Annotated in this window: 103 protein-coding genes and 2 pseudogenes (1 of these 105 running past the window's edge); 47 read left to right on the top strand and 58 right to left on the bottom strand. The window is 70.4% G+C overall.

What is annotated here, in order from left to right; translation table 11 throughout:
• Positions 1 to 221 precede the first annotated feature (221 nt).
• The 4 genes from HBO46_RS08235 (at position 222) to HBO46_RS08220 (ending at position 3,725) form a co-directional block, all read left to right on the top strand.
• Positions 222 to 1,100, top strand: coding sequence for an ABC transporter ATP-binding protein (locus HBO46_RS08235; RefSeq protein ID WP_166139859.1), 879 nt, complete (start codon positions 222 to 224; stop codon positions 1,098 to 1,100).
• Positions 1,101 to 1,136: 36 nt separating this feature from the next.
• Positions 1,137 to 1,856 carry an ABC transporter permease gene (locus HBO46_RS08230; RefSeq protein WP_166139858.1) on the top strand — a complete coding sequence of 240 codons (720 nt, stop codon included), beginning with the start codon at positions 1,137 to 1,139 and terminating at the stop codon, positions 1,854 to 1,856.
• Positions 1,853 to 2,785, top strand: coding sequence for a protein kinase domain-containing protein (locus tag HBO46_RS08225; protein WP_166139857.1), 933 nt, complete (start codon positions 1,853 to 1,855; stop codon positions 2,783 to 2,785). The genes HBO46_RS08230 and HBO46_RS08225 overlap by 4 nt, the downstream gene beginning before the upstream one ends.
• Positions 2,786 to 2,885: 100 nt before the next feature.
• Positions 2,886 to 3,725, top strand: coding sequence for an alpha/beta fold hydrolase (locus HBO46_RS08220; protein ID WP_166139856.1), 840 nt, complete (start codon positions 2,886 to 2,888; stop codon positions 3,723 to 3,725).
• Between the two features lie 20 nt (positions 3,726 to 3,745).
• Here the strand turns inward: HBO46_RS08220 and HBO46_RS08215 are convergent, their stop codons facing one another.
• Both HBO46_RS08215 and HBO46_RS08210 read right to left on the bottom strand, forming a co-directional pair.
• Positions 3,746 to 4,603 carry an LLM class flavin-dependent oxidoreductase gene (locus tag HBO46_RS08215; protein WP_166139855.1) on the bottom strand — a complete coding sequence of 286 codons (858 nt, stop codon included), beginning with the start codon at positions 4,601 to 4,603 and terminating at the stop codon, positions 3,746 to 3,748.
• A 1-nt stretch (position 4,604) separates the two neighbouring features.
• On the bottom strand, positions 4,605 to 4,952 hold the full coding sequence (locus HBO46_RS08210) for a GNAT family N-acetyltransferase (protein WP_166139854.1): 348 nt from the start codon (positions 4,950 to 4,952) through the stop codon (positions 4,605 to 4,607).
• A gap of 166 nt (positions 4,953 to 5,118) precedes the next feature.
• Between HBO46_RS08210 and HBO46_RS08205 the strand changes: the two genes are divergently transcribed.
• Entirely contained in the window at positions 5,119 to 6,141 is a 1,023-nt protein-coding gene (locus tag HBO46_RS08205) for a glycosyl hydrolase family 18 protein (protein ID WP_166139853.1), read from the top strand.
• Here HBO46_RS08205 and HBO46_RS08200 read toward each other — a convergent pair.
• The 8 genes from HBO46_RS08200 to HBO46_RS08165 all read right to left on the bottom strand — a co-directional run bounded on the left by HBO46_RS08200 (position 6,122) and on the right by HBO46_RS08165 (position 14,560).
• The gene (locus HBO46_RS08200) at positions 6,122 to 6,526 is read right to left on the bottom strand and encodes a secondary thiamine-phosphate synthase enzyme YjbQ (protein WP_153322932.1); all 405 of its coding nucleotides are present in this window, start codon (positions 6,524 to 6,526) and stop codon (positions 6,122 to 6,124) included. The genes HBO46_RS08205 and HBO46_RS08200 overlap by 20 nt on opposite strands.
• Before the next feature lie 32 nt (positions 6,527 to 6,558).
• Positions 6,559 to 7,239: a DUF3105 domain-containing protein gene (locus tag HBO46_RS08195; RefSeq protein WP_166139852.1), complete on the bottom strand. Its 681-nt coding sequence runs from the start codon at positions 7,237 to 7,239 to the stop codon at positions 6,559 to 6,561.
• Entirely contained in the window at positions 7,239 to 7,538 is a 300-nt protein-coding gene (locus tag HBO46_RS08190) for a thiamine-binding protein (protein WP_166139851.1), read from the bottom strand. Before HBO46_RS08190 ends, HBO46_RS08195 begins: the two co-directional genes overlap by 1 nt.
• Complete coding sequence (locus tag HBO46_RS08185) at positions 7,535 to 8,041, bottom strand: SigE family RNA polymerase sigma factor (protein WP_153322929.1); 507 nt, start codon at positions 8,039 to 8,041, stop codon at positions 7,535 to 7,537. Before HBO46_RS08185 ends, HBO46_RS08190 begins: the two co-directional genes overlap by 4 nt.
• Complete coding sequence (locus tag HBO46_RS08180; RefSeq protein WP_166139850.1) at positions 8,028 to 9,377, bottom strand: hypothetical protein; 1,350 nt, start codon at positions 9,375 to 9,377, stop codon at positions 8,028 to 8,030. The genes HBO46_RS08185 and HBO46_RS08180 overlap by 14 nt, the downstream gene beginning before the upstream one ends.
• A gap of 160 nt (positions 9,378 to 9,537) precedes the next feature.
• Complete coding sequence (locus tag HBO46_RS08175) at positions 9,538 to 12,339, bottom strand: aconitate hydratase (RefSeq protein WP_317983897.1); 2,802 nt, start codon at positions 12,337 to 12,339, stop codon at positions 9,538 to 9,540.
• A gap of 332 nt (positions 12,340 to 12,671) precedes the next feature.
• Positions 12,672 to 13,415 carry a hypothetical protein gene (locus tag HBO46_RS08170; RefSeq protein ID WP_166139848.1) on the bottom strand — a complete coding sequence of 248 codons (744 nt, stop codon included), beginning with the start codon at positions 13,413 to 13,415 and terminating at the stop codon, positions 12,672 to 12,674.
• 524 nt (positions 13,416 to 13,939) lie between these two features.
• Positions 13,940 to 14,560 (bottom strand): hypothetical protein, encoded by a 621-nt coding sequence (locus HBO46_RS08165; RefSeq protein WP_166139847.1) that lies wholly within the window; start codon positions 14,558 to 14,560, stop codon positions 13,940 to 13,942.
• Positions 14,561 to 14,657: 97 nt separating this feature from the next.
• Between HBO46_RS08165 and HBO46_RS08160 the strand changes: the two genes are divergently transcribed.
• A protein-coding gene (locus HBO46_RS08160; protein WP_166139951.1) for an IS3 family transposase occupies positions 14,658 to 15,916 on the top strand; the annotation gives its coding sequence in 2 pieces (ribosomal slippage) (positions 14,658 to 15,003 and positions 15,003 to 15,916; 1,260 coding nt in all).
• Between the two features lie 58 nt (positions 15,917 to 15,974).
• Here HBO46_RS08160 and HBO46_RS08155 read toward each other — a convergent pair.
• Together HBO46_RS08155 and HBO46_RS08150 are read right to left on the bottom strand one after the other, a co-directional pair.
• A complete protein-coding gene (locus tag HBO46_RS08155; RefSeq protein ID WP_166139846.1) occupies positions 15,975 to 16,229 on the bottom strand; it encodes a hypothetical protein in 255 nt (84 codons plus the stop codon).
• 220 nt (positions 16,230 to 16,449) lie between these two features.
• The gene (locus tag HBO46_RS08150) at positions 16,450 to 17,010 is read right to left on the bottom strand and encodes an RNA polymerase sigma factor (RefSeq protein WP_166139845.1); all 561 of its coding nucleotides are present in this window, start codon (positions 17,008 to 17,010) and stop codon (positions 16,450 to 16,452) included.
• Positions 17,011 to 17,178: 168 nt separating this feature from the next.
• On the opposite strand from HBO46_RS08150, the pseudogene HBO46_RS08145 reads away from it, so the two are divergent.
• Positions 17,179 to 17,370: pseudogene (locus HBO46_RS08145) on the top strand (integrase core domain-containing protein); the annotation flags it as partial.
• Here the strand turns inward: HBO46_RS08145 and HBO46_RS08140 are convergent.
• The 5 genes from HBO46_RS08140 to HBO46_RS08120 all read right to left on the bottom strand — a co-directional run bounded on the left by HBO46_RS08140 (position 17,371) and on the right by HBO46_RS08120 (position 25,486).
• Positions 17,371 to 18,174, bottom strand: coding sequence for a SprT-like domain-containing protein (locus HBO46_RS08140; RefSeq protein ID WP_224769444.1), 804 nt, complete (start codon positions 18,172 to 18,174; stop codon positions 17,371 to 17,373).
• A 461-nt stretch (positions 18,175 to 18,635) separates the two neighbouring features.
• A complete protein-coding gene (locus HBO46_RS08135; RefSeq protein ID WP_166139844.1) occupies positions 18,636 to 22,091 on the bottom strand; it encodes a TM0106 family RecB-like putative nuclease in 3,456 nt (1,151 codons plus the stop codon).
• A 234-nt stretch (positions 22,092 to 22,325) separates the two neighbouring features.
• Positions 22,326 to 23,810 carry an ADP-ribosylglycohydrolase family protein gene (locus HBO46_RS08130; RefSeq protein WP_166139843.1) on the bottom strand — a complete coding sequence of 495 codons (1,485 nt, stop codon included), beginning with the start codon at positions 23,808 to 23,810 and terminating at the stop codon, positions 22,326 to 22,328.
• 11 nt (positions 23,811 to 23,821) lie between these two features.
• Positions 23,822 to 24,685, bottom strand: coding sequence for an ARPP-1 family domain-containing protein (locus tag HBO46_RS08125; RefSeq protein ID WP_166139842.1), 864 nt, complete (start codon positions 24,683 to 24,685; stop codon positions 23,822 to 23,824).
• A 108-nt stretch (positions 24,686 to 24,793) separates the two neighbouring features.
• A complete protein-coding gene (locus tag HBO46_RS08120) occupies positions 24,794 to 25,486 on the bottom strand; it encodes a hypothetical protein (protein WP_166139841.1) in 693 nt (230 codons plus the stop codon).
• Positions 25,487 to 25,603: 117 nt separating this feature from the next.
• On the opposite strand from HBO46_RS08120, the gene HBO46_RS08115 reads away from it, so the two are divergent.
• Positions 25,604 to 26,503, top strand: coding sequence for an HNH endonuclease (locus tag HBO46_RS08115; protein ID WP_166139840.1), 900 nt, complete (start codon positions 25,604 to 25,606; stop codon positions 26,501 to 26,503).
• A 36-nt stretch (positions 26,504 to 26,539) separates the two neighbouring features.
• A complete protein-coding gene (locus HBO46_RS08110; RefSeq protein WP_166139839.1) occupies positions 26,540 to 26,881 on the top strand; it encodes a hypothetical protein in 342 nt (113 codons plus the stop codon).
• A 50-nt stretch (positions 26,882 to 26,931) separates the two neighbouring features.
• Here HBO46_RS08110 and HBO46_RS08105 read toward each other — a convergent pair whose 3' ends face one another.
• The 4 genes from HBO46_RS08105 to HBO46_RS08090 form a co-directional block, all read right to left on the bottom strand.
• A complete protein-coding gene (locus HBO46_RS08105; protein ID WP_166139838.1) occupies positions 26,932 to 30,294 on the bottom strand; it encodes a Swt1 family HEPN domain-containing protein in 3,363 nt (1,120 codons plus the stop codon).
• 1 nt (position 30,295) lies between these two features.
• On the bottom strand, positions 30,296 to 31,972 hold the full coding sequence (locus HBO46_RS08100; RefSeq protein WP_166139837.1) for a DUF262 domain-containing protein: 1,677 nt from the start codon (positions 31,970 to 31,972) through the stop codon (positions 30,296 to 30,298).
• Positions 31,972 to 34,734 carry a DUF1156 domain-containing protein gene (locus HBO46_RS08095; protein WP_166139836.1) on the bottom strand — a complete coding sequence of 921 codons (2,763 nt, stop codon included), beginning with the start codon at positions 34,732 to 34,734 and terminating at the stop codon, positions 31,972 to 31,974. The genes HBO46_RS08100 and HBO46_RS08095 overlap by 1 nt, the downstream gene beginning before the upstream one ends.
• Before the next feature lie 131 nt (positions 34,735 to 34,865).
• The gene (locus HBO46_RS08090) at positions 34,866 to 38,000 is read right to left on the bottom strand and encodes a helicase-related protein (protein ID WP_224769443.1); all 3,135 of its coding nucleotides are present in this window, start codon (positions 37,998 to 38,000) and stop codon (positions 34,866 to 34,868) included.
• Positions 38,001 to 38,401: 401 nt separating this feature from the next.
• Here HBO46_RS08090 and HBO46_RS08085 point away from each other — a divergent pair, with 401 nt between their 5' ends.
• Positions 38,402 to 41,026, top strand: a complete 2,625-nt coding sequence (locus tag HBO46_RS08085) for a DEAD/DEAH box helicase (RefSeq protein ID WP_166139834.1) — start codon at positions 38,402 to 38,404, stop codon at positions 41,024 to 41,026.
• 16 nt (positions 41,027 to 41,042) lie between these two features.
• Here the strand turns inward: HBO46_RS08085 and HBO46_RS08080 are convergent, their stop codons facing one another.
• Positions 41,043 to 41,357: a hypothetical protein gene (locus HBO46_RS08080; RefSeq protein WP_166139833.1), complete on the bottom strand. Its 315-nt coding sequence runs from the start codon at positions 41,355 to 41,357 to the stop codon at positions 41,043 to 41,045.
• A 265-nt stretch (positions 41,358 to 41,622) separates the two neighbouring features.
• On the opposite strand from HBO46_RS08080, the pseudogene HBO46_RS08075 reads away from it, so the two are divergent.
• The 6 genes and pseudogenes from HBO46_RS08075 to HBO46_RS08050 all read left to right on the top strand — a co-directional run bounded on the left by HBO46_RS08075 (position 41,623) and on the right by HBO46_RS08050 (position 50,010).
• Positions 41,623 to 42,938: pseudogene (locus HBO46_RS08075) on the top strand (IS3 family transposase).
• A gap of 230 nt (positions 42,939 to 43,168) precedes the next feature.
• Complete coding sequence (locus HBO46_RS08070; protein WP_166139832.1) at positions 43,169 to 44,494, top strand: hypothetical protein; 1,326 nt, start codon at positions 43,169 to 43,171, stop codon at positions 44,492 to 44,494.
• Positions 44,407 to 45,159, top strand: a complete 753-nt coding sequence (locus HBO46_RS08065) for a class I SAM-dependent methyltransferase (RefSeq protein WP_166139831.1) — start codon at positions 44,407 to 44,409, stop codon at positions 45,157 to 45,159. The genes HBO46_RS08070 and HBO46_RS08065 overlap by 88 nt, the downstream gene beginning before the upstream one ends.
• Positions 45,152 to 47,773, top strand: coding sequence for an SUMF1/EgtB/PvdO family nonheme iron enzyme (locus HBO46_RS20540; RefSeq protein ID WP_224769442.1), 2,622 nt, complete (start codon positions 45,152 to 45,154; stop codon positions 47,771 to 47,773). Before HBO46_RS08065 ends, HBO46_RS20540 begins: the two co-directional genes overlap by 8 nt.
• Positions 47,770 to 48,090 carry a hypothetical protein gene (locus tag HBO46_RS08055; protein ID WP_166139830.1) on the top strand — a complete coding sequence of 107 codons (321 nt, stop codon included), beginning with the start codon at positions 47,770 to 47,772 and terminating at the stop codon, positions 48,088 to 48,090. Before HBO46_RS20540 ends, HBO46_RS08055 begins: the two co-directional genes overlap by 4 nt.
• 867 nt (positions 48,091 to 48,957) lie before the next feature.
• Positions 48,958 to 50,010 carry a hypothetical protein gene (locus HBO46_RS08050; protein ID WP_166139829.1) on the top strand — a complete coding sequence of 351 codons (1,053 nt, stop codon included), beginning with the start codon at positions 48,958 to 48,960 and terminating at the stop codon, positions 50,008 to 50,010.
• A 551-nt stretch (positions 50,011 to 50,561) separates the two neighbouring features.
• Here the strand turns inward: HBO46_RS08050 and HBO46_RS08045 are convergent.
• Together HBO46_RS08045 and HBO46_RS08040 are read right to left on the bottom strand one after the other, a co-directional pair.
• The gene (locus tag HBO46_RS08045; protein ID WP_166139828.1) at positions 50,562 to 51,731 is read right to left on the bottom strand and encodes a class I SAM-dependent RNA methyltransferase; all 1,170 of its coding nucleotides are present in this window, start codon (positions 51,729 to 51,731) and stop codon (positions 50,562 to 50,564) included.
• Positions 51,728 to 53,770 carry an APC family permease gene (locus tag HBO46_RS08040; RefSeq protein WP_166139827.1) on the bottom strand — a complete coding sequence of 681 codons (2,043 nt, stop codon included), beginning with the start codon at positions 53,768 to 53,770 and terminating at the stop codon, positions 51,728 to 51,730. Before HBO46_RS08040 ends, HBO46_RS08045 begins: the two co-directional genes overlap by 4 nt.
• Before the next feature lie 54 nt (positions 53,771 to 53,824).
• On the opposite strand from HBO46_RS08040, the gene HBO46_RS08035 reads away from it, so the two are divergent.
• Entirely contained in the window at positions 53,825 to 54,487 is a 663-nt protein-coding gene (locus HBO46_RS08035) for a potassium channel family protein (protein ID WP_153322920.1), read from the top strand.
• Positions 54,488 to 54,490: 3 nt separating this feature from the next.
• Positions 54,491 to 55,162, top strand: coding sequence for a potassium channel family protein (locus tag HBO46_RS08030; protein WP_166139826.1), 672 nt, complete (start codon positions 54,491 to 54,493; stop codon positions 55,160 to 55,162).
• Positions 55,163 to 55,177: 15 nt separating this feature from the next.
• Here the strand turns inward: HBO46_RS08030 and HBO46_RS08025 are convergent, their stop codons facing one another.
• From HBO46_RS08025 to dut, 4 genes are all read right to left on the bottom strand, one after another.
• Positions 55,178 to 55,933 (bottom strand): DUF3159 domain-containing protein, encoded by a 756-nt coding sequence (locus HBO46_RS08025; RefSeq protein ID WP_224769441.1) that lies wholly within the window; start codon positions 55,931 to 55,933, stop codon positions 55,178 to 55,180.
• Positions 55,930 to 56,283: an OB-fold nucleic acid binding domain-containing protein gene (locus HBO46_RS08020; protein WP_166139825.1), complete on the bottom strand. Its 354-nt coding sequence runs from the start codon at positions 56,281 to 56,283 to the stop codon at positions 55,930 to 55,932. The genes HBO46_RS08025 and HBO46_RS08020 overlap by 4 nt, the downstream gene beginning before the upstream one ends.
• 13 nt (positions 56,284 to 56,296) lie before the next feature.
• Entirely contained in the window at positions 56,297 to 56,959 is a 663-nt protein-coding gene (locus tag HBO46_RS08015) for a DUF3710 domain-containing protein (protein ID WP_224769440.1), read from the bottom strand.
• A 92-nt stretch (positions 56,960 to 57,051) separates the two neighbouring features.
• Positions 57,052 to 57,486 carry a dUTP diphosphatase gene (dut, locus tag HBO46_RS08010; RefSeq protein ID WP_166139945.1) on the bottom strand — a complete coding sequence of 145 codons (435 nt, stop codon included), beginning with the start codon at positions 57,484 to 57,486 and terminating at the stop codon, positions 57,052 to 57,054.
• 124 nt (positions 57,487 to 57,610) lie between these two features.
• Here dut and HBO46_RS08005 point away from each other — a divergent pair, with 124 nt between their 5' ends.
• Together HBO46_RS08005 and HBO46_RS08000 are read left to right on the top strand one after the other, a co-directional pair.
• The gene (locus HBO46_RS08005) at positions 57,611 to 58,096 is read left to right on the top strand and encodes a DUF3093 domain-containing protein (RefSeq protein WP_224769439.1); all 486 of its coding nucleotides are present in this window, start codon (positions 57,611 to 57,613) and stop codon (positions 58,094 to 58,096) included.
• Positions 58,097 to 58,145: 49 nt separating this feature from the next.
• Complete coding sequence (locus HBO46_RS08000; protein ID WP_166139824.1) at positions 58,146 to 58,436, top strand: DUF4235 domain-containing protein; 291 nt, start codon at positions 58,146 to 58,148, stop codon at positions 58,434 to 58,436.
• An 88-nt stretch (positions 58,437 to 58,524) separates the two neighbouring features.
• Here HBO46_RS08000 and HBO46_RS07995 read toward each other — a convergent pair whose 3' ends face one another.
• The 3 genes from HBO46_RS07995 to HBO46_RS07985 form a co-directional block, all read right to left on the bottom strand.
• Positions 58,525 to 58,815, bottom strand: a complete 291-nt coding sequence (locus HBO46_RS07995; protein ID WP_166139823.1) for a DUF4193 domain-containing protein — start codon at positions 58,813 to 58,815, stop codon at positions 58,525 to 58,527.
• A gap of 216 nt (positions 58,816 to 59,031) precedes the next feature.
• Entirely contained in the window at positions 59,032 to 59,853 is an 822-nt protein-coding gene (locus tag HBO46_RS07990; RefSeq protein ID WP_166139822.1) for an inositol monophosphatase family protein, read from the bottom strand.
• A 4-nt stretch (positions 59,854 to 59,857) separates the two neighbouring features.
• Positions 59,858 to 60,973, bottom strand: coding sequence for a ferrochelatase (locus HBO46_RS07985; protein WP_166139821.1), 1,116 nt, complete (start codon positions 60,971 to 60,973; stop codon positions 59,858 to 59,860).
• Positions 60,974 to 61,040: 67 nt separating this feature from the next.
• On the opposite strand from HBO46_RS07985, the gene HBO46_RS07980 reads away from it, so the two are divergent.
• Complete coding sequence (locus tag HBO46_RS07980) at positions 61,041 to 62,264, top strand: MFS transporter (RefSeq protein WP_166139820.1); 1,224 nt, start codon at positions 61,041 to 61,043, stop codon at positions 62,262 to 62,264.
• 10 nt (positions 62,265 to 62,274) lie between these two features.
• Positions 62,275 to 63,579 (top strand): D-arabinono-1,4-lactone oxidase, encoded by a 1,305-nt coding sequence (locus HBO46_RS07975; RefSeq protein WP_166139819.1) that lies wholly within the window; start codon positions 62,275 to 62,277, stop codon positions 63,577 to 63,579.
• 10 nt (positions 63,580 to 63,589) lie between these two features.
• Here the strand turns inward: HBO46_RS07975 and HBO46_RS07970 are convergent, their stop codons facing one another.
• The 4 genes from HBO46_RS07970 to HBO46_RS07955 form a co-directional block, all read right to left on the bottom strand.
• Complete coding sequence (locus HBO46_RS07970) at positions 63,590 to 64,444, bottom strand: ABC transporter permease (protein WP_166139818.1); 855 nt, start codon at positions 64,442 to 64,444, stop codon at positions 63,590 to 63,592.
• Entirely contained in the window at positions 64,441 to 65,436 is a 996-nt protein-coding gene (locus tag HBO46_RS07965) for an ATP-binding cassette domain-containing protein (protein ID WP_166139817.1), read from the bottom strand. Before HBO46_RS07965 ends, HBO46_RS07970 begins: the two co-directional genes overlap by 4 nt.
• Before the next feature lie 83 nt (positions 65,437 to 65,519).
• The gene (locus tag HBO46_RS07960; protein ID WP_166139816.1) at positions 65,520 to 65,882 is read right to left on the bottom strand and encodes a TfoX/Sxy family protein; all 363 of its coding nucleotides are present in this window, start codon (positions 65,880 to 65,882) and stop codon (positions 65,520 to 65,522) included.
• Positions 65,883 to 65,954: 72 nt separating this feature from the next.
• Positions 65,955 to 66,599: a trimeric intracellular cation channel family protein gene (locus HBO46_RS07955; protein ID WP_317983892.1), complete on the bottom strand. Its 645-nt coding sequence runs from the start codon at positions 66,597 to 66,599 to the stop codon at positions 65,955 to 65,957.
• A 70-nt stretch (positions 66,600 to 66,669) separates the two neighbouring features.
• Between HBO46_RS07955 and sepH the strand changes: the two genes are divergently transcribed.
• Positions 66,670 to 67,680, top strand: a complete 1,011-nt coding sequence (gene sepH / locus HBO46_RS07950; RefSeq protein ID WP_166139815.1) for a septation protein SepH — start codon at positions 66,670 to 66,672, stop codon at positions 67,678 to 67,680.
• A gap of 6 nt (positions 67,681 to 67,686) precedes the next feature.
• On the opposite strand, the gene HBO46_RS07945 is transcribed toward sepH, so the two are convergent.
• Entirely contained in the window at positions 67,687 to 68,517 is an 831-nt protein-coding gene (locus HBO46_RS07945) for a sulfurtransferase (protein ID WP_166139814.1), read from the bottom strand.
• A 43-nt stretch (positions 68,518 to 68,560) separates the two neighbouring features.
• Between HBO46_RS07945 and HBO46_RS07940 the strand changes: the two genes are divergently transcribed.
• The 5 genes from HBO46_RS07940 to HBO46_RS07920 all read left to right on the top strand — a co-directional run bounded on the left by HBO46_RS07940 (position 68,561) and on the right by HBO46_RS07920 (position 71,922).
• Positions 68,561 to 69,223, top strand: coding sequence for a thymidine kinase (locus HBO46_RS07940; RefSeq protein WP_166139813.1), 663 nt, complete (start codon positions 68,561 to 68,563; stop codon positions 69,221 to 69,223).
• Between the two features lie 180 nt (positions 69,224 to 69,403).
• Positions 69,404 to 70,126 carry a DUF222 domain-containing protein gene (locus HBO46_RS07935; protein ID WP_166139812.1) on the top strand — a complete coding sequence of 241 codons (723 nt, stop codon included), beginning with the start codon at positions 69,404 to 69,406 and terminating at the stop codon, positions 70,124 to 70,126.
• Between the two features lie 3 nt (positions 70,127 to 70,129).
• Complete coding sequence (locus HBO46_RS07930; protein ID WP_166139811.1) at positions 70,130 to 70,711, top strand: HNH endonuclease signature motif containing protein; 582 nt, start codon at positions 70,130 to 70,132, stop codon at positions 70,709 to 70,711.
• Between the two features lie 131 nt (positions 70,712 to 70,842).
• Entirely contained in the window at positions 70,843 to 71,325 is a 483-nt protein-coding gene (locus tag HBO46_RS07925) for a hypothetical protein (protein WP_166139810.1), read from the top strand.
• Positions 71,326 to 71,379: 54 nt separating this feature from the next.
• Positions 71,380 to 71,922 carry a TOPRIM nucleotidyl transferase/hydrolase domain-containing protein gene (locus HBO46_RS07920; protein WP_166139809.1) on the top strand — a complete coding sequence of 181 codons (543 nt, stop codon included), beginning with the start codon at positions 71,380 to 71,382 and terminating at the stop codon, positions 71,920 to 71,922.
• Between the two features lie 42 nt (positions 71,923 to 71,964).
• Here HBO46_RS07920 and HBO46_RS07915 read toward each other — a convergent pair whose 3' ends face one another.
• The 3 genes from HBO46_RS07915 to HBO46_RS07905 all read right to left on the bottom strand — a co-directional run bounded on the left by HBO46_RS07915 (position 71,965) and on the right by HBO46_RS07905 (position 76,379).
• A complete protein-coding gene (locus HBO46_RS07915; protein WP_166139808.1) occupies positions 71,965 to 73,659 on the bottom strand; it encodes a phytoene desaturase family protein in 1,695 nt (564 codons plus the stop codon).
• Between the two features lie 82 nt (positions 73,660 to 73,741).
• Positions 73,742 to 74,404 (bottom strand): TetR/AcrR family transcriptional regulator, encoded by a 663-nt coding sequence (locus HBO46_RS07910; RefSeq protein ID WP_166139807.1) that lies wholly within the window; start codon positions 74,402 to 74,404, stop codon positions 73,742 to 73,744.
• Positions 74,405 to 74,474: 70 nt separating this feature from the next.
• A complete protein-coding gene (locus HBO46_RS07905; protein WP_166139806.1) occupies positions 74,475 to 76,379 on the bottom strand; it encodes a vWA domain-containing protein in 1,905 nt (634 codons plus the stop codon).
• A 118-nt stretch (positions 76,380 to 76,497) separates the two neighbouring features.
• Between HBO46_RS07905 and HBO46_RS07900 the strand changes: the two genes are divergently transcribed.
• The 5 genes from HBO46_RS07900 to HBO46_RS07880 all read left to right on the top strand — a co-directional run bounded on the left by HBO46_RS07900 (position 76,498) and on the right by HBO46_RS07880 (position 80,204).
• The gene (locus HBO46_RS07900) at positions 76,498 to 76,998 is read left to right on the top strand and encodes a DNA-binding protein (RefSeq protein ID WP_166139805.1); all 501 of its coding nucleotides are present in this window, start codon (positions 76,498 to 76,500) and stop codon (positions 76,996 to 76,998) included.
• Between the two features lie 104 nt (positions 76,999 to 77,102).
• Complete coding sequence (locus tag HBO46_RS07895; RefSeq protein ID WP_224769438.1) at positions 77,103 to 78,071, top strand: serine/threonine-protein kinase; 969 nt, start codon at positions 77,103 to 77,105, stop codon at positions 78,069 to 78,071.
• A gap of 88 nt (positions 78,072 to 78,159) precedes the next feature.
• The gene (locus tag HBO46_RS07890) at positions 78,160 to 78,786 is read left to right on the top strand and encodes a hypothetical protein (protein ID WP_166139804.1); all 627 of its coding nucleotides are present in this window, start codon (positions 78,160 to 78,162) and stop codon (positions 78,784 to 78,786) included.
• Position 78,787: 1 nt separating this feature from the next.
• A complete protein-coding gene (locus HBO46_RS07885; protein ID WP_166139803.1) occupies positions 78,788 to 79,867 on the top strand; it encodes an SGNH/GDSL hydrolase family protein in 1,080 nt (359 codons plus the stop codon).
• A gap of 58 nt (positions 79,868 to 79,925) precedes the next feature.
• Positions 79,926 to 80,204, top strand: coding sequence for a hypothetical protein (locus HBO46_RS07880; RefSeq protein ID WP_166139802.1), 279 nt, complete (start codon positions 79,926 to 79,928; stop codon positions 80,202 to 80,204).
• Between the two features lie 3 nt (positions 80,205 to 80,207).
• Here the strand turns inward: HBO46_RS07880 and HBO46_RS07875 are convergent, their stop codons facing one another.
• Together HBO46_RS07875 and HBO46_RS07870 are read right to left on the bottom strand one after the other, a co-directional pair.
• Positions 80,208 to 80,861, bottom strand: a complete 654-nt coding sequence (locus HBO46_RS07875) for a prepilin peptidase (RefSeq protein WP_166139801.1) — start codon at positions 80,859 to 80,861, stop codon at positions 80,208 to 80,210.
• Complete coding sequence (locus tag HBO46_RS07870; RefSeq protein ID WP_224769437.1) at positions 80,858 to 81,232, bottom strand: DUF192 domain-containing protein; 375 nt, start codon at positions 81,230 to 81,232, stop codon at positions 80,858 to 80,860. The genes HBO46_RS07875 and HBO46_RS07870 overlap by 4 nt, the downstream gene beginning before the upstream one ends.
• A gap of 78 nt (positions 81,233 to 81,310) precedes the next feature.
• Between HBO46_RS07870 and HBO46_RS07865 the strand changes: the two genes are divergently transcribed.
• The 4 genes from HBO46_RS07865 (at position 81,311) to HBO46_RS07850 (ending at position 84,428) form a co-directional block, all read left to right on the top strand.
• On the top strand, positions 81,311 to 81,721 hold the full coding sequence (locus HBO46_RS07865; RefSeq protein ID WP_166139800.1) for a hypothetical protein: 411 nt from the start codon (positions 81,311 to 81,313) through the stop codon (positions 81,719 to 81,721).
• 153 nt (positions 81,722 to 81,874) lie between these two features.
• Positions 81,875 to 83,251, top strand: coding sequence for a hypothetical protein (locus HBO46_RS07860; protein ID WP_166139799.1), 1,377 nt, complete (start codon positions 81,875 to 81,877; stop codon positions 83,249 to 83,251).
• Positions 83,248 to 83,886, top strand: a complete 639-nt coding sequence (locus HBO46_RS07855; RefSeq protein ID WP_166139798.1) for a hypothetical protein — start codon at positions 83,248 to 83,250, stop codon at positions 83,884 to 83,886. Before HBO46_RS07860 ends, HBO46_RS07855 begins: the two co-directional genes overlap by 4 nt.
• A complete protein-coding gene (locus HBO46_RS07850; RefSeq protein WP_166139797.1) occupies positions 83,883 to 84,428 on the top strand; it encodes a hypothetical protein in 546 nt (181 codons plus the stop codon). The genes HBO46_RS07855 and HBO46_RS07850 overlap by 4 nt, the downstream gene beginning before the upstream one ends.
• A gap of 37 nt (positions 84,429 to 84,465) precedes the next feature.
• Here HBO46_RS07850 and HBO46_RS07845 read toward each other — a convergent pair whose 3' ends face one another.
• The 11 genes from HBO46_RS07845 to HBO46_RS07795 form a co-directional block, all read right to left on the bottom strand.
• Positions 84,466 to 85,155, bottom strand: coding sequence for a pilus assembly protein TadG-related protein (locus HBO46_RS07845; RefSeq protein ID WP_166139796.1), 690 nt, complete (start codon positions 85,153 to 85,155; stop codon positions 84,466 to 84,468).
• 94 nt (positions 85,156 to 85,249) lie between these two features.
• The gene (locus HBO46_RS07840; protein ID WP_166139795.1) at positions 85,250 to 85,462 is read right to left on the bottom strand and encodes a hypothetical protein; all 213 of its coding nucleotides are present in this window, start codon (positions 85,460 to 85,462) and stop codon (positions 85,250 to 85,252) included.
• Positions 85,463 to 85,657: 195 nt separating this feature from the next.
• Positions 85,658 to 86,347, bottom strand: coding sequence for a response regulator (locus HBO46_RS07835; protein WP_166139794.1), 690 nt, complete (start codon positions 86,345 to 86,347; stop codon positions 85,658 to 85,660).
• Positions 86,340 to 87,521 (bottom strand): sensor histidine kinase, encoded by a 1,182-nt coding sequence (locus tag HBO46_RS07830; protein WP_166139793.1) that lies wholly within the window; start codon positions 87,519 to 87,521, stop codon positions 86,340 to 86,342. Before HBO46_RS07830 ends, HBO46_RS07835 begins: the two co-directional genes overlap by 8 nt.
• Entirely contained in the window at positions 87,518 to 88,429 is a 912-nt protein-coding gene (locus tag HBO46_RS07825) for a type II secretion system F family protein (RefSeq protein ID WP_166139792.1), read from the bottom strand. The genes HBO46_RS07830 and HBO46_RS07825 overlap by 4 nt, the downstream gene beginning before the upstream one ends.
• Positions 88,426 to 89,346, bottom strand: a complete 921-nt coding sequence (locus tag HBO46_RS07820) for a type II secretion system F family protein (protein ID WP_166139791.1) — start codon at positions 89,344 to 89,346, stop codon at positions 88,426 to 88,428. Before HBO46_RS07820 ends, HBO46_RS07825 begins: the two co-directional genes overlap by 4 nt.
• Complete coding sequence (locus HBO46_RS07815) at positions 89,337 to 90,716, bottom strand: CpaF family protein (protein ID WP_207950354.1); 1,380 nt, start codon at positions 90,714 to 90,716, stop codon at positions 89,337 to 89,339. The genes HBO46_RS07820 and HBO46_RS07815 overlap by 10 nt, the downstream gene beginning before the upstream one ends.
• On the bottom strand, positions 90,713 to 91,066 hold the full coding sequence (locus tag HBO46_RS07810) for a TadE/TadG family type IV pilus assembly protein (RefSeq protein ID WP_166139790.1): 354 nt from the start codon (positions 91,064 to 91,066) through the stop codon (positions 90,713 to 90,715). The genes HBO46_RS07815 and HBO46_RS07810 overlap by 4 nt, the downstream gene beginning before the upstream one ends.
• Positions 91,063 to 92,616, bottom strand: a complete 1,554-nt coding sequence (locus tag HBO46_RS07805; RefSeq protein ID WP_166139789.1) for an AAA family ATPase — start codon at positions 92,614 to 92,616, stop codon at positions 91,063 to 91,065. Before HBO46_RS07805 ends, HBO46_RS07810 begins: the two co-directional genes overlap by 4 nt.
• Positions 92,613 to 93,344 (bottom strand): Flp pilus assembly protein CpaB, encoded by a 732-nt coding sequence (cpaB, locus tag HBO46_RS07800; protein WP_166139788.1) that lies wholly within the window; start codon positions 93,342 to 93,344, stop codon positions 92,613 to 92,615. The genes HBO46_RS07805 and cpaB overlap by 4 nt, the downstream gene beginning before the upstream one ends.
• Positions 93,341 to 94,204, bottom strand: a complete 864-nt coding sequence (locus HBO46_RS07795; RefSeq protein ID WP_166139787.1) for a hypothetical protein — start codon at positions 94,202 to 94,204, stop codon at positions 93,341 to 93,343. The genes cpaB and HBO46_RS07795 overlap by 4 nt, the downstream gene beginning before the upstream one ends.
• 146 nt (positions 94,205 to 94,350) lie before the next feature.
• Between HBO46_RS07795 and HBO46_RS07790 the strand changes: the two genes are divergently transcribed.
• Positions 94,351 to 94,953, top strand: coding sequence for a hypothetical protein (locus HBO46_RS07790; RefSeq protein WP_166139786.1), 603 nt, complete (start codon positions 94,351 to 94,353; stop codon positions 94,951 to 94,953).
• Here HBO46_RS07790 and HBO46_RS07785 read toward each other — a convergent pair.
• From HBO46_RS07785 to HBO46_RS07775, 3 genes are read right to left on the bottom strand one after another with little or no spacing between them, the layout of a single operon-like run.
• Positions 94,913 to 96,034 (bottom strand): alkaline phosphatase family protein, encoded by a 1,122-nt coding sequence (locus tag HBO46_RS07785; protein ID WP_166139785.1) that lies wholly within the window; start codon positions 96,032 to 96,034, stop codon positions 94,913 to 94,915. The two genes, HBO46_RS07790 and HBO46_RS07785, sit on opposite strands and share 41 nt — an antisense overlap.
• A complete protein-coding gene (locus HBO46_RS07780) occupies positions 96,031 to 96,615 on the bottom strand; it encodes a DUF5998 family protein (RefSeq protein WP_153322878.1) in 585 nt (194 codons plus the stop codon). Before HBO46_RS07780 ends, HBO46_RS07785 begins: the two co-directional genes overlap by 4 nt.
• A gap of 55 nt (positions 96,616 to 96,670) precedes the next feature.
• Complete coding sequence (locus HBO46_RS07775) at positions 96,671 to 99,376, bottom strand: bifunctional acetate--CoA ligase family protein/GNAT family N-acetyltransferase (protein WP_224769436.1); 2,706 nt, start codon at positions 99,374 to 99,376, stop codon at positions 96,671 to 96,673.
• Positions 99,377 to 99,473: 97 nt separating this feature from the next.
• Between HBO46_RS07775 and HBO46_RS07770 the strand changes: the two genes are divergently transcribed.
• From HBO46_RS07770 to HBO46_RS07755, 4 genes are read left to right on the top strand one after another with little or no spacing between them, the layout of a single operon-like run.
• The gene (locus HBO46_RS07770) at positions 99,474 to 101,993 is read left to right on the top strand and encodes a DNA gyrase/topoisomerase IV subunit A (RefSeq protein ID WP_166139783.1); all 2,520 of its coding nucleotides are present in this window, start codon (positions 99,474 to 99,476) and stop codon (positions 101,991 to 101,993) included.
• A gap of 4 nt (positions 101,994 to 101,997) precedes the next feature.
• The gene (locus HBO46_RS07765; RefSeq protein WP_166139782.1) at positions 101,998 to 102,699 is read left to right on the top strand and encodes an LppX_LprAFG lipoprotein; all 702 of its coding nucleotides are present in this window, start codon (positions 101,998 to 102,000) and stop codon (positions 102,697 to 102,699) included.
• A gap of 40 nt (positions 102,700 to 102,739) precedes the next feature.
• A complete protein-coding gene (locus tag HBO46_RS07760) occupies positions 102,740 to 104,509 on the top strand; it encodes an MFS transporter (protein WP_166139781.1) in 1,770 nt (589 codons plus the stop codon).
• Positions 104,510 to 104,530: 21 nt separating this feature from the next.
• A complete protein-coding gene (locus tag HBO46_RS07755) occupies positions 104,531 to 105,034 on the top strand; it encodes a beta-class carbonic anhydrase (protein WP_224769435.1) in 504 nt (167 codons plus the stop codon).
• A gap of 144 nt (positions 105,035 to 105,178) precedes the next feature.
• On the opposite strand, the gene HBO46_RS07750 is transcribed toward HBO46_RS07755, so the two are convergent.
• A complete protein-coding gene (locus HBO46_RS07750) occupies positions 105,179 to 107,344 on the bottom strand; it encodes a DNA gyrase/topoisomerase IV subunit B (RefSeq protein ID WP_166139780.1) in 2,166 nt (721 codons plus the stop codon).
• A 258-nt stretch (positions 107,345 to 107,602) separates the two neighbouring features.
• Here HBO46_RS07750 and HBO46_RS07745 point away from each other — a divergent pair, with 258 nt between their 5' ends.
• A complete protein-coding gene (locus HBO46_RS07745) occupies positions 107,603 to 107,851 on the top strand; it encodes a DUF7455 domain-containing protein (protein WP_207950356.1) in 249 nt (82 codons plus the stop codon).
• Positions 107,852 to 107,927: 76 nt separating this feature from the next.
• Here HBO46_RS07745 and HBO46_RS07740 read toward each other — a convergent pair whose 3' ends face one another.
• Together HBO46_RS07740 and HBO46_RS07735 are read right to left on the bottom strand one after the other, a co-directional pair.
• Positions 107,928 to 108,512 carry a DOMON domain-containing protein gene (locus HBO46_RS07740; RefSeq protein ID WP_166139778.1) on the bottom strand — a complete coding sequence of 195 codons (585 nt, stop codon included), beginning with the start codon at positions 108,510 to 108,512 and terminating at the stop codon, positions 107,928 to 107,930.
• Between the two features lie 151 nt (positions 108,513 to 108,663).
• Positions 108,664 to 110,067 carry an RNA polymerase sigma factor gene (locus HBO46_RS07735; protein ID WP_449866945.1) on the bottom strand — a complete coding sequence of 468 codons (1,404 nt, stop codon included), beginning with the start codon at positions 110,065 to 110,067 and terminating at the stop codon, positions 108,664 to 108,666.
• Between the two features lie 405 nt (positions 110,068 to 110,472).
• Between HBO46_RS07735 and HBO46_RS07730 the strand changes: the two genes are divergently transcribed.
• From HBO46_RS07730 to HBO46_RS07715, 4 genes are all read left to right on the top strand, one after another.
• Positions 110,473 to 111,165, top strand: coding sequence for a nitroreductase (locus HBO46_RS07730; RefSeq protein ID WP_224769434.1), 693 nt, complete (start codon positions 110,473 to 110,475; stop codon positions 111,163 to 111,165).
• Entirely contained in the window at positions 111,156 to 111,941 is a 786-nt protein-coding gene (locus HBO46_RS07725; protein ID WP_166139775.1) for an enoyl-CoA hydratase-related protein, read from the top strand. Before HBO46_RS07730 ends, HBO46_RS07725 begins: the two co-directional genes overlap by 10 nt.
• A 3-nt stretch (positions 111,942 to 111,944) precedes the next feature.
• Positions 111,945 to 113,144, top strand: a complete 1,200-nt coding sequence (locus tag HBO46_RS07720; protein WP_166139774.1) for a CoA transferase — start codon at positions 111,945 to 111,947, stop codon at positions 113,142 to 113,144.
• Between the two features lie 64 nt (positions 113,145 to 113,208).
• A protein-coding gene (locus HBO46_RS07715) for a nuclear transport factor 2 family protein (RefSeq protein ID WP_166139773.1) crosses the window boundary here: on the top strand, positions 113,209 to 113,505 show its 5' portion. The gene runs 180 nt beyond the window's last position; 297 of the gene's 477 nt are visible here — the first part of the coding sequence; its start codon is at positions 113,209 to 113,211; its stop codon lies off the right edge, out of view.

Here is a 113,505-nt window from a genome sequence, read left to right as displayed (position 1 = left end):
GCACCGGGCGGATGGCCGGGGAGGTCACTTTCCCCGATCCCGGCGACAACCGCCAGCCCCCTGTCCAGCCCGTGACCAGCGTCCAGCCGGAGCGACCACCTAGACGCAGCACGGTGAGGGCGGCCGGGCACCTACGGGGCTCTCACCGATGCGACCCCGCCGCAGCCACCGCAGTCTGAGGACATCGCCCGCTCCGGGCTCCCGACGCAAGGGGAACCTCCATGTCCGCCAGTCCTGTCATCGACGTCGATCACCTGACCGTCACCTACGGCGACTTCCGCGCCGTCCACGACCTGTCGTTCCGGGTGGAGCGCGGCGAGCTCTACGCGCTGCTCGGCACGAACGGTGCCGGCAAGACCTCCACCCTGGAGGTCGTCGAGGGCCACCGCCCGGCCGCCTCCGGCACGGTGCGGATCTTCGGCGCGAGCCCGCAGGACCGGCGCGTCGTACGGCCGCGGATGGGCATCATGCTGCAGGAGAGCGGCTTCTCCCCCGACCTGACGGTACGCGAGTCCGTGGGCCTGATCGGGGCGCTGAGCGGACGACGCGACGACGTCGACCGGGTGCTCGCCATCGCCGGCCTGACCCACAAGGCGGGCACCCGGGTCGCGCACCTGTCCGGTGGGGAGAGGCGGCGCCTGGACTTCGCCACCGTCGTGTACGGCGGGCCCGAGCTGGTCATCCTCGACGAGCCCACCACAGGGCTGGACGTGCAGTCCCGCGACGCGCTGTGGTCCGCGGTGGACCGGCTCCGCGAGGACGGGGCCACGATCGTGCTGACCACCCACTACCTGGAGGAGGCACAGGAGCGCGCCGACCGGATCGGGCTGATGCACGAGGGAACGCTGCGGCGCGAGGGCACGGTGCTCGAGCTGACCCAGACCCTGCCCTCGGTGATCACCTTCGCCCTGCCGCCCGGCGCGCCCGAGCCCCCGATCGTGGGCGCGCTCAACGGTGCCTTCCACGTCGAGACGTTCAACCTCCAGACCGACCTGCACCGGCTGCTCGGCTGGGCCCACGACAGCGGTGTCGAGCTGCGCGGCCTGGAAGCCGGCCCCACCCGCCTCGACGACGTCTTCCGTGCCCTCAGCCGAGCCTGATCCCGACCACCCGTCACCTCGAAAGGAGGCGCGCTCATGCTGGTCATAGCACGCAGCGAGCTCGCCCAGATCTTCCGCAACCGCCTCGTCCTGGTCACGGGCCTCATCATCCCGGTCGCCGTCGGCGCACTGTTCCTCTATCGGCACGACGACTTCTCCGAGAGTGCCGGGACCGGCTACATCGCGGCGATCGTGGTGTTCACGGTGATGGCCTTCGGGCTCTACACCACGGCCGTGACGACCCTCGCCTCGCGCCGGCAGAACCTCTTCCTCAAGCGGCTGCGCTCCACCGCCGCGACCGACCGCGACATCCTCAGCGGGCTGGTCGCGCCGGTGGTCGCCATCGCCGTGCTCCAGGTGGTGGCGATGCTGGCCGTGCTCGGCGCGGTCGCGAGCCGTCCGGCGCGCCTGCCGATCCTCGCGGTCGCGGTCCTCGCGATCACCGCCATGATGGTCGGCCTGGCCCTGGCCACCGCGGGGCTCACCAACTCCCCCGAGCACGCCCAGGTGACCACGCTGCCCGTGAGCCTGCTGGTGATCGCGGTGGCGAGCTGGGTGGGGCTCACCGGCACCGAGGACCTCACCGTCCTCAAGCGAGCGCTGCCCGGGGGGTCGGCCACCGAGCTGATCGCCCAGGCCTGGAGCGGCAGCGAGCCGCTCGGCGACTCCCTGCGACTGCTCGCGCCCACGCTCGGGTGGGTCATTGCGACGACGGCGCTGGCGCGGCGGCTGTTCCGCTGGGAGCCGAGCCGATGAGCCTCCCGTCGCGCGACGTACTCCTGGGCCCCACACCGCGGATCCTGCACGGGCGCTACGAGGTGGGCGAGGTCATCGGTCGAGGCGGCATGGCCGAGGTACGTCGCGGCCACGACCTCCGCTCAGGTCGCACCGTCGCGATCAAGATGCTGCGCAAGGACCTGGCCCGGGACGCTCAGCTCCATCACCGGCTCCGCCGCGAGGCGCTGACCCTGGCCGGCCTCAGCCATCCCGCGATCGTGTCGGTCTACGACACCGGGCACCACCGGATCGACGACGGCTCGGCGGACGGGATCCGCGTCCCGTTCATCGTGATGGAGCACATCGGCGGCCGGTCGCTGAAGGAGCTGCTGCGCGAGGGTCGGCCCACCCTCGCGGTCTCGATCCGGCACCAGCTGGGTCTCCTCGCGGCGCTGGACGCCAGCCACCGAGCGGGCGTCGTCCACCGCGACATCAAGCCGGCCAACGTCATGATCACCCCCGAGGGCTCGGTCAAGGTCGTGGACTTCGGGATCGCCCGGGACGGTCGCGATCCGACCGCGACCATCACCCAGTTCCGGCCGTCCCTCGGGACCCCTGTCTACCTCTCGCCCGAACAGGCGCGCGGTGAGACCGCGGACGCGCGCAGCGACCTCTACTCCGCGGGCTGCCTGCTCTTCGAGCTGGTGACCGGCCGGCCACCCTTCGTCGGCGACGACCCGGTCTCCGTCGCCTACCAGCACGTCCACGAGGAACCGGCACCAGCCAGCACCTACCGCCCCGACCTCCCCGCTGCGCTCGATCCCGTGCTCGCGAAGGCCCTCGCCAAGGACCCGTCGGATCGGTTCCAGCACGCCCGAGCGTTCAGCGAGGCGCTCCGGTCGGCGACGCGCCGACGCGGGGCAGTCACGCAGCTGGCCGACAGCAGTCCATGGGAACGCTGTGCCTAGAGACGTCGCCGTCTTGCCCGGCACGGGCGGACGGCGGGGCAACGGAGCCCCACCCGGTGCGGACGCGCGTCCGCACCCACCACAGAAGAGGAACGAGATCATGGGACACATCACCGTCGGCAACGAGAACAGCACCCCGATCGAGCTCTACTACGAGGATCAGGGCGCGGGGCAGCCCGTCGTCCTCATCCACGGCTATCCGCTGGACGGTCACAGCTGGGAGCGTCAGACCCGGGAGCTGCTCGCTGCCGGGTACCGCGTCATCACCTACGACCGTCGTGGCTTCGGGCAGTCGGCCAAGGTGGGCTCCGGCTATGACTACGACACCTTCGCCGACGATCTGCACACCCTGCTCGAGACCCTCGACCTGCGTGACGTCGTCCTGGTCGGCTTCTCGATGGGCACCGGCGAGCTCGCCCGCTACGTGTCGCGACACGGCCACGAGCGGGTCGCGAAGCTCGCCTTCCTCGCCTCACTGGAGCCGTTCCTCGTCGCCCGCGAGGACGACCCCGACGGTGTGCCGCAGGACGTCTTCGACGGGATCGAGGCCGCAGCCAGGGGCGACCGGTACGCCTGGTTCACGCAGTTCTTCTCGGACTTCTACAACCTCGAGGCGAACCTCGGCTCCCGGATCAGCCAGGAGGCCGTCGACGCCAGCTGGCACGTCGCCGTCTCGAGTGCTCCGGTGGCGGCATACGCCGTCGTCTCGTCGTGGATCGAGGACTTCCGCGCCGACGTCGAGGCGGTCCGCGCCAGCGGGAAGCCGAGCCTCATCCTGCACGGCACCGCCGACAACATCCTGCCCATCGACGCCACCGCCCGCCGCTTCCACAAGGCCCTCCCCGAGGCCGACTACGTGGAGGTCGAGGACGCCCCGCACGGCCTGCTCTGGACCCACGCCGAGGAGGTCAACAGCGCGCTGCGCGCCTTCCTCGAGTGAGCCGACCACGGGGGGACGGGTCAGGCCGCGGCGCCCTCGCGCGCCTCGGCCACCCGCTCGCGCACCTCCTCGGCGAGCGTGGCGAAGTGGCGCAGCCCGCCCTCGTCGTCGCCCATCACGATGAACGTGCTCACGCCGTCCGCGACGGCGAGGCGCACCAGCTCCTCGGCCCCCGTGTCGGGACTGATGTTGAGCAGCCGCACCACCTCCGCGGGGTCCCGGCCGGCGTCGCGGGCCGCCTCGTCGATCACCCGCATGCCGCGCTCGAGGTCCCCGGCTCTCAGGTACGGCATCGAGGGCAGCCAGCCGTCGGCGGCGCGGCCGATCAGGCGCAGCATCCGCGGCTTGAGGGCGCCGAGCCAGATCGGTACGTCGTGCGCCGGCGCGGGGCCTCGCTTGGCCCCGCGGACCCGGTGGTGCGCGCCATCGACGGCGAGGACCGACCGCTCGGAGGTGTCCCAGACCCCGCGGATGATCGCGATCGCCTCCGCCAGGGCGTCCACCGCCTCGCCGGGGGTCAGCCGGGTCCCGCCGTACGCCTCGATCGCGTCCCAGAACCCGCCGGCGCCCAGGCCGAGCGCGACGCGACCACCGGAGAGCAGGTCGAGGCTGGCCACCGACTTCGCCAGCACGGCCGGCGGGCGCAGCGGCAGGTTGACCACGTTGCCGGAGAGCTGGATCCGCTCGGTCCGCGCGGCGGCGTACGACATCAGCGTCCAGGTGTCGAGGAACGACGGCTGGTAGGGATGGTCCTGGAAGGTGGCGAGGTCGTAGCCGAGCTCCTCGCTGAGGACGGCGAGCTCGACGCCGCGCTGGGGCGAGGCGGCGGTCGGCGTGATGAAGGATCCGAAGCGCACGGGGTGTCCGTAGTCGGGCATGTCAGCTGTGCTCGTGCTCGGGGGCCGCCGGGGCGTCGCCTCGGCGCGGGGCGTTGAAGAGCAGGTCGCGGTACTCCGGGTGGCGGCGCAGCCACCCGAGGACGAAGGGGCAGACCACCAGCGCCTTGAGCCCGCGCTCGCGGATGTCGTCGAGCGCGGCGCGGGCCAGCACGCCGCCGATCCCCCGACCCTCGAACGACGGCTCGACCTCGGTGTGGGTCAGCACCACCAGCTCGTTCGTCTCCTGGTAGGCGAGGAACCCGGCGAGCGTCTCCCCCTCGACGAGGGCCTCGTAGCGCTGGTGAGCAGGACTGTTGGTCACGGTGACGTCGGTGGACTCGGTGGACATGGTGTCGGCCTTTCGGTGGTGGGTGCCTGTGGATCAGCGCGTCGCCCGGCTCAGGCAGGGCGAGCACCTTGAGCCTCCCGCCGCCGGCGCTGCCTTCGCATCGGTGAAGATCCCGCATTGCTCACCGGGGCCTCACCCGGTCGGCCCCACGTGCCACGCTGGCGCCGTGACCGCCCGCCTCGCCGCCCTGCTGCTCACACTGGCGCTCGCCGTCACGACCGTGCCGGCGCACGCCACGAGCGACCCGGACGACCGGAACCCCGCTGTCACCGGCTACGCCCTGGAGAGCACGCCCCCGCGGGTCATCGCGCGCAACGCCGACGGCCTCACCACGGTCACTGTCGTCGCCAGCCTGCTGCACCCCTCCGGTCGCCGCGTGAGTACGCCGGGGGCCCGGCCGCGGCGACTGCTGGCCGCCGCGCACCGCTCCGGCCTGCGCGCCGAGCTGCTGCTCAGCGGCTGGAACGACCGCCTCGGGGACTTCGACCCCCGCGCCGCGCACCGGCTGCTGTCCTCTCCCCCGCGGATCCGCCGGGTCGCCGGCCAGCTGGCCCGCGCGGTGCGCAGCCAGGGCTGGGACGGGGTCAACCTCGACCTGGAGCGGCTGCGCCGCGCGGACGGCCCCGGGCTGGTGCGCCTGGCCACCGAGCTCCAGCGCCGGATGCCCGCCGAGCGCACCGTGTCCATCGACGTCTCCGCGCGCACCTCGCTGCGGGCCTACCGCCAGGCCGGCTACCGGCTGCGCGAGCTCGGCGAGGTCGTGGACCTGGTGCAGCTGATGGCCTACGACCAGCACGGACCGAGCTGGTCGGGTCCCGGACCGATCGGCGCCCTGCGCTGGCAGCGTGCCGCGCTGCGCGCCGCGCTCCGCGTCGTACCGGCCGACCGGCTCGACCTCGGGGTCGCGGGCTACGGCTACACCTGGCCGCGCGCCGGCACCGGCCGCAGCGTCACCGTCGCCGGTGCCCGACGGCTGGTACGCCGCGACGGCGCGGTCGCGCGCTGGCGTCCCGCGGCCGGCGAGTGGAGCGCCCGGCTCTCCGACGGCACCCGGCTGTGGTGGTCGGACCGCCGCTCCTACGCCGCGCGCGTCCGCCTCGCCGAGGAGCACGGGCTGCACGGCCTCGCGGTGTGGCGCCTCGGCTCCGCCGACCGGCTCATCCGGCCCCTCATCCGGCCAGGAAGCTGAGCCGCACCTCGCGCTCGGGGTTGTCGACGTTGAGATCGACCAGGCACACGCTCTGCCAGGTGCCGAGCGCCAGGCGCCCGTCGAGCACCGGCACCGTCGCGTACGGCGGGACCAGCGCCGGCATCACGTGGGAGCGCCCGTGCCCGGGGCTGCCGTGGCGGTGCCGCCAACGGTCGTCGGCGGGCAGCAGGTCGCGCAGCGCCGCGAGCAGGTCGTCGTCGCTGCCGGCACCGGTCTCGAGGATCGCGATCCCCGCCGTGGCGTGCGGCACGAACACGTGCAGCAGCCCGTCGCCGCGACCCGCCACGAACGACGCGCAGTCCTCGGTCAGGTCGAGCACGCGCTCGCGGTCGCCGGTGCGGTACGTCGTCGTCTGCGAGTCCATGCCCCGATGCTAGGGGCCGTCGGGGACAGCGCTCAGACCTGCGAGCCGGCGCCGGCGTACGGGCCCGGGTCGGGGTCCGACAGCCCGCCTGCGCACGAGGCGAACGGCTCCGGCGCCGTCTCGCCGGCCCCGAACCGGGCGATGAAGAGCGGGAGCCGCGGGTCGTCGGCGCCCTCGAGCCGCAGCTGGCGGCCCCAGACCGTGACGACGACCGGAGCGTCCAGCCCCGGGTAGGGCGACATGATGCCGTTGGCCGGCAGCAGGTCGGCCAGGCGCGCGCGGTCGGGTGCGGGGAGGTCGGGATCGTGGGTGATCCACACCGTGCCGTGCTCGAGGTCGTGGGCGACGTTCTCCTCGCGCACCGGCACGTCGTAGACCCCGCAGTCCAGCCAGGCGGGGTCGTGCGGCCCGCCGAGCGTCGGGGAGTGGTCGTAGTCGACGTCGTCGGTACGGTGCTCCGCCGACAGCTCGTCGACGACCAGCACGGCCGCCAGCGAGGGCGGCTCCTCGTCCTCGCCCAGTGCGAGCGGGACGAGCACGGCGGCCAGCACGAGGGCGACCGCCACCGCGAGGGCCACGAGGAGCGCCAGCACCTCCGGGCGCCGCGACGGCGCCGTTCCCGCGGTTGCGGCTGCCGCCGGCTCCGGGGCCGGTCCGCCCGGCGGCTGCGGCTGGTGCGTGGGGAGCGGCGGGTACGGCGGCTGGTGCGTCATCAGCCCTCGAGCGCGCGCTCGACGCGCTCGACCTTGGCGGTGAGCTGGCCGTCGTAGCCGGGGCGGATGTCGGCCTTGAGCACCAGGCCCACGCGCGGGGAGACCTCGGCGACCACGTCGACGGCCCGCTTGACGACGGCCATCACCTCGTCCCACTCACCCTCGATGTTGGTGAACATCGCGTTGGTCTCGTGCGGCAGCCCGGACTCGCGGACCACACGGACCGCGGCGGCGACCGCCTCGGAGACGCCTCCGGTGTCATCGGCGGCGGACGGGCTGATGCTGAACGCGACGATCATGGGCGCAGCGTATCGACGTGCTCCTCGCGGTGGTCCGGCACCAGCGTGCGCAGCCGCGCCAGGCCGTCGCGGGCCTGGGACTTCACGGTGCCCACGGAGATGCCCAGCGTCTCGGCGGTCTGGCGCTCGGTGAGGTCCTCGTAGTAGCGCAGCACCACGACCGCGCGCTGCCGCGGGGCAAGCGAGAGCAGCGCCCGGCGCAGCATCTCCCGCTCGGCCAGGTCGTGCGCGGGAGCGGCGACCTCGGGCGGCTCGGCGGCGCCGACCTCGCGCCAGCGGCGGCGCCGCCAGCGCGACACGCTCTCGCGCGCCAGCGCCCGCCGCACGTAGGGCTCGGGGCGCTCGCTGATCCGGTGCCAGTGCGGCACCACCTTGACCAGCACCACCTGCACCAGGTCCTCGGCGTCCTCGTGGGCGCCGGTCAGCAGGTACGCCGTACGCAGCAGTGCCGCGCGCCGCGCGGCCACGAACTCCTCGAAACCCGCGCGGTCAGGGCTGGACACGTCGCCTCCAGACGAGGATGCCGGCACCGGCCGCGACGACGGCACCGCCGCTGAGGCCGACCACGGCCCGGGGGTCCATCGGGTCCGGCGGCTCCACCGCCTCGACGATCGGACCGCCGAGCAGGTCGAGGGCGAACTGCGGGCTGTTGGCCAGATCCGGTGGCACCACCACCAGGTCGCGCTGCTCCCCCGTCGCGACGTCGGTCTCGACGACGGTCACGTGGTACATCCCGACTTCGTCGCGGTCGTGGCGCAGCACCACGACCTGCTCCTCGTCGCTCCAGGCGAGCACCTCGAGCGTGCGCCTGCTGCCCGGCACCGACTCGAACGCCGCGCGTGCGTCGCCGCTCAGTTCTGCCACGGCCAGCTGGTTCGGGGCCCGATTGCCCGGGACCCCGGCGATGCGGGTGCGGTCGGGGCTGACGCGGGGAGGGACGAACGAACCCCGGTCGGTCCGCAGCCGCTGCGGTTGACGTGGCCGGGAGGGATCGACCAGCCAGCGGCCGGCGTTCCGTCCCGACCCGCTCATCACCACGACCCCGCCCCCGCCGCCCCACACGTGACCGTCGACGAGCGGCGAGCCGAGGTCCCGCAGCTCGTCCCCGACACGCAGCACCTGCCACGGTGCCGTCCGGCTCATCGAAACGTCCATGTCCGTGTCGTCCTCGCCGCCCTGCCACTGCCCGTAGGACACCAGCAGGGTCGACGGGTCGGTCCACACCAGGCCCTCCCCGTCCAGCCCATGCTCGGTCGCGATGTCGTACCGCTCAACCTCGTCGGAGGTGGCGTCGTAGACCACGACCGCCGTGACCGGCGCGTCACTGTCGTTCGGGGTGCCGCTCGGCTCACCCGTGGCCCAGTAGGCCACGTGCCGCCCGTCCGGCGACAGCACCGCACCGGGCGGGGCGTAGAGGTCCGGCAGGTCCAGGAACCGGTACTCCCCCGTGGTCGCGGAGACCCCGACGATCTCCATCTCGGCGCCGGTCCAGCCGCCCCGGTCCGCAGGGATGATCGCGGCCAGCTGCCCGACCGGACCCGCCTCCTCGGTGCCCGGCAGCCAGGGACTCGGCACGAACAGCTCGTCGGGCATCGCCGCCGGCGCGGAGGCTGGCGCGAGCTCGGCGGGCGGCGCCGCACGCTGCCAGCTCACCGCGCCCACCGCCACGACCGCGAGCACACCCAGCGCCGCGACGACCGCCGTACCTCCTCGGCGCAGCCGGGCGTAGCGGCGACCGCGGTCCCACAGCGCGGGCTCGGGCAAAGCGCCCGGGGCCTCCTCGGCCAGGTCGCGCAGCCGCGCGCCCCACGGCTCGCCCTGCCGCTCGGTCGTGCTCATCGGGTCCTCCTCGAGACGCTCACACCCTCACCCACGCCGCGAGGGACCCGGAAGGAGGGGTCCGGGTGCCGGAAACCTGCGGGGAAATGCGAGACGGCCCGCCTCCCTCGCGGGAGACGGGCCGTCGTCGGTGGTGCGGGGGCTCCGGGGAGCCGGCAGATCAGGCCTTGCGCAGGTTGCGCAGGACGTACTGCATGATGCCGCCGTTGCGGTAGTAGTTCGCCTCACCGGGGGTGTCGATGCGGACGACCGCGTCGAACTCGACGTCGCCGGCCTTGACCTTGACGGTCTTCGGCGTGCGGCCCTCGTTGAGCTCGGCGATGCCGGTGAAGGAGAACTCCTCCTCGCCGGTGAGACCCAGCGACTCGGCGCTCTGGCCCTCGGGGAACTGCAGCGGGATGACGCCCATGCCGATCAGGTTCGAGCGGTGGATGCGCTCGTAGGACTCGGCGATGACGGCCTTGACGCCCAGCAGCGAGGTGCCCTTGGCGGCCCAGTCGCGCGAGGAGCCGGAGCCGTACTCCTTGCCCGCGAGGACGACCAGCGGGATGCCCGCGGCGATGTAGTTCTCCGAGGCCTCGTAGACCGAGGTGACCTCGCCACCGGCGGTGAAGTCACGCGTGACGCCACCCTCGGTGCCCGGCGCCAGCTGGTTGCGCAGGCGGATGTTGGCGAAGGTGCCGCGGATCATGACCTCGTGGTTGCCACGGCGCGAGCCGTAGGAGTTGAAGTCACGCTGCTCCACGCCGTTCTCGGCCAGGTAGCGGCCCGCCGGGGAGTCCTTCTTGATCGCACCGGCCGGGGAGATGTGGTCGGTGGTGACCGAGTCGCCGAGCTTGAGCAGCACGCGGGCACCGGTGATGTCGGTGACCGGGGCCGGCTCGTCGGGCATGCCGTCGAAGTACGGGGGCTTGCGGACGTACGTCGACTGCGGGTCCCACTCGAAGGTCTTGCCCTCCGGGGTGGGCAGCGAGCGCCAGCGCTCGTCGCCGGCGAAGACGTCGGCGTAGGAGGCGTCGAACATGTCCGAGTCGATCGCGCCCCGGATGGTCTCCTCGACCTCGGCCGGCGAGGGCCAGATGTCCTTGAGGAAGACGTCGTTGCCCTCGGTGTCCTTGCCGAGCGAGTCGGTGAACAGGTCGACGTCCATCGAGCCGGCCAGCGCGTAGGCGACGACCAGCGGCGGGGAGGCCAGGTAGTTCATCTTGATGTCCGGGTTGATCCGGCCCTCGAAGTTGCGGTTGCCCGAGAGCACCGAGACGACCGCGAGGTCCTTCTCGTTGACCGCGGCGGAGACCTCGGGGATCAGCGGGCCCGAGTTGCCGATGCAGGTCACGCAGCCGTAGCCGACGAGGTTGAACCCGAGCTTGTCGAGGTACGGCGTGAGGCCGGCCTTCTCGTAGTAGTCGCTGACGACCTTCGAGCCGGGGGCGAGCGTGGTCTTGACCCACGGCTTGCGCACGAGGCCCTTCTCCACGGCCTTCTTGGCCAGCAGGGCCGCACCGATCATCACCGAGGGGTTCGAGGTGTTGGTGCACGAGGTGATCGAGGCGATCGTCACCGCGCCGTGGTCGAGCGTGAACGTCGTGCCGTCCTCGAGGGTCACCTCGACGGGGTCGCTGCGGCGACCACGGTCCTTCGGCGCGGCCGAGAGGTGGTCGCTCGGCGGGGCGGACTGGCCGTGACCGTTGCTGGTCGCCGGGTCGGAGGCCGGGAAGGTCTCGGCGACGGACTCGTCGTAGCCGTTCTCCTCCTCGCCCTCGACGTAGTCGCGCAGCGAGGCGCGGAACGACTGCTTGGCGTCGGTGACCTGGATGCGGTCCTGGGGACGCTTCGGGCCGGCGATCGAGGGGACCACGGTGCTCAGGTCGAGCTCGAGCTTCTCGGAGTAGCGGGGCTCGGCGGCCGGGTCGTGCCACAGGCCCTGGGCCTTGGCGTAGGACTCGACGAGCGCGAGCTGCTCCTCGGAGCGGCCGGTGAGGCGCAGGTAGTTGACGGTCTCCTCGTCGATCGGGAAGACCGCGATCGTGGAGCCGAACTCCGGGCTCATGTTGCCGATGGTGGCGCGGTTGGCCAGCGGCAGCACGGAGACGCCGGGGCCGTAGAACTCGACGAACTTGCCGACGACGCCGTGCTTGCGCAGCATCTCGGTGATCGTGAGCACCAGGTCGGTGGCGGTCGAGCCCTCGGGCAGGTCGCCGGAGAGCTTGAAGCCGACGACGCGCGGAATCAGCATGGAGACCGGCTGGCCGAGCATGGCCGCCTCGGCCTCGATGCCGCCGACGCCCCAGCCGACCACGCCGATGCCGTTGACCATCGTGGTGTGGGAGTCGGTGCCGACGCAGGTGTCGGGGTAGGCGATGCCGTCGCGGACCATGACCACGCGGGCGAGGTGCTCGATGTTGACCTGGTGCACGATGCCGGTGCCCGGGGGGACGACCTTGAAGTCGTCGAAGGCACCCTGGCCCCAGCGCAGGAACTGGTAGCGCTCGCGGTTGCGCTCGTACTCGATCTCGACGTTGCGCTCGAACGCCTCGGGGGTGCCGAAGACGTCGGCGATGACGGAGTGGTCGATGACCATCTCGGCCGGCGCGAGCGGGTTGATCTTGGTCGGGTCGCCGCCCAGGTCGGCCATCGCCTCACGCATGGTGGCGAGGTCGACGACGCAGGGGACGCCGGTGAAGTCCTGCATGATCACGCGCGCGGGCGTGAACTGGATCTCCTTGTCGGGCTGGGCGCTCGCGTCCCACCCGGCGAGCGCCCGGATGTCGTCGGCGGTGATGTCCGCGCCGTCCTCGGTACGCAGCAGGTTCTCCAGCAGCACCTTGAGGCTGAACGGGAGGGAGTCGACGTCGAGGCCGTCACCCTTCACCGCGTCGAGACGGAAGATCTCGTAGGACTTCCCGTCCACGTCCAAGGTGCTCTTGGCACCGAAGCTGTCCTGACTGGCCACAGCCAACATCTCCTCGTCGAACGTTGCGAAATAAAGCGTTGCCATCTTGCCGCGCAGCGGGACTGGCCGAAAAGCAAGGTCTGCCTTACTCGGCCCGACCGTCCCTGCCCGGGCGTCCAGCAGAATGTCTTGACATCAAGATACACGACGTCGAGGGGAAACCCGAACGGCGCGGGCCGGCGCGCGTCGGCCAGGTGCCCACCGACGCGCTCCGAGCCAGGCGGCCCGGCCGCGCCGAGTCGTCAGCCTGTCTTCGCCTTGCCAGCCCCTGATTGCGACCGGCCGCGTTTCAAGCGCGCCCAATCCGCGCCTGGGAGAAACAGGCTCGCGACAGGCTCCCGTCAGCGACATCCGAAGCGCTCGAGGACCTCGTCGACCACCCTCAGGGGCCACCACGGGGACGCCACGTACCGTCCGATGCCTTCGTCACCGAACTCCCCCGCTTCGTGGCGCTTGCGGAACTCCTCGACGTCCATGCGGAGCCAGTGAGCGAAGACGTCCCAACCGATACGGCGCTCAAGCTGATGAACCGTCAAGGCTCGAGGCGCCTGGAACGGAACGGGAAACGCGATCTCCGGAAGGAGATTGAGCGCGGGGAGTAGCTCGGGAGTGAGAGCACGGGCAGCAAAGCTGACGGCCTGAGCTCGAAGGTCCATAAGTTCGTCGATGCCCACCTTGAGCTCGAGGGTCACCGGCTCAGATTGCGCCAGGTGGCCGATCACCCAGGCATGGCCAGCGACATCTTGTGCCCATGCGTAGGGATCGGGGTGTGTGGAGTACTTCACTCGCCAAACGGCCCACAGGGCCTCTCGCAGGTGCTCCGGCGCGTTCTGAGCCCAGGTCGATTCGACTTTCTCCCGGTTGGGCGTGAAGGACACCCTGCTGCCCCGGTCGGACTCACTGACTAGGTACGACGAGTGCACCTTGAGGTTCTCCATCAGGCTCGACACCGCGACTCCGTGCCGTTCGCTGACATCGAGAAGCACCGCGTCGATGTCGGGTGCCTTGAACCCCTCTTTAAGGATCGCTTCCGCTGCTACGGCGGTGGTCCCGTGGTACAGGCTGATCTGGGCGGCATGTGTCACCGAGGGGTCCTCAACTTCTGTTAGAACTCGCTGGAGCCCGCCGCCACAGGCGGCGGCCATGGCTCAAAGTCGTCATGCTTCCGGACACTCGAGAGTTCCCAGGGGCCGTTCGGCAGGCGCCAGGCGTGAAGCCGGCGTGCCGAGGGGGTGTTGACCTGGAGCGCGAGCCGCCAACATACGGCGCCGTCCTCCCGCTGGTGAACGAGGGCGTCTCCCCGGGGACGATGCGGAGTCGGTGTATGTCTCGCCACGCACTGCTCTCGGCGAGCCCTGGGATCAGTTCCATTGCGATGCCTTCGAGGAACTTGGTGATCTCCACGATTACCAGCACCACGGCGGTGATCGGCGGCCGCCCTAAGCTCGAAGTGGCCGCTGACCTGGGGCGTTGCCGCCTAGGCCGCTGATCGCGCCGGCCCGTGTCTGCGGCACTTTGCGAATCAAAGCGAGCCCAAGCCGAGCCTCGCACAACCCGCCTACGACGATCGCAAACGTCCGCTGTCTCTCCCCAGTGCCCAGCCCCGCTTTCACGAGATCAGCAGTTGTCGTTTCGCCTTGTACGACGGATCGACCACCACGTGATGGAGCGGGCGCTTTGCGCCCTGGTAAATTTGGACGGCTTCGAAGAGCGTCGCCCGCGCTCCGGGGACCGTGCCGAGCGCGTCCCGCTCCGCCACGGTACGGGCAGCGAACCACAGGCGATGTCGGGAGGCACCGACCAGCCGTAGGGCACCGACGGCGGCTCGCGCAGCAGCTGGCGCCTCACCGGGAATCCCGTCCTGCACGTCGGCGAGGATCGCCGGGTACGCATCTAGCAGCGGGTCCTCGAAACCGAATACGTCAAGGTCGGAGGTCTGTTCCCGTCTTACGTCGACGTAGCGACTGCTGTTGCGCCACCGAATCGTTGTGATAGCGCCTCTAGAGGCTGCTTTCGCCTGCCTGGCCAAGGAATCGCCGAACGGCCCCTTAGTTGCGTCACGATGGGTCGAGGGTCCGACGACGGTCAGGATCGGACCGTTCATCTCGACAGTGATCGCCTCCCAGCCCTCGCCGAAAGTAGCGGCCAGTTCACCCGATGCGACCAGGTCCCCGGCCCAGAGCCTCCGCAATCGCACGGCGATAGCCGCCGGTGTGAGTTGGACGGTCACGACGGACTCCCCATCACGACTTCGGAATGGGGCCTGACCCCGGTTCTTGGACACGCTGAATCCAGCACCTGCTGGGAAGCGAGATGATCCAGGAATCATGGCCAGGAAGAACTACTCCGAGGAGTTCCGTCGTCAGGCCGTTGACTTGTACGAGTCCACCCCGGGCGCCACGGTCCGCGGCATCGCTGAGGACCTCGGCATCGTGCGCGGCACGTTGCGGCACTGGCTCGAGATCTACGGGACCGGCAAGAAGACCGCTGCTGACGGGACGTTGACCTCCACCCAGTTGCAGTCCAAGCCGATGGCCAGCTCATCACCACCGGCCGGTGAGACACCGGAGCAGAAGATCGCCCGGCTCGAGGCCGAGAACGCGGCGCTGCGGGCCGAGACGACCAAGCTGACCACAGAGCGGGAGATCCTCCAACGGGCGGCCAAGTATTTCGCCGGGGAGACGCGCTGGTGAGTCGCTTCCAGTTCGTCGCCGACAACTCCGCCACCTACCCGGTGAAGCGACTGTGCGAGCTCGTCGAGATCGAGCGCTCGTCCTACTACGCCTGGCTCAAGGCTGCCCCGGCACGCGAGGAGCGGGCTCGGGCTGATGTCGAGCTCGCGACGCGGATCAGGGCCGTGCATGCCAAGGACAGCACCCAGGGGGCGCCGCGGATCACCGCCGAGCTCAACGACAGTGCGCCAGCCGGTGAGCGGGTGAACCACAAGCGCGTCGCGCGGGTGATGCGGCTGGAGGGCATCCGTGGCTACGTGAAGAAGCGGCGGGTGCGGACCACGATCCCCGAGCCGTCAGGGCAGAAGTACCCGGATCTGCTCCAGCGGGACTTCACAGCCAAGACCCCGAACCGGCGCTACGTCGGGGACATCACCTACCTGCCGCTCGCGGACGGGACGAACCTGTACCTGGCGACCGTGATCGACTGCTACTCCCGTCGGCTGGCCGGGTGGGCGATCGCTGACCACATGCGCACCGAGCTCGTCGAGGACGCCCTCAAGGCTGCCGCCGCAACCCGGGGCAGCCTCAAGGGCGCGATCTTTCACAGCGACCACGGGTCGGTCTACTGCTCGAAGGCGTACGCCAAGCTCTGCAGGAAGCTCGGCGTCACCCAGTCGATGGGTGCGGTCGGCTCGTCGGCCGACAACGCGCTCGCGGAGTCGTTCAACGCCACTATGAAGCGCGAGGTCCTCCAAGACGCCGCCTGCTGGAACGGCGAACTGACGTGCCGCAGGCAGGTCTTCAGGTGGCTCGTCCGCTACAACACGAAGCGACGCCACTCCTGGTGCCGCTACACCTCGCCGGTCGCCTACGAGACCGGCTACACCGCTACGCTGCCCACGGCTGCGTAATCACACCCCGTGTCCAAGATCCGCGGGTAAGACCCCTCTGCAGAGAAGCGCGAGGGGTTCACTCCGGCACGATCGGTTCCTGCTTGAGGATCTCGATGGGAACGTCGACGACCTCTTGAAAGATGCGCTCCAGTTCGTCCGACCCATGCTGGTCCAGCGTTGCTGGGCTTACACCGACCTGCAACCCAGAGTCGTCAGGCTGTGCGATCACCGAGACGATCTCGGGGATCTCGTTGCGGCGGCTAGCGTCGAGCAACTCGGATCCTTTGGCCCTCAACTCCGAGGGGTTGTAGGTAGCCGGGGTGGGGATCACCGTCGATGAGGAAGATGCAGCTGACGGTCCGGCTCCTGGGTCTGGTGATCGCATCGCCTGCCATGCAACGGGCAGTGCCACGACAGCGGCCGCAGCGGCTCCTGCGACGACGGGCATCCATCGGTGGTGACGTCGACGGAACTCTGGCGGACGGTCGCTCCCGGGCGCGGGCAGCGACTCGGGTACGTCCCGCGCGCGGGCATGGAGCATCTCTTGGATCTCAGATTCGAGGTTCACGGTTGGTGTCCTTCTTCCCCATAGTTTGCGTGGAGGGTGCATGGCTGTCGAAGTCCCAGTGCGTTCTCATCTCCGCAAGGCCTCTGGCGAGGTGGCTGCGCGCGGTGGAGGGTGAGCAGACCAGCACGTCGGCGATCGCAGCATCGGTCCAGTCCAGGTAGTACCGCAGCACCAGCGCGCACCTTTGGTTCGGCTTCAAACGCCGCAACGCCCGCCACAACTGGTCTCTGCTTGCTATCGCTTCCTGGTTGTCCTGCTGCTGAGCCTCACGGTCCGGATGTTGGAGCCTGGGGACTAGCCGTCTCATCATCTCGGCCCGGCGATACTGGGTGACGTAGTGGTTGTGAATCGCGCGCATCGCGTATCGGTCGAGGTGCTCGACCGCGCTCAACGAGCTGCCTCGCTTGGCGAGCGAAAGGAACGCCTCCTGAACGAGGTCTTGGGCATCGTCGATGTTGCCGCACAACAGGTACGCATAACGCAGCAGGCCGGGCTCGGATGCAGAGCGCAACTCATCCAGGGCGCGGCAGACGTCGTCCTCCATGCGGATCCTCATACCCTTCCGACGATCGAGCAGCCATCGCCGTTGCAGTGCTCGGGTTCAACGTCGACCTTGCGAAGCTGTTCGATCGTCGCCGGCGGTCACGTGGGGCCACTTCTGGCCGTCAGAGTGGGGCCAATCTCGCTTGACATACCCAGCGAACGGATCGTCGCGTTCAACGCCACGCTGAAACGCGAGGTCCTCCAAGACGCCGCCTGCTGGACCGACGAGCTGACCTGCCGCCGACAGCTCTTCAAGTGGCTGACGCGCTACAACACCAAGCGACGCCATTCCTGGTGCCGCTACCAATCACCAGTCGCCTACGAGAACAGCTACTCCGCTACGCTGCCGACCGCTGCGTAATCACACCCCGTGTCCAAGATCCGGGGGTAGGGCCCAATCCTCGAAAAAGGCTGACCGACCAGTGCCCTGGGACATCGAATGCGACTCGCTCCGATCTGTCTCTGGCCGCTCCACAAGCTCAACACCCGCGAACAAGACACGCAAGCGGGCGTTTTCCAACTGGACGTGGTAACTCGTGCGGCCGCGCTTCACGACAACCCCCACGGAACCATTGTGGATCCCTGGGACGACAAGCCGAACATGCGCGCCGACAGGCAGCAGGGTCGTGGTACGTCCGGCGCGAAGATTCTCGAGCTGCCGGACGTAGTTCGGGTGCATCGTCGCGGGACGGCCACGGAACGTCCATTCGTAGAGCGATTCAACTGAGAATCGATCGCTACACCGCCTGCACGAAGAAACAACTTCAGGTCGCTTGTGCTGCTCGCGAGTGTGGCCGGCCGGGCATGTCCCAACCCAGTCTCCCTCCACCCGCGGGGCGTCCTCATCGACGCAGCGCGCCCCACTACACCCGATCGCGATTGCTTTGGCACGCCAGACCTCGTCGTGACCATGCTTCGTCCCGACGAGTGCGTGTGCGATCTCATGCAGGATGGTGTCGACAACCTCCGCTTCGTCATGCAGCCGCGTGAGCGGCTCGCTCAGACTAATCACACGGGTTGCTTCCCGGCACTGGCCTGCGCGCCGCTTGGCGCGGTCGAACTCGATCTGCCAACCTGCGAGCCCATGCTGCACGACGAGGGCCTGGGCTCGACTGTATGCGTCAACAAGATTCACGCGATTGAAGGTATCGGCAGCCACCGACATTTACCTGCAGTTGGCCAGTTCGGGCACCAGTATGCAACTGTGCCCCGCCGCATTGGCGAATCCGCGTGCCTTCGACGACGTACGCGCGAATCGCAGCGGCCATGGGACGAATGGCTCCACAACAATCGGTGGATCTGACCGAGAACGGCTCAGCAGTTCTGGCAGCCGACGGCGCGCCCGAGGACATCGGATCTCCCGCTCGCACGTGCCCGGGACTGTTCCCGCGGCTCCAGGCCCGCCTGAGCTCTTCCGCTGGACCGCCAGGTACCGGTGCAGGGGCGCTCATCGGCGCGGCAACACGGCCTTGCTGGAACGCTTCGACAGCCTCGCGCCCGGAAACGACATCCGGCACGTCTCGATCGCAGACGCCGACTACCCGGGGGGGCCTGCGGCTTGGGGGCGCGCCGAAAACTACGCCACGCGGCAGGGAACCGCCCCTGGCGAGCGAGGCAGCTCGGGCCCTAGTCCGATGCTTCACGCACGCCACAGAGGCCAACGAAGGCGCCCAGCTCCAACAGTCCGTGCGCGCTGCTAGGCATGTAGGACGTGAGCGAGGTCGAGCGGATGACGACGGCCCGCCATTGCGCTCGTGAGACAGCGACGTTGACCCGGTTCCGGTTAAGCAGGAAGCCCATGCCGCGAGGTACATCCCCGTGTGAGGAGGCGGTCATCGAGACAAGCGCGACGGGCGCTTCCTGCCCTTGGAACTTGTCGACGGTGCCGACGCGTACCTGGGTTAGGCCGGCCGCGCGCAGCGTCTCGCGGATACGGATCACCTGGGCGTTGTAGGGGGCGACCACCAGGACGTCGGCCGGCGTCAACGGCCGCGGAGTGCTGGAGTCTCCAGGGTCGGTCCAGACCCGGCCGACGTAGGACCGGACCTGGCGGACGATCTCCTCGGCTTCCTCGACGGACTCGACTTGGTTGCCGATGTGGTCGAGTGAGACGACACCGAGGCCAGGCACGACGCCCTCGAGCTGACGCCGCGGCGGCGCCGCGGAGCTGAGTCGGCCGTCGTACGAGAGCGTCGAAACCTTCGCGCACAGGTCCGGGTGCATCCGGTAGGACTGGCCAAGGAAGTAGCCGAGCTCGGCGGGAAGGGTGTCGTGCCCATCCATGAGCCAGCCGAGTGCGGATTCATCGACCGGCTCCGCGTGCGTTCCCTGACTGACCTGCGGTAGCTGTTGCGGGTCCCCCAGGAGGAGAAGCCGTTCGGCCGCGACCGAGGCGGCCAGGGTCGGTGCGAGGGAGAACTGCCCTGCCTCGTCGATGATCAGGAGGTCGATCCTGCCGCGCGGGATCGTGTTGCCGTTGGCGAAGTCCCATGCCGTACCACCGACGACGCAGCCCGTCGCGGCGTGCTCGTCGAGGAACTTTGACACCTTGGTGAGATGGGTCCAGTTCGGCGCCTGGTCCTCGGGCTTGCCTTTGCCGACGAGGTCGGGGTCGAGCCCGGCCTTCACGATGCCGGTGAGCATGTGTTCGACCACCGCGTGCGATTGGGCAACCACGCCGACGCGCCAGTGGTGCTTCTCGACGAGTTCCTTGACCACCCGCGAGCCGCTGAAGGTCTTGCCGGTGCCGGGCGGGCCCTGGATCGCGAGGTAGGAATCGTCCATGGCGATGAGAGCCGCGACGACGTCCTCGATCGTCGAGCCGCTCGCAGGCATCACAGTCGCGCCGCCGAGCCGCGGCGCACGGCGCGCGAGGATGTCGAGGACCGCGCGATTCGGGAGCACTTCCGCGGCGGCCGCTTGGGCGGCGATCTCGCGGATCGCATCCTCGAGCTTCTCGGTCCTGGGCGGCATGCCCGGCACCAGAGCGAGAGGGAGGTCAGCGTAGGTTTCCGTGGGCTTGCGGCTCTCAGTGAGGATCACGACCCGTGGGTCGTCGGCGTCGGCCTCGATCTTCGCGCTTGCCGCGGCGCCGTACGGCGCCCCGTCCGGCGCCATGGCTCCTGGGGGCGCCGGCGTCCGGTAGACAACCTGGCTGCCGCCGCCGGCAGGCTTGCTCCCCGGCGTCCAGTCGCCCACCAGACGCACGGTCCGTCGGGCGTTCGTGGCCCTTCCGGGCGGCACCGCCCAGTCCGCCGCGACCTCAGCGGACTCGACGATGAAGACGTCGCGCGCCCCCGTCCAGTCGTCGCGGAGGTGACCAAGACGTTCGAAGTGCTCCCACCAGAACTGCTTGCGTTCCCGGCGGAAGTAGTCCAGCGCCGTGGCGAGCATGGCGTAGGCCTGCTGCTCGGGTGTGCGCCTGCTCGGGAGATCCGGTCCTGACTTGGCCATGAGCGCGGTGAACAGCGGGTCGTCGGCGGAGAGCTCCTCGCCTTGGACGCTCTTGATCCGCGGCTCGATCCGGTCGCGGACGCCCGCGTCGGTGGCGCGATCGAGGAGCCAGTCCCGCAGCCGGAGCGTGGAGAGGCAGTCGTACTCGTTGTAGTCGGCCAAGGCGGCGAGACGGGCCGCCGCAGCAGACGGATCGGAGACCACCGCTTCCCGGTACTCGTGGTAGGCGACAACCGACGCGCCACCGTCGCCGACGGCATCCTCGTCACCGGCACGCAGCTGGTCGCCCATATAGAGCGGTTCAAGCTTCTTGATGCTGTACGACGGCTGGCCGACGCGCACGGCCCCCCGCACGGTCGCGTACAGGTCGACGAAGACCTCGGAGCGCAGCAGGTCGTCGAGCTCCTTCTCCCTGGTCTGGTAGCGCATCGCGAGCCGCTTCAACGCCGAGGTCTCGTAGGGCGCGTAGTGATAGATGTGCATGTCCGGGTGCTTGGCCCGGCGCTCGGCGACGAGGTCCATGAACGCGACGAACGCGGCCCGCTCCTCCGCGGAGCTGTGCGCCCAGATGGGCAGGTAGTGCTCCTCCGTGTCGAGGACACCCCAGAGGTACTCGAGGCCGACGCGTGTGAGGTCACCCTCGTCGTAGAGCGGGTCGCCCTCGAAATCGAAGAACAGGTCACCTGCCGAGGGCGCGGGGAGCAGCGTCAGCATGGTCGCGGCGGTGTCCGTCAACTCGTAGGCGACCCCTGCGCCCGCGCCGGCAAGGGCTTGGCATGCCTGCAGGCGTGCCTGATTGCGGAGCTTTTCGAAGGTCGCCTGCGCCATGCCGGCGGGCCTGGTCGACGTCGTGGCAAGGGCGGTGATGGTGTGGACTCCAGCGCTGCGCAGCTTTCGCCGCTGGTCCATCCGAAGGCCGGCGACGCCGAGGAGGTCATCGGTCGCCTCGGCCGCGGCCTGGCACTCGGGGCAGCTCCCGCACGCGACGTACCGCTCGTCGCCCCACCTGACCGGGGTGGCACCGCTGCGGTGGGAGTGCAGCATCTCGCGGAGTCTGGCGCGGCGTTCGATGAATACCGGGAGGACATCGGCCGTGCGGAAGTCGGCGCGATCACCGTTTCCGAGCAACAGCGAGACCGTCGCTGAGACCGGGAGCCCCATCCGTGCGATCTGGTCGGCGTACGCCCCCAGCTGGAGCAGAGCGCTCGGCTTGGCGACGCGAGCCAGCTTCGCGTCGCAGACCGCCCAGCCGTCGCCGCGGCCCTCTACGAAGTCGGCGTAGCCGAAGAACTCGCCGTCGAAGAATGCCGCTTGGTAGATCACCTCGGGTGCGTCCAGGAACGCCTTGAGGGTGTCGTCCCGTGCAGCCTCCAACTTCGCGGCCGTGTACGGCGGCACGACGTGCTCCAGGCGGGCGATGCTGCCCGCGGCCTCGAGGTCGGCCAGGAGCCGTGCCTCGTGCCGGTCGCCGAGTCCCGCGATGTGGTCGAGCAGCGGATCCGGCTTCGCCTCGATCGGCTCGGCCCAGCCGAGCTTGTAGTCGAAGGTTCGCAGGAGGGAGTACTCGCACTCCGCGGCGCGGGTCAGGTCGGAGGCACTCCAGTGAATGCGATCGTCGATGAAGAACATGCCGCCCCTCCAAGGTCGACTCTGTCGCCAGATTGTCAGAGTGCTTCCGCGTCAGCCGCGGTTTTGCGGCGCTGGAACCACCTGGGTGTCATTCGTACCGCGCGGACCACATCGGCGGCGTGGATCTCGCAAATCAGCGCCTGGACACCGCCGTGCGAACGCGCGACTCGGCACGTCGAAGATCTCCTGCCCGGTGGCCTTCACCCCGTCCAGCGGCCACGATGCCATCGCTGCTCAACGGCGCCGCAACCCGCTGTCGTCGGCGTCGTCGAGCCGGCGCAGGGCGTCGACCAGCCAGTCCTGCGGCCGCGCCCCGGGCAGCACGTCGACGACCCCCTGCAACGCCCGGACCAGGGACGTCCCATCCAGGACGCCGACCCGCGCCGCGACCGTCGGAGTCCGGCTCTGGCCGGCGACGCAATGCAGGAACACCCGCCGCCCCTCGCCGCGCAGGCGCAGCACCGTCTTGGCCGCATCATCAACGACGAAATCGAGGTTAGGGTTGTCTTCCGGCCTCGAGTCGATCAGGCGCACTGCGTGGCTGATCGCACCGGTAGGAACCTGCGCGGTACCGATCCGGCACATGCTGACGACGGCGTCGATCTCCTCGGGCAGCGCGTCGAGGGCTCCGACGTCGCCGATCCAGACGCCCGCCACGGTCGGGTGAGGCACGCAGGTCCCGCGCACACCCCAGGCCGCGTAGTCGACGCGCTCGCCCGTGGGCCAGCCGTGCCCGTCGGGGCGGCCACCGCGGATGGTCAGCGTCCCCAGCGCGCTCAGGACCGCCGCCCCGGCTGCCGGTGCGCCCCAGCCGTGCAAGGGGCGCTGCCATTCCTGCGGCACAGCACTCGCCCCCCACCTGGCGCCGAGCAGCGCGCCGGCGATCGCGGCGACGGTGTCGGTGTCGTGGCCGATGCCGATCGCCGTGGCGAGCGACTCCTGCAGGTGGTGACACGGCATGGTGTCGGGCACTGCGGTGTGAGTGATCGCCGACCAGGCGGCCTGCAGTGCACCGACCACCCAGCCGTTCTGGGTGAAGGTCTTCGGGCGGCTGTGCTGGGCGACGGCGAGGACCTCAGCCCAGTCCTCGACCGTGTTCCCCAGCAGCGGCAGTACGTCGTCGACGGTCGGGAGCGCGCCGTGGAGGACCGCGTAGCGGATCATCAGGCACCACAGCGCCGCGCCCTCACCGGCAACCGGGTCGTGGTGTGTCAGCGCACTGACTGCCTTGGCGGCCTCAACCAGCGCAGCCGGGTCGCCGAGGTGGGCGAGCGCCACCGGGGCGGTGCGCATCAGCGATCCGTTGCCCGCTGAGCGTCCTTCCTGCTCGTGCACGGTCTGCGCCGCTTCGGTCATCTGGGCCGCAGTCGCGTCGCGGCCGGCGAGGCGCAGAACCGCGCTGGTCTGGATGCCCACGTCGGCCGGCCCGTCGGCGTACCACGCAGCGAAGCCGGCCGCGATCGCGTCGAGCGCCTCGGCGGTGCGGAGGTCCGCCCCGCTGGCCGCGACCCGAGCGATCGCCATGGCTTGCGCGGTGTCGTCAGTCCACTCGCCTGGCTTGAACCCGCCGAGGCCGCCGCCGATCATGCCCGGCCAGCCGTCATAGAGGGCGGAACCGAACTCGTAGCCAGCGCCGAGCGCATCGCCGACCGCGGACGCGAGCAGTACCCCGCAGGCTCGGTCGATCTGAGCCGAGGTGAGCTCCTTGATGTGGTTCATCATCTCTCCTCTCACGCCGCGAGCAGCGGGTGGCGGACGTTGGTGAGGAAGCGGTGGACGGGCCGGCCCCGCCAAGTCAGGACGCTCAGGTCGGCGTACTCACTGGCCCCGTGGCGACGCTCACCGATGCCCGCCTTCTCGGCCCGGTCCAGCCGGAGGTGCTCAAGGCGCTCGACGAAGCGGCGTGCGCGGCGCCCGGGCGTCTCCACCACGGACGCGAGACGCGCATCGACCGCGGCCGACTCGAGGAGCCCCGGCAGCTGGCCGCGGAGCCGGATGGGCGAGTCGAACAGCTCAACGACGTAGGGCTGGCCGCCGATGCCGATCAGTACGCCGATCTGGCCGGCTAGTGGGCGCACGTCCGCCCAGGCACGGCGCTCGTCGTCGGCGCGGTCGAGCCGATGGACGAAGGAGCCGGTCGGGTTGGCGCCGCCCGCTTGGTTCCTCGTGTGCTCCGCGACTCGTGACCACACGTCCGTCTGGACGTCATCGCCGCGCACCGCGTCCCGGACGTACGGCGTCGCACGCCGGCCCCGGCTGTGCTGGCGCGCCGTGCCTCCCCACCGGCCGTGCTCGACGCACGCCACCTCAACCGGGATCCGCTGGTGGACGCCGATCATCACCGAGTGCCGGGCCATCCGGTGCTGCCAGCCGCCCTCGAAGAGCTGGCCGTCGAGCACCAGCGCCGGCTGGTCACCCACATTGCCGACCATCAGCGTGCCCATGTCCGGGCCGCTCTCGACCTCGGTGACGTCCAGGTTCCGCCCATCCATCGCGTACCGGCGATAGCGTCCGGTCGGCCCCCACAGCGGGAAGACCGTCATCGCGCCACGGGTGGTGCTGCGGCCGACGTGCAACTGGTTCAGCTCGTTCATGTGCGACCTCCTCTCCTCGGCCCCCGGCGGGCCGACGACGAGGAGCATGCACGCGCGGGCAGGTTCGCCCCTGTTACCCGGATAACCGGATGATCAGCGGGTCCCGGCTCACTGGAGCTCCGGCGGCAGGTCCTCCCAGGTGATGTTGCGGCTCAGGAGCACGAGGTAGGTGCCAAGATGGTCCGTCGTCTCCAGGTTGAGCCACCGCTCCTTGTTGACCTCGTTCCTGATCCGGGCGAGGGTCATGTTCACGTTGCCCGGGCTGTCACCCAGTTTCTCCGCCGCCACGGCAACGATGTTCTTCGGCACCGCCGTGCGCTTGAGCAGGTGTTCGAAGGCAACCGCGGCGTACCTCCGCTGCTTCGGGCTGAGCTCCACCCGGTCGACGGCGTACGACGTCCGGCGCACCGCGCCTACGTGCGCGGCGCCGTCCTGGGCAACCGAATGGCCGTCGGACGCGCCGGCACCGATGACCACGACGAGCCGAACCTGCTTGTCGAGCTCGGGGAAGGAGAGCAGGGTCCGGCCCGCTTGGAGCGCGATCACCGAACGGCGGGGAAACACCATCGCCCCGAGGTACTTGTTGTCGATCCGGCCCTGCGCTCGCCCGAGCTGGACCAGCCAACCCATTTCGTACGGGATGAACCGGCACAAGCGCGACGGTGCCCAGGAGTTCGGAACGTGGATCCCCATCTCGTCCAGCCGGCCGACGCCCACCATCTCGTGCTTCGGCAACGCCCACGTACCGCGGATCGTCTGGTCGATCTTGAGGCTGACCCGCCCGTCGTAGAGAGGCTCCATGGGCGAACGATAGACGGCCTGCGGCAGGGTTATCCGGTTAACCGCGCGTTCGGAGGCCGGGCCGCTACCTTCGGGCTGTCGCGAGGTTGACTCGCCCCGACCCCCGAGGAGAACAACATGGAGATGCCCCGGCCGGAGGAGCCGAAGCTCGGCCAACTGGTTCAACTCAATCTTCCCCAAATCATCGAGTACTGCGAGCAGGTCGACCCGGAAGAGATCATCAAGCTCGCCGACAGGGACTACTGCAGGGAGGTCTTCGGCGTGCACTTCGCCTTGTTCGCCGCACCTGCAGCAGCCGAGTACATCAGGGCGACGGACCCGAACAAGAAGGACCGCTACTGGGTTCAGGTGCGGCGGGTTCTCGACCAGGATCTCCGCGTCACCAACGACTGGTTCGAGAGGAGCCGGCCCGGCTTCATCTTCTACCTCGAGGACAAGGGCCTCACCCCGATCGGCATCACTCCCGCGGCCATCGAGGCCGAGCTCAACCAGATTCCAACGGTGACGGAGCCTGGGACCAAGGCTGGCGCGAAGTACAAGCAGCACGCGATCGGGAATGCGCAGAACTCCGCCGTACGCAGCGTTCTCGGCCGACTCGGGGCGGGGTCCTTCACGGCGAAGGACTGGCTCACGGTCAAGCACCGCTTCCTCAATCGGTGCGCCTACTGCGGCAGCCCACGACAACTGGTCATGGACCACGCAGTTCCGATCAACATCAGCGAGCTCGGCGAGCACCGGCTCGGCAACCTGGTCCCCGCGTGCCATGAATGCAACGCGACAAAGGGCAACCAACGGTACGACGACTTCCTCCGCGCCCTGCCGGATCGCGCGGACGCCGCCGCACGGATCGCGACGATCGAGGGGCACATGATCCACCACGGGTACGCCCCGCTGACGGACGGACTCACGGAGTCTGACACCGACCGGGTCCGGGCATTACTCGAGGAGTTGCGCCTCCAGGTGGCCGAGGCCGCCGCGTCGACCGCAGCCGCCATCAACGATCTGCTGGCGCGCTAGCGGATTAACGCTGCATCCACCGGCACGACCTTGATTATGGACGCCCGGTCAGGCGCGGGCTCCCATGGAGGCCCGCCGCTGCTGCTGGGCGTCGCCGAGCTCGCCGCGACGGAGACCGTCCCCATCCTCGAGGGGCCGCTTGGGGCCGCCATCCTCCTCGACGTCTCGCGCGTCCTGTCGCCCCTGGAGGCGCGGCGGACGGTCGACATCGAGTTCATCGTCGTCATCGCCTCCGCGTTCGGGCTCGCCGCCGCGATGCAGGCCTCCGGGCTGGCCCCACAATCGCCACCGGTCAAGGCAACGCAGGAAGACCTCTCGACGTCGTTCGGTCCGACGAGCACAGGCGCTCGCGGACCTCCAGACGGTTGTGGTTGGTGACGATGATCCCGGTAAGTCGCATGCACCCCTCTGCACCGGGCGGGATCGCCTCAGCTCTCCTCGAAGCCAGACTGGTCGAACTTCAAGGTGCGGGCGTTCTCCGAGACCGTGCGTACGCGACTCTCGTTGAACCCCTCGGAGTCCGTGGCTTCGATCTCGATGCGCACAGTGACGTTCGTGGTCTCTCCGGACCGCAGGTGCGCGAGCACCTCGTCAGCGACGTTCCTGAAATCCAGCGCGATCTTGTCGGAGTTGAGCGTCTTGACACCGTAATAGCGAGTCGGCCAAACGATGTCGACCTTCGGCGACGCGCCCGGGCCGGGCTGAGGAGAAGGCGACGGACCCTGGCCCGCCCCGGGCTCATCAGGCCCTGGGATGGGCGCCGGCCCAGGCTCGTCAGAGCGCTGCTTCTGCGCAACGTCCGGACGGACCAGAAGGAGCGAATCGGTGGGGATTGGCGCGCTCTCCTTGTCCTCAGGAGTCCAGAGCCCGATGTACCGACCAGCCGCCTCGTCGAAGCCAGCTGCAAGCGCGAAGGCGTCCGTCTGCCAAATCATCGGCAGGTCGAAGATGCCTGCGTCGAGGACGGACCGGTCGCGCAGGCGCGGCATGTAGGGGTACTGCGAGTAGAGCCCCCAGAGCGAGCCCAGCGAGACGTGACCGTTCTTCCAGATCTGCGGGACCTTGCCGATGGCGAGCCGGATCGTCGCCGCCGCCTGGCGCGTGGATAGGTCGCCGTCGTTCCCGAGTCGTCGGGACACCCGGTCCGCAAGCGAATCGGACTGCCCTTCGACCTTTGTCTCCCGGATGACGAACGGCGCGCCAGGGTCCGGCTGGGCGGGAACCAACGCCCACGTGAACGTCTGGAGCAGGCGTGATGTGACCGTCTGGTCGGCCTGTGCCGCCCGCTGCGACGCCTGGTTCTTCTGGTTCTGCGTGAGGTCGAGGTCGGCCTCGTTCGACAAGACGTGCTTCCAGCCGAGGTAATCGCGAGTTGCGTTGTCCAGTTCTTCGAGGCGCGCCTCGTCGGCCGCCAGGTAGACGAGCGCGTTCCGATGCGTTCGGTTGGAGCTCCCGCGGTGCTCAGTCGCCTTGTGAGCGAACTCCTTGGCCGCCGACTCTGCGCCGCGCTTGTGCGCAACCTTGGGGTGCAGGATGACGAGGCGGGCTTCGTCGGTATCGGGGATGTCGGCGTTGGACTCGGGGCACACATGCACGCCCGCGAAGTCACCGCGCTTGCGACCCTGGTCCTCGAGTCGTCGGACGATCTCAGCCCAGACATCCTCCTTGTGAAGGCGCTCGGCCTGGTCCTTGGCGGTGCGGGTGATGTTGGGCTGGACGTCGTACCAATATTTGCCAGAGCCCGAGTAGAAGTACGTCGCCCGGTCGCCGAGCTGGGTGAGCGCGGAGTAAAAGTTGCCGGGGACGTCACCGGGGATCGCGGTGCCGAGAAACACCCGCTGCGTGCCGATGCCCTTGTGCACTGAGCCAGGCGCGATCGTCGGCGCAGCACCGAAGAAGACGGTGCGCGCGAGCCGCTTGGTCAGCGCTCGTTGGCCAAAAAGCGGCTTCGCCTTGTCGATGCGCGCCGGCTCGGAATTCGGGCCGTCGACGTCGGCGTCGATGATCGCCTTCCACGAGTCCTGGAGGTACTGCGTCAGCTCGGAGTTCACGTTCGCCGTAGCGAGGGGGATCGATCCAGGCATGATCATTGGCGACTGGTCTTCGCCCATCCAGAGTGCGTGGATGACCGTGCTCATCAGCCGCAGGACGCCGCGGGTCCTCTGGAAGCGTTCCAGCGACGACCACTCCTCGTAGAGGGTGTCGAACAGTTCGGGGTGGATCGGGTAGGTCCGCCTGATCCGTTCCTCGTAAGCCCCGTCGCGCGCATCCCGGGGGAAATCGTCGGTGAACTTGCGATACATCTCGACGTACGCGCGGGCGGTGGCACCGATCGCCGCGAGCGCTGCGGCGTCGGGCTCCTTGAAAAGCCGTTGCTTGACGATGTGATATGCCTCGTCCGATGACGCAGGGCGCCATTGGTCGGCGACGCGGCGAACGACGTTCTGGAGGCGCTTGAGCGCTTCGAGGCCATTCTGACCGCCGACCTCCTCGGCGTTGCCGACTGCGATCTTGTCGTTCGCATCTCCGGTCTCCGACGCGGGGATCGAGATCGCGAGCAGGACGCCCCTGGTGCCCTTGACAGCCTCGGTGAGTGCCTGGGCGAAGGTGAACTGGTCGTCGAACGTGCCACCAGCAAGGTCGTCCCGACCCACGAGCGAGCGCGCGTAGGCGACCCACTCGTCGATAAGGATGACGGCGGGCGCGTACTTCGCGAGCAACTCGTGGAGAGCATCGCCCGGATGCGTCCGGTCTCTATCGGACTTCGCCACGACCGCGAAGCCCTCGGAACCGCCGAGCTGCCAGGCGAGTTCGCCCCAGATGGTGTTGACCTGGGTGCCATCGTCCTTGGTCACGCCGGACGGACTGAAGTGGTTTCCGACGATGGCGACCCGGTTGACCTTGCTGGCCGAGTAGCCATTGGCCGTCAGGAGTTCCTGGGTCTCCTGAGGGAAGTTGCCGACCGGAAGGCCAGCGGCGACGTGCCACAGCGACAGCATCGAGTGGGTCTTGCCGCCACCGAAGTTGGTCTGCAGGTTGATGACTGGCGAGACATTGTCATCGCCCGCGAGGCGACGGACGGCTCGGCCGATGAGGTCACGCAGACCCTCGGTCAGATAAGTGCGTCGGAAGAACTCGACCGGGTCGGCGTAGTCAGCGTCAACCTCTCCCCCAGTGGCGACCTTATAGAGGTCGGCAGCGAACTCGGAGGCGTGGAAGTTGCCGGTGGCGACGTCGTCGTGCGGCTGGAGCACCTCGCGCCAGGGGCGAAGGCCCGCAGCTTCGGGGTTGTCGACGGCCGCTTTGAGAACCTTCTTGTCGTCCTTGTCTGCGGTGACCCGACGCAGGTTCAACCGGATGGCGCGGACTTCGCCAGCCTCCTTGGCTGCGCCGATCAGCTTGAGCAGCCGTTCACCGGTGTCGAGGGCGCGGTAGGCGTCGTCGTCAGTGAAGGTCTTGTTGTGCGCCCACTCGTTGCGGACCTCGCGTAGCTCACTGGCGAACGTCTCGCCGGTGCGGCCAATTGCCTGGTTGAAGGGGTACCACCCCGCCTTGAAACCGGCGGTGATGTTGCCTTCGGTGAGGATCCTGAACTGCACCTGCGGGTCGAGAGCGTCATATGTCTTCGCCGGAGATGCACCGTTCTTGCTGTCCTTCGCTTGGACGAGCTTGGTCCACACGGCACCCAGCGACGGATCCCCCTGACCCACAGTCGTGGAGATGAAGTCGTCCAGCGCAGGCGCTAGCACCTGGAACATGCGATCGATGCGGTCGCGGTTACTGAGTGCCATGTCAGTCGAGCTCCCATTCCTTGACGAGCCGCCCGAGGAGTTCCTCGTGACGTGCTTGGACGATGCTCGGCGTCCAAGCGTCCTGTCCGAGTACTTGAGTGGTCAGCGCGAAGATCGCCACGCCGTTGGCGGTCGTGAAGTACTTCGCCTTCTTCTTGTCGAAGTCATAACGCTGGGCCTCGCTGTTCTTGGCGCGGTTCAGTAATGCGAGGTTTCCGAGCCGGTGGGTCCACTTCGCCCGCTCCTCTTCAGTGAAGTTGGCGACCCACTCACTGTCGGGCTTCGGGTTCTGGGGCAGCACATGCTCGACGGTGATCATCTTGTGCTGATAGCTCACCCCCGGCTGATTGGCCAGAAGCTCGTCGAGCCGCAGCAGAACGTACTTGCGGACGGGGTTGACCAGGTAGATGTCGCCGTCGAGCCGAGACCGGGTGGCCTCCTTTTCATCGCTGCTGAGCTCGAAGGCGGACGCGTCGAGACCGTCCCCGGCTTCGAGCTGCTTGAGCAGGTCGCCGTAGCGCGTGGTTCGTGGCGTCGAGTAGGTCCGCCGGATGAGCAGACTCGCGGCGAGCCGCTCGAGGCGACGCAGGAAATCGGTCAGGAACTCCGCGTCGCTGGCGTGGTGGCGCATCGCCCAGAGCGCAGGCGGACGCCAGTCGTTGTTGTCGAGCTGGGTAAGCCGCGCGAGCCAGTTGTTGACGGCGCCCCATCCGCCAGCGGCCGGCAGGTTCTGGGTGATGAGGTGCTCGTAGGCGTCGGAGTAGGGGATCAGTACGTCGTCCACGAACGCCTGGCCCTTCCCCGGCAGGTAGCCGCTCAGCACCTGCTCGTCGAACTCCTGCAGTAACTCCTTCCTTGCGCGCTCCTTCGCGTAGATCATCCGGACATGGCCGAATAGCTCCGCGAAGCCGTCACGCCCGAGGTCCTGCTCCTCCTGTTCCCACTTATTGGCGTACGGCGAACGGTCGTCCTCGGAGATGTCTCCAATCACCATGGACTTGAAGATGTCGGGCGCGGTCAGCGGCAGTCCGCGGGAGTTCATGACACTGAAGATTCGGAACGCGCTGGTCAGGTCAGGCGTGCTGACGACCACCAGGTACGTCCGACCGCCGAGCATCTTGAACAACGCCGTTCGCTCGTCCTCGCTCCAGCCCTCAAGCGCGCTGTGGAGATGCGCAGCGTTGTCGCGGATCGCTTTCTGAGCGTCGGTCCCGAGCGCCTGTGTGGGAAGCTTGAGGAGGCCACCGATGGCGCCAGCGGTCTGGACGTGATCGCGGAAGAAGGCGGCGTCCCGCGCGCGCAGCCGCAGACGAGGGCGTGCCGGCTTGTCGTCCCAGACCACCTCCGGTTCCTCTATGAACTTGTGAATGTCAGAGCGCAAAGCCGCCTTCCCCGTGAGGTCGCGCAGCACCGCGCAGAGAATGGTGAGGGTGGTCAGTCGCTGCTGTCCGTCAATCACCTCGGCGGCCGGGCTGCCCTTCTGCTTGACCAGGACGATGGAGCCGAGGAAGTAGGGCTCGTCGTTTGTGCTCGCGAGAGCGTCCTTGAGGTCATCGAGGAGTTGGAGGGTTTGGTCCTTGCCCCAGGCGTAGGGCCGCTGATAGTCCGGGATCGTGAAGTCGTACTCCGCGGAGAACACCTTCCCGACCTGTACCTCGCCCGCATCCAGCAGCTTCATCAGTAATCGTCTCCCCCATCGAAGTCGAACGCGGCCTGCTCGGCTCCAGCCTTCTTGACGCTACGAGCCGTCTCCAGGATCTCTGGCCAGCTGGTGACGAGGTTGTTGAAGCTCAGCGCGTCCTTCGTCCACCCGTTGCCCTCGGCGATTCGGAACAGGAGGTGCGCCAGCTCTTTGACGAGGTCCGGGTCAATGGCACCGTCAGGGCGGCCAAGGGCTGCCTGGAGAAAGGCTCCGGCAGGCGCGATGCCATCGCGTTCCAGCACCTTGATCAGGTGGTGCAGGGCTTCCCAGTTGCTGGTGTGACTGTCCTTGAGGACGTCGTAGTCCCACGGAAGATCGGCGGGCTTGATGAGCTGCACTGCCCCGGCGCGACTTGTCAGGATCTCGTCCCGATCCATAACGTTCAAGCTGGTATTGCGAGCGCGCGCGAGGTTGTCCGCGTCGCCGAACTTCCCCGCGCCGTAACCGTGCTGCCGGTACCAGGCGATCGCGAAGCGCGACGTCGCGTCGAAGTCGCCCTCCTGTTCGTTCAGCACCTGGTCAAGGATCTCGTTGATTCGTGAGAGGGCCGCACGGACGGTCATCTTGGACCCGTCAGGCTCAAGAACTGCGCCAAATCGGCTGAACACAGCCATTCCAGGTCCAATGGCAGCCTGCGGCAGGTCGACGGGTGCGATCATGCCTTGCTGAAGTTTACGAAGAGCGTCCGGAAGTTCAGCCTCAAGCGCCGCGAGGAAGCCTCGCCTGTCGGTCGTGAGCGAACCCCCAGGTCGCGGTCGTAGCGACAGGACGATTGATGAGGCAAGCGCGTTGGTGTCCTTGGCCAGCAGCCTCCCTGAACCCTCGGTTCGCATGGGCCAGGTTGCGGTGATCTCCCACCCAGATCGAATCATCCCTTCGAGCAAAGTCTCCCAGCCGGTCGATGCCTCGCCCGCCTCATCTGAGTCGGACTGTTTGAAGGCGTACCAGACCGTTATGGGGTAGTCCTCCCGTGCGTCCTGGCGTGCGTGGGCGAAGACCTTTTGGAAGCCATCCTCGAAAAATTCCTTCGCTCCCGCCTTGCCGTTGTGACGGTGCGGATTCGCGACGAGTTCTTCTGCCTTAGGCACCAGCATGGTGCTCAACAGCGCAGGGTGAACATCGCGGAGCGAACGGCGGAGCCAGATGTAAAAGAAGTCAGAAAGGTCCGAGTAGCCAATGTTGTCGTAGTAGGGCGGGTCGGTACTAATCAGGAGGTTGGAGAAGCTCCTGCTAGCCGCGTCGGCCTGAGCGACATCTACATGCCCACCCGGCATCAGGGCTTCAATAACCTTGACTTCCTTGTCGAGAAAAGTCAGCCAGCCACCGCCAGAGTTTGATAACACATTGGCCTCGGCGTAATCCCATGTCATCGGAAGCGCCTGCCTGGCGAAGGTCTCACGGAACGCTCCGCGATCACTCATCCACGTCGTGATAGACGAGGAAAGGTTGGTCATTTTGCTCTGAACGAACCCGAGATAGGTGGCCACGGCATCCGCGTATGCCTGGGTCCCGCCGTCAGACTTCACTCGCTCACGAGCCTCAATCACCAAGTCGCTGAACGTTGTCAAAGCTATCAATTGACGGCTGGTGAAAAGATCGGACCACTCGTTGAAACCATAAATCCGAATGGTTTGGGGGTTGGCGGGTTGCAGACCGTGCGGCGGCAAAGACCCAACCGGAACCGAGTCTGGAAGTGCAACGTCTGCTGCTCGCCGATGTTCCTCGGTCGGAGCAAAGTGAACGCGTTGGCGATTGCCCTCTGCAACAACGGCCATCAGCGCAGCGCCGAGGCGGCCGCCCTGCCCTTCGGCACGAACATATCGAAGCGGGACAGGACCCTGGCAAGCAATGCATGTCGCCGCGGTCCGCGCCACTGTGCCGTCAGAATCCGAGTTCGGCCCCTCTGAGGGGTTGTGGCCAATCTCGAAACGAACGCGCCGACCGCTGCGTGCAGTGTCGTCTGGCACGACTTCTGGGACAACATACGCCTCCTTGCCTTTCTTCTTGCCAAGCCACCAAGACCGCACCAGCGGCATCTCGATGCCGCACGCAGGGTTGGGACAGGTGACCGTCCGCGCCCAGATCCAGGCGATGACGGTTTTGCCGTCTGCCCTCGGGTAAAGGTGGCCGATCCTCTTCTCGGCTTCGTCGCGTATCCAACCGCCGTAGGCTCGCACGTCCGCGGCGAGACCCTCGGCCCCTTTCCAAGCCCGAATCTGCGAGTCCGCGAGACCGGGAAAAATCGGCGTCTGGTCCTTGAACTTGGGCGGGAGTTCGATGAGAGCCTTGTTGATGAGTACGGCCACCGGGTTGAGATCGGAGGCGTGCGCTGCGAGACCGAGGCGTTGGGCTTCAAGCGGGATGGTGCCGCCACCTGCGAAGGGGTCGAGGATTGCGGGTGGCTGACCGTCCGGTGCTGATTTCACGATCTCCGCGTGCGCTTCGGCGAGGAGTTTCTCGTCGCGAACGTTCTCCCACACGACCAAACGCTTGATGATGTCGTGGAGCCTCTCGCGCTCCATGCGCTGAAGTTCCTCGGTTGGGAACTCCTCCGATAGCGAGCCTGGGTCATCGACGAGCTGGGCGAACAGAACAGCGCGAGCAGCAGCCAACGGACGCCGAGCCCACCACATGTGCAGGGTCGACGGGTGACCGTGCCGGATGGACTTCTCCCGAGCAGACTCTCGGTTGATTGCCTCCAGCGGCAGAGCCACCTCGATCAGCTTGCGCTTGTGCACTAGTTCCTCGACCCTTCATGCCCGATGACGGGCGAACCTCACCGCCGATGCGGCGCGTGTTTGTGTGTATGAACTTACCGTTGGGGCCCGACGCTTTGGATGGAACGGGGAGTGAATGGTGCCGGCCCGCATCAGAAGGGGGCAGCGCCCTTAGCCCAGGTCTTGGCCCAGTCGCCCCGGATGCCCGTTGCCTCGAAGTCGCCGAGGTCGGTCGTCGCGAACGGGTCGCCGAGGTAGCGGACATCATCGTATGGCGCTCCTCGCGGGTCGACCCTGACCAGGGCGAGGCGGTAGCGCGGGACCGCGTTCTTGCCGGTCATGACCTCGTTGTGGGTCACGAAGAAGTCCTTGGCGCCCTCGATGCGCGCCTTGACCTCGATCCGGTAGGTGTCGCCGTTGGCGTCGGTGGACAGGATGTCGAAGCCCTTGTTGTTGAACGCCTGCTCGACCGGCCTGCGGCCCAGCTCGCGCTCGCGGGCGAGGACCAGGTCGACGCCGCGACGTTCGACTGCCTTGGTCTCCTTCGCGTGGATCGGCGCACTCGCCGGGATCTCGCCCTCAAGCATGCCGATGGGTAGCACCAGTGCCGCGGTGACGATGTGCGGTGGCTTGGTCGACATGAGCTGCTGCTGGTCCAACAACGCGAGGCGCTTGCCGAGACGCGAGTCGAGTTCGACAGCCTTGCGGTTCAGGCTGTCAGAGGACTCCTTCGGCTTCTCGCCCTTCTGCTCCTTCTCCGACGCGACGGCTGCGTCGAGCAGGAGCCGCTCGCTCTCGGCGCTCAGGCGCTTGGTGACGAGGTCGCGCGCCTTGGTCAGCTCGTTCAGCCGGCGCGGCTGCACCTCGCCGAGGTACTCGGGCAACTGATTGGCGATGATCCAGCTCGTCGCCTTGTCCTCCGCGTCACCCAGCCAGCCCAAGCGCCTCGCGGCATCCGTTGCCGGACCTTCCGGGGCGCCCACGCAGTCCAGGTACGGCGCCGGCCCAGCGGGGCTGACGGTGCCGAAACTGTCGACGTACGCGTACCCGAACCGCCTTGCCACGGACTCGCCGGTCGCGTCGGCGACCTCCTCAACGACGCCGACGAGGAGCTGCGGCTCCTCCAGAGTGGCCGAGACGAGGACCGTGCCCTTGTTGAGCGCCCCGCCGAAGTTGCGAATGGCCTCGCTCATGACGGCGTCGTGGAGCGGATGGCCGGGCGCAAGCAGGTCTGCACGAGTGAGGCCGTCGGGCTGCACGTGGCTGAGGTCGAAGGTGACCCGGTCGTACTTGGTGGCGATCGGGCCCGTGCCAGCTGAGCGGATGTGCTGCGGCACGTTGGCGATCTCGTAGCGGCCCTGTTCGCGCTTGACGATGCGTCCGCCGAGCTTGGCGAAGGCTGCCTTGAAGGCGAGTTCGATGTAGTGCGGCTGGAGGCGCCGCGCTCGGGCCTCGTCCATCGCGGCTCGGAGCGCGTGCAGGTCGGCATCAGCGAGGTGATCGGAGGCGAGGGCGCGCTCGTCGAGCAGGTCCTTGAGGCCATCGCCCACTGAGGCGTCGATGACCTCATGCATCTTCGCCTTCACGTCGGCCCGCTCGCCGTACTGGATGGCATCCAGGAGCAGGTTGCGCAGCGGCGTCTCGGTGAACGCCTCCCCGAGAACGTCGAAGACCTTGCCGCCGTAGGTCTCACGCATCTGGTCGAGCTTCTCCAGCAGACGGGTGAAGACCTCGCCTTCGCGCGTGTTGGAGGCGACGAGGTTCCAGAGGCGGCAGACCTCCTCCTGGCCGATGCGGTGGACTCGCCCGAAGCGCTGCTCGATGCGGTTGGGGTTCCAAGGAAGGTCGTAGTTGACCATCAGGTGCGCTGCCTGGAGGTTGAGACCTTCGCCCGCGGCATCGGTGGCCAAGAGGATCTGGCAGTCGCGGTTCTTGGTGAACTCTTCGGTGATCTGCCGTCGCTCTGCACGGCGTACGCCGCCGTGGATGGCGCGGACCGCATCCGGCTTGCCGAGGAGTGAACCGATCTTGGTCTGGAGGTAGTCGAGGGTGTCCCGGTGCTCGGTGAAGATGATGAACTTCCGCGGCAAGCCATTGGCATCGGTGACGAGTGCGTGGTCCTGCAGGATGGTCGACAGCTCGGTCCACTTGCGGTCGGTCCCGGCTTCACGCACCCGCCGCGCCGTCTTGACGAGGTCGCCGAGCTCGATGAGCTCGGCGTTGAGCTCCTCGACCGTCCGGGAGGCCGTGGCTGCGTCGAGCAGTTCCTCCTCGGCCGCCTCGATCTCTTCGGCATTGAACTCATCGTCGTCGATGTCGCCCAGGTCAATGTCGGGCTCGACCTCGCGGTAGGTGCCGTTGAGGATCTCCTGCTTCTTGCGCTCCAGTCGCTCGGTACGTCGTACGAGGCTCTTGTAGATCGCCTCGGGGCTGGACGCGAGCCGGCGCTGGAGGACGGTGAGCGCGAACCCGACGGTGTTCTTGCGCTTGCCGCCCAGCCGTTCGGCGCGGTTCATCCCCTCACGGACGTAGTGGGTGACGTCCTCGTACAGGTCGTGTTCCAGCGCGGTCAACTCGTACGGCACCGTCTCGGCGATGCGCTCAGGGAAGAGCTTCTTGCCCTCGAAGGTCAGGAGGTCTTCCTTGACCATGCGGCGCATGATGCCGGTGACGTCGGCGCTCTTCTTCTGCTTGCCCTCGAACCGGTCACGGTCGAGCAGAGTCAAGAAGGCCTGGAAGTCGTCCTCCTTGCCCGAATGAGGAGTCGCGGTCATCAGGAGCAGGTGTCGGGTGATCTCGCCGAGCATCTCGCCGAGCAGGAAGCGCTTGGTCTTGCGGAGCTCGCCGCCGAAGTAGTGAGCGCCCATGCGGTGGGCCTCGTCGACGATGATCAGGTCCCACTCGGTCTCCTTGAGCTGGGCCTGGAGCTGTTCGTTGCGGGAGAGCTGATCCATCCGCGCGATCAGCAGCGGGTTGGTCTCGAAGACGTTGAAGTTGACCTGAGCGTCGATGAGCTGGTTGGTGAGCAGGTCGAACCGAAGGCCGAACTTGAAGAAGAGTTCGTCCTGCCACTGCTCGACCAGGCCGCCGGGCGCGATGATCAGGCACTGCTTCACGTCGTCGCGGAGCAACAGCTCTTTGATATAGAGGCCGGCCATGATCGTCTTGCCGGCACCGGGATCGTCGGCGAGCAGGAAGCGCAGGGGCGTGCGGGGCAGCAGCTCTCCGTACACCGCACGGATCTGGTGCGGTAGCGGCTGCACGTCGCTCGTGGCCACGGCGAGCATCGGGTCGAAGAGCCCCGCGAGGGAGATCCGCTGGGCCTCGGCGACCAGCTTGAAGTCGCTCGCAGTGGCGTCGAAGGCACGGCTGCCGCTCTGTGCGATCGAGAGCTTGTCCTGATCCTTGCGAAACACGACCTGCTGGCCGAGCCCACCCGAGGCGTTCTTGTAGGTCAGCTCGAGGGCGTCCGTGCCGTGCCACTGCGCGGCGATCACCGTGATGACGTCGGCGGGGATGAGCCCATCGATCCGCAGACCGGGCTTCAGCTCTTCAAGCTGCACGAAGTGACCTCCTGGTTGACAGCCTACGAACGGTACTCGGGGCGGCCGACATTTCGCGATCCCGCCGGTTCCGTCGGGGCGGTCCCTACTAATCTTCCCAGGATCAGGTTGAGTCAGCGGGGGTCATGGAACGAGAAGAGCGTCAGCGCCTCAAGAGCGTTGCCGAAGACGTCACCGGGTGGGCGAAGCGAGCAGCGAAGCTCGGCAAGCAGCGGCAGCGCATCGCCGACGACCGCCAGATGGCTTGCGATGCCCTCAAGGCGCGCTTGGCGCCCGTCACGGGCGAACGTGGCGTTGCATGGCGGACGCTGGCTCTGACGCCCGGAGACGGGGACCTCGTCACCGCAATGGCGCGTGGCCACCAGCTGCCGGCCTACTCCCCCGACGCCACGCGCGCGATTGCGGAGATGAGTGGCGACGGCTTCGCACGGGCGGCGAGCGAGGCGAAGTCAGTGCTCGGCGCGCGGCGGATGTTCTCCGGCAAGGACAGGAAGGACGCTGGCGCCAAGGCCGCTGAGTGGATCGCGGGGTTCCACGCCTGGCTCGGTAGCACGAGCTTCGCCGACGAGCTGGAACGCCTCGAGGGCTGGGACAAGAAGTCGGTTCCTGCGATCGGGGCGTCCGCACTCTTGACGGAGCAGGTGGGCTTCGCATCGTCCGTGGCGAATGGGTCGGAGCTCCTGGAGCGTCCCGAGCTCGACTCGGCCGCCTCGGCGATCACCGCGATGGATCGCGCCGTACAGCGCGAAGGCGACCTCCGTTCCGCGATAGCCAACGCCGGCAACGCAGTCCGTCAAGCCGAGGCACGAAGGCTGGTCTCCGACATGCCGGTGGAGCGGCTCAGGGACGCCACGAACGGACAGGTACGGATCACCGCACTCACGTCCGCCGGCATCAAGAACGTGCAGCAGGTTCTCGACCACGGGGGCCGGATCCTCACCCTCCCTGGAGTAGGCGAGACGACCGGCAACCGCATGGTCGGTGCTGCGCGCACCATCTGGCAGACCACTGTCGACGAGATGCCCGTGCGGATCGACATCAAGAACCGCTCGGCAGCCGCGACGGATCTCCTCAAGGCCTTGCGCGCTTGGGACACCGCCCGGTCGATCAAGAGCGCCACGTCCGATCTCGAAGCCGCGGAGGCGCTGCGACCGATCATCTCGGCATCGGAGCCGAAGGTCTCGCACGTCGTCGTCGTTCCAGAAGGTCGCTCGGTCCAGGAGCTGCGGTCAGCGATCGCTGCAGTCGCGAACCGTGCTTCGCTTCTCGCTGGGACCGGTAGTTCGACGGCCGACGACCCGTGGGACGACTTCATCAGTCGGCCTGCCGATTACTTCGCGATGCTCTCCGAGCTCGGTTTCCTCTCCGATGATGAGGAGAAGAGTCAAGGCGATCTGCCTACAGAGATCCTGGAGGCGATCCGCGATCTCAAGCTGGAGACGACCCACCTGAAGGCGTCCCTGCGCGGCTACCAGTCCTTCGGCGCCCGGTTCGCCCTCGTCCAACGCAAGGTGATCATCGGTGACGAGATGGGCCTCGGAAAGACCGTCGAGTCGCTGGCCGTCCTGACTCACCTGCGCGCCAAGGGCTCACACCACTTTCTCGTGGTCTGCCCCGCGGCGGTCGTCACCAACTGGGTTCGAGAGGTCGCCGCGAAGTCCGACCTGCGAGCACACCGGCTGCATGGGCCAGGCCGCGATGGGTCGCTGACATCCTGGATTCGCAACGGCGGCGTTGCCGTGACGACGTACGACAGTCTTGGTTGGTTGGACGGACAGATCTCGGATCGCGCAAAGCCCGCGTGCCTGGTGCTCGATGAGGCGCACTACATCAAGAATCCCGATGCTCAGCGGACCCGACGGTCCCTCACGCTGATCCAAGGATGCGAGCGCACCATCCTGCTCACCGGCACACCGCTCGAGAACAGGATCGAGGAGTTCCGCAACCTGGTCGGCTACCTCCGGCCCGACTTGACCGTGAGCGCCACCGAGTTCGCGCCACGACAGTTTCGGAAGCAGGTGGCCCCGGCATACCTCCGCCGGAACCAGGAAGACGTACTGACCGAGCTTCCTGAACTCGTGGAGGTCAACGAGTGGATGCCGCTCTCGCCAGCCGACGAGCGACACTACCGAGCCGCCGTCGTGGAGGGCAACTTCATGGCCATGCGACAAGCTGCACTTCGTGCGGGGTCCAACTCCCAGAAGATGCAGCGCCTTCTCGACATCGTCGAAGAGGCAGAGGACAACGAACGACGGGTCATCGTGTTCTCGCACTTCCGAGGAGCGCTGGACGACATCGCCTCCGTGCTGCCGGGCAAAGTCTTCGGCCCGCTGACCGGCTCGGTCCCGGCAGCCAGACGCCAGCAGATGGTTGACGAGTTCTCGCGGGCGGGGCACGGCGCTGTCTTGGTCGCGCAGATCGTCGCCGGTGGAGTCGGCCTGAACATCCAGGCTGCCTCGGTCGTCGTGATCTGCGAGCCGCAGCTGAAGCCGACGACAGAGTGGCAGGCGATCGCTCGCTCCCGCCGCATGGGTCAACTGGAGTCGGTGCAGGTCCACCGCCTTCTGTCGGAAGATGGCGTCGATAAGCGGATCACCGACATTTTGGCGCGGAAGAGCGAGCTGTTCGCCGAGTTCGCTCGCGTCTCGGAAACGGCCAACAGCTCACCGGAAGCGTTCGACATCTCCGACGCCAAAGTCGCACGGGAGATCGTGGCTCTGGAGCGCGAGCGCCTGCTCAGCCAGCCATGACCGGCAGGTCGCACCGTCAGAGCCGATCGATCCAGGTGTCCTCGTCACGGTCGTCCCAAGCCGACTTGGAGGCTCGCCCCAAAACAGGTGCCTGGCCGAGACGAGAAAGTACTTGCAAGCCCTCGTCATGCGTGAGTGCGCGTAGTGACTCCACGGATCGGCCGGCAGCGGCCTCGATCACCGACTGCCTCTCGGACATCGTCGTCAGACTCCGCGCGTCCAGCGCCTTCCGCAGCAGGTTGATCTGCCACTCCGCGATCGGGGTCACCGCGGGTGCGATAGGAGCATCCGGCGTCGGCTCGTCGCCAAACAGCGAAAGTTCGTCGTTCACGGCGCAAGGCTACGAGCGCGCCCGCGCCGCTGCGGGTTTGACCCCAGGTCGGGCGGCCATCGCGAGCGCGCCATCCTGGGCGGTGTAGCCAGGAGCATCACCTTGCTGCCGTCCCACGCAAAGACCACGACGAGGTTCAGCCAAGTTGGAGCCCCCGCCATGACCTGCTCGGCAGAACGTGCAGCGCCGTCATCAGGACGCCCACGCGAGGAGGTGAATCGCCCCGGGTCTGATGGAGGCTCTCAATCCATGGAGGATGAGAGTCATGGCAGCACCCAGGAAGTACCCCGACGAGCTGTGTGAGCGGGCCACCCGGATGGCGGTGGAGCTTCGGCAGGATCCCGACACGAAGCAGGCGCGATCCAGCGCGTGGCCGAGCAGCTCGGCATGCACCCGGAGACCTTGCGCAACTGGGTCCGGCAGGCCGAGATCGACGGCGGCACGTGTCCGGGCACGACCACCGCTGAGGCGCAGCGGATCGCGGAGCTCGAGCAGCAGGTGCGTGAGCTGAGGCGGACCAACGAGATCCTCAAGACGTCCGCAGCGTTTTTCGCCGCAGCGGAGCTCGACCGCAAGATCAAGTAGCCCAACGCAAGGTCCCGGTCGCGGTGATCGTCGACTACATCGACGCCCACCGCAACCGGATCGTGGAAGGCAAGAAGCTCGGAGTCGAGCCGATCTGCCAGGCCCTGCGTGAAGCAGGCGTGCAGATCGCTCCGAGCAGCTACTACGCGATCAAGACCCGGGAGCCCTCGGCACGCTCGGTGAGAGACGCCGCGCTGGTCACCGACATCAAGGTCGCCCACAAGGCGAACCTGGGTGTCTACGGCGCCAGGAAGATCCACGCCGAGCTCAACCGCGAAGGCATCCCGGTGCACCGTGGAGCGGCTAATGCGCGCCGAGGGCCTGCGGGGCATCCCGCGGGAGAAGACCCGCAAGACGACCCTCGGCGATGGTGCTGAGACCGAGCGTCCCGAGGACCTGGTCAACCGGAAGTTCATCGCTACCGGCCCGAACCAGCTCTGGGTGGCCGACCTGACCTACGTCCGCACGCACGCCGGCTGGACCTACGTCGCGTTCGTCCTGGACGTGTTCAGCAGGATGATCGTGGGCTGGCAGGTGTCCACCAGTCTGCGCACCGACCTGGCACTCGATGCCCTCGACATGGGTCTGTGGACCCGGCAGCGGGCCGGCCAGGACGTCACCGGCTTGATCCATCACAGCGACCGCGGAGTTCAATATCGAGCGATTCGCTACACCGAGCGGCTCGCCGAAGCCGAGGCCGTCGCGTCCGTGGGCAGCCGCGGCGATTCCTATGACAACGCGATGGCCGAGGCGCTCAACTCGCTATTCAAGGCCGAGTGCATCCGCAACCCGGTCATGCGCCCCAAGGGCGGCTGGAAGTCCGTGGTCGATGTAGAGATCGCCGTCGCCGAGTACGTCGACTGGTTCAACCACAGGCGGCTCCATGGCGAGATCGGACTCGTCCCGCCAGCCGAGTTCGAGGCCAACCACTGGGCCCAGATCACGCCCGCGCACTACCCTCAGACACCCGTCCCGACCGGGGCTGGTTCCAAGTAACCGAGCCTCCACGAAACCCGGGGCAATTCAGCCCCTTGGATGCACTCCGCTTCTGCACATGGGCGGGCAGCTCGAAAGGACTGCTGCACCGATGCCACCTATCCGTGCAGCAGTCCCCAGGAAGACTGGACGCCGATGTGGCCGATCCCGCATGGACGCCCGGTTTTGTCCGTAGCATGACTGCCGCTGCCTATGAATGAGGCGCTGGCGACGCGGGGGATGTGATGGCGATGTTCACGGAGGACGCTGTCGCCACCATTATCGTCCGCGTCACGCCCACTGCTCGCCGCGAAGAGATCGGCTGGGCACGAGGACCGTGGCCTCTGCGCGTCAATGACACGGCAGCTACGCAGGGCAACCGGGCGACATACTTCTATCCCCGGGCGGCAGCGACGCTTTACGGATCCGAGCAATCACCGGCCCGCTGGTGGACTACGCCAGAACAACCCGCGACGTTCCGAGGCGCCGATGTACTTGCCGTTGAGTACGTCTGGAACGAGCATGTCCGCCACTCCGGCCTGCGCTCCGCGTCCGCCTACCTCCTGCTCCATGTCAGCCTCGGCTCCTGCGTGACTGAGACGCTCGCCAAGCTCGCTTTCGTCGGCGGTGACGCCTTCGACACCGATGACGAGGACCTCCGGACCCTCGCCGACGGCTGGTGCGAGCTGCCCGCCGAGAGCCGCTCGTTCCGGCAGCGCACAACCACCGTTTGCTTCGCCCGCCTCATGGACTCGGCTGACCCACCGCCGTACTCCATGAACATCGACGTCTCCGCGCGGTCGCAGTGGCTGTTCGCCCTTGCCTCTGCGACGCCACCCGACCGCTTCCATCCGGACCCGGATGAGCCGCTTCCGCCGGAGACAGCCCTCTCGCGTTCCTGGCGCGGCATGGTGCTCCGCGACGGCGCCGCCTTCCTGGGACGGCCCGAGCCCGACGCCTTTCTCGACAGCGTCGCAAGTGCCCTCGTGCAGTCGGTGTACGTCGATGCAATCCTCCTAGGCCGGATGCAGTTGGACGCTCTCAGCGGTCTCGCCGAGGCGATCGCCAGTGTCAACGCCACGGACTCGGCCAGCGCCAGCACCGAGCTACGGGACATCCAGTACTGGCTGGACGACGTGCGCAGCAACCTCTGGTGGGACCGGGTGACCCACCACGGGCCCGCCAACGAGATCCTCTCGGCTTTCCAAGCCCAGCACCGGACTCAGGACCTGCTCCGAGAAGTAGTGGCCGAGCTGGCCGACCGCGTCCGCTTCCACGGCATGCTCCAGGACGAGACCACCAACCGCCTGCTCAACGTGATCGCCGTCATCGGGTTCCCCATCGGTGTTGGACTCGCGGTGGCCCAGATCGTCACCTCGGCCGGCTACATGGCCGCTGCCGTGTCGCTCCTGGTCTCGGCGCTCGTCGCGGTCGTGATCAGCCTGTCTCTGCAACGACGCTTCGCCACCAACCGAAGGACCTCAGACACGTGGACGACACACGCTCGCACTACGACCGCCTGGCGGCGACCTACAACGCCAACTGGGAGTACAGCGAGGAGTACCTCGCCTGGATGACTGACACCATCGCGAAACACCTCGACGTCGCGGGAGCGGACACCCTGCTCGACATCGGGGGCGGCACGGGGATCTACAGCGCCCGACTGCGCCGGCTGATGTCTCCGCCTGCCCGCGTCTTTTGTCTCGATCCCTCGCAGGCCATGCTTGGCCAGGCGCCCGAAGGTGTCGAGGCGGTCCCCGCCGCCGCCGACGATGCGGTCCGCGCCCTCGCCGAGCGCGGTGTCCCGCAGGTCGATCGGATGCTCCTCAAGGAGGTCGTCCACCACTTCGAGGACCCGGCCGCCACCCTCGGACGCCTCTCGACGGCGCTCGGCCCAGGCGGGCGCCTGGTGATCGCGCTGCTGCCGCCCACGCTCGACTACCCGCTATTTCGTGCTGCGCACGAGGTCTTCGAGGCCAGGCAGCCGCACTACGACGACATCGCCGAGACCCTGCGGAGCGCGCACCTCCAGGTCTCAGTGGCGCACGAGGCGTTCGAGCTTGAGATCCCGGTAGCCACCTACGTCGACATGGTCCGTGACCGCTACATGTCGTTGCTCTCCGCCTTCGGCGACACCGAACTGGCGACCGGCGTACGCGAAATGGAGGCAGCGGCTCCCGAGTCCGGCGTCTACCGGTTCGCCGATCGGTTCGTATTCGTGACCGGGAGCCGTGATGGATAGCCGGCTCGATGACCTGCGGGGGAAACTCAAGTCGCAGCAGGTCATCGTGACCCGGCTCGGCCTCGATGTCGAGCGGCCACTGAAGTCGATCGACGCCGGCTTCCCGGAGAACGCCGTAACGCTCGTCGGCAAGCTCATCGAGCGGATCCTCAAAGAGTCGTGGGACTACTACGAGGTGATCGGCAAGCCCGAGGGCAAGGGCCTGAACGAGCTGATCAAAGGCGTCAAGGAGCACGTCAACAGCCCCGGGGTGCTCCAGGCGCTCGCGGACATCCAACAGCTCCGCAACCGGTCCGCCCACGACGGCTACCTAGTGGAGGAGCAGGACGCGCTGCTCGCGATCGCCCGGTTCGCCGTCGTTCTGGAGTGGTTGCAGGCGACCCGGCACGATCTCACGGGGACCGCCGACATCGTGCCTGACGAGGAGCTGGTCGCCCGCATCGAGTTCGTCTCCGGCTTGTATGACGCCCTGGGATATCGGCTCGTGCTTCGCCAGGACCTCACCTCGTCGACGACGTACCTCCAGTTCGGCAATCAGGCAGGCAGCCACGCCGACTACGTCGAGATCGTCCTTGGCCAGTCCTACCTGGAGCTCTGTCAGATCTTCCAGGAGACCCACGGCGACCTGCTGCGCACCGGCTATCCGAAGCTGACGCGCTTCGTCCTCGTCGACGACGAACTGGAGGAGGAGAGCCCGGGATCGCCGCTCAGCCCGGCGCGCATCGTTGGCTACCAACAGTTCCTCGACACGGTCGTCGACTCCAAGGAGCTCTCACGGTTGGCCGCCGAGCAGGCCGCACTCCGCCACCACGGTGCCGAAATCGACCGGCTGCCCCTCATCGGTGACGTGCTGACCATCGACAGGCGCACCCTCGAGTACGCCATCCGTCGCGTTCCCGACGTCGAGTCGCTAGTTCGCCGGCAGGAGGCGGACGGCGGAAATTTACTCATCGTCGGCCCGGGGGGAATGGGCAAGTCCGAGATGCTGCTCCGGCTCGCCATGGAGCCCGCGCTCGGCGGTCGCTACCGCTTCTACCTCGATCTCGGGGACCGCCGCGACGGCGAGTCGTTCCCCGAGCTCGTGGTGCGCCAGCTGGGAGCGGCGTTTGCGATCCCCCGTCTCCAGGTCTGGGACTGCTTCCTCTACCTGGTGCGCGCCGGGCGGTGCGTATGCCTGCTGGACGCTATCGACGAGGGCGTGCCGGGTGGCGGGCTCGACGCAGTCGTGGACCTGTTCGGCCAGCTCAGCGTCCTGTTGTCCCGGTCGTCGGCGACCGTGCTCACCTCTCGCCAGTCCTTCCTGCTCGACAGTCCATACGTCCGCCAGCTACTGCATCGGGACGCGCTCGTGTCCGAGAAGGTCTCCAGCAGGCTGGTGTCCGAAGGCGTCGACGTCCTGTCTCTGCCCGACTTCTCTTGCGTCCGGCTCACCGGGGTCGCGGACCGGCCGGGTGTTTCCCCGCTCATGCGGCTGCTTGCCGACCGAACAGGGCTGGACGGCCGTGCGCTCTTCCCGCTTGTCGAAGAATTCGTCGGCCGCGCCGCGCGAGAAGCCGGCGCGACCACGCACGACCTAGCCGACGCGATCGGCGCCGACTGCCTGCGCGGCAATAGCATGGTCTCGGTCTTCGACCTTTTCCGGTCCCTCGGTCCGGCCGCTTTTGTGGACGGGATCCCCGAGGCGGACCAGTGCCGGCTCCTCGACCTGATGGCGCCTGTCAGTCGGGGCGAGCTGCGGTTTCGCCACCAGGTCTTCCGTGAGTACCTCGCCGCGGACCACTACCTCCGCCATCCCGACTCCGCCGAGCTGGCCGGCGTCGCGGTAACGGACCAGTGCCGGGACTTCGTCCGCGCTCTCGCCGTCGGAAGCGAGCCAGGCCCAGGGGTGCTCGCGGGGACCTACCTCGTGGGCCCGCCCGGACAGCTGCGGATCCACGCGCAGCCAACGCCGGTTCACATAGCGCGGCGACTCGTCACGGCCGGTGAGTACGCCGAGTTCCTTCGGGCCGTCGACGGTGACGATCCAGCGACGTACCAGCATCCGCTCCAACCGACACGTGCCACCGTGCTGCCGTTCTACGAACGGCTCCAGATCCCTGCCCTGTACGACGACCCGCGATTCGCCGAGCATCCCGCAACCTGCGTGTCGTGGTGGGGAGCGTGGTCCTACGCCCACTGGGCCGGCGGCCGTCTTCCGACCTCGACCGAGTGGGAGTTAGCCGCTCGCGGGCGCGATGGCCGATTGTTCCCGTGGGGTGACAAGCCTGACCCGGACCGACTTAACTGCGCCGACCACTGGTCCTCGCGGCTCTTCCCCTCCTGGGACGAGTGGCGCACCGCCTATGACCGCGGCGACCTTGCGACCGGAGAGCCGACAGCCGTTGGGTCCTTTCCGACCGGGATGTCGCCGTCCGGTTGTCTGGACATGGCGGGGAACGTCTGGGAGTGGACTGCATCGTGTCTCGAGACCGTGCCCGATGCGGTGATCGCCGGAGGGTCGTTCGACAACCCAATCCGCGGCACGCGGACGTTTAGCCGGGGAGCTTACCGGTTGAACGGCCGCAGCAACGCCGTCGGTCTTCGTATCGTCCTGCCCGAGGAGATCGGCGCATGACCGACTCGGCAGCCGCCTACCTGGTGGGCCAGGTCGTCGCCAGTGTGGCCCGCGGGGGTGGTGCGCGCGGCACTGGCAGCGTCTACAAGATTCGAGCCGACTCAGGCGAGGAGTACACGTGTGAGTACATCGATGTGGTCACCGAGGGCTTCCGAACGCTCAAGACCGGAGACGTGGTGCGGTTCGCCCCGGTGGACGAGATGGGTGAGCAGCGCGCGCGCCAGATCCTGAAGATCGCCGACGCCACGCTGGACGACCTGTACACCGAGAACTCCACACCTCTTGTGCCCGACGAGACCGACCTCGAGGAGCTGTGAGGCTCGGGACCTTGACGGCGTGCGGGCGGAACTGGCTCCATGCCAGAGTGTTCCGCCGCGGCGGTCTCAACTAGTCGGTGCAACACGACTGCGGAGGTTGTGTTGCGAGATCTCGTTGGTGTGCGTTTCGCGCGTTGGACTTGTTGGCTCATGGCGTGTCGGCCAGACACGCGGGTCTGTCTCACCGGCGGACGACGAACCGGTGACCATGCCCGTCACCCGTGACTTCGTCTGGACGAACGGATTACTTGCTCGATGGCCAACCACGCGAACTTGATCGTGTTCCACGCGCACAGGGGTGCGAGCGAGTTGAGCCAACCAGGACCGCCCGAGTCGATGATCGAGGTCAGCTAGGCCCCGAGGAGGCCCTAGGACACCGCCAGTACTGCTGAGGGGTCTGCCCCCGGCCTCGTGGACCGTACGAATCCGCGCCTGTAACTCGGCGTCCGCGGCGGCCCGCTCGGCCGGGCCGGCGGCCCCGATCTTCCAGACGTAGAACGATGAGCGCCTCACCTCGGCGAGCTCGCACAGTCGCTTCACCGGTAGGTGGCGGAGCTGTCGGCGACAAACTGGGCGCGACTTCACCAGCAGATACTAGATGATTCAGCGTGCCCAAGAACCGGAGTCAGGGCTGGCCCGTGGGCGTCCGGACGCCATCGGTGACGTGACACGGCTCGGCTCTCCGACGGCCCTCCGCAAAACACCGGCACTGGCCGGATCTTAGGAATAGTGTTCTGGGACGTGACGTCCAGTAACCAACCTGCGCACAGGGTCGCGGCCAGTCATCTTTCTAACGGGCGCACCGTCCGCGGAACGCTAGCCCTGACGACTTGGCCTGCTCGAGTACTGACGTTCACTCCGGGCGGGATGTTCAGCCGGCGTAATGAGTTTCAACTCTGGCTGACCGACCTCGCCGCCGTGTCAGGGGGCGTCGTTTCTGACGAGCTGTCGATCAAACTCAAGACCGGTGAGAACGAGGCGTTCTCGATCCAGCCGGGCAGCGACCTTGCGAGGGCGCTTCACGACCTAGCTCCCCGCCGCGCCGAGCGGCCCATCCAAGCCGCAACGCCGCCAGCCAAGCTAGCCCAGGCCGGTCCTTCGACGCGTAAGGCCGAAGGCATCTTTGATTCACCCGTGTTCTCAGATCATCCGAGCGGCTGGCAGACGCCATCGGACCTCGTGGCTGGCTTCACACTTGCGTGGGCGCTGGAACTCAAGGAGCGCATGAGGTTGTCGCCGCATGCGCCGTCCGCGCCCGGAGTCATCGATCACCTGCCGCCGCGATATCGCTATGACACGCTTGGTCGGCTGATCGACCTCGGTCCAGGCGCGACCGGTGCGTCCTTTGGAGTGCACCCGGTCGTACGGCTGACGACAATCTGCGGCGCGTGGCAGTTGTTCGACCTGATGAACCGAGGCTGGAGGATCAGGGCGAACGACTTTGAGCAGTTCGCGGATCTGCTGGCGTTCGTAACCGGCGGTCAGGATCGGCCATCGCTCTACAAGGGTGAGAGCGCAGACATCAGCAAGTGCATCCTCGCGGTGCGGGTCCGTCGCGCGTCCATGCAAACTGATGAACTTGACCTCGCCGAACAGTGGTTCTTCAGCGGAGATGATGAGCTCACCTTTAGGGATCCGGGTGGGAACGACTCTCTGCAGTTCCATTTCAGCGGAATGGACGTCGTGCCGCTCGCCCTCTTCTCTCACCAGTTCGTCGCCGCGATCTGGTCGACTGCACGAGTGACCGTCGAGCAACTCGGCCCAGACCGGGTGATCGCACTGCGTGGCGGCGACCGCCTGGACTCGCTTCTCGACCTGCTTGACCGCGGTGGCGCAAAGGCCCAGCAGGCACAACAGGAACTCGCGCCGATGGAGTTCCAGCGGTTCGACAACTGGCCAGGGTGGTCGCAGCAGCCATAAGTCGCTCAGCCGGGCCGAATAGGCAGCAGCAGCGAGATCGGCGCCGTGGATCTCCTTTGGCAGGTCGCCCAATGCTCCATCAGCAGCAGGTCGCCGACGCTCTGAACGGTCCCGGCGTGTCCGGAGGCCGTGGCGTGTCGCCGATCCGTGCAGCCGACCCCGCCGCACTCATTCGCCGGACTGTCGCAACCGAGATCGACGAGCTCTACGACGCCGACGTGGCCAAGAACCAACTCGGCCACATATCCCGCGACAGTGAGCGAGCGCCTCTACATCAGACGAAAGCTTGTCGTGCCGGACTACCGGGCGGCCACCGAGCGTCTTGCCCAGGGGCCGGGTCGGAGCCGAAGCCTGCACCCGCCAAGTAGCCCCTTTGCTTCGCCGTACCTGCGCCAGCCAGTACGTACCCGTCTGCGCCGGATCCTGCACGCTCTCCTGCCTCGCTAGGCCCCCGACGCGCCCCGGTTCCGGCGTGCCGATCGTGGATGCCGTGCCCCAAAGTGGGTCATAAGGCGGGTCGGCGGAGCTTTACGAATCCACCGCCAATCGCGTCATCGCAGGTCAGAACCGGTTCTCTCGAGCAGCGCGACGCACTCCACGTGGTGCGTCATCGGAAACAGGTCGAACGCGCGCAGGCTGGCCAGCTGGTAGCCGTGCTCGGCGAAGATCCCGATGTCGCGGGCCAGGGCGGCGGGGTCGCAGGCGACGTAGGCCACCGCGCGCGGGGTGCGCGCGACGATCTGCTCGACCACGGCGCGGCGGGCGCCCTCACGGGGCGGGTCCAGCACGATCAGGTCGACCGGTGCGGTGAAGGACTCCCCCAGCACGTCGGCGACGCTGCCGCAGGACACCTCCGCGCCCGGGACGTCGGCGAGGTTGGCCACCGCGTGCTCGGCGGCCGTGCGGTCGCCCTCGACGGCGGCCACCGTGCCCGTGGGGCCGACCCGGTCGGCGAGGAAGCGGGCGAACAGCCCGACCCCGGCGTACAGGTCCAGCACCGACTCGCCGGCGCGGGGCTCCAGCGCCTCCAGGACCGCCTCGACCAGGGTGCCCGGCGCACCGGGGTGCACCTGCCAGAAGCCGTCGCCGCCGACGGTGAACTCGTGCTGCCCGACGGTCTCGGTCAGGTCGCCGGGTGCGGGCTCACGCGCAGCAGGGTGGGCGATCAGGCAGTCCTCGATCGCGACCGTGGCCCGCGAGCGGTGCTGACGCATGCCGCGGCGGCGCCCCGGCAGGTCGACGTACTGCACCCGGGTGCGCCAGCGCAGCCCGGCGAGGTTCTCCGGGACGTCGCCGGCCACCGCCTCGACCACGACCTCGCGGTCCAGCCCGGCCAGGCGGCTCAGCTGCTCGCGTACGACGTCGGCCTTGAGCGCACGCTGGCGCTCCAGCGCCACGTGCTGGAAGTCGCAGCCGCCGCAGCGGGCCGGGCCGGCGTACGGGCACGGGGGCGTGACGCGGTCCGGGGAGGCCTCGAGCACCTCGATCGCGTCGGCGCGCCAGAACCGGTCGCCGTCGGTGCCCTCGGTGACCTGCAGGACGACGCGCTCACCGGGGATCGCGTGGCGCACGAACACCACGCGGGTCTCGCTCCCGCCGGGCTCGACGGGCACCCGGGCCACACAGTGCCCGCCGTGGGCGATCGGGCCCACCTCGACGGTGTGCCGCTCCCCCACGCGGGAGCGGCCGCGCGGGCGGCGCTCACGTACGGCGCGGCTCATCGCGGCACCTGCCGGTCACGGGAGCGGACGGCGCGGCCGCGGCGCAGGTCGCCGGCGCGCGGGCGCAGCTCGCCGCGCAGCTCGCGCTCGCGCGCGATCTCGGAGGAACGAAGTTGGTAGGGCACTGAGGTCACCATCACACCGGGGCTGAAGAGGAGTCGGGTCTTGAGACGTAGCGCCGTCTGGTTGTGCAGCAGCTGCTCCCACCAGCGGCCGACGACGTACTCGGGGATGTACACCGCGACCACGCCGCGCGGGCTCGCACGACGGATGGCAGTGGTGTACTCGACGATCGGCCGGACCAGCTCGCGGTAGGGCGAGTGCAGGACCTTCAACGGCACGTCGATGCGTCGATCATCCCACTCCTCCAGGAGCCGGTTGGTGGCGAGGTCGTCGGTGCCGACGTAGACGGCCTCCAGCACGTTGGGACGCGCCGCCTTGGCATAGGCCAGCGCCCGCAGCGTGGGCTTGTGCAGCTTGGAGACCAGGACGATCGCGTGCACCCGGGTGGGGAGCACCTTGTCCTCCTCGTCGGCGGCCAGCTCCTCGGCGACGTTCTCGTAGTGGCCGTGGATGCGGCGCATCAGCACGAAGAAGATCCCCATCGCCAAGATCGTGAGCCAGGCGCCCTCGAGGAACTTGGTGATCACCACGATCACCAGGACCACGGCGGTGAAGGCGAGACCGATGGTGTTGATCACCCGCGAGCGCACCATCTTCGCGCGAACGGCGGGGTCGGTCTCGGTGGCCAGGTGGCGGGTCCAGTGCCGGATCATGCCGAGCTGGCTGAGGTTGAAGGAGACGAAGACGCCGACGATGTAGAGCTGGATCAGTCGGGTGGTCTGGGCGTCGAAGACCCAGACCAGCGCCATCGCCATCACCGCGAGGAACACGATGCCGTTGCTGTAGGCCAGCCGGTCGCCGCGCGACCCCAGCGCCCGGGGCGCGTAGCCGTCCTGGGCCAGGATCGAGCCCAGCACCGGGAAGCCGTTGAAGGCCGTGTTGGCCGCCAGCACCAGGATCAGGCCGGTGACCACGACCACGAGGTAGAAGCCGGGCGGGAAGTCCCGGAAGACCGCCTCGGCGATCTGGGCGATGACCGCGTGCTGGTCGTAGCCCGCCGGTAGCGGCTCCCCGTCGCGGGTGAGCCGGTCGAGGTCGTGGGGGTCCACGAACCGCAGGCCCATCTGCCGCGCGAGCACGATGACGCTGACCATCATCGTGATCGCGATCATCGCCAGCAGCGCCAGCGTGGTCGCGGCGTTGCGGCTCTTGGGGCGGCGGAACGCCGGCACGCCGTTGGAGATCGCCTCGACGCCGGTCAGCGCCGCGCAGCCCGAGGAGAAGGCGCGGGCAAGCAACAGCACCAGCCCGACGGTGGTGAGCGGCTCCTCCCACCCCGGCTCGGGGGTGATGGTCAGGTCCGCGCTCTCGACCGGCGAGAGGTCGCCGGAGGCCCACTGCACCATCCCGAGCACGCACATGCCGAGGATCGCGATCATGAAGACATAGGTGGGTACGGCGAAGAACGTCCCCGACTCGCGCACCCCACGCAGGTTGATCGCCATCAGCACCACGATCAGCGCGACCGCGAACGACGCCTCGTGCCCGCTGAGCAACGGGACCGCCGAGGCGGCGTACTGCGCCCCGGCCGAGATCGACACCGCGACGGTGAGGACGTAGTCCACCAGCAGCGCGCTGCCGACCGTGGCCCCCGCGGCCGGGCCCAGGTTGACCTTGGCGACCTCGTAGTCGCCGCCGCCGCTGGGGTAGGCGTGCACGGTCTGGCGGTACGACGCGACGACCGCGGCCATCACCAGCGCGACCGCGATCGCGACCTTCCACGACCATGCGTACGCCGACGCGCCGGCCAGCGACAGCATGATGAACACCTCGTCGGGGGCGTAGGCCACCGACGACAAGGCGTCGCTGGCGAACACCGGCAGCGCGACCCTCTTGGGCAGCAGCGTGCCCTCGATCTGCGAGCTGCGGAGCTTGCGGCCGAGGAGGATCCGCTTGGAGACATCGCCGACACCCACGAGCGGAGGCTACGGCACCAGCCCGCAGGATCCGAGGGGCGCTACGGTTCTGCTGTGCATGTCGTGATCATGGGCTGCGGCCGCGTCGGTTCGACGCTCGCGCGCAGCCTCGAGGACCGCAACCACACGGTGTCGGTCATCGACAGCGAGCCCGACGCCTTCCGCCGGCTGGGCCCGGGCTTCAACGGCGACAAGGTCACCGGCTACGGCTTCGACCAGCAGGTCCTCGAGCGGGCCGGGATCCGGCGCGCCGACGCCTTCGCCGCGGTCTCCAGCGGCGACAACTCCAACATCATCGCCGCGCGCGTCGCCCGCGAGACGTTCGGCATCCAGCAGGTCGTCGCGCGCATCTACGACCCCGGGCGCGCGGAGGTCTACCAGCGCCTCGGCATCACCACGGTCGCCACGGTGAAGTGGACGGCCGACCAGGTGCTGCGCCGGCTGCTGCCCGCGGGCGCCGAGCCCAACTTCCGTGACCCCTCCGGCACCATACGGCTCGACCAGGTCCCGGTCCCCGAGAAGTGGGTCGGGCAGCGCACCATCGACTTCCAGACCCAGACCCGCAGCCGGATCGCCTGGATCGACCGGCTCGGCGAGGGCATGCTCCCCAACCGCGAGACGGTGATCCAGGAGGGCGACCTGATCCACCTCGTGATGCGCGAGGACGGCGCCCCGCACGCCTTCAAGGTCATCGACCGCGGACCCGAGGAGAGCTGAGCCATGCGTGTCGCCATCGCCGGAGCCGGCGCCGTCGGGCGTTCGATCGCCCGCGAGCTGATCCACAACGGACACCAGGTCCTGCTCATCGACAAGAAGGCCGACTCGATCAAGCCCGAGCGCGTCCCGGACGCCGAGTGGCTGCTGGCCGACTGCTGCGAGCTCTCCTCGCTGGAGGAGGCGCGCCTGGACCGCTGCGACGTGGTCATCGCCGCCACCGGCGACGACAAGGCCAACCTGGTCACCTCGCTGCTCGCGAAGACCGAGTTCGGGGTCCCCCGCACCGTCGGGCGGGTGAACCACCCCAACAACGAGTGGCTGTTCACCGAGGCGTGGGGCGTCGACGTCAACGTCTCCACCCCGCGCATCATGTCCGCGCTCGTGGAGGAGGCCGTCACCGTCGGCGACCTGGTGCGGCTGTTCACCTTCCGCCAGGGCAACTCCAACCTGGTCGAGATGACGCTGCCCGCGGACTCGCCGTACGTCGGCAAGCCGGCGGGGCTGATCCCGCTGCCGGAGAACTGCGCGCTGGTGACCATCCTGCGCGACGGGCAGGTGTACGCCCCGGACGCGGAGCAGCCGATCGAGTCCGGCGACGAGCTGCTCTTCGTGGTGCCCGACGAGCGCGAGGACGAGCTCGAGCGGCTGCTTGCCCCGCGCCACCACGGCGGCTGACGCACAGCCCCCGGGTCAGGCCTCCTGCGCGGGCGCCTCGGCGTCGTCGCCGAGCGGCGTGGCGTTGCGGGCCAGCAGCCACACCATCGCGCTCCACGAGGCGATCCGCAGCGGCCAGCCCAGTCCCAGGCGCAAGGTGCCGACGAGCAGCACCGCGAGGTCGACGTCGATCACGTCCGCCCAGCCGAGCAGCCACACCGGTCCCTGGAGCAGCACGCCGATCGCGCCGGGGGCCAGGAAGACCCAGGTGAGCCGGTTGCACAGCCGCACGATCTGCTTGTCGTCGTGCCAGGCGGTCGGATCGCCGGTGACGCTGCCGAGCATGAACCCGATGAAGGGCCAGCCGGCGAGGCAGGAGCCGGCCATCACGATCGTGTAGCCGAGGCTCACCAGGATCCCGGGCAGGAAGAACGCCAGGGCCTGGTCGGACTCCGAGCCGCCCGAGCTCGCGGCGATCCGCACGAACAGCCACCCGATGCCGATCGCGAACAGCGCGTTGAGGGCGTACTGCAGGGTGCTGCGCTGCACCAGCCGGGCCACGATGGCCGCGCCCACGGCGACCAGGCTGACCACCAGGGCGAGCTGGAGCTGCTTGGTGCTCAGCCACAGGATCGTGAACAGCATGCCGGGGATGCCGGCCTCGACCATCCCGCGTCGGCCCCCCAGCGCGGTGGCCATCTGGGAGCGCACCAGCGCCTCGACGGTGGCGACGGTGGGCACCGCGCGCGACGGCGCATCCGCGGGGTCGCGGTCCTGTGGGGAGTCGCTCACGGCAGCAGCTCGTAACGCGGGTTGTACATGATGCGGGTGCCCTCCTGGTGGCCGATGCGGGCCTGCACCTGGATGGTGGTGCCCGGCTTGATGCCGGCGATCCGACGCCGGCCGAGCCACACGACGGTGATCGATCCCGTGCCGTCCACCAGCTCGGCCTCCAGCGCCGGTACGCCGCCGCGCGGGCGCAGCGTCACCGTGCGCAGGGTGCCGCGCAGGCGGACCGGCACCCGGTCGGGTGCCTCGGCGATCGTGTCGAGGCCCCGACCCGTGTGGGTCTCACGCAGGTCGCGGGCCTCCTGGTCGCTGGTGTCGGCCCAGCGGCTCAGGGTGCGGCGCAGCCGGCTCACGCGCCCGGACCGGTCAGGAGTCGGCCGGCGGGTCGACCCGCCGCGCCGACTCGGGCATGACCACCGGCAGCGGCTCGCCGACCGGCATCGGGCCGTCGCCGCGGCGTACGGCGATCGCGGTGACGGTGTCGATCCAGTCCTGCGGGATCTCGGTCTCGGTCGCGGGACGGCCCATGAAGGTCGCACGCAGCAACCAGCGCGGGCCGTTGACCCCGATGATCCGCGACGCCTGGGTGCCGGTGGCACCGTCGGCACCGCGCACCGGCATCTGGCAGACCAGCTCGGGACCGAAGTGGCCCTCGCGCTCGGTGGCGGTGCCGCCGCGGCGCGTCATGTCGGCGGCGATCTGGGGGCGCACCTCGCCCCACAGGTCGCCGTTGCGGGGCGCGGCGAACGCGCGGATCTCCAGGGCGCCGTCGGGGCCGGCCAGGAGCACGGCCTGCACCTCGCCGGTCTTCTCATTCACCTGCAGGCGCAGGTCGCGGCCGGGCATCGGCGGGACCAGCAGCGAGCCGAGGTCGACGTGGTGCGGGCCGCCCTCGGGCAGGTCGTCGGCGTCGAAGGGGCCGACGGCCGGTTCGGCGACGGCCCCCTCGTCCGGCTCCGCGGCAGAGGTCGCGGTCTCCTCGGCCGAGATGTCGGCGGAGTCCGGGGTGGACTTGCGGCGGAACTTCACGTGTGGTGCCTCTCGTGACGAAGACTGCGTGGATGCTCGAACCTGCTTGTGGGGCGCCGCTGCGCGGGCCGTCAGCGGGAGCCGCGGGCGCCTCAGGCGCGGGCGAACCCTCCGGTAGAACCGTAACCGCCCTCACCACGAACGGAGTCCGGTAGTTCATCGACCTCGACGAACCGGGCCCGCTCGACGCGCTGGATGAGCAGCTGCGCGACCCGGTCGCCGCGGCGCAGCTCGATCGCCTCGCGCGGGTCGTGGTTGATCAGCAGCACCTTGATCTCGCCGCGGTAGCCGGCGTCGATCGTGCCGGGGGTGTTGACGATGGAGAGCCCGTGACGCGCCGCCAGACCGGAGCGCGGGTGCACGAACGCGACGTACCCCTCGGGCAGCGCGAGGGCGACGCCGGTCGGCACCAGCGCCCGCTCGCCCGGCTCCAGGCGCAGGTCGACGGTGGTCAGCAGGTCGGCACCCGCATCACCGGGGTGGGCGTACGACGGCAGCGGCAGGTCGGTGTCCAGACGCCGGAGCAGGACGTCGAGGTCGCTGCTCGCGCCGCCGGTCCGGTCGTCGGTGCGATCGCTCGAGGGGGCTGCGGAGGGAGTGGGAGTAGGAGCCACTCGCGGACTGTATCGAGCGGGATGGAAAACTGGACGCGTGCCGCACCTTTCCGCTGACGTCTCACCCTCCACCGTGGCCTACTCCGAGCGCCTCGGGGTGCCGCTGCGCTGGTGGGCCCAGGGGTTCATGCTCACGGCGAGCGTCTGGCTGGCCGTCGTCGTCGCGCTCCCCGGCGAGCTGGCATGGCTGATCACCGCCGTCTTCGGCCTCCTCGTGGCCGCCGGCTTCCTGGCCTACGGCTCGGCGCGGATCACCGTCGCGAACGGCGAGCTGCGCGCCGGTCGCGCCCGCATCTCCGCGGAGCACCTCGGCGCCGCGACCGCCCTCGACCCCGAGCAGACCCGCCACACGGCCGGCCGGGACGCCGATGCCCGCGCGTTCCTGCTGCTGCGCCCCTACCTGAAGCGCTCGGTGCGCGTCGAGATCACCGATCCCCGCGACCCCGCGCCGTACTGGCTGCTCAACACCCGCCGCCCCGACGAGCTGGCCCGTGCGCTCGCGACGCTGACCCAGGCTGACTGAGGGCTGACCGAGCCTGACTGAGGATCCACGGGCTGGGTAAGGTCAAGCCATGGCATCCGGAGGCTCCAAGACCTGGTCCGTGTTCTCGCTCGTCGCCGCGCTGGGCGCGGCCGCGATGGCGAAGAAGGCCGCCGACGCGACCTGGAAGGTCGCGACCGGCAAGAAGCCCCCGGAGAACCCCGCCGACCCCGACGTCGAGATCTGGGAGGCAGTCGGCTGGGCGGTCATCAGCGGCGTGGCCGTGGGGGTGGCCCGGATGCTCGCCCAGCGCAAGGCGGCGAACTACTACGCCAAGTCCACCGGCCACCTGCCGCCCGACCTGCGCAAGGACGGCAAGTAGGCCACGACACGAACAGGCCGCGGTCCCCTCGGGGGCCGCGGCCTGTTGTCTTCTGCTGTGCCGCCCGGTGGGCGGCGGGTGGTGCGGGTCAGGCGCAGTCGCGGCAGGTCATCGTCGCCGGGTCCGCCAGCAGCGAGCGGTGGTGCACCAAGAAGCAGCTCATGCAGGTGAACTCGTCCTCCTGCTTCGGCTTCACCTCGACCGCCAGCTCCTCGTGGGACAGGTCGGCGCCGGGGAGCTCGAAGGCCTCCGCGGCCTCGGTCTCGTCCTCGTCGACCTTGCCGGAGAACTTGTCGTTGCGCCGCGCCTTGAGCTCCTCGATGCTGCTCTCGGACTGCTCTTCCTCGGTCTTGCGCGGTGCGTCGTAGTCGGTTGCCATCCGCCGCTCACTCCCTTCCTGGGTTCCTCGGGCTTCACGGGCCTCGTGGGTGTCCACGGCCTCCGGGGTCTCCCGGAGGCTCTCGCAGCCTCGTACGTCCCAAGCCCCGAACATCGGGCGACGACGGCGTCGGCGCCAGATTGTGCACCATGGTCGGTGCCGGCTGCCGGGCGGGGTGTTGCGAGAGTCGCTGCCTGAACAGGGGCGGGCGCGGTCCTATTCCCGGGCGGCGTACCCCGCGGCCACGACCGCTTCGCGGAGCTCGGCGAAGCCGTGCGCCGGGGCGCAGAGCAGCAGCTCGTGACCACCGGCTCCCGGCAGGATCTCGGTGCGGGCGCCGGCGGCCCGGGCGATGAGGGCACCGGCCGCGTGGTCCCACAGGTGCACGCCCTCCTCGACGTACCCGTCGACGGTGCCCTCGGCGACGTGGCACAGGTCGAGGGCGCAGGAGCCGAGCCGGCGGATGTCGCGCACCCGCGGCAGCAGCCGCACCAGGGCCTCGGCCTGGATCCGGCGCAGCCCGGCTGCGTAGGAGAAGCCGGTCGCGATCAGGCGCTCGGCCAGCGGCGCGGGACCCCGCACCGAGAGCGGTACGCCGTCGCGGGTGGCCACCGCTCCCCCGCCGTCGGTCCCGAGGTGCCCGACGTACTCGGTGCCGGTGGCGACGTTGAGCACCACCCCGGCCACGGCACGACCCTCGACCTCGGCAGCGATCGACACGGCGTACTGCGGGAGGCCGTAGAGGAAGTTCACGGTGCCGTCGATCGGGTCGACGACCCAGCGCACGCCACTGGTGCCGGACTCGTCCTCGCCCTCCTCGCCCAGGATCGCGTCGTCGGGGCGGCGCTCGCGCAGGAGTGCGCGGATCAGCTCCTCGCTGGCCCGGTCGGTCTCGGTGACGACGTCGACGTCGCTGGACTTGGTCGCGGCGACGCTCACCCCCTCGGTACGCCGTTCCCGCACCAGCGCGGCGGCCGCGCGGGCGACCTCGAGCGCGAGACCGGCCAGGCCGGCGGAGTCGGCGGGGTCGGCAGCCACCCGCTCAGGCACCGCAGAGGGCGGGGCGCTCGCCGCGGGGGTTCGGGCAGCAGGTCCCGGGACAGGCGTCCCACAGCGGGCCCAGCCGGCCGGTGGCGGCGCGCGCCACGTCCTCGCCGCGCTCGACGGCGGCCCGCTCGAGCAGCAGGTCGCGCACCGCGGCGACGAAGCGCGGGTCGTTGCCGGCGGTGGCCGAGCGCCGTGCCGGGAGGCCGAGCCGCTCGGCGGTCGCCATCGCCTCGGTGTCGAGGTCGTAGATGACCTCCATGTGGTCGGAGACGAACCCCACCGGGACCATCACCACGGCCGGGACGCCCTCGGCGTGGAGCGCCTCGAGGTGGTCGTTGATGTCCGGCTCCAGCCACGGCACGTGCGGCGCGCCGGAGCGCGAGCAGTAGACCAGCGCGTGCGGGTAGTCGCGCCCGGTCTCCTCAGCCAGCCGCGCGACCACCGTCGCGGCGACGTCGAGGTGCTGCTCGACGTAGGCGCCGCCCTCGGGCCCGCTGGTCTCGGCCATCGTGTCGGGGATCGAGTGCGTGACGAAGGCCAGGTGCGCCCCGTCGCGGACCTCCTCGGGCAGGTCCGCGAGGGCGGCGAGCACGCCGTCGACGACCGGCTCCACGAAGCCGGGGTGGTTGAAGTAGTGGCGCAGCTTGTCCAGGCGCGGCGCCGCCTCGACCCCGCCGGGCAGCGACTCGGCGGCGTCCCAGAGGTTCTCGCGGTACTGCCGGCAGCTCGACCACGACGAGTACGCGCTGGTCACGAAGCAGGCGGCGCGGGTGACGCCGTCCGCGGCCATCTGGGCGAGGGTGTCGGTGAGGTAGGGATCCCAGTTGCGGTTTCCCCAGTAGACCGGCAGGTCGACGCCGGCGCCGGCGAGGTCCGCGCGCAGCGCGGCGAGGAACTCGCGGTTCTGGTCGTTGATCGGCGACTTCCCGCCGAACAGGGAGTAGTGCTGGCCGACCTCCGCGAGCCGCTCGCGCGGGATCCCACGGCCGCGGGTGACGTTCTCGAGGAACGGCACGACGTCGTCGGGGCCCTCCGGGCCGCCAAAGGAGACCAGCAGGAGCGCGTCGTACGGCGCGACGGTGGAGGCGGCGTCGGGAGTCTCGGCGGGCATGTGCCCATCGTATGGACGAGTCACCAATTCACCGGTCGCGGCCACCGCCACCTACCGTTTTCCCACCATGTCAGTGCTCACCTCCTACCGGCGGGTGCTCGCCGAACCGGGCGCGCTCGCGTTCAGCCTCACCGGTCTCGTCGCCCGCTTCCCGATCTCGATGGCCGGGCTCGGCATCGTGCTCCTCGTCGAGGCCGCGTCCGGCTCCTACGGCCTGGCCGGCGCGGTGTCGGCCGCCTACATGGTGGCCAATGCGATCGTCGCCATCCTCCAGGGCCGGCTGCTCGACCGCCTCGGCCAGCGCACCGTCCTGTCGGTCGCCGCCGTCGTGTTCGGCGTCGCGATGGTGCTCCTGGTGGAGTCGGTCCAGGCCGACTGGCCGATCGCCACGACGTACGCCGCCGCGATGCTGGCCGGCGCCTCGCTGCCCCAGATCGGCTCGTGCGTGCGGGCCCGGTGGGCCCACGTGCTGGCCTCCCCCGATCGCCTCCAGACCGCGTTCGCCCTGGAGGCCGTGCTCGACGAGGTCGTGTTCGTGGTGGGCCCGATCCTCGTCACGATGCTCGCGACCGCCGTGCACCCGGTCGCCGGCCTGGCCGTCGCCGTGGTGGCCGGGGTGGGTGGCAGCCTGGTCTTCGCCGCCCAGCGCGGCACCGAGCCGCCGGCCCACCCGCGGGACCGCACCAGCGGCGCGCGTCCGCCGCTGCCGTGGCGCACCCTGGTGCCGCTCACCGTCGTCGCGACCGCGCTCGGGGTGCTGTTCGGTGCCGCCGAGGTGACCACCGTCGCCTTCGCCGACGAGCGCGGCCTGAAGGCGTGGTCCGGCGCCCTGCTCGCGCTGTGGGCGCTGGGCAGCCTCGCCTCCGGCGTGGTGGTCGGCGCGATCGTGTGGCGCCGCGGCCCGGAGGTCCGGCTGCGCTGGGGCACCGCCGGCATGGCGCTGGCGATGGCCCCGCTCTACTTCGTCGACTCGGTGGCGGTGATGAGCGCGCTGCTGCTGATCGGCGGTGTGGCCATCGCCCCGACGATGATCGCGTCCCTGTCGCTGACCGAGCGCGTGATGCCCTCCTCGCGGCTGACCGAGGGAATGGCGATCGTGCAGACCGGCATCACCGCAGGCGTCGCGCCGGGCGCCACCCTGAGCGGGATCGTGGTCGACCACCACGGGTCGTCGAGCGCCTACCTGGTCACCGTGGCGGCGGGCCTGGTGGCGCTCGCCGCCGCCCAGCTGCTCCCGCGCGAGGTGACGGTCCACGACGAGGCGGCCACGCAGGGCGAGCCCGCGCACTAGTGTCCGCTCCGTGACGGAGTGGACGAACTGGTCGGGCCTCGAGACGGCGCACCCCCGCCGCGTGGTGGAGCCCGCGGACACCGCGGCGATCATCGCGGAGGTCGAGCGCGCCCGCGCCGAACGCACCACGCTGAAGATGGTCGGCACCGGGCACAGCTTCACCGCGATCTCGGCGCCGGAGCACACCATGCTCACCCCGGGTGGCCGGCGCGGGATCGTCGCGGTGGACCGCGAGGCGATGACGGTGACCGCCCACGCCGGCACCCCGCTGTCCGTGCTCAACTCCGAGCTGGAGCGCCTCGGGCTGAGCCTGCACAACATGGGCGACATCGACCAGCAGACCCTCGCCGGGGCGACCTCCACCGGCACCCACGGCAGCGGTGGCCACGCCGCCGGGCTGGCCGCCCAGCTGGCCGGCCTGGAGCTGGTGATCGGTACCGGGGAGGTGCTGCGCGCGAGCGCGGACGAGAACCCCGACGTGTTCGCCGTGGCGCGCGTCGGCCTCGGTGCCCTCGGCGTGCTCACGACCCTGACGTTCCAGGTCGAGCCGCTGTTCGTGCTCGAGGCCCACGAGCAGCCGATGTCGTGGGACGCGGCCCTGGAGGGGTTCGACCAGATGAGCGCCGAGAGCCACCACGTCGACATGTACTGGTTCCCGCACACCGACCGGGTGCTCCTCAAGCGCAACGACCGCCTCGACGTCGACCTCGACGAGGCCGAGCCGCTCCCCCGCTGGCGCGCCGCCCTGGACGACGACCTGCTGTCCAACCGGCTCTTCGGTGCGCTGTGCGCCGTCGGCAACGCGGTGCCGGCCACCGTCCCGCTGATCAACCGGGTCAGCTCCCGGGCCCTGGGGGCCCGGACCTACAGCGACGTCCCGCACCGGGTGTTCACCACCGAGCGCCGCGTCGTCTTCCGCGAGATGGAGTACGCCGTGCCGCGCGCGGCCGGCCTGTCCGCGCTGCGCGAGGCCCGCGCGGTGCTGGACGCCTCCGGGCTCCGGGTGGGCTTCCCCGTGGAGGTGCGCACCGCGCCGGCCGACGACATCGCGCTGTCGACGGCGTCCGGGCGCGACTCGCTCTACGTGGCCTTCCACGTGCACCGCGACGCCGAGCACCGCGAGTACTTCGCGCTGATGGAGCAGGTGATGCGTGCCCACGACGGGCGCCCGCACTGGGGCAAGGTGCACACCCGGACGGCTGCGGACCTCGCCCCGGCGTACCCGCGTTTCGAGGAGTTCCTGGCGGTGCGCGACCGCCTGGACCCCGACCGGGTCTTTGCCAATCCCTACCTGCGCCGGGTGCTGGGCGAGTGACCCCGCCTGCTCAGGTGCGGCGGTTGTAGAGCCGCAGCGCGAGCGGGGCGAAGACCGCCGTGATCGCCACCGACATGACCAGCACGATCGAGATGTCGCCGGCGTCGGGGTTGTCGTTCATCAGCCCGCGAGCGGCCTCGTTGAGCAGCGTCACCGGGTTGACGTCGACGAACGCCCGCAGCCAGCCCGGCATCGTCTCCGGCGGGGCGAAGACCGAGCTGATGAAGGTCAGCGGGAACAGCACCATCATCGAGACGCCCATGACCGCGTTGGGGGTGCGGACCTTGAAGCCCACGATCAGCCACACCCAGCTGAGCGCGAAGCAGAAGGCCAGGAGCAGCACCACGGCGAGCAGCACCCCGACCAGGCCGCCGGGGGCGCGGTAGCCGATGACCACCCCGACCACCAGCACCATGAACGAGGCCATCGCGTAGCGCAGCGTGTCGCCGAGCAGGGCGCCGACCAGCATCGAGGGCCGCCACACCGGCAGCGAGCGGAACCGGTCGAAGACGCCCTTCTCGATGTCGGTGTTGATGGTCAGCGCGGTGTACATCGTGATGAAGACGACCGTCTGGGTGAGGATCCCCGGCAGCGCGTACTGCAGGTAGTCCTGCGGCGAGCCCGCGATCGCGCCGCCGAACACGAACGTGAACATCAGCGTGAACATGATCGGGAACATCGTGACGTCGAAGAGCTGCTCGGGGACGTGCTTGATCTTCAGCAGCGCCCGCCACGCGAAGCTCAGCGACGAGCTCACCGGCCCCGGCAGCGCGGGGCGCTCGCCGGACCCGATGGCGGCGGCGATCTGCTGGTCGGGCGTGCGCTCGGCGAGCGTGTCGACGCCGGTCTCTCGCTGCGTGGTCATGCCGGGACCTCCTCATCCGTCGGGGCGCTCTCCTCGGGGGGACGTCCGGTGAGCGCAAGGAACACCTCGTCGAGGCTTGGCTGGCCCAGGGCGTACTCGGTGATGCTGAGCCCGTGCTCGCCGACCCGGTGCAGCGCCTCCGCGACCCGGCCGGGGGTGGCCACGCGCATGCTGATCGCGGAGGGGTCGGACTCCAGGACGGGCACCGCGTCGAGGGACTCGGCCAGCAGCCGGGCGACCTGCTCACGCTCGGCAACGTCGGCGACCCGCACGTGCAGGGCGCCGGAGCCGACCGAGGCCTTGAGCTCGCCGCTGGTGCCCTCCGCGATGACCCGGCCGTGGTCGATGACCGCGATCCGGTCGGCGAGCTGGTCGGCCTCCTCGAGATATTGGGTGGTCAGCAGGACGGTCGTCCCGGCACCCACGAGCGCGCGCACGATCCCCCACACCTGGTTGCGGCTGCGCGGGTCGAGGCCCGTGGTGGGCTCGTCGAGGAACATCAGGTCGGGGCGCACCACGAGGGAGCCGGCGACGTCGAGACGCCGGTGCATGCCGCCGGAGTAGGACTTCACCTGCCGCTTCGCGGCGTCGACGAGGTCGAACGCCTCCAGGAGCTCGTCCGCGCGGCGACGCGCCGCAGCCCGGCCGAAGCCGTACATCCGGGCCAGCAGGGTGAGGTTCTCGTGGCCGGTGAGGTCCTCGTCGAGGGAGGCGAACTGACCGGTCAGCGCCACCCGGGCGCGGACCTTGGCCGCCTCGCGGACCACGTCGTGGCCGAGCACCAGCGCAGTGCCACCGGATGGCTCGAGCAGGGTCGCCAGCATCCGGATCGTGGTGGTCTTGCCCGCTCCGTTGGGTCCCAGCACGCCGTAGACGCCCCCGGTGGGGATCGCGAGGTCGACGCCGTCGACCGCACGGTTGTCGCCGAAGACGCGCACGAGGTCGTGGGTCTCGATCGCCAGGTCGCTGCGGGTGAGGGACATGTCGGTCATGCTGGCACTCCGCGCCGACAACGCGCATCACAGTTGTTGCTCATGCCGCAGACCGACCCGGCGAGGGCGGCGAACTCATCGCCCTATCGGGTCCCCTTGCGCGCAGACCGGGTCTTCGCGGGTCTCGCCAGGGCGCGCGCGACGGCAGGGGCGACCCAGGCGTCGAGGCTCGCGGGGTCCGGGAGGTCGGCCGCCGCGACCAGCACCACGCCGCCCATCGTCCGCTCCCCCATCGTCGCCCGACGGGCGCCGAGCGAGAGGGCGTCCTCGACACCGTCGGTGCCGACGTGGACCATCAGGTCGTCCTCGCCGGCGCCGACCGCCATGTGGGTGTTCACGGTCCAGCACAGGCCACCGAACATCCGGATCTCCCGGTAGCCGGACGGGCCGGCCGCCGCCCCGACCGCGGCCCGGATCCGCGCCGCCAGCTCCTCGTCGTACGCCATCGTGGGACTCCGCCCGCTCGCCGTCCGTTCGCTGCGATCAGGCTAGCCCCGCGCCGGCCGGGGCGTCCCCGGTCAGACGGCGGCATTGCCGCGTGGCATCGGCGCGTGCCAGTGGCGCCAGATCGCCAGCAGGCGCCAGACCAGGCACACCAGCGCCCCGGTGATGGCGACCGCGACGCCCGGCAGGTCGGCGCGGATGCCGAGCACCGCGATGAAGGCACCCGCCAGCGCAGGTGTCGCATAGAGCTCCGCCCGGAAGACCACCGGCACCCGGCCGGCCAGCAGGTCGCGCAGCATCCCGCCGCCGATGCAGGTGACCATCCCCATCAGGGCGGCAGGGAGCGGGCCGAGGCCGTACTCCAGTGCCTTCAGGGCGCCGGAGACGCAGAAGACGGACAGGCCGAAGGCGTCGAAGACGTTGATCGCGTTCTCCATCCGCCCGACCGCCGGATGGAAGAAGAACGTGAGCAGCCCGGCCGCCATCGGCACCGTGAGGTAGCGCCAGTCCGTGAGGGCCGCGGGCGGGGACGCACCGATCAGCACGTCGCGCATGAAGCCGCCGCCGAGGCCGGTGGTCACGGCCAGGATGAGGCACCCGAACAGGTCGAGGTGCTTGCGCACCGCCACGATCGCGCCGGTCACCGCGAAGACGAAGATGCCGACGAGGTCGAGCACCACGAGGGTGACGATGGGTTCAGTAGCCTGCACAGTCGGCACACCTGGAGGTTACCGACGTCGGACGACTCCTCTGGCGTAGGCTCGACCAGACCGGAGACGGCACGACGACGTGGCAGGAGCAGAGCAGGCGATGGCGCACCTCACGCTCGCGGCAGTGAGCGAGGACGGCAAGCGGCTGTTGCTGGTCAGCGACACGGGGGACGAGCACACCCTCGAGATCGATTCCCGTCTCCGGGCCGCCCTGCGCGGCGAGACCGCACGCATCGGCCAGTTGGAGACACACATGGACAGCGCCCTCCGTCCCCGCGACATCCAGGCCCGGATCCGCGCCGGGGAGACCCCGGAGTCAGTGGCGGAGGCCGCGAACACCTCGGTGGACCGGATCATGCCGTTCGCCGGCCCCGTCCTCGCCGAGCGCGAGCACGTCGCCCAGCGCGCCCAGCGCTCCTCGGTACGCCGCCGCAACAGCGAGGCCAGCGGCTCCGCGCGCACCCTCGGCAACGCCGTCGAGAGCCACCTGCGCGCCATCAGCGTGACCACCGACTCCGTGGAGTGGGACTCCTGGCGCCGCGACGACGGCCGCTGGGTGCTCACCGCCGCCTACGCGACCGCGCGGCGCAGCGGCACCGGGCACTTCACCTTCGACATGCCGGGCAACTACGTCGTGCCCGAGGACGACGACGCCCACTGGTTGGTCGGCGACGTCGTCGAGGCTCCCGCCGCGGCCCGCAACGACCTCGCGGACGCCCGCCAGCGCCGGCTGAGCTCCGTCCGCGACGACGAGACGACGCCGCTGGGCGAGGACGCCATCGAGCTGGTCAGCGAGCCCGAGCCGGTCGCCGAGCAGCCCATCGAGGCGTTCCTCGACGCCCGCCCGGACGACGAGGAGGCGCAGGCCGAGGCGGCCGCCGACGCCGCCGCGCTCGACGAGGACCCGGCGCCGAAGCCGGAGGCACCTGCCGCGCAGGTGACCCCGGACCCCGACCCCGAGGAGGAGCCGGAGCTCGAGCTCGACCTGGCTCCCGAGCCGCCGCCGCGGCGTACGGCGCGCAAGCGTGGCGGACGCGCGTCGGTGCCGAGCTGGGACGAGATCATGTTCGGCGGCGGCAAGCAGGAGTGAGCCGCCTCAGCCGCGCTCGACCGGCCGCGTCGGGTCGGTGATCCAGCCGCTCCAGCTGCCCGGGTAGAGCGCCGCAGGGATCCCGGCGAGCTCGAGGGCGAGCACGTCGTGGGCAGCGGTCACCCCGGAGCCGCAGTAGACGGCCACGTCCTCCTCGCCGGTGACGCCGGCCGCGGCGTACAGCGCCCGGATCTCCTCGGGCGAGCGGAACCGTCCGTCGGCCCGCAGGTTCGTGGTCGTCGGGACGTTGACCGCACCCGGGATGTGCCCGGCGACCGGGTCGACCGGCTCGGCCTCGCCGCGGTAGCGCTCCGGTGCCCGCGCGTCGACGAGGACGGGGACGTCGAGGACCTGGTCGGCCTCCACGGCCGGCATCCGTCCCGGCTGCGCGGTGAAGTCCCCGGGCTCGGACGACTCGGCGGCCGATGTCTCGACGGCGACCGCGCCGTCCTCGGCCAGCCATGCCGACCAGCCGCCGTCGAGCACCCGCACGTCGTCGTGCCCATGGTGGCGCAGCAGCCACCAGCACCGCGCGGCAGCGTGCCCGGACCAGTCGTCGTACACGACCACGGGGCGGTCCGCACGGACGCCCGCGCGCCGCATCGCGGCCTCGAAGTCCGCGGGCGCCGGCAGCGGGTGGCGACCCCCCTCTCCCGGCGGCGCGGCCAGCTCGGTGTCGAGGTCGACGTACGACGCGCCCGGCACGTGGCCCGCGGCGTACTGCTGGGCGCCGGGCGGACCGCCGAGGCGGTAGCGCACGTCGAGCACGGTCACGGCGTCGTCGTCGCGGGCGAGCAGGTCGCGCAGCTCGCGCGGCGAGATCAGAGGTCCGGTCATGCCGCCATCCTGCCCGGGAAGTCGTCGTGAAAGGATCCCGGGCGTGGCCGAACTGCAGTTCTTCACCGGGACGATGGACTCCGGCAAGAGCACTCTCGCGCTCCAGACCAACCACAACCACGCGGCGCGCGGTCGGTCCGGACGGATCTTCACGACCCATGACCGCACCGGTCAGGCACAGGTCTCCAGCCGCCTCGGCCTGACCCACGACGCGATCGAGGTCGAGGCCGACTTCGACTTCTGGCGCTACGTCGTCGACTCCCTCACCCAGGGCGCGCGCATCGACTACCTGGTGTGCGACGAGGCGCAGTTCTACACCCGCGCCCAGATCGACCAGCTCGCCAAGCTGGTCGACGAGCTCCAGATCGACGTGTTCGCCTTCGGCATCCTCACCGACTTCCGCACCGCGCTCTTCGAGGGCAGCCAGCGCCTCGTGGAGCTCGCGGACCGGATGAACGTCCTGCAGGTCGAGGCCCTGTGCTGGTGCGGCAAGCGCGCCACCCACAACGCCCGCACCGAGAACGGCGTCATGGTCACTGAGGGCGAGGTCATCGTCGTCGGCGACGTCGAGGAGCAGGACCGCGGCCCCGCCGGTGACGCGAACGTCGCCTACGAGGTGCTCTGCCGCCAGCACCACCGTCGCCACCTCACCGCCGCCCGCGCCAAGGCGGTCAGCCTCGCCCCCGAGCCGCTGCCGTTCGGCTGAGTGCCGCAGCGTCTGTCGAGTTCGCCGAGACCCCGTCGGTCGAACTTGTCGAGACCCCACGGACAGGTCGCTCGTCGTTGGTCGTTGGTCGAGCTTGTCGAAACCCCCGGCGCTCCGAACTTGCAAAGACCACAGTGGAAAACCTCTTGTCGTCGAACGTACGTTCGATTAGAATGAGGCATGGCCTCCCCCGAACTCCCCGACTGCGACTCCCCAGCCGCCGTGCTGGCGTTCGCACAGGCCCGTCGGGCGGCGGCCCAGCGGGCGGAGATCGACGTCCTGGAGGCCGCTCTTGTCTGGGCGTCGATGCATCCGGACGAGTCGGTGTCGACAGGCCCGACCGACAGATCCGCGGGGCTGGTGTTCGGGGAGCTCGCCGTGCCGCTGGCCGGCGAGGGGGCACCGCTGGTGGCGGAGTTCGCTCCGATGGAGTTCGGCGCCGCGCTCGGCATGTCCACCGACTCCGCCCGTTCGCTGGTCGGGGACGCGCTCGAGCTCGCGCACCGCCTCAAGCGCACCTGGAGGCTGGTCCGCGCCGGCAGAGTCCCGCTGTGGAAGGCCCGGCGACTCGCCCAGCTGACGACCGGCCTGCCGCTCGACGGCGCCGAGTTCGTGGACCGCCAGCTCGCCGCCTTCGTCGGGAAGATCAGCTGGGCCGCGATCGAGCGGGTCGTCGACCAGGCCCGCGTCGCCTTCGACCCCGAGGGTGCGGAGAAGGACCGACTCGCTGCCGCCGAGTCGCGCCGCTTCGACGTCCACACCCGCGAAGCCAGCCACGACGGGACCGTCCACGTCGAGGGTGTCCTCGACCTCGCAGACGCGATAGATCTGGACGCCGCGATCCGCCAGGGCGCCGAGGAGCTTTCCGCCCTCGGGTCGAACGAGTCGTTGGACGTACGTTGATCGGTGGCCGCCGGTGAGCTCGCCCGCCGCCAGCTCGCCTTCGACCTGCGCACCGAAGCCGGTGACGGCGCCGCCTCGGTGGTCAAGCCCCGCCAGGTCGTCATCCACGTCCACCTCTCCGCCGCCGCGATCAGCCGCGACGAGGCCGGCATCGCCCACGTCGAGGAGACCCGGTCCATCGTGTCGACCGACCAGGTCCGCGACTGGTGCACCGGCGAAGCGCAGGTCGTGATCAAGCCGGTCATCGACCTCGAGGCCCATCACCACACCGACGCCTACGCCGTCCCGGACCGACTGGCCGAGCAGACCACGCTGGCCCAACCCGTGTGCGCGTTCCCGTGGTGTGAACGCCCCGCCCGGCGCTGCGACACCGACCACGTCACCGCCCACGGCGCGGGCGGCCCGACGTGCAGCTGCAATCTCGCCCCGCTCTGCCGCCGACACCATCGCGCGAAGACCCACACCGCGTGGACCTACGACACCACCGATTTGGCGACGTACCTCTGGCGGTCCCCACACGGGCTGCACCTCATCAAGGACCACGGCACCACCCGCCTCGTCACCGCGCACCCGCCCGACGAGTAGATCCCGAGCCCCGGACCCCGCCAGCACACCCGCTGACGGGGGCATGCCCCTGCGCGGCGCTTGCCCCCTGGCGCCCACCGCCCCGGCGACTATGGTCGAGGGAACCCTGCCGTACCGACTGAGGAGCCGCCATGCACCCGACCCATCTCCCGCTGCGTCTTGCCACCGGCGCCTTCATCCTCAACTCCGGCATCAGCAAGCTCGGCGCCGACGAGGGCACCGCCCAGTACCTGCACGGCGCCGCCGCGTCCGCCTACCCGGCGCTCTTCAAGGACATGGAGCCCACGGAGTTCGCCAAGCTGCTCGCCTACAGCGAGATCTCCGTGGGCGCCGCGCTGCTCGCCCCCATGGTGCCGTCGACCGTCGCCGGTGCGGCGCTGACCGGGTTCGGTTCGAGCCTGCTGGGCATGTACTTCCGCACTCCGTCGATGACCTTGGACGACGGCATCCGCCCGAGTCAGGAGGGCATCGCCGTGGCCAAGGACGCCTGGCTGGTCGGCGGCGGCCTGACGCTGCTGACACAGGGGCTCCTGGGTGCCGCGAAGTCCGGGGTGAAGTCGGGTGTGAAGAGCTCCAAGAAGGCGGTCCGCAAGGCCACCCCCGGCACGCGCTGAGCGCCGCGGGCACCCTGGCGTCCCGCGCGCCGCCGCAACCGGGAGAATCGTCGCGTGCCCAAGCCCATCACCATCCTCGTCGAGGGCGAGTCCGACAGGGCCGCCGTCGTCTCCCTCGCCCCCCGTCTCGGTGTCGATCTGGAGGCCGAGCAGATCACGGTCACCGTGATCGGCGGCGCCGGCAACTTCGGCCGGGCGATCCCCGACGCCGTCGCGCAGGGACACCGGGTGGGTGGTCTCTACGACGAGGCCGAAGAGCGGTTCGTCGCGGGCGCGCTCAACCGCCAGGAGGGTGAGGACCTCACCCGGCAGGGCTTCTTCGCCTGCCGTCCGGACCTCGAACTCGAGCTGGTGCGCGCGATCGGCGCCGTCGAGATGACGCCGCTGCTCGAGGCCCACGGCGACTTGGCGACGTTCCGCAACTTCCAGGACCAGCCGAAGTACCGCGAGGCCGACGTGCTCGAGCAGCTGCGCCGCTTCATCGGTGCCAACGGCGCCCGCAAGGCCAAGTACGCCGCCCTGATGGCCGAGGCCGTGGACTTCGGCTCGGTCCCCGAGCCGCTCGAGGGCCTCGTCAACTGGGTCTGGAGCGCCTGACCCCGCGGCTCGCGCGCCAGGCAGGCGCTCCAGGCAGGCCCGTCAGGCACTCGCCTTCGGGCGCCGTCGGACGGGACGACGGATCACCGAACCCGGCTTGGACGCCAGCAGCGGGTCGAAGTCGTCGGTGATCTCGGTCAGGCGGGTCTCGTCGACGAAGACGGCCCCGTCCTTCACCTCCTGGACAAGGTCGCGGCCCAGCACGGAGCCGGCGGTCCCCATGCCGCCCCAGATCGTGGCGTTGATGCCGAACATGTGCTCGGTGCTGCCGCCGGCGAGGAAGAGCCCGGGGATGTGGGTCGTGACCTTCGGGCGGAAGGGGCCGAGGTTCTTGAGCAGCGGCGCGATGCCGTAGCAGGAGCCGTCGGTGGTGAGGGTGAAGCGCTCCTGGGTGATCGGGGTGGACGCCTCGCAGAAGACCATCCGCTCCCGCAGGTCCGGGATCATCAGCTCGGCCGTGTCGAGCACCCGCTGGGTGAGCTCCTCCTTGAGCCGGAGGTAGCGCTCGTCGCGTCCGTAGCCCGCGTCGTCGGCCGGGCCGGGGTCGACGTTCCAGAACTCGTGGTCCTTGGGGGCCCAGCTCACCAGCTCGAGGGTGGAGTAGCCGGGCGGCGCCGAGTGGGTGCCCTCCGGGTCCTTGGCCGTGGGGCAGCTGATGCCCACCGGCATCTGCTCGGGGCAGCGCCCCGCGGCGACCTCGCGGTAGTAGCCGTCGACGTCGTTGGTCGGCCACACCCAGGCCAACGGCGGCGTACCCCGCTCGCGCAGGTCGACGTCCAGCGCGACGTACACCGCGAACATCGGCAGCGTCATCTCCAGCTTCGACAGCCTGCGCCGCAGCCGCGTGGTCAGGTGCTCCTCGCCGACCAGGTCCGCCCAGGTCCTCTTGAAGTCCGCCGCCGAGACGACCACCTCGGACCGGATCTCCTCACCGTCACGCAGACGTACGCCGACCGCGCGGCCGTCCTCGACCAGGATCCTCTCGACCCTGGCCTTGGTGCGGACCCGACCGCCGTAGGACTGGACGACGTCGGTCAGGTGCGCGCCGATGACCTGGCCGCCACCGCGCGGGTAGTACGCGCCCGCCTGCAGGTAGTGGTGCAGGAAGCCCGCGTGCATGGCGGTCGGCGTGCGGTGCGGGGGCCAGGTGTAGTCCCCGTTCTCCGCGAGGATCACCGCCTGCGCGTCGGCGCTCAGCCCGCAGGCGGCCATCAGCGTCGTGATCGGTCGCACGCCCCAGCGCAGCAGCGCGAACGGGCGCCGGCGCGGCCGCTCACGGGTGGCGATGGTCCGCATGATCCGGACGCAGCGACGCAGGCCGGGCTCCTCGTCGGGGAAGGCGGCGATCAGACGGTCCAGGTAGGTGTCCCAGCCGGTCGGCGTCTGGAACGTCGTCCCCGGGATCATGATCTGGCAGTGGCCCTCGGGGCGCTGGCGCAGCCACTTGATCCGCTCGGTCAGCGCCAGCCCGGCCAGCGCGGTCTGCATCCGGCCGCCCGGGCCGCACTCGCCGACGTAGTGGGTGCCGACGTCGAACTCGAACTTGTTCCCCGCGCGACGGAAGACCTGGGTGCTGCCGCCGACCACCTGGTTGGCCTCGAGCACCAGCACCTTCTTGCCGTTCGCAGCGAGGTACGCCGCGCAGGTGAGGCCGCCGGGGCCGGCGCCGACGACCACCGCGTCCCAGGTCTCCCCCGCTTCCGGGCTCGTCGTCGGGTCGAACGTGGTCTGCGCCATGGTGGATCGCTTTCGACGAGGCATCTGGAGTGAGACTCCAGTTAACTCGGTGCGAGCACCGTTCGCCAAGGGCGCGCCCCGGTCAATCGGCCCGCGAGTCCACGAGCAGGCCGTCCAGGAGCACCAGCCCGGACTCGATCACCGAGAGCTCGACGCGTGCGGGATCGATCGCCAGCGCATCGCGGCGCAGCGCCAGCGCAGCGACCCCGTTCCAGGCGCCGAACAGGAAGTAGGACATGAGCTCCGGATCGACGCGCCGGATCGCCCCGGCCTCGACGGCGTCGCGGATGCTCTGCTCGAACTCCCCGCGGAGGTCGCTGAACCTGTCGACGACCTGCTCCTCGACCGGCGTGCGGGGACCGCGCTCACCGGTCACCGACAGGTACTTCACCACCACCGGGTGGTCGAGCAGCAGCCGCAGGTAGGCGGAGCCGACACCGGCGAAGCGTTCGAGCGGGGACACCTGCGCCGCGTACGCCGCGCGGAGCGTGTCGGTCGCCACGGCCAGGACCCGCTCCGTGACGGCGGCCAGCAGCCCGGCCTTGGTCCCGAAGTGCACGTACACCGAGGCGGGCGACACCCCCGCCCGGACCGCGACGTCCTCGATCCGGATCTCCTCCGGGGCACGCTGCGACAGCAGGACCTCCGCCGCGTCGAGCAGGGCCGCGCGGGTGCGCTCCCGGCGCCGCGACCCGCGGGCAGCGGCGTCGGCGGCCGGGACGACCGGCTCCGGGGCGTCGTTCACGGCGCCCACCCTAGGGGCCGACCCGAGGTCGGCCCGGGGCGGACCGGAGCCCTGCGTGGCGCCGCGGCCCTCAGCCCGCCGAGCGCCGGCGCCACAGCAGCAGCGCGGCGACCAGGGCCGCCAGGCCCAGCACGCCCGCGGCCACCGCGACGATGCTCACGGTGTCGCCCTCGCTCTCCGCGGCCGCCCCGCCGTCGCCGTCGCCGTCGGCCGACTCGGTCTCCGAGGGGCTGGCGGAGGGCTCCTGCGTGCCTGCGGTGGCCCCGTCGACCACGTTCCAGGTGGCGCCGCCGACGTACGTCGGCCCGTCGGAGGGCTCCCCGATGACCTCCACGTTCAGGGTGAACGGGATCTCGACGGTGTAGTCCTTCTTCTGAACGCTCAAGCTGACGTAGTAGTCGCCCGCGACGGTGACGTCGGCGCCGCCGTTGAACTTCGCGCTGCGGACCTCGGAGGGCGCGCGGCTCACGGCAGGGACGGCCGCCTGCAGGGAGACACCGTCGGGAGAGTCGATCCAGGTGGAGCCGTCGACGTAGCCGAGCTGGGCGCCCAGCGGGTTGAACAGCGTCAGGTTGGCGCTCGGTGCGAACCGGCCGAACTGCTCGGCGAGCTGCCCGGTCGCCTCGGGGAAGTCCACGCTCACCTGCGCCGCCTGGCCGAACTCGAGCGGCACCTTGTAGATCAGCACCTCCCCGGGCACGACAGTGCTCGACCAGCTGCCCGTGCCGACCTCGGATGCGCCGTCGAACGACGAGGCGCCCTCGACCCGCTGCGGCTCTCCGCCGACCTGCGGTGCGGCAGCCGAGAGGCTGGCGAGCTCCGGGTCGCTGAACCCGACCTCCTCGACCGGGGGCTCCTCGGTCACGACCAGGCCGAACGGCACCTCCTCGCTCGCGCCCCGCGCCCGGGTGATGGTCACGACGTAGTCGCCGGGCTCCTCGCAACCCTCGACCCCCGAGGAGCCGAGGCCTGCCCCCGCGGTGAGCTGGACGCCCATCACCTCGCGCAGGTCGAGAGCACCCCGGTTGGCACTGGCATAGTCGCAGCGCCCGGCGGGGCCGGTGACCTCGGCCACCAGTCCGTCCAGGAACCCCGTCTCACCCTGCGACAGCGCGGCGACGCGGAGCGTGGTGCCCGCCGTCTCGCGGGTGAACACGTAGCTCTTGGAATCACCCGATGCTCCGAGCGTGTCGACGTAGTCGCCGACCTCGACCGGGGTGGGCGAGCTCTCGGCGCCGCCCACGATCGGGGTGCCCCTGAGGGTGAAGGGCCGCAGCGCCCGGCTGGCCACCCGGGTCAGGCGGCTCTCGATGTCGGCGGCGCTGTCGGCGTCGTAGTAGGTGCCGTTGCCCTTCTCCGCGATGCACTGCAGCTGAGCGCGGGCCTCGCCGGAGACCGAGAGCCCGACCACGTCGATCTGGAGGTCGATGCCGTTCTTCTGCAGCTCCGCCGCCACCGTGCACGGGTCGGGGTCGCAGGTCGACTCTCCGTCGGAGACCAGCACGATCGAGCGGGCCCCCTCGTCGCCGAGGTCCTTGGCCGCCTCCTTGAGGGCGTGCGGGATCGGGGTCTCGCCGTACGGCTCGTAGTCGTCGATCGCCGCACGGAGCGCGTCGCGGTTGTCGGTCCCGGGATCGACGACGACCTGACTGTCGGTGCACGATCCCTTGTCGGTGCGCGAGAACACCGTCGCCCCGAAGACGCGAAGCCCGACCTGCGCCTCGTCAGGGAGTCCGTCGACCACCGTCGTGAGCGCCTTGCGGGCCGCGGCGATCTTGGTCTGACCTCCGCCTGCCGCCTGGGCCATCGACCCGGACGCATCCAGGACGAGCATCATCCGCCCGTAGCCCTCGTCGGCGGCGGACGCGGCGGCAGGCGCGGCATTGGTGGGCGCGGGGGCGGTCGCGACGACCGCCCCGGCACTCATGGCGACCAGGATCGTGGCCAGGCCGGCCAGGTGACGACGGAGCTTCATACGTCTCGCCCTTCCCTCTTCTCGGTACGGCGACACCTACCCTGCTGTTTGCATTAGCAAACGTCAACGTTGCTGGTGCGAACACCGCGGGTCTACGCTCGCAGAGAGGGGGCGAGCGATGGAAGCGGAGAAGATCGAGGAGCAGCGGCGGCTGTACGGCGAGCCGATCGGCACCTTGGTACGCCGGGTCACCGCGGGCCTGGACCTGAACCAGGCGCGGGTGGCGCAGATCCTCGGCCTCAGCCCTCCGATGCTGTCGCAGCTGGTCAGCGGTCATCGCGTGAAGATCGGCAACCCGCTCGCGCTGGCCCGCCTGCAGCGGCTGCTCGTCCTGGTCGAGGACGCCCCGGCGCTTCCCGTGGACGCGGTCCAGCGCCGCCTCGAGGAGATCCGCACCCACCACAGCACCCTGTCCACCAGCCAGTTCGTCCACGTGACGGAGCCCACCGAGATCATCCGCCGGGCGCTCCGCGCGGTCGCCTCGGGCCAGGAGCTGGACCGGGCCGCCGAGGCACTGGCCGACGTGGCGCCCGGCCTGGCCGAGCTCGTGCGGGTCTACGGCACCGGCAGCGAGGCCGACGCGGCCCGGCACTTCGCCGCGATCAGCCACGTGGTGTGACGCAGGTCCGAGTGCTCGATCAGCGGGCCCGGTCTGCGTACGATGACCGCCATGCTGCCGCCCGCGGGTCCCTCGCCGCGCGATCGCGCCCCGCGGTGGAGCCGGTGAACCCCGTCTTCGCCCGCCGCTACGAGCTGCTCGATCCGATCGCCGACGGCGCGATGGGGTCGGTCTGGATCGTCCGCGACCAGCAGGACGGGGAGGTCAAGGCGGCCAAGGTCCTCAAGCACAGCGACGCCGGCTCGCTGCTGCGGTTCATGCGGGAGCAGTCCACACGCATCCACCACCCCCACGTGGTCACCCCGCTGAGCTGGTCGGGCGAGGACGACTCCGTCCTCTTCACGATGCCGCTGGTGCGCGGCGGCTCGGTGGCGACCCTGATCGGCGACTGGGGTCCGCTCCCGGAGACCTGGGTCGTCGCGATCCTCGAGCAGACCCTGTCGGCGCTGGTGGCCGTGCACGCCGCACGGGTGGTGCACCGCGACGTCAAGCCCGCGAACCTGCTGCTCGAGCCGACCGGCGCGCGCCGACCGCACGTGCGGCTGACCGACTTCGGTATCGCGGTCCCGATCGACCAGCCCCGGATGACGCTGTCCTCGACCACCCTCGGCACGCCCGGCTACATGGCACCCGAGCAGCTGGCCGGCGCGGATCCCGACCCCCGCCAGGACGTCTTCTCGGTGGCGATCGTCGGTCTGGAGATGCTGCTCGGCCATCCCCCGCCGTTCCTGGCCACGGAGCTGCCCCAGACCCCTCTGGGCACAGTGCTGCGTGCCGCCGCCGACCCCGACCCGGAGCGCAGGCCCGCGAGCGCGAGTGCCCTGCTGGAGGAGCTGGCGGCGGTGCGGGCCGGCCTGCCCGCCGACTGGGACCCCGGCGAGGTCGAGGTCCTCGACCAGTTCGCCGGCCCGGAGCACCGCGAGGTCGTCGGCCCGGCACCGGCGCCGACCACCGTGCTGAGCGCGATGGACGAGGCCACGCCCATGCCGGCGGCGTCCGGGCTCACCATCGGCCTCCTCGCCGCCACCGGCGTGGCCCTCCTGGTGCTCTCCGCCGTCCTGCTCCTGGGCTGAGCCCCGCCCAGCCAGCCCCGACGCGCGGGCCCGCATCTGGGACCCAGGACCCAGTGACGCGCCGCACGACCGCCCTAGCGTCGGCGCCGTGACCAGGCCACCCGCACGTCCTCTCGCCCGTCTCGCGGCCGCCCTCGGCGTCGCCGTCCTGCTGTCCTCCTGCGGAACCGACACCCCCGCCGACACGTCGGCGGACGACCCGGCCACCCGCAGCACCGACTTCCTGATCACATCCGAGGCGCTGCCCGCCGGCTGGGGCGACAGCAACTCCCAGGGCCTCGACTACCGCCTGACCGTCTGCGGGGTCGACCTCGAGCCGGAGACGCCGGCGCGCGCCAGCAGCCTGCGGTTCTCCCAGGGGCCCTTCGGCCCGTTCCTGGAGCAGCACGTTCGGGTCTACCGCACCGACGTGATCGCCGACGTCCTCACCGACCTGCGCACCGCCCTCGCCGACTGCACGGGCTACACCGCGCGCGGCAACCGACCCGACAGCCCGGAGGCGCGGTTCTCCGTCGAGCCGCTCACGGTCAAGGGCGCCCCGGCCGACAGCGCCGCCTGGCGCCAGACCAGCCAGGGCGACCTCCCCGTCACCGCCGACGTGCTGGTGGTCCGCTCCGGCGACTCGGCGATCACGTTGATGTCCTACGCCCTCCGCGACACCCCGGACCCCTCCGTCCTCGTCCGCGCGGCGGCCGCCCTGCCGAGGGTCGGCTGACATGACCGCCGTCCGCGCCCCGCGCCGTACCACTCCCGTCCGTGGGGAGCGGGGCGCCGGCACCCTCGAGTACGTCGGCGCCACGATCCTGGCCGGCTTCCTGGTGCTGGGCCTGCTGGTCTCCCCCGCCGGCGGCGCGGCCCGCGATGCCTTCACCGAGGCCGTGTGCAGCGTCGTCGAGCGGGACGGCTGCACCGTCCCGGGCCACGGCGAGACGCCGCTGGACCAGGCCACCAGCGGCGAGTACGTCGCCCTCGGCGACAGCTACTCCTCCGGCGAGGGCGCCTGGGACTACGAGGAGGGCACCGACTACGACGACCGCGTCGACCTGTGGCGCTACAACGACCACGAGGAGGACCGCAACCGCTGCCACCGCTCCGCGCACGCCTACTCCCAGGTGGTCACCGGCAACAACGAGTTCGCCGGCGGGTCCAGCTTCGTCGCCTGCTCGGGCGCCGTCGCCGACCACCTCGACAACCCCAACCACGACAACACCGGCGAGGACCCGCAGTACGACGCGCTCAGCGACGAGACCTCACTGGTGACCATGACGATGGGCGGCAACGACCTCGGCTTCGCCGACGTCGTCACGGACTGCATCATCAACGGCCAGCGCGGCGTCGGGCCGAACACCTGCCAGGCCAAGCACGACCAACGCATCGAGGATGAGCTGACCCGGCTCCACGACGAGCTGGTCGACCGCTACCGCGAGATCAAGGAGAAGGCCCCGAACGCCCGGGTGATCATCGTGGGCTATCCGCCGCTGTTCGTGACCGATCCCTCCGACAACTACGGCAACCTGCTCTTCGCCGAGGACCAGGTCTGGATGAACGAGGTGGCGGGCGACCTCAACGCGATGCTCGCCGCTGCCGCGCAGGAGGCCGGCGTCGAGTTCGTGGACCCGACCCAGGCCTTCGACGGGCACGGCATCGGCAGCGACGACCCGTGGATCAACGACCTCGACCTGGGCGGACCCGGGTTCGCGATCGCCAACCCGAGCAGCTTCCACCCCAACGCCGCCGGCCACGCCGCGATCGCCGACCTGGTGCAGCAGCAGCTCGTGGACCCGCGCTACCCGTGACCGACCCCGTCGGCACACGGCCTAGGCTGTGCGCTCCGCGAACGAGGAGTGTGGTGCCGTGAGCCCCGGTCTGGTCCGCGCGACCGCCCTGGTCAGCCTGGTCGGCTGCCTGCTGCTGGTGTTGCACGCACTGGTCCTCGGGCTGCACGTCGAGGGCACTCCTCGCGCCCTGGAGGACGCCGCGCGGGGCGAGCAGGTCGTGCTCCCGGCGGTCCTGGGCGCTGTGCTCGCGGTCGGCGCGCTGCTCGGCGCCCGGCACCGCCGCGCGGCCGCCGCGGCAGCCGTCCTGGCGCTGCTCCTCGGCGCGGCCGCGCTCGTGATCGACCTGGCCGGCTAGCACTCACGCCACGGACGGGACCGCCAGGAGCACGACGAGCGCGGCTGCGCCGAGCATCGAGGGCCCGAACGGGAAGGTCGCCTTGCGACCGGCGCCGGTGCGGACCGCGGCGAGGAGCCCGACCACGAGCCCCAGGCAGAACGCGCCGAGGAACGCCGCGAATGCCGCGGGCCAGCCGAACCAGCCGGTCACCATGCCGAGCGTGACCGCCAGCTTCACGTCGCCGAGCCCCAGCCCGGCGGGGTTCAGCACGGCCAGGAGCAGGTGCACCGCACCGTTCACGACCCCGCAGACCAGCGCCGTCACCCACGCCGCCCATCCGATCTCGCTCGCCCAGGTGCACCCGGCCAGCAGCACCGCGGCCGCGGGGTAGCTCGGCAGCGTCCAGCGGTCGGGGAGCCGGCGCACGTCGAGGTCGATGACGGCGAGGCCGGCCATCCAGGCGAGGACCACGGCGTACCCGACGAGCACGACCAGCTGGCCCTCGGCCCGCCACGCCAGGAGACCGACCGCCACCGCGAGCACCGGTGCCACCCATCGGCAACCGCGCCGGGGCAGGTGCCGCTCGTCGTCGTAGCGATAACCCGCCCGCGCGAGCCGCGCCTGCAGGGCGAGCCCGGCGATCAGGGCGCACGCCGTGGCGATCGCGACCGTCACGGAGCCGGCTCGCCGATCGTGAGGACGGACCCGCGCTGCACGCCCCAGGCGGCCATCGACCCGACCGCCGCCTCGATGGTCGCGCTGGCGCGGAGGCGGAAGCGGGTCATGCCGGTGAGCCTGCGCAGTGTCGCGACGTGCAGCACCCGCCCGTCGCGGTCGACCACCGCCACGTCGATCGGGTAGCGCATGCCGATCATGTGCACCGACGGGCACCGCGTGATCCACAGCGCTCCGACCACCCGATCGGTCCCGAGCAGTCCCCGACGGCGGGCGCGCGCGGTGTCGGCGACCGCGAGCGGTGCCACCGGGACCCCGTCGCGCAGCAACACCCGGTCCCCCGGACCGAAGACCCGCTGGTCGCGGCTCACCGGAGGTTTACGCAGGTCGGCGCGGTGGCACGCTCCGCGGGCAGGACACGACGACCGGAAGGAACCCTGGGACCACCGATGGACCTCGCCCGGACCGCGCGACTCGCCGTCGCACTCGCCCTCGGGGCCCTCGTCGCGGGGCTCGCCGCCGTCCTGCTCACCCTCGCGGCCGGCAGCGCGACCGCGACTGTGGTGCTGCGCAGCGTGCTCACCGTCCTCGTGCTCGTCATGCTCACCCGGCTCGTCATGCGCGGAGCGTACGACGGCCCCGGGCTGCTGGGGACGGCTGCCCTCGGCGGCCTGCTCGCCTATCTCCTCTCCCCCGCCGCCTGGGCCGGCCGGGCGCTGCTGGGCCAGCTGGTCGTCGACCCCGGCCCCGCGTCGTACGTCATCGACCTGGTGCTGTGGATCGCCGTCGTCGTGACCGCTGCCCGCACCGCCGACGTCCGCACGAGCGCCGCCGCACCGGCGCCGTACCAGCTCGGCTGAGCCCCGGACCCGGGGACGACGATGACGACCGATCCGGCCGATGGGCCCGCGAACGGGTCCCGGGACCTACGCGCCGCGCCCGCCGAGCGGGTTGTCTCAGAGGTCTCGTGGACACCGGCGCCCCCGAGGCGCCACAGCAGGAGGAGCACGACCATGGGTGGCGCAGACGAACGGCGACACGAGCGCGGCGCGGCCACGCTGGAGACCACCGGCGTGGCGATCATCGCGGCGACCCTGATCCTCGCGGTGATGCTGGCGGCCCTGCCGCAGGGCTCCCGGATCGCCGAGACCTACTCCTACTGGGTGTGCCAGGTCGTGACCTTCGGCCAGGGAAGCTGCGCCCCGCCGGCGTCCGCGCCGGAGTCCCGCGAGCCCACCGAGCCCTGTGTCCTCACCCAGGACGGCATGGAGCGCAACCGCGAGATCTCCGTCCTCGTGTTCACGGCCGCGGACGGGAGCCGCGTCGAGGTGCAGAGACTCAGCAACGGCGAGTACCGCGTGAGCGTGACCGACAGCGAGAGCGGGGGCGCCTCGGTCGGTGTCGGCGGCGGGCTGACCGTCACGGTCAACGACACGACCGTCGGCGGCAGCGCCAGCGCCGGTGCCGGCGCCTCGGTCGACCTCCGGGCCGGCGCCGTCTACCACGTCAGCGAGGACGAGATGGGCGACCTGATGGAGGCGATCACGCAGGACCAGGTCAAGGACGCCACCGTCGGCAAGAGCGGCCCGTTCCGCTGGCTCACCGACGGGGTCACCAACCTGGCCGGGATCGGCAAGGACCTCCCCGTCCCCGACGAGATCTACGCCGAGGGCGGGATCTCGCTGAACGCCAGCGCAGAGGCCACCGGGCTCACCGACCACGTCTCCGCCGGCCTCACCGCCTCCCAGGTGCTCGGTACGCGCGCCAGCCGTGACGGCACCACCACCGTCTACCTCAAGTCCGAGGTCACCGGGGAGGCTGGCCTGCAGTCCCTGGGCATCGACACCGACGGGCCGCAGTTCCAGGGCGCCAAGCTCGAGGGATCGGCCGAGCTCGTGACAGCCGTGACCTTCGACGCGGAGGGCAACATGGTTCAGGTCTCCACCACCGCCACGGCGGCCGGGTCGTCCGCGGGCGTCGCCTCGGCGCTCTTCGGCGGCGACGCGGACGCCGACCTGGCCAACCAGGAGAGCACGATGCGCGTCTTCCAGGCCACGCTCGACACCGACAACCCGGCCAACCGCCTCGCTGCCCAGCAGTTCCTGCTGGCCCAGGGCGTCTCCAGCCTGGGCGCCTGGACGAACCCCGCCCTCGCGAGCGTCGGCGCCCTCGCCACGCCGGGGTTCGTCCAGGCCGCGATGACCGACGGCACCGTCACCCAGCAGGACTACGACACCGAGAGCAACACGGTCTTCGGCTTCGACGGGAGCGGCAAGCTGGGCATCGAGCTCGGGGCGTCGGTCGACTACAAGACCGACTCGATGACCACGAGCGGGGCGCAATACTGGGACGGCACGCAGTGGACGAACTGGGAGGCTTGCAGCGCATGACACGTCGGCGTCTGACCGCACCGGTCGTGGGCGGGCTTCTCGTCCTCGCCCTGTCCGGCTGCGGGAACGGATCCCAGGACTCCGCTGCCACGAGGAAGTCCGTCTACGAGCCCACGGAGAGCCCCACGATGGCCGTCACGATGATCGACCTGCCCGGCGACTACTCCACCGTCGAGGGCGAGGGCTTCTCGATCGGCGTGCCCGGCGAGTTCCAGCAGCAGCGCACCACGAGCTCCAACGGCGAGCCGATGCTCGTGCTGGAGAAGCCCTCCCAGGCGCGGAACCTCCCCCAGCGGGTCGCGGTCATCCGCGACGTAGACCCGAAGACGCCGGCGTCCGAGCAGTCCTTCGCCCTGGAGACCTCGAAGGCCGCGGCCGGCCCGGAGGCCGAGGTGGAGCGCTCCACCGTGCCGTCCACCGGCGACGAGCTCGAGCCGGCGTACCTCGTGACCTGGAAGGAGTCGCGCCCCAGTGGCGGCGACCGGGTCGAGGTGACCTACTGGCAGCTCCTCCAGCAGGTCGACGACGGCCTCATCCTCAACGTGGTCGCGCTCGCGCCGTCGGAGGAGTTCGAGACCTCCGAGGTCAGCAAGATCCTGCGCACCTTCGTGGTGGACGCCTCGTCCGCCGCATGAGGCTCGGACCCACCCAGGTCCTGTTCCTGCGCCTGGGCGCTGTCGCCTGCCTCCTCGGCGCCGTGGTGACCACGCTGGTCGCGATCACCGTGGACTCCGGGTCCCCGACCTCGGAGCAGGTCACCGTCGTCGAGGACCCGCGCGAGATCGCCCTGCCCGATCCGGGGCTGTTCGGCTCCCAGGTCGTCGTGTACGGCGCCTCCGGGGACGCCGGGGTCGCGCCGTCCGAGCTGGGCTGTCGGCTGCTGACCCGCGACGGCCGGGAGCAGAGCGCCGCCAGGATGTCGGACCTCAAGGTCGTCTCGACACCGGCCGTGACCCTCGACGACCAGCGCCTCGACCCGTTGTTCAGCGTCGGCTCCTACCCCCGCGGGTCGCGGCTGGCCTGCACGCAGGTACAGGGGATCGCGCCCGTGGCGCTGTCCGAGCCGTCGACGTTCGGCACCGCAGCCACGGCTGTCCGGGTGACGGCGGCCCTGGGCACCCCGGTGCTCCTCGCGGTCGGGGTCGGCGGGCTCGTCGTGCTCCGCCGCCGCCCCTGAGCACTCCGTGACCCGAGCGGTTCGCGCCGGGGAAGGGCTAGTCGATCAGCCGGGGCTCGAGACCGTCGAGCTCGAGGTCGACGAAGGACAGCCGACCGGTCTCGCCGTCGATGACGAACTCGGCCGTGAGCGGCCCGCAGGTGAACGTCGTGCCGCGGTCCGGCGGCGGGGGCGGCGGACCCGGGTCCTCGGTCGGCCCGTCGGACGGGCCGTCGGACGGCTCGGGCGTGGGAGTCGGGGTCGGGCTGGGCTCCGGCGGGTCCTCGTCGTTCCACGAGCACGTCGACAGGTCGAGACCGGTGCTGGCGACCGCGCGCGCCTCCGCGGCGTCGATCTCGTCGCTGACCGGGTCGTTCATCTGGACCGAGGCCTCCACCTCGCCTCTCCGGAAGTCGAAGCAGTAGGCGGTCAGGGTGGCGTCGTTCTTCTGCGCATAGGTGCTGGCCCGGTCCTGGCCGAACGCGCACCCGGCGGTGCCGCCGAGGTCGTCGCGCGAGGTCATCATCGCCAGCAGCTGGGGCAGCAGCTCGCTCAGCGCGCCGGCGCCGGCCAGCGCGGCGGCGTCGGCCGCGCTCTGCGCCTGGGACTTCTCGTCCACGCCGCGGGCCAGCAGGGCGACTCCCGAGATCGCGACCGCGATCAGGGCGACGACCACCGCGATGATCAGGCCGGTGGTGACCTGACCGGACTCGTCGCGACGACGTCGGTGCGAGCGGGGCAGCAGCATGGATCAAGACCTTCCCAGTTCGGTGGCCGCACACACGCCCACGCGGGCCCCGGAATCATCCGGGACCCGCGTGGAGGAGTGGTGACGCTTCAGATCACGAGCCTTCGCCGGTGACGGACTTGACGGCGTCGGAGAAGACCTTGCCGAGGTCGATGGCGTCAGCGGCCTCCAGAACCAGGACCACGATGCCGGCGGCGACGATGATCATGCCGACGTACTCCAGGGTGCCCTGTCCGCGCTCGTCGTCCTTGCGGGCGGCGAACATGTGGGCCTGGAACATCAGCAGTGCCTCGAGAACCTTGTTCATCCTGATCGACCTCTTCCTGTTGGGTGGTGCGGCGGCCCGGTCCCCTGAGCGGGCCACAAGCCTGTGGTGGTGCCGGTGCGGTGCTCCCCGACGACTGAAAACCTAGGTGCGGGCGAGCCGATCGGCGCGGGCCCTCGGGCCCACCGCCAGGCCCATTCCCAGGCCCAGCCCCAGGCCCACTCCGGGGCCCGGCGGCTATCCGGGGGTGCGGGTGCCGAGCCAGACCGCGATCGCCTCGCTGCGGTTGGTCACCACGAGCTTGGCGAAGATCGCGTTGACGTGGTTCTTCACCGTCTTCTCGGCGAGGTAGAGCTCGCGCGCGATCTCGGCGTTGGTCATGCCACGCGCGATCAGCTCCATCAGCTCGCCCTGCCGGTCGCTGAGCTCGAACTGGCGCTGACGCCGGCGCCGCTCCTCCTCGAGGTCCTGCGGGACCTGGGTGTCCCGGATCGCCTCCAGCGCCTGCCGGGAGAACGCCCCGGCGCCGAGGGCGGCCTGACGGACGGTGTGCACGAGGGTCGAGGCGTCGAACGAGCCGTGCACGAGGTAGCCGCTCGCGCCCGCGGCCAGGGCGGCCCGGATGTGGGCGGGCTCGTCGGTGAAGGTCAGCATGATCACGGTGGTCTCGCCGGCGATCGCGCGGGCGGTCTGGACGCCGTCGCGTCGCGGCATCCGCACGTCGAGCAGGACCACGTCCGGCTTGAGGGTGCGCACCATCGACTCCGCCAGGATGCCGTCGCCGGCCTCCCCCACCACGTCGATCTCCGCGGAGCTCTCCAGCAGGCTGCGCAGGCCCGTGCGGACGACGGGGTTGTCGTCCACGATCAGCGTGCGCGTCGGCCCGGTGGGCGTCGCTGGCGCCGCGATGGTCAGGTCCTCAAACATGTGTGCCCTCCCGCAGGCCCATCCGGGGTGCGACGAACCGCACCGTGGTGCCCGAGCCGGGCTCGCTGGTGACCTCCGCGCGCCCGCCGATCAGCTCGAGGCGCTCGGCGTAGCCACGCACGCCGAAGTGCCCCTGCCGCTCGCGCTCGGCCAGGATGTCCATCGCGAACCCGCACCCGCTGTCGGCCACCTCGATCAGCACCTCCTCGTCGTCGACGGCGCGCAGCCGCACCGTCACGCGATCCGACCCGGAGTGCGCGAGCGCGTTGCGCAACGCCTCCCGTGTCGCGGCCAGCAGCTCGTAGCGCACCGACGGCGCGGTCAGCTCGACGGGCTCGAGATCGAGGCTCAGGCGCACCTGCGGCGCGTCCTGGGTGCAGTCCCGCGCCAGGGCGGCGAGGGACTCGTGGAACGACTGGTCCAGCATGTCCTGACGCAGGGTGGACAGCAGGCTGCGCAGCTGGAGGACCGCCTCGGAGGCCGACGTCGAGATCGCCTCCGCCTCCGCGCAGGCACGCCCCGGGTCATGGGTGATCCAGTGCGGGAGCGACTGCGCCGAGAGCGCCAGCCCCTGCAGCGTCTTGGCGGTCGAGTCGTGCAACTCGCGCGCCAGCCTCGCGCGCTCCTCGGCGGTCACCGTGCTGGAGATCAGCTCGGCGAACGCCCGCTCCGACTGCCGCTTGCGCTCGGCGAGGACCCGGAAGGCCTGGCCGAGCACGACGACGAAGACGAAGGTCAGCGGGAAGCCGTAGTCGGCCAGGAACGTCGGGGTGACCCGCTCGTCGCTGAGGCTCGCCACCAGGTAGCCGCTCACCATCGTCACCGTGGACAACGCTGCCGCGAGCGTCGGCAGCGCGAGGCCGATCACCAGGCAGCTGCTCAGGGCGACCAGGACCAGCGGGTTGTCGGTTCCCAGCGCGACCATCAGCCCGGTCATCACCAGAGCATCGAGCATGACGAGCGAGGGGTGGCGCTGGAGCAGGGCGGGCACGGTCGGGACCGCGATCCCGGCCATGCTGGTGAGGGTGAGGAAGAAGATCCCACCCACCGCGACCGGGGTCAGGGTCTGGTCGACGTAGCCGGCCAGGCTTGCCAGCAGGGTCATCATCCGCAGCAGGAACGAGAGCCGCACCAGGGCGCGGACCTCGACGGCGGCGATCGAGTCGAAGGTCATCCGGAGAACCCCCCGAACACCTCGCCGAAGTCGACGTCCGCCCCAAGGATCAGGCCGACCAGCAGCAGGATGAGGGTGGCGGGGACGAGCACGACAGTGGTCACCAGCGTCACCCGCGGTGCGATCTGCGCCGCCTTGCGCCGCTGCCGCTGGGCATGCTCGCGGCGCTGGTCGACGGCGATCTGGTTCAGCGCCTCGACCAATGGGGCGCCCAGCTCGTCGGACTGGATGAACGCCGTGACGAACTGCCCCAGCGCCTCGGAGTCGCTGCGTTCCTGCAGCTGCTCGAAGGCGCCCCGCAGGGTGGCGCCGTGCTGCACCTGGCTGAGCGCCAGCCGCATCTCGGCCGCGAGCGGACCGCCGAAGCGCTCCGAGACGCGCATCAGGGCCGGGCGGAAGCCCACACCGGCGGTCACCGTGACCGCGAGCACGTCGAGGAAGTCCGGCAGGTCGCGGTCCAGGGCGTCGGTGCGCACCCGACGCAGCCGGGAGAGCCGCGCCAGGGGCATCATCACCGGCGCGATCACCGCCAGCGCCAGGCCCAGCAGGTTGCCCGAGGTGAGGCTGAGCAGGAACACCGGCGAGAGCATCAGCGCCCAGGTCAGCACCATGCGCAGCACGCCGTCGACGTTCAGCCCGTCGGGGCGACCGGCGAGGTCGACCTGGGTCTGCAACCACTTGACGACCGGTGCCGGGAGCCGCCGTCGCAGCGAGGGCGCGAGCCGGGTGGCGAGCCGCCCCAGCGGCCCCTCCCCCTTCGCGGACCGGCGCTGCTCGGGGCGCAGCACCATGAGCTCCTCGAGGCCCAGTCCCTCGGTGGGGTCCGCGCGCAGCAGCCGATAGCCGCGCAGCGCCAGGACCATCGCCGTCGCCAGGGCGAGGCCGGGGAGCAGGACGGTGAGGCTCATATGTCGAACCTCGTCATCCGGCGGATCAGGTAGAACCCGAGTGCGAAGAGCGACCCGGAGACGATCAGCGCGATCTGACCGACGATGTGGCCGGTCATCTTCTCCACCGACCCGGGCTGGAGGCCGTTGAGCAGGAAGAGCATCCCGACGCCGAGCGCGATCACGAGGTAGCCCGTGGCCAGCGCCTGGGCGAGCGTCGTGCGGATCTCGCGGCGGGTCTCCTTGCGCGACTCCAGGGTGGTGGCGATGTCGCGCAGCGAGGTGACCAGCGAGCCACCGCTGCGCGCGCAGACGACCAGTGTCGAGAGCAGGACGGCGACCTCGCGGGAGGGCAGTCGCTTGCCCATCCCGTCGAGGGCGGTCACCAGGTCGGTGCCGAAGCGGATCGAGCTCGCGACGTTGCGCAGCTCGGGGCCGGCGGGCGCGCTGAGCTCCTCGCCGGCGATCGCGAGCGCGCTGGTGATCGAGAGCCCGGCGCTGGTGGCGTTGGCGAGCACCCGCGCGAGCTCGGGCATCTGGACGATGAAGGCCTCGAGGCGACGGGCCTTCGCGCGCCGGATGAACGTGCGGAGCGCGAAGGCGCCGGCGCTGAGCCCGAGGATGCCGAAGACCGGCGCGAGCGCGGTCCACAGGATGTAGGCGGTCGAGAAGCCGACCGCGACCGCGATCAGGACGACGACCAACGGGCGCTGGTCGATGCCGGCGAGCACGAGCTCACGCTCGACCAGCTGGCCCAGCCGGGTGCGCCGGAAGCGCCGGTTGGCGCGCTCCAGCAGCGGCTGGTCCTCCAGGCGCTCGTCGCCGGTGACCGCGGCGGCGATCCGCCGGCGCTCGGTGGTGACCGAGGTCAGGTGGACGATCCCGAGCAGCGCGCAGACCGATGCCCCCACCGCGCACAGCAGGACGATCAGGACCACGGCACGCCCCCGCCTTCGTCGAGGTGCTCACCGGCGAAGGCCCGCTCGAAGCCGTCGGGCAGCTTCTCGCCGCGGTCCTCGAGGCGGTCGGCCAAGCCCGGGTGCACCGGGTGCCGGATGAAGGCGCCCGCGGTGCCGGAGGGGCCGATCGCCCGCGGGTCCCAGTGCACCAGGCGGCTGAGGGAGAAGTCCTCGCGTCGTCGCGAGGACAGGTAGCTCAGGTCCACCACCCGGCGGGTGCCGTCGGGGGTGCGCACCAGCTGCAGGACCAGGTCGATGGAGGAGTTGACCTGCTCGCGCAGCGCGTGGAAGGGGACCTCCACCTCCGACATCGACGCCATCGTCTCCATGCGGGCGAGTGCGTCGTCGGTGGTGTTGGCGTGCACGGTGGTCAGGGAGCCCTCGTGACCGGTGTTCATCGCCTGCAGCATGTCGAGCGCCTCGCCACCGCGGCACTCGCCGACGACGATGCGGTCGGGGCGCATGCGCAGCGCGTTGCGGACCAGGTCGCGGATGGTGACCGCGCCGCGACCCTCCACGTTGGGCGGGCGGGTCTCCATCTGGACCACGTGCTCCTGCACCAGAGCGAGCTCGGCGGCGTCCTCGATGGTGACGATCCGCTCGCGCTCGGGGATGAACGCCGAGAGGGCGTTGAGCATCGTGGTCTTGCCCGAGGCGGTGCCGCCGGAGACGACGATGTTGAGCCGGGCCCGGACGGCTGCGGCGAGCAGCTCGACGGTGGCCGCGTCGAGCGCCCCGCGCTGCACCAGCTCCTCCATGCCGTAGCGGCGGGGGAAGAGCCGGATCGTCACCGTGGGCCCGCGCAGCGCGAGCGGCGGCAGCACGACATTGACGCGGGCCCCGCGCGGCAGGCGGGCGTCCGGCGGCAGGCGTGCGTCGACCATCGGGCTGGACTCGTCGACCCGCCGGTTGACCGTCGAGACGATCCGGTCGATGGTCTGCAGCAGCTGCTCGTTGTTGGTGAAGCCCGACGGGATCCGCTCGAGCACGCCGAAGCGCTCGACGTAGACCATGTCGTGGCCGTTGATCATGATTTCGCTGACCGCCGGGTCGGCCAGGATCGGCTCGAGCACGCCGAGCCCGACCGCCTCGTCGACCACGCGGCGTACGAGGCTGGTGCGCTCGCGGGTGCTGAGGATGATGCCCTCGGTTGAGACCAGGTGATTGAGGACCCGTTCCAGGCGGGTGCGACGTTGCGACTCCTCCAGCCGGCCCAGCTCGTGGAGGTCGACCTCGTCGAGGAGCAGCTTCTTCAGCCGGCGGACCAGCAGCTCATCAGAGGTCTCCCCCGAGCTCGCGTCGGGTCCCGCGGTGGAGTCGACCCCGGCGAAGCCGCGGTAGCCGCTCACCTGTCCACCGCCATCGCGACGTCGCGGGTCACGGTGAAGGTCGGCAGCGGGGAGACCCGCGGCACCGTGACCCGGAGGGTCACCGAGTCACCCGAGGTGGAGATCTCCTTGACCTCGAGGCTGCCGGGAAGCGAACCCACTGCCGCCGCCAGCGGGTCCTCCCCGAGGCTCTGTGCGCGGGCAGCCGCCCGGGCCGCCTCCTGCGCCTGGGACGCCGACCAGCCCGCGACCCCGAGCTGAAGGACCAGGAGGGCGACCAGGATCAGCAGCGGCACCAGGCCGACGACCTCGAGGGAGACGCTGCCGCGCTCACGCCGCCGCGTCTGCCGGCCGGTGGGTGACGTGCTCACGGCTCCTCCACCACGTCGCTGGTCTGGGAGATCTCGTTGGGCAGGGCGGCGCAGCCCGGGCACAGGACGGGCACCTTCGTCGACACCTTGACGGTGCCGTCGCCGAGCACCGTCACCCGAACGCTGTCGCGCATCGAGTCGGGTACGGCGTCGCGCGCGGCCACGGACGGGTCCTGGCCGATGGCGTGGGCGCGGGTGGCAGCGTTCGCCGCGTGCCCGTTCCACACGAAGGCGAGCGCGGTGAGCCCGACCTGCCAGGCGAGAAGGCAGACGAGAGCGACCAGCGGCACCAGCGCCACGGTCTCGACCGCGATCTGACCCGCTTCGGCCTTCGCGCGTCGACGTCCCTTGCGGCTCGGGGTGCGGGCGGGGGCCGGCGCCACCGGTGACTGTCCACCGACCCCGATCTCCGCACCGATCCGCTCCAGCGCCGACCACCAGGTGGCCTCGCGGACCTCGTCGGGGTTGCGGGAGTTCACGCTGCGCTCGAGGGTGCGGAACGCGGACGGCAGCCACGTTGACACGACGCTGGCCGAGGTCAGCTTGCCCACGGCGTCGAAGGTGAGCGCATCGTCGCGGGAGACCTTGTTGACCACGACGTGCAGCTCCTGCTCCGAGCGCACCCCGAGGCCCTCCCACGCCTGCACGGAGCGGCGGAAGGAGCGCATCGCCAGCACGTCGGGGGTGACCACGACCACGGCGGTGTCCGCGACCTCGATCGCCGCGGCCTGGGCAGGCGTGGCGTGCGAGCCGCCATCGACGAGGACGACGTCGAACTCCTGGCGCAGCAGGCCGAGGATCGCCCGGACCGCGTTCGCGGTGACGTACTCGGACTCCTGCACCTGCACCGGGGCCAGCAGCAGGGACACTCCGGACTCGTGGCGCACGAGCGCATCGAGGATGGTCGCGGCCGAGAGGTCCTCGGCGACCTTGGCCACGTCGGCGATCGAGACCCGCTGACGGGCCTCGACGATGCCCGAGACGTCACCGGCCTGGAGGTCGAGGTCGACCAGGCAGACCTTGGTGCCGGGGACCTTGCGCTGCAGGTCGATCGCCATGTGGGTCGCGATCGTGGTCGTGCCGACGCCGCCCTTGGCGCCGGCGATCACCGTCACCCGGCCGTGCCGACCGAGGTCCCGGGCCGTGTCGGCCACCGCACCGGAGATCAGCCCCGACATCCGCTCGGACCACTGACGGGCGACCTCGAATCGCGACAGCAGGTCGTCGAAGCCCATCGGATAGCGCACGACGCCCTTGGCACCGGCCTCCATCGCGAGCAGCGCGGTGTCGCCGTCCATGCCGGAGTTGACGACCAGCACCCCGGTCGTCGGGGAGCGGAACACGAGCTCGCGCACCACGTCGGGAGCCGACTGCGGGCCGAGCTGGTCGTGCAGCAGCACCACCGCCGGCTTGAGCCGCGCCACCACCGCCGACAGCTCGTGGCTCGACTCGACGATCGAGAGGATCTCGGTGCCCTCGATCTCCGCCAGGAGGGCCCTCAGCTCACGGACGACGGCCTGGTCGGCCGCCCCCACCACCACCTTCGTCATCGGGCCTCCTCCGGGACGGCCCGGCCACCGAGGTCCTCGGCGTCGAACTCGTCGATCTCGTCGGCACGGTTGGCCCCGACGTCGCCCGGCAGGGCGACCAGCCGGACCTCCTGTGCGAACGCCGCCGCGTAGGTCACCGAGAGCGCGTTCTTCGGCTCCAGCGCCAGGGTCACCGGGACCACGTCCTTGGCGGTGCCCACCGTCGACTCGGTGTCGACCGTGACCGTCTGCTGGCCGCCGATCGAGACGATCCGGACGTCGCGGACCAGCACCCGCGCCTGCTTCGGCAGCCCAGGCACGTCGGCGAACACCGCGATGATGTCCACCCGGTCCCCGGGCCGGACCCGGCCCGCGACGCCGGTGACGCTGTCCACGTTGATCGCGATCTCGCGCTCGGTCGGGCTGAGGTCGGTCGACGGGATCAGCATGTCCGAGGTGACGACCGTGCCCGCGGCGAGCTGGAAGCCGACGCGACGGCCCTCCAGCTCACGCAGGCTGGTCACGGCCGTCGGGGACGCCCACCGGCGCGGGACCTCCTTGGCCCGGACGTTCGAGGCGCCGAGCGGGAGATAGGCGTCGACGGGCTCGGAGACCTCGTAGACGGTGACCTTGGGGCCGACCTGGCTCTCCACCTGGGAGACATAGCTGCTGACGGCCACGAAGACCGCGACGGAGAGGGCGAGCGCGGTGAGCAGGAACAGCACACCGCGCCGCTGACGTGCATTCAACGTGTGACTCCTCGAAGGGATGACTCGAAACGGTCGGCGGACTCGCCGGCGATGCGGCAGAACGGACAGGTCTCACCACGCACCGGCTCCTCGCACGCGGGGCAGTGCAGGGACGGAGCGGCGCTCGCTGCCTCGCCGGGGGCGACCGGGCGCGAGATCACGAACTCCACGGCCTTCGCCGAGCCCCAGGCGGAAGCCACGTCGCCCACCGGCTCGCGGCGCGTGGGGCGGGTGGTCAGCCCCATCGCGAACAGCGCGGAGATCGCGGCCTCGGGCAGCTCGCCGTAGGCGTGGCACTCATACGACGCGGCGACCAGGCCCGGTGCGGGGACCCGGCGCAGGCGACGCTCGGGTGCCACCTCCCCGAGGGGCAGCCTGGCCACCCAGCCGGGATCGCCGTGCACCGCCAGGAAGCCGTCCGGGCCGGTGAACCAGGACTGGACGTGCTGACGCAGCGTCGGAGCGGGGCTCGAGAGGCGAGCCACCGAGGGGAGCCAGGCACCCCAGACCATCGTGTCGAGGCAAGCGAGGATCGAGTCGTACACCGCGTTCGCGGAGCCGGTCTCCGGTGCCACCTCCACGGCCCGGATCCGCACCGCGGCGCTCACCGGGGACGTCAGCACCCGCACCGGGAGCTCCGGGCGCGCCGCGGCGACGGTCGACGCGGCGACGTGGGCCGCCCGCGCGCCGCTGGTCGGGGCCAGGACCAGGAGATGGCGGACCTGCGGGGAGAGGATCTGCGGATCGGTGGCGAGCGTCGTGGGATCGGCGAGCGGGTGCACCTGCCACTCCCCCCACGACGCCGCACCCCGGAAGGAGCCTGTGGGCTGCTCATCCATGATCGCGACGACAAGAGACATGGGCGCTTCCTACCCCCTTTGCCCCACGCCAATCGTCGCGGTCGTCACGGCCCGGACCGTCTCCTCCTCACGTATCCTCCTCACGCGCGTGCCACCGTCGACCGCGCCGGCACGGACGTGCCCGTGCCGCACCCTGAGGAGGGTCAGTGAGGAACTCGCTCGCGCGCCTGCGCAGCGCGCAGGGTGCGAGGTCCCGACGCCTGCAGAACTCCGCCGTCACCCGGCGGCGCCGGCAGGTCGCGGGCCTGATCCTGCTGGTCGTGGGGCTGGGAACGCTCGTGTTCGGGCTGTCCGCCGGGCGCGCGGACGCGCCGCCGCCCGTCCAGCTCGCCGCGGACTCGGTGACGGAGGTGCCCTCGACGCGCTTCTTCCAGAGCCCCTGGGTGCTCTACGCACAGGTGGACGATCCGCGCCGCACACCCACCACCGAGGAGGTCGGCTGCGTGCCCGTGAGTGGTCTGGACCTGCCCGCGCAGCCGGAGGACCTCACCACCTTCGGCACCCGCGTCGTGGACGGGGTGCCGGTCGCCGCGATCGCCCTCTACGGCCACTCCGGCGACGACGCCGCGATCCGCTGCACGGGGGCGGGCGACTACGAGCCGCTCTGGCTGCTGCCGTCCTCGGACGCGCCGCCGTTCACCGCGACGTCCATCGTGATCCTGGGCGTGCTGCTGCTCGTCGGTGCCGCACTGGTGCAGCCCTCGAGCCTCAGTCGACGAGGATCGGCACCAGCATCTCGTCGGGCGTGAGCGAGCCGTGCAGGCCCACCAGCGTCGTCTCGTAGGCGAAGTCGTGGGAGGAGAAGATCGCGTGGTCGCCGCGCCCGGCGACCAGGACGTCGCCGAGGCGGGGTAGCACGGGCCCGCGGACCGGCCCGAACCAGCCGCGCCGGATGGCGTCGTCGCGGGTCAGCACCTCGGCGCGGTCCCCCAGGACGTCGGTCCAGGTCGCGACGACGTCGTCGACGGCGCCGCTGTGGCAGTACAGGTGCCGGAAGCGGGCCTCGCCGCCGAGCAGGGCGACGCCGTCACGCAGCTCGAGCTGCTCGTCGACGTCGATGCGGCTCTGCGGCGGGGAGTCGATCATGCCGTGGTCGGCCACGACCACCACCCGGATGTCGTGCGGCAGCGCGTCGCGCAGCTGCTCGACCTCGGAGTCGATGATGGACAGCTGCTGGAGCCACTGGCTGGAGGAGACCCCGTAGCGGTGACCGGTCCAGTCCAGGTCGCCGTCGTAGAGGTAGGTGAGCGAGGGCCGCTCCCGGGTGGCGGTGACGGCGGCGGCGATCCGCTCGCCGACCTTGTCGGCGCCGACGAAGTCGACGCCGCGGTGCGCGACGCGTGTCAGCCCACTGTCGGCGAAGTCGCGCTTGTTGACGACGGTGACCGAGACGCCCTGGGCCTGGAGCAACGCGAACGCCGTCGGGTGCGGCTGCCACTCGACCGGGTCGACCGAGGAGTCCCAGGCCAGCGCGTTGAGCAGCTTGCCGGTGCCGGGCACCCGGGAGGTGAACCCCACGAGCCCGTGGGCCCCCGGCGGCAGGCCGGTGCCGAGGGAGGTGAGGCTGGTGGCGGTCGTCGACGGGACCCCCGCGGTGCCGGGCTCGCTGTGCGTGAGCAGCGAGGACAGGTACGGCGCGGCGTGGGCGTAGCGGCTCAGCAGGTTGGCGCCGAGGCCGTCGATGAGGAACACGACGTACGCCCCGGCGTCCGGCAGGACCAGGCCACTGGGCACGGCCCGGTCCGGCAGCCGCGCGCCGAGCGCCACCCCGACCGCCGGCACGACGTCGGCCAGCGAGCGCTGGCCGTAGGCGGGCGGGACGAAGCTCACGCCGTGTGGGTCCGCGCCGAGAGCGACTCCGCGAAGGCGAGCAGCCGCTCGACCGCCGCCGGTCCGTCGGCGGCGGCCGAGACGCGGATCGAGAAGTCGTCGGAGGCGAGCACACCGGTGTAGCCGTGGTCGGCGTCGCACTGCGGGTCGCTGCAGCCCGCGGGCTCGAGGTCGACGCGACCCACGCCGCCCCAGCCGATGGTCATGTTGGCCTCGGCGGGGAACGAGGGCCCGCTGGTCGGGTTCGCGATCATCCGGGTCACCACCACCGACTTCACGGCCGAGAGGCGCACCGCCTCGGTCGAGGTGGAGGTGTAGGGCTCGGGCAGCAGGTCGTCGCCGGCGTGCTCGTCGGTGTGCGCGAGCACCAGCCGGGTCGGGGTCAGCACCACCACGCTGAGGTGACGGCGCACCTCGTCGTGGTCGAAGGTCGGCTCGTGGTGCACGAAGTACGCCACCACAGGCTCCCCCGCCACCGCGGCGTCGACCCCGTCGGCCACGACCTCGGGGTAGTACCCGGTGCGGTCGATGGCCGCCCTCAGCTCCACCGTGCGATCACGGTCGTCGGTCCTGCTACGCATGGGAGAAGTGTGTCACGCAACCACTGCGCCGCGTGTGCCGGTCGGCGGAGCTGGCTCAGCCGGCCGGGAGCGTGTCGCCGGGCAGCGACGGGAGTCGGCGTACGAACCAGTCCGAGCGCGGGTCGGCGACCGGCTCGACACGGGCCGCGGCGGTCAGCACGGTGGCGCCGTGGGCGCCCGCGAGGACCAGCGACAGCTCGAGCGCGCGCACCTGCGGGAGGTCGTTCTGCAGCTGCGCGACCCGGCGGATCAGCCGCTCCACCTCCTCGACGTCCACGACCTCGCTGCCGCGGTAGCCGAAGAGCATCGGGGAGGACTTGATCTCGCGCACCATGCTGGCCGCGTCGTGCGGGCCCAGCGGCGGGATCCGGTAGGACTTGTCGGCCAGCAGCTCGATCAGCGGTCCCGAGATGCCGAAGGACACCACCGGCCCGAAGAGCGGGTCCTCGATGCTGCGGATCGCGATGGGCACGCCGGGGCGGGCGTTCTTCTGCACCACGAAGCCCGCCTTGCCGGGGTCGCTGATCATCGCGGTCAGCGACGCCCAAGCGCTGCGCATCTCGGTGGGGCCTTCGATGTTGCGCCACACGTGCGCCAGGTCGGGGCGCTCGCGCAGGTGGTCGGCGGTGGCCTTGAGCACCACGTCCCACTCCAGGTCCTCCCCCGCGGACAGCGCCTCCTCGAGGGTGGTGACCGGCCGGCTGCTCCACAGCTGCACGCCGTAGGCGCCGAGCAGCTCGGTGAGCTCGGGCTGGGCGAGGTCGGTGCCGTCGGGGTGGCGGTGCAGCACCTGGTTGACCAGCCGCTTGGCGGCCGGGCGGTCCACCTCGTCGTCGACGGGCGCCGGGCCCTCGGGGGTGCGCAGCCACAGGGCGTAGTCGACGACGTGGGCCAGCGCGCGGACCGCGGCCTCGACGGCGGGGTACGACGGGACCGAGCCACGGCCCGCGGTCGAGCCCGCGACGTCGGGCACGCGCAGCAGCTCGGGGACGCCCTCGGCGCCGAGGAAGGAGGAGACGAGGGGCTTGTCGGACTGCTCACCGACGGCGGCCAGCACGTTGGCCACGCCCTCGCCGGAGATGTTGAGGGGCGGGATGTAGACAGCGATCACCGCGTCGACCTCGGGGTCGTCGATCGCCTCGTCGAGGGCGTCCTCGAACTCCTCGGCGCTCGGCTCGGCGCTCAGCGCCACCGACCGGTTGACCACCAGGCCGACGGCGGCCGCGGCGTCGGCGGCCAGCAGGCCGAGGGCGTCGGAGTTGCCGACGATCGCAACCCGGCGACCGCGCGGCAGCGGCTGGTGGGCCACCAGCTGGGCGACGTCGAACATCTCCTCCAGCGACTCCACCTGGATCACGCCGGCCTGGCGGAACATCGCGTCGACGGCCTGCGGGGGCGCGGCGATGCGGCGCACCGTGTGGCCCATCGGCACGCCCTGCGTCGTACGACCCGAGCGCACCGCGATGATCGGCTTGCGCAGCGAGACCCGGCGCGCGATCCGGGAGAACTTGCGCGGGTTGCCGATCGACTCCAGGTAGAGCAGCACGACCTCGGTGGTGTCGTCCTCCTCCCAGTACTGCAGGAGGTCGTTGCCGGAGACGTCGGCGCGGTTGCCCGCGCTCACGAAGGTCGAGAGGCCCAGACCACGGTTGTTGACCTTCTCCAGGATCGCCGAGCCCAGCGCGCCGGACTGGCAGAAGAACCCGGCGCGACCGCGCGGCGGCATCAGCGGCGACAGCGAGGCGTTGATCGAGACGTTGGGGTCGGTGTTGATGATGCCGAGCGCGTTGGGGCCGATGAGGCGCAGGCCGTAGGAACGCGAGAGCCCCACCAGGCGGCGCTGGCGCTGACGGCCCTCCTCGCCGGTCTCGGCGAAGCCCGCCGAGATCACGACCAGGCCGTGGATGCCCTTGGCCGCGCAGTCGAGCACGACGTCCTGCACCGCCTCGGCCGGCACCGCGACGATCGCCACGTCGACCTCGTCGGGGATCTCCATCACGCTCTTGTACGCCGGGAGGCCGGACACCGCGGCGGCGCTCGGGTTCACGGCGTACACGCGACCGGTGAAGTCGCCGGTGACCAGGTTGCGCACCAGCGCCTGGCCGATGGTGTCCTGGCGCCGGCTGGCGCCGATGACCGCGACCGAGCGCGGGTTGACGAACCGGTGGATCGAGGCGGCCTCGGCCTGGTGCTCGCGGTTGAGCATCACCCCGATGGCCGTCTCGGTGGGCTCGATGGAGAACTCGAGGGCGAGCACACCGTCCTCGTACTCGCTGGCGACCCGATAGCCGGCGTCGCGGAAGGTCTGGATCATCCGGCTGTTGTCGGGCAGCACCTCGGCGACGAACTTCTCCACGCCGCGCTCGCGGGCGGCCTGGGCGAGGTGCTCGAGCAGGACCTGGGCGATGCCGCGGCCCTGGTGGCGGTCCTCGACCAGGAACGCGACCTCGGCCTCGCCGGGGCGGACCACGTCGAAGCGGCCGACCGCGATCATCTGGCCCGACAGGGTCAGCACGAAGGCCACCCGGTCGACGTGGTCGACGTGGGTGAAGCGCCGGACGTCGCGCTCGGAGAGGTGCGGCATCGGTGAGAAGAATCGGTAGTACTTCGACTGGTCGGAGACCCGCTTGTCGTAGAAGTCGACCAGCAGATCGGCGTCGTCGGGACCGATCGGACGGATGTGGGCGGTGCGCCCGTCCCGCAGGAGGACGTCGGCCTCCCAGTGGGCCGGGGCGTGGGGCACGTCGTCCTGCTCGGTCACAGGGGCGAATGTACCGCCACCCGTGGTGATCAGGTCGCTGCTGCTCACCGGCGAGCCACGAGCACGCTGCGCGCACTCACCGGGGACAATGGGCCGCATGGCACGGCGTTCGAAGACCCCTGAGCTCCCCGATGACTTCGAGGAGCACATCCTCGACACCGACATCCAGCAGGAGATGGAGTCCTCCTTCCTCGAGTACGCCTACTCCGTCATCTACTCCCGGGCGCTGCCCGACGCGCGCGACGGCCTCAAGCCGGTGCAGCGGCGCATCCTCTACACGATGAACGACATGCGGCTGCTTCCCGACCGCGGTCACGTCAAGAGCGCCCGCGTCGTCGGCGAGGTGATGGGTCGCCTGCACCCGCACGGCGACAGCGCGATCTACGACGCGATGGTGCGCATGGCGCAGCCGTGGTCGATGCGCGTGCCGTTCATCGACGGGCACGGCAACTTCGGCTCCCCCGACGACTCCCCCGCCGCGATGCGTTACACCGAGGCCCGGATGGCGCCCGCAGCCGTCGCGATGACCGAGTCGATCGACGAGGACACCGTCGACTTCCGTCCCAACTACGACAGCCGCGAGCTCGAGCCGTCGGTGCTGCCGGCGGCGATCCCCAACCTGGTCGTCAACGGCACCACCGGCATCGCCGTGGGCATGGCCACCAACATGGCGCCGCACAACCTGATCGAGGTCGTCCAGGCGCTGCGCCACCTGATCAAGACCCCGCGGGCCTCCCTCGAGGACCTGATGCGCTTCATCCCGGGTCCGGACCTGCCCACCGGCGGCAAGATCGTCGGCCTCAGCGGCATCCGCGACGCCTACGAGACCGGGCGCGGCGTGTTCAAGATGCGCGCCACCGCGCGCATCGAGACCATCGGGCGCCGCAAGGGCATCGTGGTGACCGAGCTGCCCTACGGCGTGGGCACCGAGAAGGTGATGGACCGGATCAAGACCCAGGTCCAGGCCAAGAAGCTGCTCGGCATCGCCGACCTCAAGGACCTCACCGACCGCGAGAACGGCCTCCAGCTCGTCATCGAGGTCAAGAACGGCTTCCACCCCGAGGCCATCCTCGAGCAGCTGTACAAGCAGACCCCGATGGAGGACTCCTTCGGCGTCAACAACGTCGCCCTCGTCGAGGGGCAGCCGCGCACGATGGGCCTGAAGGAGATGCTCGAGGTCTTCCTCGAGCACCGCTTCACCGTCGTACGCCGCCGCTCGGTGTTCCGGCGCGGGAAGGCCGCCGACCGCCTCCACCTCCTCGAGGGGCTGCTGATCGCGATCCTCGACATCGACGAGGTGATCGCGCTGATCCGGGCGAGCGACAGCGCCGAGCAGGCCCGCACCCGCCTGATGCAGGTCTTCGACCTCAGCGAGGCCCAGGCCAGCTACATCCTGGAGATGCAGCTGCGCCGCCTGACCCGCTTCTCCAAGCTCGAGGTGGAGAAGGAGGCTGAGGACCTGCGCCGCACCATCGAGGAGCTCGACGCGATCCTGGGCGACGAGGCCCAGCTGCGCCGGGTCGTCTCCGACGAGCTCGCCGAGGTCGCCAAGACCTACGGCACGCCGCGGCGCACCGTGCTGCTGGAGTCCTCCGGCAGCGACCCGAAGGCAGCCGTCGGGCCGCTGGAGGTCGCCGACGACCCGTGCTTCGCCTTCCTCGGCGCCGACGGGCGGCTCGCCCGCACCAACAACGACCAGGCCGTCGGCAGCGGCGGGGGCCGCAGCAACCACGACGTGATCATCTCCGCGGTGCGCACCTCGGTGCGCGGCGAGATCGGCGTGCTCACCTCGAAGGGGCGGGTGCTGCGCCTCGGCGTGCTCGACCTGCCCGCACTGCCCGCCTCGGCCAACGAGCCGAACCTCCAGGGCGGCATCCCGCTGCAGGACATGCTCGCCCTCGACCAGGGTGAGCGCGCCCTGGCGCTGTGCTCCCTGGCCACCGAGGGCCCCGGCCTCGCGCTCGGCACCCGCCAGGGCGTGGTCAAGCGGGTCAACCCCGAGGTCCTCAACCGCGACGACTGGGAGGTGATCCGGCTCGCGGACGGCGACGAGGTCGTCGGCGCGGTCGAGCTCAGCACCGGCGAGGAGACGCTCTGCTTCGTCACCGCGCAGGCCCAGCTGCTCCAGTTCGGCGCCGACGCCGTCCGTCCGCAGGGCCGCACCGGCGGCGGCGTGGCCGGCATCCGGCTCGGCCAGGGCGACCGGGTGGTGTTCTTCGGCGCCTTCGAGCCCACCGAGGCCGTCCTGGTCACCGCCTCGGGCTCCTCGACCGCCCTGCCCGGCACCGAGGCCGGCGCGGTGAAGGTGGCGCCGTTCGCGGAGTACCCGCCCAAGGGCCGCGCGACCGGCGGCGTGCGCTGCCACCGCTTCCTCAAGGGCGAGGACGCCCTGGTCTTCGCCTGGGCCGGGGTCGGCCCGGCGCGTGCGACCTCCGACAGCGGTACGCCGGTCGACCTGCCGGACGCCACCGGGCGACGCGACGGCTCCGGGGTGCCGGTCAGCCAGCCGATCGCCGCGTGCGCCGGGCCGGTCGCGGCGCGTCTCGGCGTTCCCGATGAGCCTGCCGGGCCTGCCGACGGGACCGACGGCCCGGCACCCGACCCTGTGGAAGGCTGAGCGCATGCGCCGATCCCTCCGCGCCCCTGCTCTCGTCGCCGCGCTCGTCCTGGCCCTGACCGCGAGCGCGTGCTCCGGCGACGACGGCTCCGGCGGGGACTCCTCGCCCGAGGAGGTCCTGGCCGAGGCCAAGGAGACCTTCGACGAGACCAGTGGCGTGCGGATCACCCTGCACACCGACGACCTCCCCGAGGGGCTGGAGGGCCTGATCGGCGCCGAGGGCGTCGGCACGCCTGCGCCGGCGTTCGAGGGGACCATCAAGGTCCGCTACGCCGGGTTCGAGCCCGACGTGCCGATCGTCGCGGTCGACGACGTGGTCTACGCCCAGCTCCCGCTGAGCACCGGCTGGTCCGACATCGACCCCGGCGAGTACGGCGCGCCCGACCCGGCCGCGCTGATGAGCCCCGAGACCGGCTTCTCCTCGCTGCTACCGGCCACCACCGACCTCGAGCAGGGCGAGCAGGTCCGCGGCGGGACCGACAACCGCGACGTGCTGACCGAGTACACCGGCACCCTGCCCGGCTCCGCGGTGGAGAACTTCATCGCGAGCGCGTCGGGCGACTTCGACGCGACGTACACCGTCTCCGACGACGGCGAGCTGCGCGAGATGGTGCTGACCGGGGTCTTCTACCCCGACTCGGAGTCGATGACCTACACGATCGGGTTCAGCGACTACGGCACCAGCCAGGACATCACCGCCCCGTGACCCCCGTCTGCCGGCAGCACTCGGAGGCCGGAGGCCCCGGGTGCTGAGCAGCCCACGCCTCCTCCTCGCGCTCGCCTCGGTCGCGGTGGCCTTCGCCGCCGCCGACACCTACGTCGTGGTCCTGGTGCTGCCGGAGATGAGCGGGTCGGTCGGGATCTCGCCGGAGGAGCTCCAGCGCTCGGCGCCGATCGTGTCCGGCTTCCTGCTCGGGTACGTCGCGATGCTCCCGCTGATCGGGCGGATCGCCGACCTGCGCGGCCGGGTGCCGGTGCTGGTCGCGGCGCTGGTGCTCTTCGCCATCGGTTCGCTGATCACCACCTTCGCCTACGACATGACCTCGATGGTGGGCGGCCGGTTCCTCCAGGGCGTGGGCGGCGGCGGGCTGGTGCCCGCGACGCTGGCGCTGGTGGCGGACCTCTACCCCGCCCACCGCCGCGGGGTGCCGCTCGGTGTGGTCTCGGCCGTGCAGGAGATCGGCAGCGTGCTGGGACCGCTGTTCGGCGCCGTGGTGATGGCGCTCGCCGATGACTGGCGGGTGATCTTCGCGGTCAACCTGCTGGTGGGCGTCGTGCTCGCCCTCGCCGTCCGGGCCGCGGCTCGCGGCGCCCGCTCCACGGCCGACGGACCCGCATTCACCGACTCCCCGCGGGCCCGCTTCGACTGGCCGGGGCTGGGACTGGCCCTGGTGCTGCTGCTCAGCGCGGGGCTCGTGTTCACCCTGCCGCCGCCGCTGCTGCGCGACCTGACCTGGGGACAGCTGTTCATCCCGGTCGTCGGCAGCGGCCGCTGGCTGACCCCGGTCGGGCTGGTCGCGATCGCGGCGCTCGTGCTGCTGGTCGCGCGCTGCCTCACCGCACGCCGGCCGCTCGTGGACCTGCGCGGCTGGGCCCGCAGCGCCCGGGAGGCCGATCTGGTCGGAGCGCTGTACCTCTCCGTCGCGCTGGGCGGGGTGGTGCTCGCCTTCGCCACCGCCGACCCCAGGATCGAGGTCTTCTCCGACCAGGGGCTGTGGTACCTGCTCGGCGCCGCGCTCGCCGCCGGCGCCTTCGTCTGGCACGTACGCCGCGCCGCGGACCCGATCGTGCCGCGTGGCGCGCTGCGCGCCGTACCGGCCTGGGGCGCGGTGGTGGTGAGCTTCTTCGTGGGCGCAGCCCTGATCGCGGCGCTCATCGACATCCCGCTGTTCGCCCGCTCGACGGTGCACCGCGACTCCCAGCTGCTCGCCGCGCTCGTATTGGTGCGGTTCCTGGTGGCGCTGCCGGTCGGCGCCGTCCTCGGCGGGTTCCTGACCCGCCGGGTGAGCGCCGGCGTCGTGACCGCCGCGGGGATGGGCCTGGCCGCGGTCGGCTTCGGCTGGATGAGCACCTGGGAGGCCGACGCGCTCGAGCACCTGTCCGCCAACGTGCCGCTGGTGCTGACCGGGCTCGGGTTCGGCCTGGCGCTGGCACCGGTGAACGCCGCCGTCCTGGCGAGCACCGCCCAGGCGGTGCACGGGGTGGCCAGCGCGCTGGTCGTGGTGGCCCGGATGGTCGGCATGCTCGTCGGCATCTCGGCGCTGACCACGCTCGGACTGCGCGCCTACTACGCCGAACACGGCGACCTCCCTACGGTCCGCGAGGTCTGCGAGGGCGCCAGCCGGTGCCCGGCGTACTCCGACCTGCTGCGCGAGGCCGGGGTGGCCCAGGAGCAGACGGTGTTCCTGGGCGCGGCGGGGTGCGCCGTGGTCGCGGCTGTGCTCGCCCTGGCGCTGTTCCGCGGCGCCGCGACGCGGGCGCTTCCGCCCAGCGACCTGCTGCGTTCGGCGGGCTGAGCTCCCGATATCTTGCTCATCGTGGACAACGACAACGAATTCGCTGACCTGCTCGCTGCGAACCGTGACTTCGCCTCGGACTTCCGCTACAGCGGCTTCGACGGCATCGCGAAGGCCGGGATCGCCATCGTCACCTGCATGGACTCGCGCATCGACCCCCTCGGGATGCTCGGCCTCGAGCCGGGCGACGCCAAGATCTTCCGCAACCCCGGCGGCCGCGTGACCGAGGCTGCGATGGAGGCCATCGTCCTGGGCGCACACCTGCTGAACGTGCAGCGCGTGCTCGTGGTCCCCCACACCCGCTGCGCCGTCGCCTCGAACTCCGAGGAGGAGATCGCCGCGCGCGTCTCCGAGTCCGCCGGCACCGACGCCACCTGGCACCGCTTCCACGTGGTCGAGGACCAGCGCCGCACCCTGGAGATGGACGTCCGCAAGGTCCGCAGCCACCCGCTGATCCCCGAGCGCGTCCTCGTGGGCGGGTTCATCTACGACGTCGACACCGGGCTCCTCGACCAGATCGTCTGAGCCCCTCGGGCACTTCCTCCCCGCCCGGGGGGGTGCGCACACGATCGCGCAATTGCTGGGAAGAGCACCTCTCAAGGCCGGTGCTTTTCCCAGCAATCGCCGAGTTACGCGCACACCCGGGCCACCGACCCCGGGGCCAGCCCGTCAGGCGTCGAGCGTCTCGACGTCCACCTCGTAGGCGCCCTGCACGATGAACTCCTTGCGCGGGGCGACCTCGGAGCCCATCAGCAGCTCGAAGACGTTGGTCGCGGCGTCGGCGTCGTCGATGGTGATGCGGCGCAGCGTACGGCGCCGCGGGTCCATCGTGGTCTCCGCGAGCTGGTCGGCGTCCATCTCGCCGAGACCCTTGTAGCGCTGCACCGGGTCCTTCCAGCGCACGTTCTTCTTCTTCAGCTCGGCGAGCTTGCGCTGGAGCTCGTCGTCGGAATAGGTGTAGACGTACTTGTCCATGCCCTTCTTCGGGTTGGACAGCTCGATGCGGTGCAGCGGCGGCACCGCCGAGTAGACCCGGCCCTCGCGGATCAGGTCGGGCATGTACTTGAAGAACAGCGTCGCCAGCAGGCAGCGGATGTGCGCGCCGTCGGAGTCGGCGTCGGCCATGAAGATGATCCGGCCGTAGCGCCGTGCGTCGAGGTCGAAGCTGCGACCCGAGCCCGCGCCCACCACCTGGATGATCGAGGCGCACTCGGCGTTCTTCAGCATGTCGCCGACCGAGGCCTTCTGCACGTTGAGGATCTTGCCGCGGATCGGCAGCAGCGCCTGGAACCCCGAGTTGCGCGCGAGCTTGGCCGTGCCGAGCGCGGAGTCACCCTCGACGATGAACAGCTCGGTGCGGTCGTTGTCGGTGGAGCGGCAGTCGGCGAGCTTGGCCGGCAGCGTCGAGGACTCCAGCGCGTTCTTGCGGCGCTGGGTCTCCTTGTGCTGACGGGCGGCGATCCGGGTCTTGGCGGCGCCGAGGACCTTCTCCATGACCAGGCGGGCCTGGGCCTTCTCGTGGCGCTTGGTCGAGGTCAGGAACTCCTTGAGCTCCGCGGCGACCACCTTGCGCACCACGCTGCGGGCCGCAGGAGTGCCGAGGATCTCCTTGGTCTGGCCCTCGAACTGCGGCTCGGCGAGGCGCACGGTCACGACCGCGGTCATGCCCTCGAGCACGTCGTCCTTGGTGACGTCGTCGTCGTTGACCTTGAGCACCTTGGCGGCCTTCATGGCGTCGTTGAAGGTGCGGGTCGCCGCCTGCTCGAAGCCCGACACGTGCGTGCCGCCCTTCGGGGTGGCGATGACGTTGACGAAGGAGCGCACCTGGGTCTCGTAGCCCGTGCCCCAGCGCACGGCCACGTCCACCTGCAGCTCGCGCTCGACCTCCTGGGGCGTCATGTGGCCCTTGTCGTCGAGCAGCGGCACGGTCTCGGTGAAGGTGCCGGCGCCCTGCAGGCGCAGCACGTCGGTCACCGGCTCGTCGGCGGCGAGGAACTCGGCGAACTCCGCGATGCCGCCGTCGTGGCGGAACTTCTCCTCGACCATCTCCGGGCCGCGCAGGTCGCGGATGACCAGCTCGAGCCCGGGGACGATGAAGGAGGTCTGCCGGGCCCGGGCGACGAGCTCGTCGAAGACCCAGGTGGCGTCCTTGGTGAAGATCTGGCGGTCCGGCCAGAACCGGATGGTGGTGCCGCTGCGACCCTTGGGGACGCGGGCGCCCTTGCGGGTCAGCCCCGAGCGCGGCTCGAACTCGGCGTCCGGACCCTCGGTCGCGAACACACCGGGCACGCCGCGGCGGAACGAGATCCCCTGGGCGGCCGGGGAGCGCTGCACGTCGATGTCCATGCGCGTGGAGAGCGCATTGACCACCGACAGGCCGACGCCGTGCAGGCCGCCGGTGGCGACGTACGAGCCGCCGCCGAACTTGCCGCCGGCGTGCAGCTTGGTCGCCACGACCTCGACGCCGGGCAGCCCGGTCTTGGGCTCCTTGTCGGTCGGGATGCCGCGCCCGTCGTCGTGGATCTCCGCGGAGCCGTCCGGGTGGAGGGTGACCTCGACGCTGCGCGCGTGCCCGCCGAGGGCCTCGTCCACGCCGTTGTCGATGATCTCCCACAGGCAGTGCATGAGGCCGCGGGTGTCCGTGGAGCCGATGTACATCCCCGGTCGCTTGCGGACCGCCTCGAGGCCCTCGAGGACCAGAAGGTGGGCGGCGTTGTAGGTGTTGTCGGCGATCGTGGGGCTCCTGCGCTGGCGAGAAATCCGTACGGCGTGCTGCGTCGAATCTACCTGCGACACGCCGACCTCCGACGCAGGCACGCTGCGGGAAGGGGGCATGTCACAGGTCTAGGTTGGGCACCACCCCTTTCACGGGGGAAGGTCGCTCGACCAGGCCGTCTGCACCGCACAGCTGAAGAACGACGGGACTCGCCGCCACCGGGGTCAGCGCCACCGGGGGCCACCGCGGTCCAGACGATGGCATTCCAGCAGGGGGACCCTCTGCGGTGACGGCGGACACATGGTTGGATAGAGGTGTCCGGCACCACGTCCCGTCGGGAATCTTGGTCCCCGCCGTTACGTTGAGCAAGACACCGAATGATCAGAAATGAGGCCGATGTGACCACTGCACTTGCCCCCAGCACTCCGCTGACGGCAGCGGACCGCTGTGACCGTTGCGGAGCCCAGGCCTACCTTCGCGTGGAGCTCCAGACCGGCGGCGAGCTGCTCTTCTGTGCTCACCACGCACGCGAGCACGGCGACAAGCTCAAGGAGATCGCGGCCAACGTGATCGACGAGACCCACAAGCTCGGCGGCACCTCGGTGACGTCCGGCGAGGACCGCTGAACTTCCCAGATCCACTACGTCGACGAAGGCCCCGGACGAGATGTCCGGGGCCTTCGTCGTGTCCGGGGCCGGTGGCTCAGCCGCGGTCGAGCCATGGGGTGAACGAGCGGCGCGCCCCCAGCCAGTCCCGCACCGGGTGCGAGGGGTCGAAGCGGTCGTCCATGAGCACCGCGACCCGCACCTCGTCGGTGTCCCCGCCCAAGCAGGGCCGCGAGATCCGCAGGTCCACCACGTCCTTGGCCGGGCGCAGCCGCACCGAGTACGGGCAGGTCAGGACCTCGCTGCTCGGCTTCCAGCCGGTGGTGCGGACCAGCTGGTAGTCGGTCCCGCTCTGCAGGCCGGTGCCCAGGCGCAGGTCCGGGCCGCGGGTGCTGCGGTCGGTGTCGACCCAGACGGACAGACCCGCGGGTCCCCCGTCGCTCGTCGCACGCAGGTCGGTGACGCGCACCCGCAGACGCAGCGGGCCGTCGTTGTGGGCCACGGTCACGCGGCGCAGGTCGTTGAGCGACGCGGTGGCGTCCGCGGGGTCGGTGTAGCTCCCGCGCTCGGCGGCCGCGGGCGCGGCGGTGCCGAGCACCGTCGCGGCGACGGCTCCCGCCGCGAGCGCGGCGATCCCTCGGCGACGTCGTCGCGGAGTGGTCCTGCCATCAGTGGTGTGCACGATGCTCTCCCGTTCCGGTCGGGGACAGATGTTCCCGGACCGGTCCCCCGGCACCCGGCCCGTCATGCGCCCGCCGTACGACGCCGTACGACGCACGACGGCCCGCCCCGCAGTGCGGGACGGGCCGTCGGGTGTGCGCCGGGGCGCTGGGTCAGTCGAGGTAGTCGCGCAGGACCTGCGAGCGCGACGGGTGGCGCAGCTTCGACATCGTCTTGGACTCGATCTGGCGGATCCGCTCGCGGGTCACGCCGTAGACCTTGCCGATCTCGTCGAGGGTCTTGGGCTGACCGTCGGTGAGCCCGAAGCGCATCGAGACCACGCCGGCCTCTCGCTCGGAGAGCGTGTCGAGCACGGCGTGCAGCTGCTCCTGGAGCAGGGTGAAGCTGACCGCGTCGGCCGGGACGATCGCCTCGGAGTCCTCGATCAGGTCGCCGAACTCGGAGTCGCCGTCCTCGCCGAGCGGGGTGTGCAGCGAGATCGGCTCACGGCCGTACTTCTGGACCTCGACGACCTTCTCGGGGGTCATGTCGAGCTCCTTGGCCAGCTCCTCCGGCGTGGGCTCGCGACCCAGGTCCTGGAGCATCTGGCGCTGCACGCGGGCGAGCTTGTTGATGACCTCGACCATGTGCACCGGGATACGGATGGTGCGGGCCTGGTCGGCCATCGCGCGCGTGATCGCCTGGCGGATCCACCACGTGGCGTACGTCGAGAACTTGTAGCCCTTGGTGTAGTCGAACTTCTCGACCGCGCGGATCAGACCGAGGTTGCCCTCCTGGATCAGGTCCAGGAACAGCATGCCGCGGCCGGTGTAGCGCTTGGCGAGCGAGACGACGAGGCGCAGGTTGGCCTCGAGGAGGTGGTTCTTGGCGCGACGCCCGTCCTCGGCGATCCACTCCAGCTCCTCCTGGAGCGCGGGGCGGATCTTGCCGCCCTTCGCGAGCTTCTCCTCGGAGAAGAGGCCGGCCTCGATCCGCTTGGCGAGCTCGACCTCCATCTCGGCGTTGAGGAGGGGCACCTTGCCGATCTGCTTGAGGTAGTCCTTGACCGGGTCGGCGGTCGCACCGGCGACCATGACCTGCTGCTCGGGCTCACCGGCGTCGTCGGCGTCGGAGACGACGAAGGCGGCTTCCTTCTCGTCCTCCTTGATCGTCGGGTCGGTGGCGACGTCCTTCTCGAACTGCTCGTCGGGCAGGTCGGGAAGGATCTTCTTGCCATCGGGCCCGATCACCGGCGCGGCAACGGCGGCCGCGGTGGCGGCCTTCGCAGCCGGAGCGGCGGCCTTCTTGGCGGCGGCCTTCTTCGCCGTCGCCTTCTTGGCCGTCGCGGTGGTGGTCTTGCGGGCACTCGTCGCGGCGACCGCGCGGCTGCTCGCCGCACCGAGGTCGATCGAGATCCCCACGGAGCTCAGGTGGGCCATCAGCGCCTTGAGGTGCCGCGGCTCGACAGCAGCGTCCTCACTGGCCTGGCGGACATCCTCGGGCGACAGGGTGCCGGTGGGCTTCCCACGCTCGATCAGGGCCACGACGGCAGGGTGCGCCAGCACCTCGGCAGGGATCTTTCGCGCGTTCGAGGACACGAACACCTCTCGTCAACTACTCACGTCGGATGGCTCATGGGCGCGGCAAGGCCCGGTAACGTCAAGAGCCGCAGTCACATACTGCCACGGGGGTGGTGACTTCATAGTATTCAAGCCCCTGTACCCCGTGTGTCGTGGGACGTGCAAGCCAGCCGGCGACCCCGCCCTGACACTGGGCAGGTCCTCGTCGGCCGACGCGCTGCCTGGTGGCCGGTGGCCGGCATGGGGAGGGGTTGGAGAGGCCTCCGCTCGAGCCGGACGGGTCGTACTCGTTCCTCACGCGTACGTCGTGAGCGCGCCGCGGGCCCACTGACCGGGAACGCCCTCGTCGTCGGACCGCCCCCGCGCCACGGTGGGGCCCCGCACCCGACCCTGGAGCTGCCCGTGCCGTCCTTGTCCACCCGATCGGTCGCCGAGGTGGCCGCCGCCCGGCACAGCTGCCGGGCCTTCACCGACCGTTCCGTCGAGCCAGCTCTCGTCCGCGAGCTGCTCCAGACCGCGCAGCTCGCGCCGTCGTGGTGCAACGTGCAGCCGTGGCAGGTGCACGTGACCGCCGGCGACCAGACCGACGCGCTGCGCCGCTTCCTCGCCGAGCGGATCCCGGAGGCCACCGCGTCGTACGACGTCACGCCACCGGGGCCCTACACCGGCGTCCACGCCGAACGGCGCCGCCAGTCCGGTCTGGCGCTCTACGACAGCGTGGGCATCGCCCGCGAGGACAAGGCGGCCCGGTTCGCGCAGGCCTGGCGCAACTTCACCTTCTTCGACGCCCCGCACGTGGCGGTCCTCAGCGTCGACAGTGACCTCGGCCCGTACGCCCTCGTGGACGCCGGGGTCTGGCTCTCGCACTTCCTGCTGGCGGCCACCGACGTCGGCGTCGCCACGATCGCCCAGGCGGCGATCGCGTCGTACTCGCCGCTGGTCCGGGAGTTCTTCGACCTCCCCGACGAGCGGCACGTGGTCTGCGCCGTCAGCTTCGGGTACGCCGACGAGGGCGACGTCGTCAACGACTTCCGCACCACCCGCGCCGACCTGGCCGACGTGGTGGACGCCCGGGGGTTCGACTCATGGGAGTGATCACCGAGCTGAGCGGCCACACGCTGGTGGTCACCATCGACCGCCCGGAGGCCCGCAACGCCATCGACCAGGACACCTGGGACGCTCTCGGCGACGCTTGGCGCCGCGCCGAGACCGACCCCGACGTCCGCGCCGTGGTCGTCACCGGGACCGGCGACCGCGCGTTCTCGGCGGGCGCCGACCTGCGCGCGATCGCCGAGGGCGGCTACCGCACCGAGCCCGACCCGGTCCGCGACCCCTGGGGCTTCGCCGGCGTCACCAGTCACGACATCTCGGTGCCGGTGGTCGCGGCGGTCAACGGACTCGCGCTCGGCGGGGGCTGGGAGATCGTCCTGGCCTGCGACCTGGTCGTCGCCGCGGAGCACGCGGAGTTCGCGCTCCCCGAGGTGCAGCGCGGCCTGGTCGCCGGCGGCGGTGGCGCGTTCCGGATCGCCGAGCAGCTCCCCCGCCCGCTCGCCATGCAGCTGCTCCTCACCGGGGAGCGGATCTCGGCCACCCGGGCACGCGACCTGGGGCTGGTCAACCAGGTCGTCGCGGCCGAGCGGCTGCTCCCGGAGGCGCTCGCGCTCGCCGAGCGGATCGCCCGCAACGCGCCGCTCGCGGTCCAGGCCACGAAGCGGATCGCCCGCTCGATCACCCGGGGCACGGCGGTCGCCGACACCGAGCACTGGATGCGCTCCGGCACCGAGGTGACCCGGGTGATGCGCAGCGAGGACGCCCGCGAGGGCGCGCGCGCCTTCGTGGAGAAGCGGGAGCCCGTCTGGCGGGCGCGCTGAGCGATGGACGAGCCCGCCCTGTGGGCCGCCTCGGGCGCCATGGCACTCACCGGTCGACCGGACGGCCCTCCGGTGGTCACGCCCGGGCGCCCGGCGAGCGCGGTGGCCGCCGCCCTCGCCCGGATCAGGGCCGTCCACCCGGACGCCAACCTGCCCGACGTACGCGTGCTCGGCGAGCGCGCGGCGGCCGCCGGGCTCGCCCGCCGGGCTCCCACCTCCTGCGGCGGCGCCTTCCGCACCACCCCGACGTACGACGGGGTGCTCGGCCTCTCCCTGCCCCGCGGCTCCGACCTGGCCCTGCTGCCGGCGCTGGTCGAGGGCTCGGTCGACCCTGAGCACCCCTGGCCCGCCGTCGCGGCGTGGGCGGCGGCGCGGACCTCGGCCGAGGTCGAGGCGCGGGTGCGACTGCTCGGCCTGCCCGGCCAGGTGCGCTCCGCGGGCGAGCACCCGGCGGGCCGCGCCGGCGTGCTCCGCTCCCCCGGCGTCTCCCGCCCGGTCCCCCCACGTCCTCTCGTCGTCGACCTCAGCAGCCTGTGGGCCGGCCCGCTCTGCGCCCACCTGCTCGGCCGCTGCGGCGCGGACGTGGTGAAGGTGGAGTCCCGCGATCGCCCCGACGGCGCGCGCAGCGGCCCGGCCGGCTTCTACGACCTGCTGCACGCCGGCCACCGCGCGATCAGCGTCGACTTCGGCGACGAGGCGGAGCTCGGGGTGATGCGCGACCTGGTCGCCCGGGCCGACCTCGTCATCGAGTCCTCCCGTCCCCGCGCGCTGGCCCGGCTCGGCCTGGACGCCGAGGCGCTGGTCGCTGCGGGCGTCTCGTGGCTCTCGATCACCGCTCGCGGGCGCGCGAGCGACGCGGTCGGCTTCGGTGACGACGTCGCTTTCGGGGCCGGACTGCACACCCCCGAGCACTGGCCGGTGGGTGACGCGCTCGCCGACCCCCTGACCGGGGTGAGTGCGGCGGCCGCCGCCGTCGAGCTGCTCGCCGGCCGCACCAGCGCCCTGCTCGACGTCTCGATGCACCACGTCGCCCAGGAGGCGGCCGCCGGCCCGGGGGTCCCCCACGTGGTGGAGCGCCACCGGGACGGCTGGCTCGTCGTGACCGACTCGGGGGTGCACCCGGTCGCCGCGGCGTACTGCCGACCGGCCACGGGCCGGGCGCCGGCCGCCGGCTCGAGCAACGAGTCCTTCGGCCTGCGATGAGTGATCGCTCCCTGCCACCGGTAGCCACCGACTCGGTCCGGCGCACCGACGCCAGCATCGGCGCATGACTCTGGAGGAGCTCCTCGCCCACGCCGAGATCACCGACCTCGTGCACGCTCGCCTGCACTGCCTCGACACGAAGGACTGGGACAGGTACGGCGGATTCCACACCCGCGACGTCGTCAGCCGGACCTGGGGCGACTTCCCCGACGACAGCGCAGCCGCCGCCGTCGTCGGGCGTGACGCGCTGGTCGCCGCGGTGCGTACGGCGCTCGGGGGCCCGGTCCCGGTCACCACCGTCCACCGCGTGCAGCTCGCCGACCTCCGGGTGACCTCCTCGACCACGGCAGAGGGGACCTGG

This window comes from Nocardioides ochotonae, assembly GCF_011420305.2.
Classification (GTDB): Bacteria; Actinomycetota; Actinomycetes; order Propionibacteriales; family Nocardioidaceae; genus Nocardioides; species Nocardioides ochotonae.
This window is presented reverse-complemented; position numbering and strand designations above follow the sequence as displayed.

Excerpts from the sequence above, each read along its gene's own strand:
- HBO46_RS08235 (WP_166139859.1), top strand. The coding sequence starts at position 222 with ATGTCCGCCAGTCCTGTCATCGACGTCGATCACCTGACCGTCACCTAC.
- HBO46_RS08230 (WP_166139858.1), top strand. The coding sequence starts at position 1,137 with ATGCTGGTCATAGCACGCAGCGAGCTCGCCCAGATCTTCCGCAACCGC.
- HBO46_RS08225 (WP_166139857.1), top strand. The coding sequence starts at position 1,853 with ATGAGCCTCCCGTCGCGCGACGTACTCCTGGGCCCCACACCGCGGATC.
- HBO46_RS08220 (WP_166139856.1), top strand. The coding sequence starts at position 2,886 with ATGGGACACATCACCGTCGGCAACGAGAACAGCACCCCGATCGAGCTC.
- HBO46_RS08215 (WP_166139855.1), bottom strand. The coding sequence starts at position 4,603 with ATGCCCGACTACGGACACCCCGTGCGCTTCGGATCCTTCATCACGCCG.
- HBO46_RS08210 (WP_166139854.1), bottom strand. The coding sequence starts at position 4,952 with ATGTCCACCGAGTCCACCGACGTCACCGTGACCAACAGTCCTGCTCAC.
- HBO46_RS08200 (WP_153322932.1), bottom strand. The coding sequence starts at position 6,526 with ATGGACTCGCAGACGACGACGTACCGCACCGGCGACCGCGAGCGCGTG.
- HBO46_RS08195 (WP_166139852.1), bottom strand. The coding sequence starts at position 7,239 with ATGACGCACCAGCCGCCGTACCCGCCGCTCCCCACGCACCAGCCGCAG.
- HBO46_RS08190 (WP_166139851.1), bottom strand. The coding sequence starts at position 7,538 with ATGATCGTCGCGTTCAGCATCAGCCCGTCCGCCGCCGATGACACCGGA.
- HBO46_RS08180 (WP_166139850.1), bottom strand. The coding sequence starts at position 9,377 with ATGAGCACGACCGAGCGGCAGGGCGAGCCGTGGGGCGCGCGGCTGCGC.
- HBO46_RS08175 (WP_317983897.1), bottom strand. The coding sequence starts at position 12,339 with ATGTTGGCTGTGGCCAGTCAGGACAGCTTCGGTGCCAAGAGCACCTTG.
- HBO46_RS08150 (WP_166139845.1), bottom strand. The coding sequence starts at position 17,010 with ATGGAGGACGACGTCTGCCGCGCCCTGGATGAGTTGCGCTCTGCATCC.
- HBO46_RS08140 (WP_224769444.1), bottom strand. The coding sequence starts at position 18,174 with ATGTCGGTGGCTGCCGATACCTTCAATCGCGTGAATCTTGTTGACGCA.
- HBO46_RS08135 (WP_166139844.1), bottom strand. The coding sequence starts at position 22,091 with ATGTTCTTCATCGACGATCGCATTCACTGGAGTGCCTCCGACCTGACC.
- HBO46_RS08130 (WP_166139843.1), bottom strand. The coding sequence starts at position 23,810 with ATGAACCACATCAAGGAGCTCACCTCGGCTCAGATCGACCGAGCCTGC.
- HBO46_RS08125 (WP_166139842.1), bottom strand. The coding sequence starts at position 24,685 with ATGAACGAGCTGAACCAGTTGCACGTCGGCCGCAGCACCACCCGTGGC.
- HBO46_RS08120 (WP_166139841.1), bottom strand. The coding sequence starts at position 25,486 with ATGGAGCCTCTCTACGACGGGCGGGTCAGCCTCAAGATCGACCAGACG.
- HBO46_RS08115 (WP_166139840.1), top strand. The coding sequence starts at position 25,604 with ATGGAGATGCCCCGGCCGGAGGAGCCGAAGCTCGGCCAACTGGTTCAA.
- HBO46_RS08110 (WP_166139839.1), top strand. The coding sequence starts at position 26,540 with ATGGACGCCCGGTCAGGCGCGGGCTCCCATGGAGGCCCGCCGCTGCTG.
- HBO46_RS08105 (WP_166139838.1), bottom strand. The coding sequence starts at position 30,294 with ATGGCACTCAGTAACCGCGACCGCATCGATCGCATGTTCCAGGTGCTA.
- HBO46_RS08100 (WP_166139837.1), bottom strand. The coding sequence starts at position 31,972 with ATGAAGCTGCTGGATGCGGGCGAGGTACAGGTCGGGAAGGTGTTCTCC.
- HBO46_RS08090 (WP_224769443.1), bottom strand. The coding sequence starts at position 38,000 with ATGCTCGCCGTGGCCACGAGCGACGTGCAGCCGCTACCGCACCAGATC.
- HBO46_RS08085 (WP_166139834.1), top strand. The coding sequence starts at position 38,402 with ATGGAACGAGAAGAGCGTCAGCGCCTCAAGAGCGTTGCCGAAGACGTC.
- HBO46_RS08070 (WP_166139832.1), top strand. The coding sequence starts at position 43,169 with ATGTTCACGGAGGACGCTGTCGCCACCATTATCGTCCGCGTCACGCCC.
- HBO46_RS20540 (WP_224769442.1), top strand. The coding sequence starts at position 45,152 with ATGGATAGCCGGCTCGATGACCTGCGGGGGAAACTCAAGTCGCAGCAG.
- HBO46_RS08055 (WP_166139830.1), top strand. The coding sequence starts at position 47,770 with ATGACCGACTCGGCAGCCGCCTACCTGGTGGGCCAGGTCGTCGCCAGT.
- HBO46_RS08050 (WP_166139829.1), top strand. The coding sequence starts at position 48,958 with ATGTTCAGCCGGCGTAATGAGTTTCAACTCTGGCTGACCGACCTCGCC.
- HBO46_RS08045 (WP_166139828.1), bottom strand. The coding sequence starts at position 51,731 with ATGAGCCGCGCCGTACGTGAGCGCCGCCCGCGCGGCCGCTCCCGCGTG.
- HBO46_RS08030 (WP_166139826.1), top strand. The coding sequence starts at position 54,491 with ATGCGTGTCGCCATCGCCGGAGCCGGCGCCGTCGGGCGTTCGATCGCC.
- HBO46_RS08000 (WP_166139824.1), top strand. The coding sequence starts at position 58,146 with ATGGCATCCGGAGGCTCCAAGACCTGGTCCGTGTTCTCGCTCGTCGCC.
- HBO46_RS07995 (WP_166139823.1), bottom strand. The coding sequence starts at position 58,815 with ATGGCAACCGACTACGACGCACCGCGCAAGACCGAGGAAGAGCAGTCC.
- HBO46_RS07985 (WP_166139821.1), bottom strand. The coding sequence starts at position 60,973 with ATGCCCGCCGAGACTCCCGACGCCGCCTCCACCGTCGCGCCGTACGAC.
- HBO46_RS07980 (WP_166139820.1), top strand. The coding sequence starts at position 61,041 with ATGTCAGTGCTCACCTCCTACCGGCGGGTGCTCGCCGAACCGGGCGCG.
- HBO46_RS07970 (WP_166139818.1), bottom strand. The coding sequence starts at position 64,444 with ATGACCACGCAGCGAGAGACCGGCGTCGACACGCTCGCCGAGCGCACG.
- HBO46_RS07965 (WP_166139817.1), bottom strand. The coding sequence starts at position 65,436 with ATGACCGACATGTCCCTCACCCGCAGCGACCTGGCGATCGAGACCCAC.
- HBO46_RS07960 (WP_166139816.1), bottom strand. The coding sequence starts at position 65,882 with ATGGCGTACGACGAGGAGCTGGCGGCGCGGATCCGGGCCGCGGTCGGG.
- HBO46_RS07945 (WP_166139814.1), bottom strand. The coding sequence starts at position 68,517 with ATGACCGGACCTCTGATCTCGCCGCGCGAGCTGCGCGACCTGCTCGCC.
- HBO46_RS07935 (WP_166139812.1), top strand. The coding sequence starts at position 69,404 with ATGGCCTCCCCCGAACTCCCCGACTGCGACTCCCCAGCCGCCGTGCTG.
- HBO46_RS07925 (WP_166139810.1), top strand. The coding sequence starts at position 70,843 with ATGCACCCGACCCATCTCCCGCTGCGTCTTGCCACCGGCGCCTTCATC.
- HBO46_RS07915 (WP_166139808.1), bottom strand. The coding sequence starts at position 73,659 with ATGGCGCAGACCACGTTCGACCCGACGACGAGCCCGGAAGCGGGGGAG.
- HBO46_RS07905 (WP_166139806.1), bottom strand. The coding sequence starts at position 76,379 with ATGAAGCTCCGTCGTCACCTGGCCGGCCTGGCCACGATCCTGGTCGCC.
- HBO46_RS07900 (WP_166139805.1), top strand. The coding sequence starts at position 76,498 with ATGGAAGCGGAGAAGATCGAGGAGCAGCGGCGGCTGTACGGCGAGCCG.
- HBO46_RS07885 (WP_166139803.1), top strand. The coding sequence starts at position 78,788 with ATGACCGCCGTCCGCGCCCCGCGCCGTACCACTCCCGTCCGTGGGGAG.
- HBO46_RS07865 (WP_166139800.1), top strand. The coding sequence starts at position 81,311 with ATGGACCTCGCCCGGACCGCGCGACTCGCCGTCGCACTCGCCCTCGGG.
- HBO46_RS07860 (WP_166139799.1), top strand. The coding sequence starts at position 81,875 with ATGGGTGGCGCAGACGAACGGCGACACGAGCGCGGCGCGGCCACGCTG.
- HBO46_RS07855 (WP_166139798.1), top strand. The coding sequence starts at position 83,248 with ATGACACGTCGGCGTCTGACCGCACCGGTCGTGGGCGGGCTTCTCGTC.
- HBO46_RS07850 (WP_166139797.1), top strand. The coding sequence starts at position 83,883 with ATGAGGCTCGGACCCACCCAGGTCCTGTTCCTGCGCCTGGGCGCTGTC.
- HBO46_RS07845 (WP_166139796.1), bottom strand. The coding sequence starts at position 85,155 with ATGCTGCTGCCCCGCTCGCACCGACGTCGTCGCGACGAGTCCGGTCAG.
- HBO46_RS07840 (WP_166139795.1), bottom strand. The coding sequence starts at position 85,462 with ATGAACAAGGTTCTCGAGGCACTGCTGATGTTCCAGGCCCACATGTTC.
- HBO46_RS07835 (WP_166139794.1), bottom strand. The coding sequence starts at position 86,347 with ATGTTTGAGGACCTGACCATCGCGGCGCCAGCGACGCCCACCGGGCCG.
- HBO46_RS07830 (WP_166139793.1), bottom strand. The coding sequence starts at position 87,521 with ATGACCTTCGACTCGATCGCCGCCGTCGAGGTCCGCGCCCTGGTGCGG.
- HBO46_RS07825 (WP_166139792.1), bottom strand. The coding sequence starts at position 88,429 with ATGAGCCTCACCGTCCTGCTCCCCGGCCTCGCCCTGGCGACGGCGATG.
- HBO46_RS07805 (WP_166139789.1), bottom strand. The coding sequence starts at position 92,616 with ATGACGAAGGTGGTGGTGGGGGCGGCCGACCAGGCCGTCGTCCGTGAG.
- HBO46_RS07795 (WP_166139787.1), bottom strand. The coding sequence starts at position 94,204 with ATGTCTCTTGTCGTCGCGATCATGGATGAGCAGCCCACAGGCTCCTTC.
- HBO46_RS07780 (WP_153322878.1), bottom strand. The coding sequence starts at position 96,615 with ATGCGTAGCAGGACCGACGACCGTGATCGCACGGTGGAGCTGAGGGCG.
- HBO46_RS07770 (WP_166139783.1), top strand. The coding sequence starts at position 99,474 with ATGGCACGGCGTTCGAAGACCCCTGAGCTCCCCGATGACTTCGAGGAG.
- HBO46_RS07765 (WP_166139782.1), top strand. The coding sequence starts at position 101,998 with ATGCGCCGATCCCTCCGCGCCCCTGCTCTCGTCGCCGCGCTCGTCCTG.
- HBO46_RS07750 (WP_166139780.1), bottom strand. The coding sequence starts at position 107,344 with ATGCCCCCTTCCCGCAGCGTGCCTGCGTCGGAGGTCGGCGTGTCGCAG.
- HBO46_RS07745 (WP_207950356.1), top strand. The coding sequence starts at position 107,603 with ATGATCAGAAATGAGGCCGATGTGACCACTGCACTTGCCCCCAGCACT.
- HBO46_RS07725 (WP_166139775.1), top strand. The coding sequence starts at position 111,156 with ATGGGAGTGATCACCGAGCTGAGCGGCCACACGCTGGTGGTCACCATC.
- HBO46_RS07720 (WP_166139774.1), top strand. The coding sequence starts at position 111,945 with ATGGACGAGCCCGCCCTGTGGGCCGCCTCGGGCGCCATGGCACTCACC.